General features: G+C 38.9%; 106 protein-coding genes and 1 riboswitch. Of the genes, 21 read left to right on the top strand and 85 right to left on the bottom strand.

Annotation, left to right across the window (positions count from 1 at the left end):
- Nucleotides 1–69: 69 nt before the first annotated feature.
- From EM4838_RS15310 to EM4838_RS15265, 10 genes are all read right to left on the bottom strand, one after another.
- On the bottom strand, nt 70–423 hold the full coding sequence (locus tag EM4838_RS15310; protein WP_071866125.1) for a type II toxin-antitoxin system PemK/MazF family toxin: 354 nt from the start codon (nt 421–423) through the stop codon (nt 70–72).
- A 15-nt stretch (nt 424–438) separates the two neighbouring features.
- Nucleotides 439–660 carry a type II toxin-antitoxin system PemI/MazE family antitoxin gene (mazE, locus tag EM4838_RS15305; RefSeq protein ID WP_065096903.1) on the bottom strand — a complete coding sequence of 74 codons (222 nt, stop codon included), beginning with the start codon at nt 658–660 and terminating at the stop codon, nt 439–441.
- Between the two features lie 292 nt (nt 661–952).
- Nucleotides 953–2,776, bottom strand: a complete 1,824-nt coding sequence (locus tag EM4838_RS15300; RefSeq protein WP_010736602.1) for an APC family permease — start codon at nt 2,774–2,776, stop codon at nt 953–955.
- A 300-nt stretch (nt 2,777–3,076) separates the two neighbouring features.
- Nucleotides 3,077–5,806 (bottom strand): YhgE/Pip domain-containing protein, encoded by a 2,730-nt coding sequence (locus EM4838_RS15295; protein ID WP_071866124.1) that lies wholly within the window; start codon nt 5,804–5,806, stop codon nt 3,077–3,079.
- 651 nt (nt 5,807–6,457) lie between these two features.
- Nucleotides 6,458–6,820 (bottom strand): type II toxin-antitoxin system PemK/MazF family toxin, encoded by a 363-nt coding sequence (locus EM4838_RS15290; protein WP_019722700.1) that lies wholly within the window; start codon nt 6,818–6,820, stop codon nt 6,458–6,460.
- A 10-nt stretch (nt 6,821–6,830) separates the two neighbouring features.
- The gene (gene alr / locus EM4838_RS15285) at nt 6,831–7,949 is read right to left on the bottom strand and encodes an alanine racemase (protein WP_071866123.1); all 1,119 of its coding nucleotides are present in this window, start codon (nt 7,947–7,949) and stop codon (nt 6,831–6,833) included.
- Nucleotides 7,950–7,964: 15 nt separating this feature from the next.
- A complete protein-coding gene (gene acpS / locus EM4838_RS15280; protein ID WP_010736606.1) occupies nt 7,965–8,315 on the bottom strand; it encodes a holo-ACP synthase in 351 nt (116 codons plus the stop codon).
- A gap of 709 nt (nt 8,316–9,024) precedes the next feature.
- Nucleotides 9,025–10,560 carry a degradosome RNA helicase CshA gene (gene cshA / locus EM4838_RS15275; RefSeq protein ID WP_071866122.1) on the bottom strand — a complete coding sequence of 512 codons (1,536 nt, stop codon included), beginning with the start codon at nt 10,558–10,560 and terminating at the stop codon, nt 9,025–9,027.
- A 316-nt stretch (nt 10,561–10,876) separates the two neighbouring features.
- Entirely contained in the window at nt 10,877–12,229 is a 1,353-nt protein-coding gene (locus tag EM4838_RS15270) for a UDP-N-acetylmuramoyl-tripeptide--D-alanyl-D-alanine ligase (RefSeq protein WP_071866121.1), read from the bottom strand.
- A gap of 197 nt (nt 12,230–12,426) precedes the next feature.
- Nucleotides 12,427–13,494: a D-alanine--D-alanine ligase gene (locus EM4838_RS15265; RefSeq protein ID WP_019722696.1), complete on the bottom strand. Its 1,068-nt coding sequence runs from the start codon at nt 13,492–13,494 to the stop codon at nt 12,427–12,429.
- Nucleotides 13,495–13,672: 178 nt separating this feature from the next.
- Between EM4838_RS15265 and EM4838_RS15260 the strand changes: the two genes are divergently transcribed.
- The gene (locus EM4838_RS15260; protein WP_071866120.1) at nt 13,673–15,418 is read left to right on the top strand and encodes an ABC1 kinase family protein; all 1,746 of its coding nucleotides are present in this window, start codon (nt 13,673–13,675) and stop codon (nt 15,416–15,418) included.
- Nucleotides 15,419–15,598: 180 nt separating this feature from the next.
- Here EM4838_RS15260 and EM4838_RS15255 read toward each other — a convergent pair whose 3' ends face one another.
- From EM4838_RS15255 to EM4838_RS15215, 9 genes are all read right to left on the bottom strand, one after another.
- A complete protein-coding gene (locus EM4838_RS15255; RefSeq protein ID WP_071866119.1) occupies nt 15,599–15,964 on the bottom strand; it encodes a DUF2512 family protein in 366 nt (121 codons plus the stop codon).
- A 176-nt stretch (nt 15,965–16,140) separates the two neighbouring features.
- Nucleotides 16,141–16,587: a YaiI/YqxD family protein gene (locus tag EM4838_RS15250; protein ID WP_071866118.1), complete on the bottom strand. Its 447-nt coding sequence runs from the start codon at nt 16,585–16,587 to the stop codon at nt 16,141–16,143.
- Entirely contained in the window at nt 16,568–17,941 is a 1,374-nt protein-coding gene (locus tag EM4838_RS15245) for a hypothetical protein (protein WP_071866117.1), read from the bottom strand. Before EM4838_RS15245 ends, EM4838_RS15250 begins: the two co-directional genes overlap by 20 nt.
- 434 nt (nt 17,942–18,375) lie before the next feature.
- A complete protein-coding gene (locus EM4838_RS15240; protein ID WP_177187663.1) occupies nt 18,376–18,864 on the bottom strand; it encodes a GNAT family N-acetyltransferase in 489 nt (162 codons plus the stop codon).
- 25 nt (nt 18,865–18,889) lie between these two features.
- On the bottom strand, nt 18,890–19,492 hold the full coding sequence (locus tag EM4838_RS15235; RefSeq protein WP_010734362.1) for a TVP38/TMEM64 family protein: 603 nt from the start codon (nt 19,490–19,492) through the stop codon (nt 18,890–18,892).
- Nucleotides 19,493–19,823: 331 nt separating this feature from the next.
- Nucleotides 19,824–20,453 (bottom strand): uridine kinase, encoded by a 630-nt coding sequence (gene udk, locus EM4838_RS15230; protein WP_010734363.1) that lies wholly within the window; start codon nt 20,451–20,453, stop codon nt 19,824–19,826.
- Between the two features lie 83 nt (nt 20,454–20,536).
- Nucleotides 20,537–21,232, bottom strand: coding sequence for a YjjG family noncanonical pyrimidine nucleotidase (locus EM4838_RS15225; protein ID WP_071866115.1), 696 nt, complete (start codon nt 21,230–21,232; stop codon nt 20,537–20,539).
- Nucleotides 21,229–21,435 carry a hypothetical protein gene (locus EM4838_RS15220; protein ID WP_233433747.1) on the bottom strand — a complete coding sequence of 69 codons (207 nt, stop codon included), beginning with the start codon at nt 21,433–21,435 and terminating at the stop codon, nt 21,229–21,231. The genes EM4838_RS15225 and EM4838_RS15220 overlap by 4 nt, the downstream gene beginning before the upstream one ends.
- Before the next feature lie 71 nt (nt 21,436–21,506).
- Nucleotides 21,507–22,223 (bottom strand): 16S rRNA pseudouridine(516) synthase, encoded by a 717-nt coding sequence (locus tag EM4838_RS15215; RefSeq protein ID WP_071866114.1) that lies wholly within the window; start codon nt 22,221–22,223, stop codon nt 21,507–21,509.
- Between the two features lie 321 nt (nt 22,224–22,544).
- Here EM4838_RS15215 and EM4838_RS15210 point away from each other — a divergent pair, with 321 nt between their 5' ends.
- From EM4838_RS15210 to EM4838_RS15200, 3 genes are all read left to right on the top strand, one after another.
- On the top strand, nt 22,545–23,153 hold the full coding sequence (locus EM4838_RS15210) for a 50S ribosomal protein L25/general stress protein Ctc (protein WP_071866113.1): 609 nt from the start codon (nt 22,545–22,547) through the stop codon (nt 23,151–23,153).
- A 328-nt stretch (nt 23,154–23,481) separates the two neighbouring features.
- On the top strand, nt 23,482–23,805 hold the full coding sequence (locus EM4838_RS15205; RefSeq protein WP_071866112.1) for a DUF960 domain-containing protein: 324 nt from the start codon (nt 23,482–23,484) through the stop codon (nt 23,803–23,805).
- Between the two features lie 217 nt (nt 23,806–24,022).
- Complete coding sequence (locus EM4838_RS15200; protein ID WP_071866111.1) at nt 24,023–25,399, top strand: MATE family efflux transporter; 1,377 nt, start codon at nt 24,023–24,025, stop codon at nt 25,397–25,399.
- A gap of 46 nt (nt 25,400–25,445) precedes the next feature.
- Here EM4838_RS15200 and EM4838_RS15195 read toward each other — a convergent pair whose 3' ends face one another.
- On the bottom strand, nt 25,446–26,744 hold the full coding sequence (locus EM4838_RS15195; protein WP_071866222.1) for a hemolysin family protein: 1,299 nt from the start codon (nt 26,742–26,744) through the stop codon (nt 25,446–25,448).
- 259 nt (nt 26,745–27,003) lie between these two features.
- Between EM4838_RS15195 and pepG1 the strand changes: the two genes are divergently transcribed.
- A complete protein-coding gene (pepG1, locus tag EM4838_RS15190; protein ID WP_071866110.1) occupies nt 27,004–27,147 on the top strand; it encodes a type I toxin-antitoxin system toxin PepG1 in 144 nt (47 codons plus the stop codon).
- Between the two features lie 193 nt (nt 27,148–27,340).
- Complete coding sequence (locus tag EM4838_RS15185; protein WP_100917302.1) at nt 27,341–27,418, top strand: putative holin-like toxin; 78 nt, start codon at nt 27,341–27,343, stop codon at nt 27,416–27,418.
- Nucleotides 27,419–27,555: 137 nt separating this feature from the next.
- Here the strand turns inward: EM4838_RS15185 and EM4838_RS15180 are convergent, their stop codons facing one another.
- From EM4838_RS15180 to rpsO, 4 genes are all read right to left on the bottom strand, one after another.
- Nucleotides 27,556–29,553 (bottom strand): KUP/HAK/KT family potassium transporter, encoded by a 1,998-nt coding sequence (locus EM4838_RS15180; RefSeq protein WP_071866108.1) that lies wholly within the window; start codon nt 29,551–29,553, stop codon nt 27,556–27,558.
- 100 nt (nt 29,554–29,653) lie between these two features.
- The gene (locus EM4838_RS15175) at nt 29,654–29,911 is read right to left on the bottom strand and encodes a GlsB/YeaQ/YmgE family stress response membrane protein (protein ID WP_065096493.1); all 258 of its coding nucleotides are present in this window, start codon (nt 29,909–29,911) and stop codon (nt 29,654–29,656) included.
- 176 nt (nt 29,912–30,087) lie between these two features.
- On the bottom strand, nt 30,088–32,199 hold the full coding sequence (gene pnp, locus EM4838_RS15170; protein WP_071866107.1) for a polyribonucleotide nucleotidyltransferase: 2,112 nt from the start codon (nt 32,197–32,199) through the stop codon (nt 30,088–30,090).
- Nucleotides 32,200–32,376: 177 nt separating this feature from the next.
- Nucleotides 32,377–32,646: a 30S ribosomal protein S15 gene (rpsO, locus tag EM4838_RS15165; RefSeq protein WP_010734375.1), complete on the bottom strand. Its 270-nt coding sequence runs from the start codon at nt 32,644–32,646 to the stop codon at nt 32,377–32,379.
- 242 nt (nt 32,647–32,888) lie between these two features.
- Here rpsO and def point away from each other — a divergent pair, with 242 nt between their 5' ends.
- Nucleotides 32,889–33,452 carry a peptide deformylase gene (def, locus tag EM4838_RS15160; protein ID WP_010734376.1) on the top strand — a complete coding sequence of 188 codons (564 nt, stop codon included), beginning with the start codon at nt 32,889–32,891 and terminating at the stop codon, nt 33,450–33,452.
- Between the two features lie 174 nt (nt 33,453–33,626).
- Here the strand turns inward: def and EM4838_RS15155 are convergent, their stop codons facing one another.
- The 5 genes from EM4838_RS15155 to EM4838_RS15135 all read right to left on the bottom strand — a co-directional run bounded on the left by EM4838_RS15155 (nt 33,627) and on the right by EM4838_RS15135 (nt 40,094).
- Nucleotides 33,627–36,104 carry a hypothetical protein gene (locus tag EM4838_RS15155; protein ID WP_157811379.1) on the bottom strand — a complete coding sequence of 826 codons (2,478 nt, stop codon included), beginning with the start codon at nt 36,102–36,104 and terminating at the stop codon, nt 33,627–33,629.
- A 323-nt stretch (nt 36,105–36,427) separates the two neighbouring features.
- Nucleotides 36,428–37,861 carry a hypothetical protein gene (locus EM4838_RS15150; RefSeq protein ID WP_071866105.1) on the bottom strand — a complete coding sequence of 478 codons (1,434 nt, stop codon included), beginning with the start codon at nt 37,859–37,861 and terminating at the stop codon, nt 36,428–36,430.
- 151 nt (nt 37,862–38,012) lie between these two features.
- The gene (locus tag EM4838_RS15145) at nt 38,013–38,540 is read right to left on the bottom strand and encodes a transcription repressor NadR (RefSeq protein ID WP_071866104.1); all 528 of its coding nucleotides are present in this window, start codon (nt 38,538–38,540) and stop codon (nt 38,013–38,015) included.
- Between the two features lie 4 nt (nt 38,541–38,544).
- The gene (locus tag EM4838_RS15140; protein WP_071866103.1) at nt 38,545–39,381 is read right to left on the bottom strand and encodes a chorismate mutase; all 837 of its coding nucleotides are present in this window, start codon (nt 39,379–39,381) and stop codon (nt 38,545–38,547) included.
- The gene (locus EM4838_RS15135) at nt 39,378–40,094 is read right to left on the bottom strand and encodes an NAD-dependent protein deacylase (RefSeq protein ID WP_071866102.1); all 717 of its coding nucleotides are present in this window, start codon (nt 40,092–40,094) and stop codon (nt 39,378–39,380) included. The genes EM4838_RS15140 and EM4838_RS15135 overlap by 4 nt, the downstream gene beginning before the upstream one ends.
- Before the next feature lie 176 nt (nt 40,095–40,270).
- Here EM4838_RS15135 and EM4838_RS15130 point away from each other — a divergent pair, with 176 nt between their 5' ends.
- From EM4838_RS15130 to brnQ, 4 genes are all read left to right on the top strand, one after another.
- Nucleotides 40,271–40,567 carry a hypothetical protein gene (locus EM4838_RS15130; RefSeq protein ID WP_071866101.1) on the top strand — a complete coding sequence of 99 codons (297 nt, stop codon included), beginning with the start codon at nt 40,271–40,273 and terminating at the stop codon, nt 40,565–40,567.
- Nucleotides 40,568–40,846: 279 nt separating this feature from the next.
- Nucleotides 40,847–41,021, top strand: a riboswitch (Lysine riboswitch).
- A 212-nt stretch (nt 41,022–41,233) separates the two neighbouring features.
- The gene (locus EM4838_RS15125; RefSeq protein ID WP_071866099.1) at nt 41,234–42,829 is read left to right on the top strand and encodes an ABC transporter permease subunit; all 1,596 of its coding nucleotides are present in this window, start codon (nt 41,234–41,236) and stop codon (nt 42,827–42,829) included.
- A gap of 12 nt (nt 42,830–42,841) precedes the next feature.
- On the top strand, nt 42,842–43,582 hold the full coding sequence (locus EM4838_RS15120; protein WP_071866098.1) for an amino acid ABC transporter ATP-binding protein: 741 nt from the start codon (nt 42,842–42,844) through the stop codon (nt 43,580–43,582).
- Between the two features lie 381 nt (nt 43,583–43,963).
- Entirely contained in the window at nt 43,964–45,328 is a 1,365-nt protein-coding gene (gene brnQ / locus EM4838_RS15115; protein ID WP_071866097.1) for a branched-chain amino acid transport system II carrier protein, read from the top strand.
- Between the two features lie 295 nt (nt 45,329–45,623).
- Here the strand turns inward: brnQ and EM4838_RS15110 are convergent, their stop codons facing one another.
- From EM4838_RS15110 to treP, 6 genes are all read right to left on the bottom strand, one after another.
- Nucleotides 45,624–45,998 (bottom strand): hypothetical protein, encoded by a 375-nt coding sequence (locus tag EM4838_RS15110; RefSeq protein ID WP_019724219.1) that lies wholly within the window; start codon nt 45,996–45,998, stop codon nt 45,624–45,626.
- A gap of 131 nt (nt 45,999–46,129) precedes the next feature.
- On the bottom strand, nt 46,130–46,600 hold the full coding sequence (locus tag EM4838_RS15105) for a low molecular weight protein-tyrosine-phosphatase (RefSeq protein ID WP_071866096.1): 471 nt from the start codon (nt 46,598–46,600) through the stop codon (nt 46,130–46,132).
- Between the two features lie 47 nt (nt 46,601–46,647).
- Nucleotides 46,648–47,250, bottom strand: coding sequence for a TetR/AcrR family transcriptional regulator (locus tag EM4838_RS15100; RefSeq protein WP_192923821.1), 603 nt, complete (start codon nt 47,248–47,250; stop codon nt 46,648–46,650).
- Nucleotides 47,251–47,298: 48 nt separating this feature from the next.
- Nucleotides 47,299–48,300 (bottom strand): Holliday junction branch migration DNA helicase RuvB, encoded by a 1,002-nt coding sequence (gene ruvB / locus EM4838_RS15095; RefSeq protein WP_071866094.1) that lies wholly within the window; start codon nt 48,298–48,300, stop codon nt 47,299–47,301.
- Nucleotides 48,301–48,312: 12 nt separating this feature from the next.
- Nucleotides 48,313–48,915 carry a Holliday junction branch migration protein RuvA gene (ruvA, locus tag EM4838_RS15090; RefSeq protein WP_071866093.1) on the bottom strand — a complete coding sequence of 201 codons (603 nt, stop codon included), beginning with the start codon at nt 48,913–48,915 and terminating at the stop codon, nt 48,313–48,315.
- Nucleotides 48,916–49,066: 151 nt separating this feature from the next.
- Nucleotides 49,067–51,046, bottom strand: a complete 1,980-nt coding sequence (gene treP, locus EM4838_RS15085; RefSeq protein WP_071866092.1) for a PTS system trehalose-specific EIIBC component — start codon at nt 51,044–51,046, stop codon at nt 49,067–49,069.
- Nucleotides 51,047–51,278: 232 nt separating this feature from the next.
- Here treP and treR point away from each other — a divergent pair, with 232 nt between their 5' ends.
- Nucleotides 51,279–51,992, top strand: coding sequence for a trehalose operon repressor (treR, locus tag EM4838_RS15080; protein ID WP_071866091.1), 714 nt, complete (start codon nt 51,279–51,281; stop codon nt 51,990–51,992).
- A gap of 389 nt (nt 51,993–52,381) precedes the next feature.
- Entirely contained in the window at nt 52,382–52,828 is a 447-nt protein-coding gene (msrB, locus tag EM4838_RS15075; protein WP_010734395.1) for a peptide-methionine (R)-S-oxide reductase MsrB, read from the top strand.
- A gap of 123 nt (nt 52,829–52,951) precedes the next feature.
- On the opposite strand, the gene EM4838_RS15070 is transcribed toward msrB, so the two are convergent.
- The 9 genes from EM4838_RS15070 to EM4838_RS15030 form a co-directional block, all read right to left on the bottom strand.
- Nucleotides 52,952–53,896 (bottom strand): tocopherol cyclase family protein, encoded by a 945-nt coding sequence (locus EM4838_RS15070; protein WP_071866090.1) that lies wholly within the window; start codon nt 53,894–53,896, stop codon nt 52,952–52,954.
- A gap of 174 nt (nt 53,897–54,070) precedes the next feature.
- On the bottom strand, nt 54,071–54,637 hold the full coding sequence (locus EM4838_RS15065) for a Maf family protein (RefSeq protein WP_071866089.1): 567 nt from the start codon (nt 54,635–54,637) through the stop codon (nt 54,071–54,073).
- A gap of 28 nt (nt 54,638–54,665) precedes the next feature.
- On the bottom strand, nt 54,666–56,774 hold the full coding sequence (mutL, locus tag EM4838_RS15060; protein ID WP_071866088.1) for a DNA mismatch repair endonuclease MutL: 2,109 nt from the start codon (nt 56,772–56,774) through the stop codon (nt 54,666–54,668).
- 17 nt (nt 56,775–56,791) lie between these two features.
- Entirely contained in the window at nt 56,792–59,380 is a 2,589-nt protein-coding gene (gene mutS / locus EM4838_RS15055; RefSeq protein WP_373865789.1) for a DNA mismatch repair protein MutS, read from the bottom strand.
- A gap of 13 nt (nt 59,381–59,393) precedes the next feature.
- Complete coding sequence (locus tag EM4838_RS15050; RefSeq protein ID WP_071866086.1) at nt 59,394–59,768, bottom strand: YlbF family regulator; 375 nt, start codon at nt 59,766–59,768, stop codon at nt 59,394–59,396.
- Between the two features lie 15 nt (nt 59,769–59,783).
- On the bottom strand, nt 59,784–60,581 hold the full coding sequence (locus EM4838_RS15045; protein WP_023518925.1) for a TIGR00282 family metallophosphoesterase: 798 nt from the start codon (nt 60,579–60,581) through the stop codon (nt 59,784–59,786).
- 448 nt (nt 60,582–61,029) lie between these two features.
- A complete protein-coding gene (locus EM4838_RS15040; protein WP_071866085.1) occupies nt 61,030–61,803 on the bottom strand; it encodes an HAD family hydrolase in 774 nt (257 codons plus the stop codon).
- A gap of 14 nt (nt 61,804–61,817) precedes the next feature.
- Nucleotides 61,818–62,450 (bottom strand): DNA alkylation repair protein, encoded by a 633-nt coding sequence (locus EM4838_RS15035; RefSeq protein WP_071866084.1) that lies wholly within the window; start codon nt 62,448–62,450, stop codon nt 61,818–61,820.
- Between the two features lie 33 nt (nt 62,451–62,483).
- Nucleotides 62,484–63,281, bottom strand: coding sequence for a formate/nitrite transporter family protein (locus EM4838_RS15030; RefSeq protein WP_010734405.1), 798 nt, complete (start codon nt 63,279–63,281; stop codon nt 62,484–62,486).
- Between the two features lie 323 nt (nt 63,282–63,604).
- Between EM4838_RS15030 and rpsD the strand changes: the two genes are divergently transcribed.
- Both rpsD and EM4838_RS15020 read left to right on the top strand, forming a co-directional pair.
- Nucleotides 63,605–64,216, top strand: coding sequence for a 30S ribosomal protein S4 (gene rpsD / locus EM4838_RS15025; protein WP_010734406.1), 612 nt, complete (start codon nt 63,605–63,607; stop codon nt 64,214–64,216).
- A gap of 1,474 nt (nt 64,217–65,690) precedes the next feature.
- A complete protein-coding gene (locus EM4838_RS15020) occupies nt 65,691–66,233 on the top strand; it encodes a biotin transporter BioY (RefSeq protein ID WP_071868039.1) in 543 nt (180 codons plus the stop codon).
- A gap of 118 nt (nt 66,234–66,351) precedes the next feature.
- Here the strand turns inward: EM4838_RS15020 and EM4838_RS15015 are convergent, their stop codons facing one another.
- The 4 genes from EM4838_RS15015 to EM4838_RS15000 are packed head-to-tail and all read right to left on the bottom strand — an operon-like array spanning nt 66,352 to nt 69,526.
- Nucleotides 66,352–66,999, bottom strand: a complete 648-nt coding sequence (locus EM4838_RS15015; RefSeq protein WP_071868040.1) for a DUF998 domain-containing protein — start codon at nt 66,997–66,999, stop codon at nt 66,352–66,354.
- 28 nt (nt 67,000–67,027) lie between these two features.
- Nucleotides 67,028–67,789: a 3-oxoacyl-ACP reductase gene (locus EM4838_RS15010; RefSeq protein WP_071868041.1), complete on the bottom strand. Its 762-nt coding sequence runs from the start codon at nt 67,787–67,789 to the stop codon at nt 67,028–67,030.
- Entirely contained in the window at nt 67,786–68,007 is a 222-nt protein-coding gene (locus EM4838_RS15005) for a DUF2829 domain-containing protein (RefSeq protein WP_010734410.1), read from the bottom strand. The genes EM4838_RS15010 and EM4838_RS15005 overlap by 4 nt, the downstream gene beginning before the upstream one ends.
- The gene (locus tag EM4838_RS15000) at nt 67,997–69,526 is read right to left on the bottom strand and encodes a helix-turn-helix domain-containing protein (protein WP_071868042.1); all 1,530 of its coding nucleotides are present in this window, start codon (nt 69,524–69,526) and stop codon (nt 67,997–67,999) included. The genes EM4838_RS15005 and EM4838_RS15000 overlap by 11 nt, the downstream gene beginning before the upstream one ends.
- A 433-nt stretch (nt 69,527–69,959) precedes the next feature.
- On the opposite strand from EM4838_RS15000, the gene EM4838_RS14995 reads away from it, so the two are divergent.
- Nucleotides 69,960–70,694, top strand: a complete 735-nt coding sequence (locus tag EM4838_RS14995; protein ID WP_071868043.1) for an MIP/aquaporin family protein — start codon at nt 69,960–69,962, stop codon at nt 70,692–70,694.
- 410 nt (nt 70,695–71,104) lie between these two features.
- Here EM4838_RS14995 and EM4838_RS14990 read toward each other — a convergent pair whose 3' ends face one another.
- The 5 genes from EM4838_RS14990 to EM4838_RS14970 form a co-directional block, all read right to left on the bottom strand.
- Nucleotides 71,105–71,371 (bottom strand): type II toxin-antitoxin system RelE family toxin, encoded by a 267-nt coding sequence (locus EM4838_RS14990; RefSeq protein WP_071868044.1) that lies wholly within the window; start codon nt 71,369–71,371, stop codon nt 71,105–71,107.
- Entirely contained in the window at nt 71,368–71,601 is a 234-nt protein-coding gene (gene relB / locus EM4838_RS14985) for a type II toxin-antitoxin system RelB family antitoxin (RefSeq protein WP_071868045.1), read from the bottom strand. Before relB ends, EM4838_RS14990 begins: the two co-directional genes overlap by 4 nt.
- Before the next feature lie 450 nt (nt 71,602–72,051).
- Entirely contained in the window at nt 72,052–72,948 is an 897-nt protein-coding gene (locus tag EM4838_RS14980; RefSeq protein ID WP_023518919.1) for a metallophosphoesterase, read from the bottom strand.
- Nucleotides 72,949–72,966: 18 nt separating this feature from the next.
- On the bottom strand, nt 72,967–73,326 hold the full coding sequence (locus EM4838_RS14975; protein WP_010734414.1) for an iron-sulfur cluster biosynthesis family protein: 360 nt from the start codon (nt 73,324–73,326) through the stop codon (nt 72,967–72,969).
- Nucleotides 73,327–73,373: 47 nt separating this feature from the next.
- On the bottom strand, nt 73,374–73,952 hold the full coding sequence (locus EM4838_RS14970) for a GNAT family N-acetyltransferase (protein WP_010734415.1): 579 nt from the start codon (nt 73,950–73,952) through the stop codon (nt 73,374–73,376).
- 219 nt (nt 73,953–74,171) lie between these two features.
- Between EM4838_RS14970 and EM4838_RS14965 the strand changes: the two genes are divergently transcribed.
- Nucleotides 74,172–74,468: a hypothetical protein gene (locus EM4838_RS14965; protein WP_010734416.1), complete on the top strand. Its 297-nt coding sequence runs from the start codon at nt 74,172–74,174 to the stop codon at nt 74,466–74,468.
- Nucleotides 74,469–74,535: 67 nt separating this feature from the next.
- Nucleotides 74,536–74,658, top strand: coding sequence for a hypothetical protein (locus EM4838_RS17075; RefSeq protein ID WP_254905451.1), 123 nt, complete (start codon nt 74,536–74,538; stop codon nt 74,656–74,658).
- Nucleotides 74,659–74,726: 68 nt separating this feature from the next.
- On the opposite strand, the gene EM4838_RS14960 is transcribed toward EM4838_RS17075, so the two are convergent.
- The 4 genes from EM4838_RS14960 to EM4838_RS14945 are packed head-to-tail and all read right to left on the bottom strand — an operon-like array spanning nt 74,727 to nt 78,356.
- On the bottom strand, nt 74,727–75,680 hold the full coding sequence (locus EM4838_RS14960) for a siderophore ABC transporter substrate-binding protein (protein WP_071868046.1): 954 nt from the start codon (nt 75,678–75,680) through the stop codon (nt 74,727–74,729).
- Between the two features lie 21 nt (nt 75,681–75,701).
- Nucleotides 75,702–76,457, bottom strand: a complete 756-nt coding sequence (locus EM4838_RS14955) for an iron ABC transporter ATP-binding protein (RefSeq protein WP_071868047.1) — start codon at nt 76,455–76,457, stop codon at nt 75,702–75,704.
- Nucleotides 76,454–77,413, bottom strand: a complete 960-nt coding sequence (locus EM4838_RS14950) for an iron chelate uptake ABC transporter family permease subunit (RefSeq protein WP_071868048.1) — start codon at nt 77,411–77,413, stop codon at nt 76,454–76,456. The genes EM4838_RS14955 and EM4838_RS14950 overlap by 4 nt, the downstream gene beginning before the upstream one ends.
- Nucleotides 77,406–78,356, bottom strand: a complete 951-nt coding sequence (locus EM4838_RS14945; protein ID WP_071868049.1) for an ABC transporter permease — start codon at nt 78,354–78,356, stop codon at nt 77,406–77,408. The genes EM4838_RS14950 and EM4838_RS14945 overlap by 8 nt, the downstream gene beginning before the upstream one ends.
- A 383-nt stretch (nt 78,357–78,739) precedes the next feature.
- On the opposite strand from EM4838_RS14945, the gene EM4838_RS14940 reads away from it, so the two are divergent.
- The gene (locus EM4838_RS14940; RefSeq protein ID WP_071868050.1) at nt 78,740–79,180 is read left to right on the top strand and encodes a YueI family protein; all 441 of its coding nucleotides are present in this window, start codon (nt 78,740–78,742) and stop codon (nt 79,178–79,180) included.
- Nucleotides 79,181–79,459: 279 nt separating this feature from the next.
- Here the strand turns inward: EM4838_RS14940 and EM4838_RS14935 are convergent, their stop codons facing one another.
- The 20 genes from EM4838_RS14935 to EM4838_RS14840 form a co-directional block, all read right to left on the bottom strand.
- A complete protein-coding gene (locus EM4838_RS14935) occupies nt 79,460–79,774 on the bottom strand; it encodes a hypothetical protein (RefSeq protein ID WP_071868051.1) in 315 nt (104 codons plus the stop codon).
- A 13-nt stretch (nt 79,775–79,787) separates the two neighbouring features.
- Nucleotides 79,788–81,272, bottom strand: coding sequence for an LXG domain-containing protein (locus EM4838_RS14930; protein ID WP_233433745.1), 1,485 nt, complete (start codon nt 81,270–81,272; stop codon nt 79,788–79,790).
- A gap of 352 nt (nt 81,273–81,624) precedes the next feature.
- The gene (gene gshAB, locus EM4838_RS14925; RefSeq protein ID WP_071867764.1) at nt 81,625–83,907 is read right to left on the bottom strand and encodes a bifunctional glutamate--cysteine ligase GshA/glutathione synthetase GshB; all 2,283 of its coding nucleotides are present in this window, start codon (nt 83,905–83,907) and stop codon (nt 81,625–81,627) included.
- 397 nt (nt 83,908–84,304) lie between these two features.
- Nucleotides 84,305–85,303, bottom strand: coding sequence for a signal recognition particle-docking protein FtsY (gene ftsY / locus EM4838_RS14920; protein ID WP_071867765.1), 999 nt, complete (start codon nt 85,301–85,303; stop codon nt 84,305–84,307).
- A gap of 12 nt (nt 85,304–85,315) precedes the next feature.
- The gene (locus EM4838_RS14915) at nt 85,316–86,125 is read right to left on the bottom strand and encodes a Cof-type HAD-IIB family hydrolase (protein ID WP_071867766.1); all 810 of its coding nucleotides are present in this window, start codon (nt 86,123–86,125) and stop codon (nt 85,316–85,318) included.
- Between the two features lie 8 nt (nt 86,126–86,133).
- On the bottom strand, nt 86,134–89,715 hold the full coding sequence (gene smc, locus EM4838_RS14910; RefSeq protein WP_071867767.1) for a chromosome segregation protein SMC: 3,582 nt from the start codon (nt 89,713–89,715) through the stop codon (nt 86,134–86,136).
- A 12-nt stretch (nt 89,716–89,727) separates the two neighbouring features.
- Nucleotides 89,728–90,420 carry a ribonuclease III gene (gene rnc / locus EM4838_RS14905; protein WP_010734427.1) on the bottom strand — a complete coding sequence of 231 codons (693 nt, stop codon included), beginning with the start codon at nt 90,418–90,420 and terminating at the stop codon, nt 89,728–89,730.
- A 201-nt stretch (nt 90,421–90,621) separates the two neighbouring features.
- Nucleotides 90,622–91,245, bottom strand: a complete 624-nt coding sequence (locus EM4838_RS14900) for an ATP-binding cassette domain-containing protein (RefSeq protein ID WP_071867768.1) — start codon at nt 91,243–91,245, stop codon at nt 90,622–90,624.
- The gene (locus tag EM4838_RS14895; protein ID WP_071867769.1) at nt 91,238–93,208 is read right to left on the bottom strand and encodes a DUF1430 domain-containing protein; all 1,971 of its coding nucleotides are present in this window, start codon (nt 93,206–93,208) and stop codon (nt 91,238–91,240) included. The genes EM4838_RS14900 and EM4838_RS14895 overlap by 8 nt, the downstream gene beginning before the upstream one ends.
- A 171-nt stretch (nt 93,209–93,379) precedes the next feature.
- On the bottom strand, nt 93,380–93,763 hold the full coding sequence (locus EM4838_RS14890; RefSeq protein ID WP_071867770.1) for a hypothetical protein: 384 nt from the start codon (nt 93,761–93,763) through the stop codon (nt 93,380–93,382).
- A 310-nt stretch (nt 93,764–94,073) separates the two neighbouring features.
- Nucleotides 94,074–95,855, bottom strand: coding sequence for an oligopeptide ABC transporter substrate-binding protein (locus tag EM4838_RS14885; protein WP_071867771.1), 1,782 nt, complete (start codon nt 95,853–95,855; stop codon nt 94,074–94,076).
- A gap of 25 nt (nt 95,856–95,880) precedes the next feature.
- The gene (locus tag EM4838_RS14880; protein WP_010734434.1) at nt 95,881–96,795 is read right to left on the bottom strand and encodes an ABC transporter permease; all 915 of its coding nucleotides are present in this window, start codon (nt 96,793–96,795) and stop codon (nt 95,881–95,883) included.
- Nucleotides 96,796–96,823: 28 nt separating this feature from the next.
- Nucleotides 96,824–97,786 carry an oligopeptide ABC transporter permease gene (gene opp4B, locus EM4838_RS14875; protein WP_010734435.1) on the bottom strand — a complete coding sequence of 321 codons (963 nt, stop codon included), beginning with the start codon at nt 97,784–97,786 and terminating at the stop codon, nt 96,824–96,826.
- Entirely contained in the window at nt 97,786–98,730 is a 945-nt protein-coding gene (locus EM4838_RS14870; RefSeq protein ID WP_010734436.1) for an ABC transporter ATP-binding protein, read from the bottom strand. Before EM4838_RS14870 ends, opp4B begins: the two co-directional genes overlap by 1 nt.
- On the bottom strand, nt 98,731–99,735 hold the full coding sequence (locus EM4838_RS14865; RefSeq protein ID WP_071867772.1) for an ABC transporter ATP-binding protein: 1,005 nt from the start codon (nt 99,733–99,735) through the stop codon (nt 98,731–98,733). It abuts the gene before it with no gap.
- 586 nt (nt 99,736–100,321) lie between these two features.
- Nucleotides 100,322–100,564, bottom strand: coding sequence for an acyl carrier protein (gene acpP / locus EM4838_RS14860; protein WP_071867781.1), 243 nt, complete (start codon nt 100,562–100,564; stop codon nt 100,322–100,324).
- A 119-nt stretch (nt 100,565–100,683) separates the two neighbouring features.
- Entirely contained in the window at nt 100,684–101,685 is a 1,002-nt protein-coding gene (gene plsX, locus EM4838_RS14855) for a phosphate acyltransferase PlsX (RefSeq protein ID WP_071867773.1), read from the bottom strand.
- Nucleotides 101,686–101,731: 46 nt separating this feature from the next.
- Nucleotides 101,732–103,768 (bottom strand): ATP-dependent DNA helicase RecG, encoded by a 2,037-nt coding sequence (gene recG / locus EM4838_RS14850; protein WP_071867774.1) that lies wholly within the window; start codon nt 103,766–103,768, stop codon nt 101,732–101,734.
- Between the two features lie 109 nt (nt 103,769–103,877).
- Nucleotides 103,878–105,560 (bottom strand): DAK2 domain-containing protein, encoded by a 1,683-nt coding sequence (locus EM4838_RS14845; protein ID WP_071867775.1) that lies wholly within the window; start codon nt 105,558–105,560, stop codon nt 103,878–103,880.
- Between the two features lie 51 nt (nt 105,561–105,611).
- Nucleotides 105,612–105,974 carry an Asp23/Gls24 family envelope stress response protein gene (locus tag EM4838_RS14840; protein WP_010720424.1) on the bottom strand — a complete coding sequence of 121 codons (363 nt, stop codon included), beginning with the start codon at nt 105,972–105,974 and terminating at the stop codon, nt 105,612–105,614.
- A 271-nt stretch (nt 105,975–106,245) separates the two neighbouring features.
- Between EM4838_RS14840 and rpmB the strand changes: the two genes are divergently transcribed.
- Together rpmB and EM4838_RS14825 are read left to right on the top strand one after the other, a co-directional pair.
- Complete coding sequence (gene rpmB, locus EM4838_RS14830; RefSeq protein ID WP_010734442.1) at nt 106,246–106,434, top strand: 50S ribosomal protein L28; 189 nt, start codon at nt 106,246–106,248, stop codon at nt 106,432–106,434.
- 446 nt (nt 106,435–106,880) lie between these two features.
- The gene (locus EM4838_RS14825) at nt 106,881–109,553 is read left to right on the top strand and encodes a YfhO family protein (protein WP_071867776.1); all 2,673 of its coding nucleotides are present in this window, start codon (nt 106,881–106,883) and stop codon (nt 109,551–109,553) included.
- Nucleotides 109,554–109,597: 44 nt separating this feature from the next.
- Here the strand turns inward: EM4838_RS14825 and truA are convergent, their stop codons facing one another.
- From truA to rpsM, 8 genes are all read right to left on the bottom strand, one after another.
- Nucleotides 109,598–110,344, bottom strand: coding sequence for a tRNA pseudouridine(38-40) synthase TruA (gene truA, locus EM4838_RS14820; protein WP_071867777.1), 747 nt, complete (start codon nt 110,342–110,344; stop codon nt 109,598–109,600).
- Nucleotides 110,345–110,379: 35 nt separating this feature from the next.
- The gene (locus tag EM4838_RS14815) at nt 110,380–111,177 is read right to left on the bottom strand and encodes an energy-coupling factor transporter transmembrane component T family protein (protein WP_071867778.1); all 798 of its coding nucleotides are present in this window, start codon (nt 111,175–111,177) and stop codon (nt 110,380–110,382) included.
- Nucleotides 111,167–112,036 carry an energy-coupling factor ABC transporter ATP-binding protein gene (locus tag EM4838_RS14810; protein WP_071867779.1) on the bottom strand — a complete coding sequence of 290 codons (870 nt, stop codon included), beginning with the start codon at nt 112,034–112,036 and terminating at the stop codon, nt 111,167–111,169. Before EM4838_RS14810 ends, EM4838_RS14815 begins: the two co-directional genes overlap by 11 nt.
- A complete protein-coding gene (locus EM4838_RS14805) occupies nt 112,012–112,851 on the bottom strand; it encodes an energy-coupling factor ABC transporter ATP-binding protein (RefSeq protein ID WP_071867780.1) in 840 nt (279 codons plus the stop codon). Before EM4838_RS14805 ends, EM4838_RS14810 begins: the two co-directional genes overlap by 25 nt.
- A gap of 268 nt (nt 112,852–113,119) precedes the next feature.
- Nucleotides 113,120–113,500 carry a 50S ribosomal protein L17 gene (gene rplQ / locus EM4838_RS14800; protein ID WP_010734449.1) on the bottom strand — a complete coding sequence of 127 codons (381 nt, stop codon included), beginning with the start codon at nt 113,498–113,500 and terminating at the stop codon, nt 113,120–113,122.
- Between the two features lie 26 nt (nt 113,501–113,526).
- Nucleotides 113,527–114,465: a DNA-directed RNA polymerase subunit alpha gene (locus EM4838_RS14795; protein WP_005880735.1), complete on the bottom strand. Its 939-nt coding sequence runs from the start codon at nt 114,463–114,465 to the stop codon at nt 113,527–113,529.
- Between the two features lie 79 nt (nt 114,466–114,544).
- Complete coding sequence (rpsK, locus tag EM4838_RS14790; protein WP_010734450.1) at nt 114,545–114,934, bottom strand: 30S ribosomal protein S11; 390 nt, start codon at nt 114,932–114,934, stop codon at nt 114,545–114,547.
- A 27-nt stretch (nt 114,935–114,961) separates the two neighbouring features.
- A complete protein-coding gene (rpsM, locus tag EM4838_RS14785; protein ID WP_010734451.1) occupies nt 114,962–115,327 on the bottom strand; it encodes a 30S ribosomal protein S13 in 366 nt (121 codons plus the stop codon).
- Nucleotides 115,328–115,343 lie beyond the last annotated feature (16 nt).

Here is a 115,343-nt window from a genome sequence, read left to right as displayed (position 1 = left end):
TAGATAGTCATTGACTGAATCTTCTGGTATGTACAGTTCTACATAAACTATAAATAAATGAGTTGCTACTTACTCTGACAATAATGACGAAAAATCAAACACCATATCAATGATTTGCGCCACTTCACCTAATTCAGCCAGAGTGGCTTTCTCTACGAAGCGTATATTTCTCTGCTTTTCCATAAAATCAAATGTTTTGATTTGAAAAGGATTGATATATCCTTGTAGTTTATGCCTCTTATCTAATGCAATATGGTTTTTATATTTCGTATCAGTAATTGGACAAACCGCACACATTCCTGTTACTGCATTATAATGGTTCGCACTGACAACAATTGCAGGTCTTCTTTTTTTAATCTCTCTACCTATACTGGGATTGCAATTAATAATCACAAAATCGCCTTGTTTAGGCCGTATAGCCATTAATAGTATATGCCATTAAATAATTTCCTTTCCTACCAGTGAATCCTCAGGAAAACCAGCACTTGCATCAATTGTTTCATCATTTTCAAATGCTTCATCAAAAATATTTTTTTTCTTTTTTATAAACGTGATTGTATCGTCTTCTCCCTTAACAGCAATATACTCAACATTTTCTTCTATGCCAAATTTAGTAGGTACAGTTAAAACAATCGCATTACCTTGTTTCCTAGTCTTCATAATCTTCGCCCTCCATTCTATCTATTATCATCATAATATAAATACAACGTGAATACATTTTTCGTAAAATTGAATACCCAACCCAATTTCACATAACTATGAAAAAGGGAGTGGAACATCAATTCTCTACCCCCGCCTAAAATCGAATAAACGGCGGGAACAGAAGTAACCTCTTCGGAAATAAGGCGCCATCCACAAAAATTTGAAGAACAATTTTCGTGGATGGCGCCTTATTTCTCGAGGCTGAACACTTCTGTCCCGACCTCTAAAATTGATACTCACTATCATGTAATTATTTTTTCAAATGATAACTATACGTACTTACGACGATATTTTCACGCCAAGAAAGACGTAAACGCAATCTCAGACTCGTCTGATTATGCAAGATATTCTGCCATCTGCGATTTGGTACAAACTGTGGAATCAATACGGTCGTCGTATAATTTTGTTTTGCAGCATTCTTGCTGACTATATCCACATAACGCAAAATCGGATTTTGGATCGACCGATAAGAAGAATGGACGATTGAAAGACGCACATCTGGAAAATGCTTTTTAAATTCTGCTTGGATCTCTTTTTCCTTTTCGATATCCTCATCTAATGAAACGTGCATAGCAACAACATAATCACCGATCGAACGCGCATAATTCAACGCTCCGGTATTTACCCGCGTAACGTTCCCTACAAGTACCAAAACCGTATTTCCTTCATACTCGTGTAAGTTTACTTCGTCTTCTAATCGAAGTTGTTCTGCTACTTTTTTATAATGATCATGGATTTTATAGAAGACGAACATGACGATTGGCATGATGATGAAGAACGGCCAAATATCACCTAAGCGGTAAACAAATAAAATTGCGATGATGGCATAAGAGATAAATGCACCCGTAATATTCGCAATTGATTTCGTCCACCACTTTTTGCCTTCTTTTTTCCATTTGATGACCATTCCTGTTTGCGATAATGCAAAGGGGATAAATACACCAATGGAATACAGTGGAATCAATCGTTCAGTAGAGCCATTGAAAATAAACAATAGCACAATCGACCCTAATGCAAGCGTGATGATCCCATTTGAGTACCCTAAACGATCACCACGATCTTGGTACATATGAGGCATGAATTTATCTTTTGCTAAGTTATACGCTAATACTGGAAAGGCAGAAAACCCTGTATTTGCTGCCACTGCCAAAATCAAGGCTGTCGCAAATTGCAAGATATAATACAAGATCCCATGTCCAAAAACAGCTTGTCCGATTTGGGAAAGAACAGTTACTTCTTTTTCAGGAACAATTCCATACCAATAGTTGATAAACGTGATCCCTACAAAAAAGAACCCTAAGATCAATGCCATCATCGTCAAGGTCATCGCTGCGTTTTTTGCCCGTGGCTTTTTGAAGAACGGTACCGCATTACTGATTGCCTCTACACCAGTCAATGAAGAAGAACCAGAAGAAAAAGCCCGTAAGATCAATGCGACGGAAACCCCAGGGACAACTGCACCAGGCAGTGCTGTTGCTTGTAATGGTACTGCCCCAGTCACGATATTAAACAAACCAACGACAATCAATAAGGAGATGACGAGAATAAATGTATAGACTGGGAATAGTAAAAACGAAGCTGACTCTCTCAGTCCACGTAAGTTCAACATCATCAACAAGAGGACGATAGTCACTGAAATCGCTACTTGATGCCCATATAGAGCTGGTATAGCAGAAGTAATCGCCTCTGCACCGGCTGAGACGGAAACCGCAACAGTCAGCATATAATCGATCAATAAAGACCCGCCCGAAATCAGTCCAGCATTTTTACCGAGGTTCTCACTACTAACAACGTAAGCCCCACCCCCGTGTGGATAAGCGTGAATGATCTGCCGATAAGAAAGAGTTAATGAAATCAATAAAATAATAACAAATGCAGCAATTGGCAATGAATACCAGATCGCAGCAGCAGACAACGCCACTAATACCACAACGATTTGTTCTGTTCCGTACGCAATCGATGACAACGCATCGGAAGATAGTAGTGCTAACGCAGCAAACCTTGTTAATTTATGCTCGTCGTTTTCCGCCGACTTCAACGGCTTCCCTACTAACAACCTTTTTAAGTAATCCAATTTCTATGCTCCTTTACACACCTTTTCCCCTACGAATTACAGGTGTCATTTTTTATAGTAAACAAGATGTTATAGTACGCCCTTGACCTTTAAATGTCAACAAAATTCGGGAAAAATATCGATAGAAAATCCCCATATTTTTTTAATTCATTTTTAGAGTGATTTCCATGATTAAACCACTTGCTTTCTCTGGTACAGAAAAAAGACGAGCTTAGGAAAATAACGTTATCCTAAGCTCGTCTTCACTTAAAAATAGAGTCTTAAAATCTTTACGAGAAACGAATAGATGGTATCACGTTTCTAGTGGAAGATTCGACTTTCATGCGCAGCTTCTTTGAATTTCTTCATTTTTTCACTCACAAATGGATACGACACTGTACCAACGATCCCTACGACAATAAATATGCCGACTAATATCAAAATCGCATGTAGGGCATTTGGCCAATAGATACCACCAGCTGATTCACGTAAGAGGTTGACTGCATGAGTAAATGGCAAGAAAGGATTGATCATTTGGAAAAATTTCCCTGAAACTTGAATTGGATAGTTCCCACCACCACCAGATATGGACAAGACAAGAATAATGATGGCTATCCCTTTGCCGACATTGTCAAACAGCGCTGCTAAAACATAGACGATCATCATAAATGACAAAGCAATCAAAACAGCAAACAGTACGCTGTAGACTGGATTCACTACATACACACCAAGCAAGAACATGTTCCCTAAAGTAACGATCAAGCTTTGAGCGATCGCCATCGTCAAGAAGGTCAACATGCGGGCGCCAAACTGTTCCCGTTTTGTATAGTTTTTACGCGCTTTTTTATCTAAATAATAATCTGTTGTAGCGACACTTGAAAGTAAGACCGCACCTACCCACAAACATAGCGCAGTATAGAACGGTGTACTTGCTGATCCATTATTAGGGATTGGATACAACGAATTAGTTTGTAGTTCCACAGGCATCGTAAAGAATTCACTTTCCTTTGTCGCATCTAATTTCAAGAGTTTGATGACTTCCCCAAGATCAACCTCTTCTTCTCCTTTACGGATCGCATCTGCGGCTTTTTGGATACCAGCTTTGATGTTTGGCCAGTCATTCGTGATCAAGTCTGCCGCAGCATTCACCGCTGTTTCGACTTCTGGCATTTTATCGTTGACGGTGGTCATTGTGGTATTGATTTCATTTTTGATCGTTGGCCAATCATTTTGGATAAAATCAGCAGCTAAACCAAGTTTCTCTTCTAATACAGGTAAGTCGTTATTGTATAGGTCAGCTCCCTTATTGATTCCATTTACGATCGTTTCCATATTACCGTTTAGCATCGTATTTGCATCATGGACCTCTTGACCGATTGCAGGCATTTCTTTTTGATATTTCTCTAAGATCGCCACCGCATTTGTTACGGTTGCTTTGGTTGAATTTAATAGCGAATCAAAGTCGATTTGATCTGCTTTACTCAACGCACCTTGCGCTGTACTGATCGTATCGATCACTTGTGTCAAGATCGATTCAACGGTGGTGCTGACTTCATTTACGTCTATTTTACCGATAGTATCATTAACATTTTTTGCAGCTGCTGTTATACTTGTTAATTCTTCAGATACTAATTTTTCAATTTCTTCTACACTAGCTGATTGAATGATACTCTTAAGATTTGGTAGACGTGAGTTAATTGTATTTAAATTTGCACTGATATTGTTTAATAGATTTATAATATTAGTTAAGTTCTCTCCACCATTTTCTTTTTGTAAATTTGTTAAAAATTCTATTAGGCTATTTATTGCTGTTTGCTGACTACTAATACTAGAGGATATGTTATCAACTAGCTTCACTAGATTTTCTCGTTCTTCCTCTGTCAACTTATTATCTTCCACAGCTGTTTTTAGGGCAGAATTGATTGCATCAGCTAAACTAGCTGTATTTGTCGCTACTTGCCCAATCGAATCTAACGTCGTCTTCACGCTTGTCGTGATACCTGGTACGGCTTCTTTTAATTGTTCAGCGCCCGTTTTGGTATCCGCTGCGAGATTCTTCGCTTGTGATTCTAAATTTTTCACATCAGGTAAGATGTCTTGGACTTGTTGGATGATGGTCAATCCTTGTTTTGCTTCCTCGATTCCTTGATTCATCGTTTCTTCGATTGATGAAAAATCGTTGTCGATTTCAGCAATTTGTCGTCCAGCATCTTGGATCTCCGGGATTTTTTGTTGAAGGTCAAGAATGATTTTGGCTTGTTCCTTTAATTCTGGCATTTTATCGTTCAATTCAACGACCTTTTGTCCCATCTCATCTACTTCTGGGAGATAATCAACAAATTCATTTGCTTTCGCTAATTTGTCTTTGATATCTGGAAGTTGTTTTTGTAGATCAAGTACTTGTTGGGTATAGCCATCGATCGTATCCAAGTTTTCATCTGTTGATAGAATCATTGATTTTACTTTATTGATACTTACCAGGTTTGTATCAATATCGTACCCAATTTCATTAAAGACTTTTAGTAAAGTTTCGCTCGCCGTTCGAATAAATTCACTGGAGATTTGTGATTGGATCGTAGATGCACCTTTATCTGTAATTTTTGGTGCAATGGCATTGATTTTTTCATTGACTGTATATTCAATTTCCGGCTTTTTGATATCACCACTCATAAAGCTTAATAAATCCTCCGAGAAATTCTCTGGCAAATAGATACCAGCATAATATTCCCCAGACCGTACACCGTCTTCTAATTCTTTTTTAGAGTCAACGAACTGCCAACCTAAATCTTTATTTTCATGTAATGATTTTAGTACTTCTTTTCCGATAGCGACTTCTTGTCCTTCAAACTCAGCCGGCTTGTCTGCACTATAAACAGCAATCGGTAATTCCCCTGTATTACCATAAGGGTCCCATAATGCTTTGATATTGAACCAAGCATATAATGAAGGAATGATCATAATTGCGATGATCAAAAGAGTCGCAACAGGATTTTTAAAAATTCGTTTCCAATCAAGTAAATATAAGTTTATTGTATTTTTTATTGATTTCATATTCATCACCTTTTTTTGTTTCAGCTGCATCACTTTATCATGAAAACCATACGATTTTCAATCCTATTTTCAATCAAGCAACTAATTTTTTGACAGTTAAATCAAACTGTCCGAATATTGTCATCTTTTGCTTAACAAATAATTAATCTTCTTTTATTCGCTAGTCCACTACCAAATGTAGCATCCCGAGAATTTTTTATGTGTAGTCAAATAAATCTGTTATAAAAAGCTTACCATAGTTTCTAAAAAAATGTCTAAATTGGTTACTCATAAAATTATAATCTTATTTTCAATATATATGCATCGTTATTTTATAAACTAAATCTTCTGATAGAACTGGAAAATCCGGTAAACCTGAACCACACAAACAAAAAAAGGCACGACAGCCAGAGGTCGGGATCGAAGTGTTTAGCTTCGAGAAATAAGGCACCATCCACGAAAATTGTTTTTCAAATTTTTGTGGATGGCGCCTTATTTTCGAAGAGGTTACTTCTATTCCCGCCGTTTATTCGGTTTTAGGTGGTGCGATGGGACGAATGTCCCAGACCGTTGAAGTTCCTCTTTTTTTGTTGTTGCCAAGCGCTGAATCGCGCAATGATTGACTAAACACACGGTGCTATTTTTTATGTATAAACGTGCTGTTTTTGTCTTTTATTTTGACACTGGGACAAGCGCTTCGATACCAACACTGATTTTCAATGCACGATCGACATCTAACATGATCGATCGTTCTAAATGACAGACTTTTTCTTTTAATCTGGACTTATCAATCGTTCTGATTTGTTCAAGTAAAATGACTGAGTCTCTTTCGATCCCTGTTCCGGTCGCTTTGATTCCTATATGTGTGGGCAATTTAGGTTTCGCCATTTTCGCAGTGATTGCTGCTACGATGACCGTTGGACTAAAATGATTACCTAAATTGTTCTGAATCACTAAGACCGGTCTTGTCCCACCTTGTTCTGATCCTACCACCGGAGAAAGATCAGCAAAATAAATATCTCCTCTTTTTACCATACGCCTCTCCTCACTCTTGATATTCTCTAGGTATACGGGGCCCTAGCACACATGCGACTTCGTAATGGATCGTACCCAATTGATCTGCTACATCTTGCATTGTGATTTTAGCCTGTTGATTTTTCCCGATCAACGTAACTTTAGTTCCTACTGGCATTTGATAGGGCAGACGGATCATCAATTGATCCATGCATACACGACCAATGATCTCACAATAATTTCCCTCCACTAATAATGAGAAACCTTGCATTTTCCGTAACCAACCATCTGCGTAACCGATTGGTACAGTTCCGATCCATTCTGAAGCTGAAGTCGTATAGGTTTTTCCATAACCTACACCTTCTCCTGCTGACAACTCTTTCACTTGGATCAATTCAGATACAAGTTCAAGCGCTGGTTGTAGGGGATACACTTCCGCTAACGCGTGACCGGATGGATTCAAGCCATACATTGCTACCCCATAGCGGATCATATTGCCTATAGCTTTTTCGTGCCATAATGCAGTGGCACTATTACTGCTGTGGATATATCTTGGTAAAGTAGGTAGACTTTCGATGATCTCACTGAATTTTTGGTTCTGCTGTTCCCAATAGGTGGTATCTGCTTGATCTGCTGTAGAAAAATGAGTATAGATCCCTTCCCATTCTAAATTGGGACTATCTTGGATGATTTCCACAGCCTCATTCACTTCTGCACTATTGAGAAAGCCAATTCTTCCCATTCCGGTATCGACTTTCAAATGCAATTTCAATAAATATTCTAGATGTCGTTCTGCTATATAAGTAGCCGCAGCTTCCAACCATTCTTTTGTTCCCGCAGTAATAGATAGATCGTGGATGACTGCAAGTGTCAACGCATCGATCGGAACCATATTCAATACAAGAATAGGTTGTGTGAAACCTGCCTCTCTCAGCTCGATTCCCTCATCTAAAGTAGCTACGCAAAAACCAGAAGCTCCACCTTTTTTTGCAGCTTCTGCTGTTTCGATTGCTCCATGACCATAACCATCTGCTTTGACAACAGCAAACAATTCTTTCCCATTCAATCGTGCTATTTCATTTGCTACATTTTCTGTAATTGCCTGTTTATGTACAATTGCTTTTGTCGGACGATGCCAAGCAATAACCATTGTTCTTCCTTCTTTCTAGTCTTCTAAAATAATCTGTGCAAAAGCTAACTCGTCTGTATGTGTGATGCTGACCCAGACTGCTCCTTCATGTGGAGATTTCGTTACAATTGGTTGTCCTGATCCATTTTTTAAAATTTCGATCTCTTGAAAGGTAACTTTACCGATCCCTGTTCCCCAAGCCTTTGAAAAAGCTTCTTTACATGCATAACGACCGCCTAAAAACTCAACCTGACGATGAAATGGCAGCAAACGAAACATTTCGATTTCACTTGGTGTCAGTACACGATCAATAAAGTTTTGCTTTTCTTTAATGATCTTAGCAATCCTCGACAGTTCAACTGCATCAATCCCAATCCCTTTTATCATACACGATTCTCTTTTCAAAAAATTTTAGAACACTCTAATTCTACCAAATTTTAGACAATTTACCACCAATAAGTCTAGAAATAACAAAAATGAAAGTTGTTCCCTAGTGAAAAACCACTTCTTCATTTTCTCCAATAAAAAACCATTGAGAATTGATTGCTAAAAATCTCTGACTCAAAGAAAACAGTTCAAGTCACTTCATTGCTTTTTTTTACGAACGTTTTTCAAAAAAATAAGACGTACAATTCGAAAAACAGCTGATATATAAATCATTTTCCGCCTTGTTTGTTTATAAAATGATTTTATTGGTATTAATTCTAATTTACCATGGATCACGCATAAAAAAAGAAATTATTTTTACTTAATAAACAAAAAAAACAAAAATTTGTTGCTATATCCTTAAAAAGCTAAATATTTTATTTTTTTAAATAACATTTTTGTTAAAGTTATCTAAATTACCTGCTAAAAGGAGGAACTACGTTAAATTTATACTTAATACTCTTAGACTTCCCATTATTAGTAGATTTTTACCCTATGATCTCTACTTCTTTATGTAATGAAAGAGAGAGTATGTTTGTTTTTTTATTATCTATCAATTCCAAATAAACAATACAAAATAAGCCCGTCAAGGCCAAAAATAGGTAAGCTATTTTTGGATCTGACGGGCTTATTCGGATGGTCCTTCTGAGACCACCCCTTTACATGTGGATTAGTCGTTGTTCGTGCGGATCACGAAACCACGTTTTTTGTCGTTTGTGCGTTTTCCACCATTGTCTTTTTGTTTGTTATGGTTTTTGCTGTAGCTACCGCTACCTTTTGAATTTTTGTTGCCACGGTAGTTGCCATTATCACGACGATTACGGCTGTTTCCGCCGCCACTTCCGCCACCACGTTTACCATTTTTGTTGTAGCCTTTTTTTTGCATTGGCAATGGACGTTCTGGTGTGATTTTTACTGGTGTTGCATCTGATGGATCTTTGGCTGTTGTTTTCAACAATAAAGCGACTAAATCTTGAGCAGAGTATTCTTCCAATAATTTATCCGCAGTTTGCAGATATTTATCTAAGCCATTCTCTTCAAGTTTTTCTTCGATTTGTTCAATAGCAGCGCCTAGTTGTCCTTTGAATGCTTCTTTTTCAGTCGGTGGACGTAAAGTTGTCATACGTTTTTTCGTTAAGTTTTCAATAACATGTAAGTAACCCATTTCGTTTGGTGTAACGAAAGTTACTGACATACCACCTTTACCTGCACGACCAGTACGACCGATACGGTGAACATAGCTTTCTGGATCTTGTGGGATATCATAGTTGTATACATGAGTAACTCCTGAGATATCTAAACCACGTGCAGCTACGTCTGTAGCAACTAAAATATCTAAATGACCACTCTTGAATGAACGTAATACGCTCATACGTTTTTGTTGGGAAAGGTCGCCATGGATACCTTCTGCACGATAGCCACGAGCTTCTAAGCCACGAGCTAATTCATCTACACGACGTTTTGTACGTCCGAAGACGATCGTTAATTCTGGTGATTGTACATCGAGCAAGCGAGTCATCACATCGAATTTTTCGTATTCTTTTGCGCGTACATAGTATTGATCGATCAAATCAGCAGTCATTTCTTTGGTTTTGATTTTCACGTGTGTTGGATCTTTCATGAATTTCACACCGATGTTTTTGATTGCTGGTGGCATTGTTGCTGAGAACAATAGTGTTTGACGTTGGTCTGGTACTTTAGAGATAATACTTTCGATATCTTCTAAGAAGCCCATGTTCAACATTTCGTCTGCTTCATCTAATACTAATGTTTCAACTGTTCCAAGTTTCAATGTGTGACGGTTGATATGGTCTAACATACGACCCGGTGTACCAACGACGATATGTGGACGGTCTTTCAATCCACGGATTTGGCGACCGATATCGGCGCCACCATAGACAGCTTGGACACGGACACGTTTGTCACGTCCTAAACGATAAAGTTCTTCTTGTGTTTGGATCGCTAATTCACGTGTTGGTGCAATAACCAATCCTTGTAGTTCTTGACGACTTGCATCGATTTTCTCTAACATCGGTAAGCCAAACGCAGCAGTTTTACCTGTTCCTGTTTGTGCTTGTCCAATCACATCTTTACCTTGTAAGGCAAGTGGGATCGTTTCTGATTGGATCGGCGTCGCTTCTTCAAATCCTGCACGTTCTACTGATTTTAATAATTCTGGTGATAATTCTAGTTCTTTAAATTTCAAATGAATCCTCCTATATGGTTGTTAACTGAGGATGTAGCTATAGTTTGCTACCCCGTCTTTTGTTCGGTCAAAGTGTCTGTTGCTTTTTTGACAGTGGCCACGCACGTTTCCCATCCATTCTTAGCCCCTGTGGCACCACCGAAAAATCACTTTGCGAAGTTTAGGCATTAGAAAAGCCAAACGGGTCGCGTTCAGCTTTATCATTGTTATGACATCTGGCTTTCGCATTTCATCATCAAGCCAGTCCAATTTCTCTTCATCTTTCGGCAATAGGTTATTCTAGCATAATTTATTGTTTTCTGCAAGTTTACAGTTTTTATTTCATTTCTTGTAGTCGTTCGACCACTTCAATCAAGCCCATACTATTACTACCTTTTAGTACAATCGTGTCATCTGGCTGGATCTCAGCAATCACCGCTGCAATCAATTGCTCTTTATTTTCTTCGGTATAATAAACCGGCAAATCAGGATATTTCTGAGCCAAAGCATCTTTTAACGCCTGCATTTCTTTTCCATACAAAAAGATCATCGAGAAGATGTCTGAAGAAATATGTTCACTCATGGAAGCATGCATGAGAGGCGAGTCTACCCCTAGCTCCAACATATCGGCTAACACGGCAAGTTTTCGTCCCGCTGCTGGGAGGCTTGCTACAGTATCTAAGACTAATCCCATAGCTGTAGGATTGGCATTATAAACATCGCTTAAGATCGCTGCCCCGTTTCCAGCAGTCAGCCATTCTGTTCGGTTTTGTGTCACTGTGACAGTTGCTAGACCTCGTCGGATTTCCGACAGAGACAACTCGAAAAACTGCCCGATCGCATAAGCAATCAGCGCGTTCGTCACATTATACTTACCAGGTAAAGGGATCGTGAATGATTCGCCTTCAACGATAAATGTCGTTTGTTGCTTTTCTTCAATGATTTGTTGTGCAGAAATATCGCCTTGTTCGATTCCAAACGTCTTGATTTTTTGAGACAATGGAGCAACCAACGGTTCTAGCAATGGTTCATTATTCGGTACGATCAATAATCCGTCTGGTAGCAACCCGTCAGCAATTTCCATTTTTGCTTTGGCGATACCTTCTCGTGACCCTAAATTCTCGATATGAGCCTCACCGATCATCGTGATTGCTGCAACTTTTGGTTGTGCCAGCAACGAGAGTTCCGTAATTTCATTGGCATGATCCATTCCCATTTCTAAAACGATTTTTTCAGTATCTTGAGGCATATGCAAGATCGTATAAGGCATGCCAATATTATTATTGTAATTTCCTTGTGTTTTATAAGTTTTATATCCTTGCGCTAAGACAGAAGCTGTTAGATCCTTTGTGGTCGTCTTCCCATTACTACCGGTAACAGCCACCACATCTGCCCCAACTTTTTTCAAATAGTATTGCGCCAACTCTTGCATTGCTTTTAAAGGATCAGAAACTGGTATGATCTCGATCCCCTCTGGTGCCTTTTCGGCTGCCCAACTCCAAAAAGAAGCAACTGCCCCATTTGCGATAGCTTGTTCAATAAATTCATGCCCATCTCTTGCGCCAGCTAAAGGAACGAACAAATCGCCTTCTTTGATTTTGCGGCTATCAAATTCTACTCCTGTGATTGATTGGGTTGACTCATGGTGACTTCCAACTGCTTGAGCAATTTCTTGTATTGTTATGTTCATCCATTCTCTGTCCTTTCGATTTAGACCAGTAGTCCTATAGGAATAGGAACAAAAAAGGTGGTGAAAATCGCCAATACTGATAGCGTCGAATAGTAAAAATCTTTCGCTTTCAATCAGTACCAGATGATCATCCACAACCTTTATTTTGCTATACATACTACTTCGACACATACATACTTGTGCTGATTACGTTTCAATTAGTCAAAGAAACTTTGTCTTTGATTATAACGGTTCAAGCCTAATTGGATCAACTCTTCAATCAAGTCACCGTATTTCAAGCCCATATTTTCCCAAAGCAATGGGTACATGCTGAATGCTGTAAATCCAGGCATTGAATTTAATTCATTCAGGAATAATTCATTTTTATTCGTCAAGAAGAAATCACAACGGCTCAAGCCACTTCCACCTAACATCGTATACGCTAATTTTGCATACTCTTGTGCTTTTTGATGGACTTCTTCTGGTACTTCGGCTGGAATCTGCATCTCGATGCGATTATTGATGTACTTCGCATCATAATCGTAAAATGCCACGTCTTTCACCACTTCACCAGGCAAGGTCGTGCGGACGTCTTCATTTCCTAAAACAGCGACTTCGATCTCCCGTGCTTCGATTCCTTGTTCCACGATGGCACGTGAATCGTATTGGTAAGCTGTTGCTAAGGCATTCTGTAATTCTTCTCGATTTTCAGCTTTAGTGATCCCCACGCTCGAACCCATATTTGCTGGCTTCACGAACATCGGATAAAGCAATGAGCCTTCACATTGGTCAAATACCTTTTTAGGATTTTCTTTCCATTGATTCTTCAAAACTGGAACATAAGGTACTTGCGGTACTCCGGCTGCTTGTAAAATATATTTTGTCATGATCTTATCCATGGCACAAGCACTCGTCAACACACCCGCACCGACATAAGGCATATTCAAGGTTTCCAAGAATCCTTGGATCGTGCCATCCTCGCCATTTGGACCGTGTAGAACTGGGAAGACGATGGTTCCTTCTTCTTTGATCTCTCCTGGATTGATGACAGTGCCGGTAAATCCTTCTGTCATTTTCCCACTTGGGTCCCACGTCAAGTGCAATTCTTCTTCACTTGTAGGTTTTTCAGTCAACAATGGGCCTTTGACCCATTGGCCGTCTTTACTAATAAATACGAGCTGTACTTGATAATAAGCATAATAAATAGCATTTAAAACGGAAAACGCTGAAAGAATCGAAACTTCGTGTTCCGCACTGCGTCCACCATATAATAAAGTAATCTTCAAAAGATTTTCCTCCTGTATTCGATATCATTCATTTTTACTTCATATTTTAGCACAAAAACAAAAGATGCAAACAGCTTATTTGAAAAAAGGTGAGGTACGTGTCATTTTATTCAAAAAACAGCGGAATAGTTGTCGCTTTTTTTCTTTATCGTTATGATAAGAGAAAGGAGGCATAGTTATGACCAAAACTACTTCTCGAAGCCGCTTAACAGAAATCATTCACGTATTCATCAAAGAAAATGTTCTGCCTAATCTGATCCAACAAAAAAATCCTGAACAAGTAAAAAAAGCCTTTGAAGAACTTGGCTCAACCTTTATAAAAATTGGGCAAATGCTTTCTGTACGTGATGACTTACTCTCTGCTGAGTTTACTAAGACATTCAAAACATTGCAAGACAATGTACCAAGTGATCCCTTTGTCACGACGAAAAAAACGATTGAACAGGAATTAGACGCATCCTTAGAAACGATTTTTACTAGCTTCAATAAAGCACCTTTCGCTTCTGCCTCTATGGGTCAAGCGCATCGTGCAACGTTAAAGAATGGCGATGCAGTCGTTGTAAAAGTCCAACATCCAAATATTGCGAAGGAAATCATGATGGACTTACAGTTATTCGAACGGGCGATTCCTTTGATCAAATATATTCCTGAAACAAGCGTCATCGATTTAAAAGGCGTGTTGCAAGAAGTCAAACGTTCATTGATAAACGAGTTGGACTTCTACAAAGAAAGTCAAAATGGCGCACGTTTCTATGACCTAAACAACCATTGGTATGAAATTAGATCCCCTAAAATCTATGAGGCACTTTGCACAAAAAAAGTCATTGTGATGGAAGAAATGTCTGGAAAGAACTTCAACCAATTGATGAATCTTGAAGAAACGGATGAACGTCTCATTGAGACACTTACGAATACTCAATTGAAACAACAAGTGGCTAAACGATTGATTGAACATTTTATGAAGCAAATCTTTGACGATGGTTTTTTTCATGCCGATCCACATCCTGGGAATTTATTGTTCCATCCTTTGAGCGTTGAAGAACTTTCAGAAAATGTAACGACAGACACAAAAGAACACCAAAAACAACTAGGCGCGATTTCTTTCAAAACGACTGCTACTGTCACTGAACCGTTGCAACCATATACAATCAGTTATATTGATTTCGGTATGATGGGTAGTCTCTCCGCTTCGCTAAGACAAAAGCTGATGGAAATCGTTTTAGCGATTTATACACGAGATATTTACCGTATTGAAAAAGCCGTCATCAACTTATGTCAACAAGAAGGGCCTTTTGATGAAAGTGAATTCCATCAACAACTCGCTAGCTTTTTGACACAATATTTAGACCTCCCCCTTGAAGAAATCGACTTGCAAGAAGTCTTTGCGCAGATCGTCTCGATTTGCCATCAGAACAACTTACAAATCGATCGTGATATCACGTTATTGCTTAAAGCGTTTAGCACATTAGAAGGAGTGATTCGTGTCCTTGATCCTGAAGTATCTTTGATGGAAGTCGCTACGCCCATTGCACAACGATATTTCTTAGCACATCTCTCTGTCGAAGATACATTGAAGCAAGCGGGCTTAGATATACTCGATGGTATCAAAACCGTACCGAAAATCCCACAGCAAGTCTACCATCTTCTAGAAACTTGGCGTTCTGGACAAGGAAAAATCAATTTGGAACTAAAGAAACAAGACCAACTGATGAACCGGATCGAAAGTATGGTGAACCGCTTAGTATTTGGTGTGATACTCGCCGCATTGATCGTCGGTTCTTCGCTGCTCGTCCAAGCTGCACCAGACGATCAAATCAATTTTATTACACTATTAGGTATATTCACGTATACGATCGCAGCTGTAGTCATTCTCTTTTTAGCCATCGATACATTGATCAACTATTATAAAAAACGACGGAAATAAACGAAAACATCCCAAAATATGAAACTATTTTCGGATGTTCTCGTTTATTTTTTAAGCTGTGTGCTTTTGACACAACCTCATTGCTTGATGATTAGAGTTAAGGATACACACTATTCCTGTTTTTTAGTCTGTAGCCTTTTGCTCGCTATCTATTTGATAATTTCAGCTTTTTTTGTTTGATTATTTCATTTTTCGTTCATCTGGTACGATTCTTTGTGACAACAACCACTTATGGAAGAACCATTCAGCGATCCCGATCAATAACGCAGGTATTAAAACCTTCATCCAAATATCCGTCATATCGTTCATAAAATAAAGATATAACCATAGAATGACTGCAGCTGAACCAGCATCTGCAATTGTAGCCGCGATATTTCCTACTTTTCGTAAAATCACCAAATCACCTAATACATAGATCATGACAACAATGATTACTCCGACAATCGTTGAATCCATGAAACTAACACCATACAGTCCCGTTAAAACGATCCACAAAATTGCCCAAATCATGATTGCTTTTACCACCAACGCCTTCACATGTTTCATTTTCTGCACTCCCTTCTTTTTTGGTTAAAAATATATGATTATATAATTAAATAATCTTCATAATTATATCTTTTGTTATAGAATCAATCAAAGATATCGTACTTATTTTAGCAATAAAAAAGATGAACACCGCTTCTGTTTAGTTAGAAACAATGTTCACCTGTTTTATATTCTATTCAACTTTCTTTAAGCGCTCGGATCAGCGCTTCTTTGAACCGTTGGTGATCTTCGTGAGTGAAAGGCTTCGGCCCTTTCGTCCGGATACCCGCTTTTCTCAACTTACTGCTTTGGTAACGTTGTTCCAATAATCCGTCAATGTTCGTGGTATCAAACTCTTTCCCCGATTGATGAAAGACTCTAACACCTTTAGGTAAGACCAGTGAAGCTAAGCCATAATCTTGAGTGATCAAAAAATCACCATTTTTGATCAGCCCGACGATTTTATAATCTGCACTGTCTGCCCCTTTATCGACATAAACAAACTGTACATAACTTGGATACTCTTTATTAGTATAGTGATCGACACTTGTCACGATCATTACCTCTAATTGAAAAGATGCCGCAATTTCAATCACATCATTTTTCACTGGAGAGCCGTCACCATCAATGAATATTTTTCGCATGTTCTTTCCTCCATAAAAGATAAACAGCAGTTACCCCAAGGAGCAATACACTGACATTTATCCATTTTACGTACACTAACAATTGGATCATCGCGTTTGGCACGCTCAGACTACCAGTCAGTTGGAGCAATACACTCACAGGTTTGTCCAACCATTGTGCCATCAATAACATCAATGACATCAATAAGAATTGATGGGTCACACTTCCTTTGTTTTGCGTCGTAAACTTCTTGATCACGCGATTATCCATCGGTATTTCTGCGTCGATCTCATAATACGTACGATTCAACCAACTGCCTATTATCGCATGCCAAAAACTTAATAAGAATAAGCCAACCACAAAACCGATTTGTGGAAGTAACAGTACCATCAATGAACTAAATACTCCGGCTAATTGAATGAGGACTGGTTCGATCGTCGGAATCTGGATCACTTGATTGCCAATGATTTTAGCTAACACCATCCCTGCAACATAAGGTAAATACATATACACGCCCAAATAGTCGAAACCATAGATACGACCGATATAAAGTGTCCCGAATAAAAAAAGAAAATTGCCTAACATCCCATTCAAAAAAGTAAAACTATTCAACCAAGTGGGTAATTTCCAATGCTTTCTCGCTCTCCCAAGATAAAAAGCCGCAAATAGAAACAACAGCATAAATCCATAGATTGCCACATCAAATAACGCAGGGTCAATCAACAAACGAGCATTTCTCAAAAGAAACAACAAAACGAAAAAGCCGATAAATAAAAGCAACTCTTTGGTAACTACCACATTCGACTTCATCTCTTTAAAATCTAATTCGTAGCGTGGATAATGACTGACCGTATGGTATGCCATAATATAGAACAATGTATATAAAGCTAACGTCATGACGACTTGTGTTGACCCAGGAAGCTCGATCCCCCGAAACAAAAGAAGCAACAATAAAATCGCAAATGGAAATTTATTTGCTGACATGTTCGTGAATCCCTGTTGTTTTTCATGGTAATTCACTGTGATATTTGTGGGGATCAGCCATGCCGCACTTAGTCCTAGAAGTACACTTGATAGATAATACAACGGGAAATAAAGGACACCAAAAATCCCGATCAACGAACCTGCACCACCCATCAATAAAGAAATCATCAACAAGGTATAGCTATCCAGACCAAAGCGAATACTACTAACTAAAAAAAGACCTGTCATGCGAAAGGTATAGAACAAAGTGAAGGGTAAAATCGATAACCATTGGTTCCCATCACTCAAACTTAAAAATAAAAGATACGGCACCAAGATAACCGTATTACTCAAAATAAAAGGTGTCGTCTGGGTAAAGTTCCGCCCAAATCGTTTGATTTTATCAATCATATAAAAACTCCTTACGTGTTAAACATAAGCGACTTGTCATGTCAACGCATCATCTCTATAGACATACCCACATGTCTGTAGGTACAAAACTGATTATACCATAGGAGCAAAGCAGCCAACACCCTATAGAGGTTGTGAAAGCAACACACTGACCCGCAGTCAACCGATAGAAAAAAAAGCAGGAACTCCACAAAATTTGACTAGCAAATTTGGGAATCCCTGCTTATTTTTGAGTGTTGAACATTTCTGTTCGCCACTCACTGGTGCCTGAAAGATTCAGACAGACAAGCCCTTCTCCACAAAAGTCTTGTCCAGCACGCCTACATCCGGTAGGTGATCCGTGGATCATGTGCCGCCAAAATCAATTAGACCTCTAACGTTCAGAGATCTTCTCGACCCGTCGCATAACGTATACTTTAACACAAGCAAGCATTTTATGCGAGTCTTTTTTTCATTTTATAATCAACCATTTGAAATCCTTCGCCGATATCGCTGATCAACTCTCCCTCAATGACAAATCCCTGATGTTGATAGACTGCGATTGCTTGTTGATTTCCTTGATTGACACGCAAGAAAATCTCCTGTGCTTCTGTTTCTTTTGCTAGTTGTTCGTACCAACGAAAAATTTCAGAGGTCAAACCTTTCCCTCGTACTTCTCGAAGAATATAGAGTTTACTTAAATAGATCGAAGAACCCATCTTTTCATAAGCAGTATAGCCAACCGTCCGCCCATCTAGCTTCAATAAGAAATAATTGACTCCTGTTGCACATTCTTTTTCAATCTGTTCTTTTGATTGATAGGTTTCCAACATATAAGCGACTTGCTTTTGACCGATGATCGGCGTAAAGGCTTCTGGCCATACGTCATGGATAACTGCCACGAGTTCATCGAGTTCTTTCTCAGTTACTATTACTTTCTCCAACATTTACTCTCCCCCGTTCAATGAACTAAAAATGCCCTTGTGCCTGTTGGAATAAAAACAACATGATCATACTATATACAGCGACCGACCAAGGTTTTAAAAGAATAACGATTTGCATGTATTCTCTAAATGAAAGCTTCGTCAACCCAGCGACGAGACAAATCAAATCATCTGGCGCAAAAGGCAAAAGTAAAGTAACGATCAATACCTTTTTGATATTGTTTGTTTTTTCAATGACTAGCTGTTCAAATTTTTGAAATTTTTTTGGTGATAAGATAAAACGGACAAAACTCGTACCATAATAACGCACGAATAAAAAGCCGATTGCTTCACCAATAATCAAGCCAATACAACTATACAGCAACCCAAAGACATTTCCAAACATCAACATCCCTGCAACAGAAGAAATCCCTCCTGGCAGAATCGGAATGATCACTTGGATGATTTGGATAAGAATAAATAAAATGATCGCATAGCTCCCAAACTGTTGCATGAATTGCTGCAAAGAATCTGCCGATTGAAAGATGCCATGTCGATAACCATACATGATCAATATGAAAAAAATACTTAATCCAACGAGTGGTGCGACTTGGATGGTTCTATGTACCCATGTTTTCTTCTCAGCCATACGCTTCTCCTACACTTTTCATTTTTCTATGTTTCATAAAAGAACAAGTAATGAACAACTACAAAATCGTCGTATGCAACTTCGTGCAACAGAAGCTTGATCCTCTTGTGCCTCCTAAGCCCGAATAAACAACGTGAAGAAGCTCCTTCAGAAATAAGCGTGAAATCCCAAAAATTTGAAGAAAAATTTTCGGTTTTTCACGCTTATTTCTCGGATTTGAGCACTTCTTTATGACTGATTACCCGCAGAAGTTACTTATAAAACGCCGTTTATTTGGTTTTAGAAGATAGGCATAACGACTACTTCAGTTCTAACACCTGTTCTTAACTTTTTACTGGTGATTCAAAAAACTAGCAACTTTCGTTGTGATCAAGTCGATAGCTACGTGATTTTCGCCACCTTCTGGAACGATAATATCAGCGTAACGTTTTGTTGGTTCAATAAACTGATGATACATCGGCTTAACGACTGTTAAATATTGTTCGATCACAGAATCTAAGGTACGGCCGCGCTCTTCCATGTCACGTTTGATGCGGCGAATGATCCGAATGTCATCGTCTGTATCTACATAGATCTTGATATCCATCAAATCACGTAAACGCTCGTCTTCTAAAATCAAGATACCTTCCAAAATAATCACTTCTTTTGGTTCTTGGATGATTGTTGCTTGACTTCTCGTATGGGCAACATAATCATAGACTGGTTTTTCAATGGCTTCATAGTTCAGTAGTTTTTCAACGTGCTGGATCAGCAGTTCATTATCAAAGGCAAAAGGATGATCGTAGTTTGTATTCAACCGTTCTTCAAAGCTAAGATGACTTTGATCTTTATAGTAAGAATCTTGTTCAAGCATCATGATGGAGTGGTCTGGAAAGTGACTAAAAATCCCTCGGCTGACGCTTGTCTTTCCGCTTCCCGATCCGCCCGTCACACCAATGATAATTGGCTTGCTTTTTGTCATTGACTAAAACCTCTTTCATATCCGTTTTTTCATTCTAATCTATTATAGCGAAAAAAAAGGAAAATGCACTATTTTTCTGAAAATTAATGAGGTGAGATTTCCAAGAGCAGGTAAAGTTCTTCTAAAGAATCAATCCGATAGGTTGGTTGGATCTCTGGTATTTCAGGCAACTTATTTTTATTGAACCAGATCGTATCGATCCCTGCTTCATTTCCACCTTTGATATCCGAAGTCAGTGAATCACCGATAATCACCGTTCGTTCTTTGTCCAACTCAGGAATATTAGCAAACACGTGATCAAAAAAAGCCTTCATTGGCTTTTGTGCGCCAATTGCTTCTGAGACAAAAATTTCTCGAAAATAATGGATCATCCGAGCATCTGTTAATCGTCGATGTTGGGTTTGAGAAACCCCATTCGTCACTATATAAAGTTCAGCTTCACTTGACACTGCTTCCAGTAATTCATGGCTTCCAGGAATCCAATGATGGCCCTGATTCAAATAATGTCGATAACGTTGATCCATTGCTTGGCTATCTACTGTCTTGCCGAACTGTTGGAACAACAGACCAAAGCGGTTGCCTGTCACTTCATCTCTTGTCATCTGCCCTTTTTCAAATTCTCGCCATAAATGATGATTCAATGCTTTATAACTTGTTCTGATCTCTGGTGTCAGTTCAATGCCTTGTTCCGCAAAGAGTTGGTGCAAGGCTTCTGCTTCTGTTTGTTGAAAATCTAATAACGTATCATCTACGTCGAATAATAATGTATGATATTTCATCTAATTCTCCTATTTCTTCTATATTTAATGTTTCGTTTATTTGCATTTTCGTGGGTTGTTAGGTTGTTAGCAGTGATTACGATAGACGGATTTACTCCTAATGAATCTAAAATGCTTTCGACGTCAGTAGCTAAATTCTTATTGATATTCACTTGAACTTTCTTTTTTTCGTTAATTTTGTCTTTTCCTTCGATTCCAGACATAGAACATCACCTCTTACTCCTATTAGGAGTGTAATACAAATCCATCGAATGAAATACCCAATTCACTTTTATTATTTAAAATATTTTTTTAGTTTTTTTAGTTCGTCTAACGTCAATGAACGATATGAACCTTCAGCTAAATGTGGATCTAACTGTAATGGACCCATGCTGATGCGTTGTAATGCTGTCACTTTTTTCCCACAAGCCAAAAACATTTTTTTCACTTGGTGGAATTTTCCTTCTTGGATCGTCAGGCGTACGATACTTTGTCCTTGTTGGATATCCAAGACTTCTAGATGGGCTGGCAAACACTGATAGCCACTATCAAAGATGATCCCTTTTTCAAAAGCAACTTGATCAGCTTCTGTCACTTGTTCATTGACAACTGCTACGTATGTTTTCTTCACTTTCTTCTCAGGCAGTAACATTTCATAGCCTAATTGTCCATTTGAAGTGATTAGCGATAACCCTGTTGTATCACGATCTAATCGCCCCACTGGATACAAAGGCTGGGTGCGGTCGGCTGAAGCCAACAAATCGATAACGGTCGTTTTGTGAACGTCTGTCACCGCTGTTACAGCTTTTTTGGGTTTATTCAGCATAAAGTATACTTCATTTGTATGTAGATTTACGCCATCCACTTCGATACAGTGGAGCAAACTATCCACATTACGATTCTGTTTCTGTTCCACTTTACCATCGATACGTACGAGTTTCATCGCAAAAAGTCGTTTCATCTCTTTACGTGATGTTTCTAATTCTTTTTCTATTAATTTATCTAACCGCATAACTGCTTCCTTTCCTAGCTACATACGCATTATAACCTGAATCGTACATCATGCAAAATGGAAACGTTAAGTTGTTTCCTTGACTTACTTAGAAATTCGCGTTACGGTTAAAGAGTAAAGTGAATTGGATTTCTCATACACAGCGTAATGACCTGGTGGAGAAAAGTTGAATCCTGACTTTTTAAGGGCAGATGCGCGCATCTGTCTTTTTGCGTTTTTTCGCGCTACCTGATAATGTGCAAGAGACCATGTGACATTCACTTAAATAAAATCTGTCTGACACCAAAGCAGACAGTCACATTTTAAGGAGGAATTTTGGTTATGTCAGTATCATTAGAAGTAAGTAAAAGAGAAGTACGTCCCCGTTCATTGAGAAACAAATTGCGTCATGAAGGAAAAGTTCCTGCAATCGTTTATGGCTACAATGTAGAAAGCACGCCAATTTCATTTGATCGTGCGACATTTAGTAAAGTATTGCGTGAGAATGCCGCAAACACAGTTATCACAATGAATATTGAAGGAAAAAAAGTCAACACACTTGTTCATAAAGTCCAATCAAACACATTTACCAACCAATTAGAACACGTGGAGTTCCTATCTGTTAATATGACAGAAGAAACAGAAGTCGAAACAGAAATTGTCCTTGTTGGCGAATCTACTGGTGTGAAATCTGGTGGTGTATTGGCTCAAAACCTATATACTGTGATTGTTTCTGCTACGCCAGATCAATTACCAGAAAACATCGAAGTGGATATCACTGATTTAGCATTAGGTGATTCGATCACTGTAGCGGATCTACCAAAAAATGACGCATACACGATCATTACTGATGGAGAAGAACAAATCGCCGCAGTTGTTGCACCAACAGAAGAAGAAGAATCAACTGGTGAAGCAGCAGAACCAGAAGTGATTGGTTCAACTGAAGAATAAACGTCTTTTGATCAACGAAGCAGTGACTTGTGTCATTGCTTCGTTTTTTTTAATTCCCACTTAAAAATAAATTGTTTTAAGAATGGTATATTCCTATTTATCAACCCTTATTTGTTTTTTTGATAAGCGCAAAAACCCTTATATAGTAAGGTTTCTTGAAGTCCTCTTAAAAGTTTCTTATACTTTGAAAAAAAGTATGCAAATATTGTTGCATTTTGTATAAATGTTTATTAGAATGAACCAACGTTAAAAAAGTATAACTCGTTTATCCTGATAATAATATGTTGTTCTCGTCATTTCGGTTTTTTAGACAAAGGAGGCTAAGCCGATGTTTGAAAGTTTTGATAATAGCCGTAATCGATACGCATCACTAGGTGTGGTATCAAGTTTACCAGATGAACTGATCGATAGTATCTGGTTCGTTATTGATTTAGACCTTAAGGGTGTTATTCCATTAGATAATATTTTAGCTTTTGATTTAATCAACAATCATGGGAAAGTAACCTTGCATTTTTCTCAAGCAGGCAGTACCGTCGAGATGGGGATCGATTTACCATTCCCTTATTCTCCACAGTATCCGGCGCAAGTATTTGCCTATGATGATGGGACCAGAGAAACCATTCTTCTCCCAAGTGAAATTAAACAATACTAAAAAAACCCTTTGTTTTGCACGATAGCCAAGTAAGTTGACTCTTTGATTTTCATCGCAGACTCACTTCTTGGCTACTTTTATGATGACCTTCTCTGAAAATTTTCAGAAAACATAAAGCATTTTAGCTATTTATTTATCATCAGATTCTAATTGGTATTCCAAGGGTAAACACTATATACTACTAACTAAATTTTAAAAGAAATAAGGAGTTTACAAGATGCGCGATTTAACAAAAGGAAGCCCAGCCAAACTGATTTTGCTATTTACTGTCCCTTTATTGATAGGCAATGTTTTTCAGCAGTTTTACAACATGGTCGATATGATCATCGTTGGGCAGACATTAGGGAAAAACTCACTAGCGGCTGTAGGAGCTACCGGTGGTTTAACTTTCTTGATTATTGGCTTTGCTCAAGGTCTAACCGCTGGTTTAGCCATTATTACAGCACAACGATATGGTGCGAAAGACTTCCGTGGGTTGAAAAAAAGTTTTGCTACAAGTGTCATGATTAGTGTCATTGTTACTGTGATTTTAACTGTCCTTAGCTTAGTATTTATTCGTCCGATGCTCCAGTTGATGCAAACACCTGCAGATATCATTGATGAAGCACAAACATTCATCGTGATCATCCTATGGGGAATCTTTGCTGCCGTCAGCTTCAATTTATTGTCAAATGTTATTCGCGCACTTGGTGATAGTCGAACGCCTTTACTCTTTTTGATCGTTGCGGTAATTATCAACGTTGTCTTGGATTTGATCTTTATTATCAACTTCGGTATGGGAGTAGAAGGTGCTGCTATTGCAACAGTGATTGCGCAAATTGCTTCTAGTCTATTATGTATCGTCTATATCAAGAAAAAGATCCCAATGCTTCAATTACGTAAAAAAGATTTTTCGTTCGATAAACAAGAGATCCGTATGCATTTGAATGTTGCTTTACCAATGGCTTTCCAATCTTCGATCATTGCGATTGGTGCAATCGTCTTGCAATCTGCATTAAACAGCTTAGGTACAGATGTCGTAGCTGCCCAAGCCGCAGCTGGTCGAATCGATCAATTTGCTGTTCAACCTATGATGTCCTTTGGGATTGCGATGGCGACTTTTGCAGCACAAAACTATGGAGCGAAACAATATGGGCGTATCTTAAAAGGCGTTCGTCAAACATTAGTGATGAGTATCGGCTTTAGTTTCTTAGCCGGAGCAATTGTCATTTTCCTTGGTCGACCATTGGTGAGCTTGTTTGTCAGCCCAAATGAAACTGTCGTTTTTGATTTGGCACAAACGTATTTCAACATCAACGGCTCCCTTTACTGGATCTTAGCTATCCTATTTATCTTACGTTACACATTACAAGGACTTGGTCAAAGTAAAGTACCGACGATTGCAGGGATGATGGAACTGATCATGCGTTCTTTCGCTGCAATCATTCTGACTGGAATCTGGGGCTATCCAGGTGCTGCTCTTGCTTCACCACTCGCTTGGGCTGGTTCTGTCATTGTCTTGCTTTACTCTTATATCCGCGCTGTGAAACATTTGAAACAGCTAGATGCCGAACAACAGCAATTTTCAATTGAAGATGCTGAAATCAGTTATTAGATTAAAAAAAGTGTTCCTCCTATACTACGGGAAGAACACTTTTTTTCTATGGATTCGTTGGTAAAATCACCAAGTTGAAATAGTCGATATGTGCATGATCATATTCCAAAACTGTAAATTTGAATTGTCCAATCGTAATCACTGTACCTGGTTCGATCTCTTTTTGATAGCTTGACATAAAGCCAGCCAGAGTGATAAAATTCGTTTCTTCAAATTCTGGAACATCCTCATTGAAGTAGCGCTCAAAATCATCAAGTGTCAATTTACCTGAAACAATATAGCTGCCATCTGCTTGTTTCGCAATCAATGCTTGGTCCACATCTGTTTCATCTCGAATCTCACCGACGATCTCTTCTAAAATATCCTCGATCGTGACAAGTCCACTTGTCCCACCATATTCATCCTTTAAGATCGCTATATGTTTTCCTTTTCTTCGCATGATCGTCAATAGTTTTTTGATGGGGATAGTTTCTGCTGTCACGATTGGTTCTTCAATCAGAGACTCCACCGTTATCTGGTCATCTTCTAAAGATTGTTTGATCAACGCAGGTAATGTCACGTATCCTAACACATTATCTTTGGATTCCAGTATGACAGGATATCTCGTATGCCCACGTTCAATCGATTCCTTGATGGCTTGTTTGACTGTATCTGACGCATCAAATACTTGCATCGATGTCCGATCTACTTGAATGTCTTTTGCCAGTGTGTCATCAAATTCAAAGACATTTTCTAAGTACTGGTATTCATCCTTTGTCAACTCACCTTGCTGGTAAGAATTGAGGGCAACTAAAGTCAATTCTTCTTGCGAGAGTGTTTCTTCACCTTCTGATACTAGTTTCACGCCTAGCAATTTACCTAAGCTTGCTGCCGAATGATTCAATACCCAGATGAAAGGAAACATCGCCAGATAAAAATAATGCAAGGGTCTGACTACGAATAACACAACTTGTTCCGTATTGACGATACTATAACTTTTCGGCAAAAGTTCCCCCACCACAACGTCGACATACGTCACCAGAATGAACCCTAATGCGACAGAGATCGTTGCACTTATTCCCCGTCCGATCGGAAGCTGACCGATCCAAGGTTCCAACAATGCTGCCACAGAACCTTCGCCAACCCAACCAATGATCAAGCCTGTCAATGTGATACCCAACTGACTTGCAGATAAATAATCGTCTAAATGATGGGTCACATGCAGCGCTAGTTTGGCGTTCTTCACGTCGTCTTTTTCCAATTGCTCTAAACGGGAACGTCTGATTTTTACCAAAGCAAATTCACTCGCAACAAAAAAAGCAGTGATTGCTATCATAAAAAATAATATGACAAAATTTAATACCATTTGTTTCGCCTCACTTTTCATTTCAATTGTACAACTTTTCATAAAAAGAGTATAACTAGGAGGCTTTTGATTTCTGCTTCTCCCACGAGATCACTTTAAATAATGGGAGGATTTATTCACTTGTATCACTAGCATTCAACAGCTATTCAATAACAAGAAAATTTATAAATTAAGGTTTAAAATGTGCGCATGTGCTATGCTATTACGTGACAGTACAGTTTAATGACGGTGGCTATCCTTCGAAAGCAAGGTGGTGCGTATGCACATACTTTCTAAATCTTACGAAAGGAGACGCCTTTTGTCGGCACTCGATACAATCCAATTGATGCTCAGCTTTGGTATGTTCACCATCGCCCTGATCACGTTGGTTGTAGCATTGCTTAGCGACGACAAAAAGAAATAACCGTCCTCGGCTTAGGACGGTTATTTTTATAACAATTAACTAAACCTATGCCGCTGTTTTTTAAACAACGCTGTCAAAGGGGAGTTGTTGATGCAACTCCTCTTTTCGTATTTAGTATAGCATACTATCGACATGCTTACTAGATTAAGTTCTAGGGAAGATCCTCTGTCAGTTGGGCATTTAGTCTAAATTGATGCTCAGCTTTGGTATGTTTACTATCGCTCTGATCACGTTGGTTGTAGCATTGCTTAGCGACGACAAAAAGAAATAACCGTCCTCGGCATAGGACGGTTATTTTGTAAAAAATAAGTTGAAATATGCCGCTGTTAATTAAGCGGTACTGTCAAAGGCGAGTTGTTATCGCAACTCCTCTTTCCAGTTTTAGTATAGCATAAACTAATTCTTTATCTACTTACTTTTTCGTTCTTTCAACCACGTTTTTCTTGTTCCACCAATCAGCAAAGGTACTGTTTCATGTTTGACTTCACTGTATTCTAAACCAAACCATGTTTCTGGCGTCGTAGCGATTTTCTTGATGGCAAGTTTAGCTTGCATGATTTGTCGTTCCCATTTCCCAAGAGTTGTTACATTGGAAACTACTTCGTCGATCAAGATGAATTGGAAATCGCCGACTTCTCTTCCTGGAGTCAATGAATACGTCTGTGGTTGTTTTGGTAGACGTCCTTGTTTCATTAAATCGTGGATGATTTGTCGAACGTAGACATTGATTTCTTGTTGTACGCGGAATCCTAAGAACAGGTTCACTTGAACAACGAAATCGGTTCCCATCATATCCACTTGATATTCTTTCGTATAGGGTTCATCGGTTACTTCTACGTGGACAAACCAATAGGCCTTCGCCCGCTTTGGTCGTTTATCTAAAATGGAATACACGAACTGACGACCAACCTTCCCATCTGCCATATCTGGCACTAAGAAAACTACATTCGTTTGATACATTGGTAAGGATTTGTCCTCTTTCAATGCTTGAAGTTGTGGAATATATTCTTTTAATGCCACTTCTTCTGCGACCGATTCACGAATGATATTTCCTTGTTCCCAAACAAACATGACTGCTAGAATGACTAAAGCAATCAACACAGCGACAAAACCGCCATGGAAGAACTTCACGATACTTGAAATAAAGAAGACGACTTCGATTGCCCCAAAGAAAAAGGTAATTGTATGAGCTAACCACTTCGGATAGCCAGTTTGGAGCAAATAGAAATAAAGTAAGGCAGTCGTCATCAACATCGTTACGGTAATGGACAGCCCGTACGCAGCTTCCATATGGTGTGAGGTTCTAAAGGTAACAACAACCAGTGAACAAGCAATCCATAGAATCAAATTTACTGCTGGAATATACATTTGCCCGATACTGCTTCCGGGATACATGATTTTCAACCGAGGCAATAATTTCAATTTGATTGCTTCTGAAACTAGAGTAAATGACCCAGTAATTAACGCTTGCGAAGCGATAACAGCCGCAATCGTTGCAAATATGACCCCAATGACGGTAAAACTAGCCGGCATCATTTTGAAAAATGGATTCAAGTTTTCGATCGCTTGGGTTTCTGGATTTTGATAGACATTCAACAGCCATGCTGCCTGCCCAAAATAATTCAATACCAAACATACTTTAACGTATGGCCAGCTTAAACGAATGTTTCGTTTTCCGACATGTCCTAAGTCAGAATAAAGCGCCTCTGCCCCAGTAGTAGCCAGAAAGATATTTCCTAGAATAAATAGACCTAGCTTATTATCAGGACTAAATAGCAACTGGATCGCATAATAAGGATTTAAGGCACGGATCACTGTCCAGTCTTGACTGAAATTAAACAAGCCCATCGCGCCTAAAAAGGTGAACCATAAAAACATAATCGGTCCAAATGCTTTCCCGACAACTTCTGTACCGAATCGTTGGACCATGAATAAAACAAAAATAATAACTAAAGTAATAATGACGATGATGTTCTGGTCATTGCCGAAACGGTCAAAGAATTGTGGAATCCCACGCAATCCTTCAATAGCGGTCGTAACCGTTACAGCGGGGGTCAGTACCCCATCTGCTAATAATGCTGCGCCACCGATCATTGCAGGTATGATCAGATATTTACCGCCTTTTCTAACCAAAGTATATAAAGAAAAAATCCCACCTTCCCCATGGTTATCTGCATTTAAAGCAATCACGACATATTTGATCGTCGTTAATAATGTCAAAGTCCAAAAAATCAAGGAGACTGCTCCGATAACAAAATCTGGGTTGATCCCCCGCAAGCCGCCATTGTCTTCTACGATTGCTTTCATTACATAAAGCGGACTGGTACCGATATCTCCATAAACAACCCCCATGGCGACTAATAACCCAGCCATCGAGATTTTTTTTGTGTTATGCTTTGTTGTCACTGTTCCCCCTCATTTCTCCAATCCTATGATTGACCTAAATTCCACCTAATTATCCAAGTATTCAACGTCGGTGTCAATAAATCAGCTAAAAATAACCGATTCATCGACGTCTTCTTAAATAATCGGCTGTAAAGGAGTAAAGAGCCAAACAAACGAGTGCCCCGATCAATGATGGGATAAGATAAAAGCCACTGATTGATGGACCTAGATCGCCTAACACAAATTCACCTAACCAACTTCCAAAGAAACCAATGATAATATTTCCAGTGACGCCCCCTGGAACATCTTCATTAAGAACAGCTCCAGCAACGAATCCTAATACGCCACCTACAATCAATGAGAATAAAAAATGGATCATTTCCATTCCTCCTTTTGCACTTTAAATAACTAAGTGTTTATTAAGAAAATATAAATTGACCCTTTATGCGTTTTACTTTAACGATTTTAAAAAAATAAGCGTACTACTTTTGAAAATATAAAATTATTTTCGTAGTAGTACGCTTATTAAAAAACTTTTATCTTAAAACGATGGAATTACTTCTTGTCCTCTTCGTTCAACATTGCTTTTCTTGAAAGATTCACACGACCTTGTTTGTCGATCTCTGTCACTTTCACCAACACTTCATCGCCTAGTTTCACAACGTCTTCTACATTGTTCACACGTTCATTCGCTAATTGAGAGATATGGACTAAGCCGTCTTTCCCTTTGATCAAGTTGACAAATGCACCGAATTTTTCGATACGAACAACTTTACCAAGGTAGACTTCGCCAACTTTGACTTCTTTTGTCAAGTCTTCGATGATCTTGATTGCTTTTTGGATCATTTCTTTATCAGAAGAAGCAATACTTACTTTACCGTCTTGATCGATATCGATCTTCACGCCTGTTTCATCAATGATTCCATTGATCGTATCGCCACCTTTACCGATGACATCCTTGATTTTCGTAGGATCGATTTGGATCATTTCGATTTTAGGTGCATATTGGCTAAGCTCTTCACGTGGTGTAGCGATCGTTGAAGTCAATTCTTCTAAGATTTCCATACGTGCTTGTTTTGCTTGTGCCAGTGCTTCTTTTAAGATTTGTTCCGTGATACCTTGGATCTTGATATCCATTTGTAGTGCTGTGATTCCATCTTTTGTTCCGGCAACTTTGAAGTCCATGTCGCCTAAATGGTCTTCTAGACCTTGGATGTCTGTTAAAATCGTGTAGTTTTCACCATCAGATACTAATCCCATAGCAATACCAGCAACAGGTGCTTTGATTGGCACACCTGCGTCCATCAATGCTAAGGTACCTGCACAGATACTTGCTTGAGAAGATGAACCATTCGATTCAAGCACTTCTGCCACTAGACGGATCGTGTAAGGAAACTCTTCTTCTGAAGGGATCACTTGTGCTAATGCACGTTCACCTAATGCACCATGACCGATTTCACGACGACCTGGTGAACCGGCACGACCAGTTGAACCCACAGAAAATTGTGGGAAATTGTAATGGTGGATGAATCGTTTGCTGACTTCTACACCTAAGCCATCAATGATTTGGTGTTCCCCTAAAGGTGCCAATGTACATGATGATAGTGCTTGAGTTTGTCCACGAGTAAATAATCCAGAACCATGAACACGTGGCAACAAGCCAACTTCTGATGCTAAAGGACGGATCTCATCTAATTTACGACCATCAGGACGGATTTTGTCAATCGTGATCAACTCACGAACGACGTCTTTTTCAAGATCTTCCGTAATTTGTTTCACTTCTTTTAGTAATTGCGCTTCCTCTTCATGACCCGCAAATTTCTCTGCATAAGCTTCGCGAATATCGATTTTCACTTGGTCGATATTATCTTCACGCGCTAATTTTTCTTCTGTCATGACCGCTTCTTTCATCGTGCCATATGATGCATCAAAAATTTCTTTTTTCAAGTCAGCATCGACTTGTAATAAAGAAACTTCCATTTTTTCTTTGCCGACAGCTTGAACGATTTCTTCTTGGAATGCGACTAATTCTTTGATTGCGTCAAATCCAAATAATAATGCACCCAGCATATCTTCTTCAGAAACTTCTTTTGCGCCACTTTCAACCATGTTGATTGCTTGTTTTGTACCAGCTACGCTTAATTCGATATCGGTAGTCTCTGCTTGTTCAACTGTTGGGTTCAAGATGTACTCGCCATTGACACGGCCAACTTCAACACCTGCGATTGGTCCATCGAATGGGATATCTGAAATCGATAAAGCTAGTGAAGAACCTAACATTGCTGCCATTGCGGGAGAACAATCTGTTTCCACACTCATCACGATATTTGTGACTTGGACTTCATTACGGAAACCTTCCGCAAACATTGGACGGATCGGACGGTCGATCAAACGAGCAGTCAAGGTTGCTTCCGTACTTGGACGACCTTCACGTTTGATAAATCCTCCTGGGATCTTACCAGCTGCATACATTTTTTCTTCATAATTGATCGTCAATGGGAAGAAATCTGTATCTTTGGCTTCTTTTGAAGCAACTGCCGCACTTAATACGACCGTATCCCCATAACGAACTAATACTGCTCCATTGGCTTGTTTGGCTAATTGGCCAACTTCGATCTCTAAGGGACGTCCGCCCCATGTCGTTTTAAAAACTTGTTTTTCTGACATAAATACTCCTTTTCCTTCTCGTGAACGCTAGACGCTACTAAACAAATGAAAACCGCGAAAGCGATCTTTTGCACCTTTCATTTGGTTAGTAGGAGTCCATCGAGCTGATTCACAGAAATGTTTGATAGTTTAAAGTAAAAAAGTGAGATTCACGCGAACCCCACTTTCTGTTAAAAATTAACGGCGTAAGCCTAGACGTTGGATCAATTCACGGTAACGTTGAACGTCAGTTTTACGTAAGTAAGCTAACAAGTTACGACGATGACCAACTTTTTTCATCAAACCACGGTATGAATGATGATCTTTTTTGTGAACACGTGCATGTTCGTTCAAGTGGTTGATTTCTTCAGTTAATACAGCGATTTGTACTTCTGGAGAACCAGTATCTCCTTCATGACGTGCGTAATCTTTGATGATTTCGTTTTTGCGTTCTTTTGAAATTGCCATTTCTTTCACCTCGTTTAATTATTCCCCTGTGACTGAGTAAAACGTTGGTGATTCGTTTAACCAAGTAACAGGACATATGCTTTAAACATACAGCTATACTTTACCTGAATCTTCCTAATAAATCAAGTGTAGAATCCTTAAGAAAATCTAGTTGATTAAACAATCAGGCTACTACTTTTTCAAATTTATGGTAAACTATTAACCGAAAAGAGAGTGTTTGATAAGAAAGGGGTACATATTCCATGATCACAATGGATGACATTATTCGAGAAGGCAATCCAACATTACGTGAAGTAGCGCAAGAAGTCGCTCTTCCACTCAGTGAGGAAGATCTCTTATTAGGAGAAGAAATGTTGGAATTTCTTAAAAATAGCCAAGATCCAATCAAAGCAGAAGAATTAAATTTACGTGGTGGTGTCGGCCTAGCTGCGCCTCAGCTTGATATTTCAAAACGGATCATTGCGGTCCACGTACCAAATCCAGATCCAGAAATCACAGAACCGACGTTGAGTACGGTCATGTATAATCCAAAAATCCTGAGCCATTCCGTCCAGAATGCTTGCTTAGGCGAAGGTGAAGGCTGTTTATCCGTCGATCGTGAAGTCCCTGGGTATGTTGTGCGCCATGCAAAAATCACGCTTTCGTACTATGACAAAAACGGTGAGAAACAAAAAATCCGTTTAAAAAATTATGAATCCATCGTAGTACAACATGAAATCGACCATATCAATGGCGTAATGTTCTATGACCATATCAATGATCAAAATCCTTTTGCCTTAAAAGAAGGCGTCTTGGTGATCGAGTAAGAATAGATAATGACAAAAATGAACAGAGAGTGGCAGCTTCATCTGCTTTCCTCTGTTCATTTTTTCTACCGTAAAAACTCATCTCGATCTTGTTTTAACATTTTTATAGAAGTTGACAACAATAAATGATTGTTTCTTGTACGAAACACTCTTTACTCTTCTCTTAAAGATAACTCAACGTTCCGTCAATGTTTTTTGCTGGTGTTTTGTTGTCTGATGCATTCCGAGATTCTGTCCAAATTTTGTTGATCGAAAACCAGTTAACAATTTAGTCATCCTAACTTTTTCTGTATTGGTTGGTTTGGTAGTCACATTTTCTGCTGGAGTGTTTTTCCCTTTTTCAAATACATTATTGAACCGAGACACAACACTACTAAAGCAATGGGTCTTATTTCTAGCGTTCTCACTAGTATTCGTACTTCGATCATTCATTCCTGCAATTCTTGTGTAATACGAGTGACCTTTTCTTTGAATTAATTGATCGGTTGCTTGATCAACCAATCGTTTTATTGGTTTGTGTGGTGGATCTAGTTCCATTTCCACTCCTGTATTGGATGCTGTCCTTCTAAATAGAGCACTTACATTTTTACACAACTTAAGCTCATCCAAAGAGGCATTTATAACAGCTTCCTTGTTTTTTGAAGTTTCTTTACCATATAAACATCTTTTGACACTAGCCAATTCATTTATCTTTTCATTTGCATTCATTGAGGCTACTATAACTTGGCTTTCTTTTACTACCGTGCTTAAGTGGGTAACGACACTCTTGAAATCTTTAAGGTTATCAGTGACTACTACCTTAGCTTTTTGTGGTTCGATCTTATCTAGCGAAGTAAATGTTCGTTCAAATCTCTTTGCCTGTTCATTTAACGGTGGAAGCACATCTATGGTTGCTTTTTGAGTTGCCGCTGTATGTGAATCCTCTATAGGAAAGGGTTCATTTTTGATAACTGATTTTGGTACACGATTTGCCCATAATTCTGGATCACGCTCCCATGGTGCCACTACTCTTTGCCCATTTTCCCAAAAAACAAATCTACCTTGTAGTTGATTTCTTTGAAGATACAAGACTCGCAGCGCATGATCGAACACATCATTTCTAAAACTGTCAATTGTTTGATCCATTTGATGGCGAAGCGAATCTAATGGTACCCATAGCTCAACATCTTCTCTTTTTTTAACAGCTTCAATCAGGATCAATTCAGAACGGTGGATCAAGGGGTTTTGGCTCCCCGCATCTGCAATCTCTTCAAAGTCTTGATTAGTATATTCTATTGTTTGTGTACACTCTTGCCTCTCTCCCAGTGATTGCATTGGATAAACAGCGTTTGTGTTCAAATCTATGCTATCTCTTATTACTTGAATGATTTCATTAAGTAGAGGATTGTTCTGTATTGCTCTTTCTAAATTCTTGGAATTAATTGAACGTTTTCTTAAGGCGTGAAAAATCAATTCTATGTAAACTTTCGAATCATGGGGTATCTTTTTTTGTCTAGGATCTAAATGATCCAATTTTTCCATTAAGCCTTTTCTATCCTGTTCGTCACCAAAAATCAATACATGTTTTAACTTCTCGACATTTTTTTCTATTGGAAAAATCGTCTCCGGTGGATAATGAATAGATGCAGGGTTGCTCAAGTTCTGCTCCAACCTTATTTCTTTCCTTTTTTCTTTTAATACTTTTCGTCGGTGTAATTCCTCCGTTACTTCATGCTCTTTCTTTTCTAAGCTAGATAACATTCGCTGGATCATTTCCTTAGCTATTGTAACTTGTATAAATGGTAAACGACCATTTATTGTATCGGTTATGGACTTTTGCTGATAGAGATATTCTTTTAAATCACCAGAAGAAATTTCTGCAAGCTTACTTGTGGTATGAATACCTAGTGATTGAATGATATTGCTGGATTTTTCTTGGATCAAGTTTTCATCTATAGTTGGAAGTTGGCCAGGATGATTGAATATTGCTGAAATATATGGATCTTCCTTAAAAAGAAACTGGATTTGTAGATGCCATCGACGTTTTTTTGTATCAATATTTTTTAAAAACTCACTTTTAAGTTGGCCTTTTTTATATAAATAATAAATAAAGATATAATCGAGCTGCCGATTCCAATCTGGATTCTTTTCTTTCAAAGCACTAAGAAATCTATTGTGCATTTCCAAAGACGGTTCAGCATGTTTTGAATGCCATTTAGGTGTCACTTGATTATTCATCTCTAAAGAAAAGATATCTTTCCTACAATTGAATAAAATTGTTTTTAGCGAAGCATCAACTTCGCTAACTGAACAATTCCCACTCTTTTGTTCTTTCATCGTGATGGCTGGTATACCGATTGATTCGTTTTGGATTGAAAGAGTTGCTAACCTTCTCAATATAAAATATGGTTTGCGAACTTCATGAAATCGCTCTTTAAGAAACAGTTCACTTAGTTCCAAAATTTTTGTTGGCGGAATCTCAAAATAAGAAACCGTGTGATCATCGAAATTTTTTTCTTTATCCACCTTCATAATTATAAAAGAATCATTTTTTTTATAGACTGTTAATCCACATGTATGAGGTGATACTGCCCCATACTCTCCTGGATAAAATGAAGAGGGAATAAGCATGAAATCTGTTGGATCATCATTTCTCAGTTTTTCAAAGATCATTTGCACTTGTTCTTTTTTCTCAAAATCATAAAAATCTTTTGTTCGCTTTAGCGATTCCATGATATTTTCTTTTCGTTCCTTTTCAATAAAAAAATTGTCTTGATCCTCACGAATCATTTGAATATATGTTGAGAATAATAATTGATAGTCTTTATTTAAACCAAAATGATTGATATTTTCTTGTAGTGATAAAGATAAAGCTAATATATCTAATTTTTTTCTGAATTCGTTCATTGTTTGATCTATCATAGTTGACCTCCCAATCGTCTTATTTTTTATCTATTCGTCTCAATGGTGTGTCAGTATGTATTTTTATGATTCAGTCAGCGACAATGTTCCATCTGTCTGATTCTTTGTTTACTTTGCGATTGGCTATTCGTCTTTGCGTAGGTTTTCAACTGTTTAAATTCTTTTTTATCACTAAGCGTATACCCTTCTGGTTGTGCCATGCTCTTTGACTTAGGCTGATAGGTTGCCCAAAATTCAGGATCAGATTCCCAAGGTGGAGAAACAAATTTTTTCTTTTCAATAAAAACGACTCGCTGCTTAAACCGTTCCCAGTTTCGATACATATAGCGTAGTTCACTTCCAGTAATGCCGGGGACTTTTTTTACTACTCTTAGGTCACAAAGTTCGTCTAATAGAAAGACTATTGTGACATGTTGAGACAACAAAGTGAGTTCTATCCCTATTTTACAGCCTTTTTTTATGAAGTGTTGCTTGATCTCTGGACGATCAAATTGGGTATCGTCTTCTGAAATGACCTCTTTAAAGATGTTTTTCAATTGAAATTTTTCAATCGTTTGTGTGACATGATAATATGTTTCCCACAATGGTAAATAGCGTTCCTTTTCGGGGAGGTAATCAATCCAATGACTAAAAAATTCGTCTCTACTTTTTTCTGTAGGACAATGTTTTATATGTTCAAAAATACTTTCCATTAAAATATCATTATACTTATCGATATTAAAATCATTTATGTCCTTATATTGGAAATGTTTTAGCAAAACTTGATCTTCATAGTTAAAGTGGATACGTGCTACCCGTAATCCGTAGATTAGAAGATGGCTCTCTGACGGGGAAATAGCCGATGATTTTCTCAAATCATTTTCCACACAATTTCTCCATAATCTAGCATTTCTTTCCCAAGGAGCTGCGACGATTTGTCCATGCTCCCAAAAGACAATTGATGCTTTGAGCTTATCTTTTTCATGGTATAAACTGCGTAACGTAAAATCTTTATATCTATTTTGCTTCCCTTGGATCGTCGTTACAAAATCCCCATCATAAGAATCTAAAGGTATCCAGATGATAAGATCACTTCGTTTTTTTGCAACTTCAATCATTAATAATTCTGTTTTTTTTAACAATTGTATTCGTAGACTATAAGTTAAAGTATCTTTCATTGAGTGATTGGCAAATTGTCCTGTTTCCTTGTATTGTTGATACTCCTCAAGAAACGGCTCCGAGTAGATCCTGTGTAATTGAAACCTTGGGTCCTCCATCATGATGGCTTGAATATCTTCCCAGAGTGGATATTTGCTGCCTTCTTTTATTTGGTCAATCAACTCTTTGGGTTGAAGAGAGAAATTCTCAAAAGGTTGTTGAATGAGATAGTCGACTAACTCTTCCATATAAACCAATGGGTCATACGGATTTGTTTTTTTCCTGAGTTCTCTATCATTCAACTGTTGTTCCAAATTGCTTTCAGCTGCTCCAAAGCAAAGAATTGTTTTTTGATTTGTTCCTCGAAGCATTTTTCTCCCTCTTTCAATAAAAGTATTTGTAGCATTTCTGTTCAGTATAGTTAAAGTTTTGCCATAGCATAAATCAATTATTTTATAAATAAAGAAAAAATGAGATGGAGATAGAAGTAAAAACACTCCTATCTCCATCTCATAAAGTAAATTATTGGTTCCCTTCGAACAAGATGCCTGCTTCTGCCAAGCTTTGTTTGATTTGCTGCAATACTTCCTTATGTGAGTAACGGATCGTATGCAGATGGATCCCATCCGTTAATTCAGACAATAACGAAGCTTGACTTTTCCGATAACGTTTCATAAATGAGCGAACATCTTCTACTGTCTTGATATGAAGCATCCCTGTCAGTTCGCCATACAAGGGATGCTCAACGATGACGTCTAGTATCTCGCCACCATGAGCAACGATCAACTGTAGTTCTTCCTCTGTTTGTTCTCTCTGATGTTGTACAGCGATTTTACTGATGAACCCATTTTTATCTTGTTCATCTTCCAAAAGATATCCTCTGGCCGTCGCCACGATCGCTTCTCCTGCTGCTCGTAGCAACGCAATGTCTCCTACAATGATTTGGCGACTGACACCAAAACGAGTAGCAAACTTACTGGCACTGACAGGTTTCTCTGCATCAACTAGCGTTTCAATGATTTCTTTTCGGCGAGTTTCTCCTTCAATCATTTATCTACTCCATTCGTTTCTTTTGATAGTTTCGTGAGTGCTTCATGATATCTGCATAAGTAGCTAAGATCGTCTCACTGTATTCTGGTGTTTTCAACCAACTAGCAACTTTATCCAACACTTGTTGTTCTCTTTTTTTATCATAAACTGCTTGGTTAGTTGTTCGTTTGACGTCACCGATCTTCGTGACCGTAGCCATTCTTTTTTCAAGTAGTTCTACTAATTGGTGATCGATTTGATCAATCGCTTGTCTCAACTCCTCCAATGACTCTTCAGGCATTGGTTCATCGATTCGTTTGATGATCCGTGCCGGATTCCCTGCGATCACTACATTATCTGGGAATGATTTGGTTACGACTGCTCCCGCTCCGACAACGACATTGTCTCCTAAAGTCACTCCAGGGGTGATGATCACTCCACCACCTAGCCACACATTATTGCCGATCTCGATTGGTTTAGCGAACTCTAACCCGCTATTTCGTTTCACTGGATGTAGCGGATGTGTGGCAGTATAAAGCTGGACATTAGGGGCAAACATGCAGTTATCGCCAATTTTGATCGTACTAACATCTAAGAATGTACAATTAAAGTTCGCATAAAAATTCTCACCTACGTAAATATTATAGCCGTAATCAAAATTGATCGTCGGTTCCATATAAATCTTTTCGCCGGTAGCGCCAAACGTTTCTTTAAGTAATTGACTGCGAAGTTCACTTGTTTCCGCTTGGTTGATGATCTGGCTTTGACTTCGAGCAAATTTTCTATCGGCTGATAATTCTGGATCACCCGCAAAATAAAGTTCGCCTGCAATCATTTTTTCTTTTTCTGTTTTAGCTGTCATTTTACACTCTCCTGTACTTTTTTGAACACCTTCGTTCCATCTGTTTGGACAAATCGATACGCCTCTGATAGATAGACAGGGGTCTGATTGATGACTAACAGCTTCGCTTGTGGTGAGCGAAACTGGATCAAATCACAAAAGGGATGGACTTGAAAACTTGTCCCTACGATCACAATCAAGTCGGCCTGACTGACAGCAAAAGCTGCTTGCTCTAATACTTCATCTTGGAACCCTTCTCCATATAACACAATATCTGGGCGAATCTGACCACCACATAGTTGATGCTTGTCACTGCTGAGATAATCTTGCCAGTCAACAGCTTGATGGCAGTTTCGACAATAACAATGATACAGATTCCCATGAAAATTAACTAGTTTTTTACTTCCAGCTTTCTCATGTAACCCATCGATATTTTGCGAAACGACCCATACCTCTTTTTCTTTAGCCAACTCTACGATTTCTCGATGGATGATATTCGGGCGTGCTTCGGGATGATAAAGATGTTTGAGAAACGAATAAAATTTTTGTGGTTCTTCCTCCATCGCTTGATGACTCAATAAATATTCTGGGCGATCCATCCCTTGATAAACACCTGTTAGTGAACGGTAATCGGGTATTCCAGAAGGTGTGGACACACCTGCCCCTGTTAGAAAGGTCAGTTTTTGACTTTCAATCATCGCTGTCGCTGCTTCTTCAATTGTTTGTTCCAACATTTATCACTCACCTCTCTTCTATTATAATCGAAATAAAATGAAACATACCCTCAATCGAATGAAAATTCAGAGATTTTTTTTGAGAAAATACTCACAAACATCACTGACAAAACAATGAAAACGTGCTACAATACCAATGATCTGTATATTTTGAGTATGAAATGAGGTGAATCAATATGGTTGCATTCTTAATTTATTGGGGCGTTATTTTAGCATGTATCGCTTGGTTAGCATTAAGTATTTATTTCTCTATCTTCTATTTAGCACGTAAAGAAAATGGAAATCTATGGGCGTTTGCCTTTTTCAATGTATTGGCAGCAATTGTTCTAGCAATTACATTAGTTGTTTATCGCACATGGGGCTGGGGGATCACACAATACTCTAGTTTGATCTATCTCGTTTTAGCTATTTATGGAGTAACAGTTATTTTACAAGCCATTCTTGGTCGTGAACCTAAGAAAGCTACAGCTTAAAATACTTTTAGATAAAATTAGATAAAAAAGGAAACAGACTGCGTGATTTTGCAGTCTGTTTTTCGTTATTTTACTATCATTTAAGTTTTGCATAAAATGTATAATTATTCTTTTTTCGAAAACATTCTCTTTTCCTTTTTTCATGAAAGAAATTAAATAAACAGTATATTTCTTTATTTATCAACTTTTTTCTGCAAAAATGTAGTTTCTCATTGACAAAGTGGCTACTCTATCGTAGACTATTTTTTGTATAAATAACTGAATACGAGATGCCTCAATCAATGAGGTAGAGGTCGCGAGAATCATTAAACCTGTGGAGTGAAGCAAACATGTGGAAGCAGGGCTAGGGAGGATCGCCGAAATGTACTTTTTTTTGCTTAAAAAGTATGTTGGGACGTAAGTTAACAGCTTACGGACTGTCTTAGCAGTGATGCTAAGTTGCGCTATGTTTTGTGAGAGGTTTATCACTCTGTGAAATTTAGCGGCCCTTTTGTACCTACAAAGCGGTCGTTTTTTATTTCTCCTTGATAAGCAACTGCAATGCATGTATTCGACCACTCGTGTCAAGGCGCTTTGGTTATCAGCCAAAGAAGCTGAGCGAACGTTGGTCTTATCAGTATATGCCTGAAGGACCACGTACGTGAACAAACAAAAAGGAGAAGACAGATGAAAAAAAATTCAGTTACACTCACTCTAATTTTTACGTTTATTCTATCGATCTTTAGCTTGACCACTTTGGCTCATGCAGATGATAAAACCCCGAGCGATCAATTTCGTGTCGGAATGGAAGCTGGTTATGCGCCCTTTAACTGGTCTCAACAAACAGATGCAAACAATGCCTATCCAATTCAAGGCCAAAATAGCTTTGCTGGCGGATATGATGTACAAATTGCCAAAAAGGTAGCCGAAGGTTTAGGTAAAGAACTAGTCATTGTCCAAACGAAATGGGACGGTTTACCGCCTGCCCTTCAATCTGGAAAGATCGATGCAATCATTGCCGGCATGAGTCCGACGGCAGAACGCCAAAAAGAAATCGACTTTACTGATCCATACTATGAATCAGAACTTGTGATTGTCGTACAAAAAGATGGTAAGTTTGCGAATGCGACTAGCTTAGAAGATCTTTCTGGCGCAAAAATCACTGCACAATTGAACACATTCCACTATAACGTGATCGATCAGATCCCAGGAGTGGACAAGCAACAAGCAATGGATAACTTTTCAGCCATGCGAACAGCACTAGCTTCTGGCATGATCGACGGTTACGTCAGCGAACGTCCAGAAGGGGTAACAGCCACAAGCGTCAACCCAGCCTTGAAAATGCTCGAACTAGATGAAGCAAATGGCTTTCAAACAAATCCCGAAGATGTCCAGATCGCTGTAGGAATGCGCAAAGGTGATCCTGATCTCCAACAAGTCAACCAAATATTAAGCGGCATTTCTCATGATGATCGCATTGCCATCATGGACCAAGCCATTGAAGACCAACCTGCGTCAACGGATGGAGATGCAGAAGAAACTGGCTTGCTCCAAGATTTCAAGACGATTTGGGATCAATATGGCAACATGTTCTTACGCGGAGCTGGTTTGACACTGTTTATCGCATTGATCGGTACAGTTGTAGGAACGACATTAGGTTTATTGATTGGCGTCTTTCGCTCAATTCCAGAATCTGATAATAAAGTGACACGCTTCTTCCAAAAAGTTGCTAATTTCTTGTTATCTGTTTATATCGAAGTCTTCCGTGGTACACCAATGATGGTTCAAGCCATGGTCATCTTCTACGGATTGGCTCTAGCCTTTGGTATTTCTCTGGATCGCACGATTGCTGCGTTGTTCATCGTTTCGATCAACACTGGTGCGTATATGACTGAGATCGTACGTGGTGGGATTTTTGCAGTAGATGGCGGACAATTTGAGGCCGCCCAAGCGATCGGCATGACCCACAGTCAAACGATGCGTAAAGTAGTGATTCCGCAAGTATTGAGAAATATTTTGCCGGCTACTGGAAATGAGTTTGTCATCAATATCAAAGACACCGCCGTATTAAGTGTCATTGGTGTAGCAGATTTATTCTTCCAAGGAAACTCCGCATCTGGTGCAAACTTCCAATTCTTCCAAACATTCACGATCGTTGGGATCATCTACTTGATCATGACCTTCACGATCACAAGAATCCTACGTGTGATTGAGAAGAAAATCGACGGACCTACTGCGTATACAAAAATTGAAGAAGTCAACAACGCGAACCTACAGGAATAAGGAGGCAGTCCTATGAGTGAGAATATCATCGAAATCAATCATTTAAGTAAAAAATTCGGCGACAATGAAGTCCTGAAAGATATTAGCATGACCGTCAATAAAGGGGAAGTCGTGACCATCATCGGTTCCTCTGGTTCAGGTAAATCAACATTCTTACGTTGTATCAATTTACTAGAAAAACCATCGGGCGGCGAGATCATTTACAACAACGAAAACGTCTTAGCACCAAAATATAATTTACCAAAATATCGGACAAATGTCGGTATGGTTTTCCAATCCTTCAATCTTTTCAATAATATGAATGTTTTAGAAAATTGTATTTCTGGACAAACCACTGTCTTAAAACGAGAGAAAGAGCATGCCCGTAAAGTAGCAATCGAAAACTTAGAAAAAGTCGGTATGAGACAATACATCGAAGCTCGCCCTTCTCAACTATCTGGTGGTCAAAAACAACGGGTCGCTATCGCTCGTGCTCTATCAATGGACCCTGATGTGATGCTCTTCGATGAGCCAACTTCTGCCCTTGATCCTGAAATGGTCGGTGAAGTATTGAATACGATCAAAGATCTAGCCCATACTGGACTGACAATGATCATCGTGACCCATGAAATGGAATTTGCGAAAGAGGTATCTGACCGAGTGATCTTCATGGATAAAGGTGTGATCGCGGAAGAAGGAAGTCCTGAAGATATCTTCGTTCATCCAAAAGAAACACGTACGAAAGAGTTCTTGTCACGCATTTTGAATAACTAATAAAGTATCAAATCACCCTTAGTATTCAAACTACCGCAACTTGATTGAGCAAGGTCACCCTACTCAAAAAGTTGCGGTTCTTCTTTTTATTTATTGTTTTTGTTCCGATTGCTTTATCGGTTGAACTTTTGCACAACCTCACGTAACATGTGGTTGTGAGAAACCACTTCAATTAAGAAGATTTAGGTAATGGAGTGATCTTTTGACTAACATTTTTTCGAGGCAGAGAAAACACGCTACTTATTCCTCTCACAGGGTTAGCAGTCGTTTCGTCAATGTGTAGCATCATTCTAGAGAATTCGATAATTTTCAGAAAATTGTTGCAATTCATCACATAATTTGTTACTTTTAACAAAATACAAAAAAGTAAAGGAGTTTTCTATGTCAAAAAAATTATCATTCAAAGAAAATCTATTCATCGGTTCCATGCTATTTGGCCTATTTTTTGGAGCTGGTAATCTTATATTTCCTGTCCATATGGGGCAAGAAGCTGGTGCGGATATCTTCTGGGCAAATCTTGGCTTTTTAGTTACAGGGATCGGTTTACCATTCTTAGGTGTCATTGCGATCGGTGTTTCAAAGACCTCTGGTGTCTACGAATTAGCACAACGGATCAATAAAACTTATGCACTTATTTTTACTGTCTTACTTTATTTAGTCATTGGTCCATTTTTTGCCTTACCACGTTTGGCAACTACTTCTTTTGAAATTGGCTTAGCACCTTTTATTCCAGCAGAAAATCAAACATTATTTTTAGCTATTTTTAGTTTCTTATTCTTTTTAGCTGCTTGGTGGTTATCCAAACGTCCAACTAAAATATTGGATTATGTTGGTAAATTTTTGAATCCCGCATTTTTAGTATTACTAGGCATCTTGCTATTACTTGCTTTTATCAACCCACTTGGCTCAGTGGCGGATGCGCCTGTACAACCTCACTACCAAAACCAAGCATTCTTCACTGGTTTTACACAAGGATACAATACGTTGGATGCGTTAGCTGCCTTAGCTTTTGGGATCATTATCGTCACGACGATTCGTGGCATGGGTGTCACAAAGCCTTCTGATATTGCAAGAGATACGATCAAATCAGGCGCGATCAGCATCGTGTTGATGGGGATCATCTATACCCTACTTTCTTATGCAGGAACAATGAGTCTAGGAACATTTCCTATGAGTGCGAATGGTGGTATCGCCTTGGCTCAAATCGCTGATCACTATTTAGGAACTTACGGGAGTATCCTATTAGCCTTTATCGTGATTCTTGCTTGTTTAAAAACAGGTATCGGACTGATTACTGCATTCGCAGAAACATTCACTGAATTGTTTCCTAAAAGAAGCTATCTATTCTTTGTAACAGGAACAAGTTTATTGGCATGTTTAGTTGCAAACGTGGGCTTGACGAATATTATTCAGATCTCTTTACCGGTCTTGATGTTTATTTATCCGTTGGCAATGACCTTGATCTTACTTGTCTTGTTTGGCCCATTGTTTAAACAACGTACTTCTGTTTATCGAATGACCACTTATTTCACATTACTCGCTTCCATCGTAGATGGACTGAATGCTTGTCCTGATTCAATCAAGCAAACAAGTGTCGTCAAAGGCATTTTAACATTCGCTGATTCCTATCTCCCATTCTTCTCATTAGGAATGGGCTGGATCACACCAGCATTGATTGGCTTTATCATCGGATTACTCTGGAGTTTCTTCAAAAATGAAAAAAAACCTGACTTGATTGTTAGCTAACAAAAAAAAGAGATGTTTAACTTTTTGTATAAAAAAATTAACAACTTTGGTAAACTTTCGTCACAAAATATTCACAACTCACCTTTAATATATAAGTATACCAACAAACAACCCTAACAACACTTTTTCATTTTTAACTCCTTTCCTGCTAGCTCCCCGGCTAGCAGGTCCTTTTTTTATTTATACATATACCACACATCAAGTTCTTTGAGAATCTTTAGATCCTCTCTCTCTAGTAAGAAAAACATATAAAAAAGCTATGAAAAAGCAATCTACTTTTTCATAGCTTTTATTCTTATTTAGATAATCGCTCTTGGTCTCCCGTAGGTGAAAGACTAGTGATTTTTTCGATTTGTTCAATTGGGACGATTCGGATTTGTTGCTCTTGATTTTGCAAGCGAATCATCACTCGGTCATGTTCAACTGTTTTCGTTGCCACCCAACCGGAAAAGGTTTCGTACTTATTGCTTAGTGGATTCTCGCGCACTTGTAGAATCACTAAACTATTCTGAGCTGCAGCTTTTTGGAGTTCAAGAATGAACTCCCCTTGTAACCGTACATTCTCAGCTTTTTCTTCTGTGTCATTCACAAATGAATCAAAAAGTTGAAACGAAGTATTAGTCACTAACTTTGTCAGTTTCTTCATTGGTGATACTGTTTCTTCATCCATTGAATGTACCCCTCCCCTAGCCAAGAATATGTTACTTAATTACTCCTATTTTATCCAATTTTTCTTAAAAAAACAAGAATATAGTTTATTTTATACCAACTTTTACCTAAAACCACCAAACAATACATGCGTTATTTTAAGTCGTTTTTCATCCATAATTCAAGCCATTTTTCTAAGCCTTCATTGATCAATCGATAGGTTTCTTCAAAGTTATTCGTGTAATATGGATCAGGTACATTTTGTACTTTTTTGCCAATGACTGGACTCAAAAATAGTTGGATTTTCTCTTGCGCTTCAATCGGCGCAATTTGCTTTAAGTCAGCCACATTTGACTGATCCATACCGATGATCCAATCAAATTTTTGGAAGTCTTCTTGACGTATTTGGCGAGCAATCATTTCTCGCGTATCAACATGTTCTTTTGCCAAAATCGCTTGTGTCCCTGGATGAGGAGCACTACCTACCTCATAGGTACTTGTTGCAGCTGAATCAATGACGAAGGAATCCATCAAATCCTGTTCTGCTACTTTCTTTTTTAATAACCCTTCTGCCATAGGTGAACGACAAATGTTTCCTAAACAAACAAATAATACTTTCGTCATAGCATTCTCTCCTTTTGTATTCCTATTTTGGAATCAATGAAAAAAGATCATTCGTCTTTTATTTCCTGTTCTTCTTCCAATGCGTACAACCGATACGAATACAATTCAGTATCTTTGGCTAAACGAAAGAACTGCATTGCAACTTCTAAGGGTGTTTCTGTATAACCTTGTGTGATCCAATTGACTAAGACTCCACTACAGCCATAAGAGAAAAAACGAGCATAAAATAATTTATCTTTGGAAGTTAGTTGTTTTTCTTCATCCATTTGCTCAAAGATTTTAATAAATGAGGGTTGGATCAACGCAGAAAATTGCTTTTGCAGAATCTCCTGTTCTGAACTAACGGTACTTGAATAGAACTGTTTATTTTCGGCAATGGCTTTTAACATCAGCAAGGCTTGCTCTTCCCAATTGTCGAGAGAAAGTGATTCTGTTTTTAGGTAATGTAACGAATCTTCATAGTACACCCAACGCAATAAATCATACTTATCGGTGAAATGATAATAAAATGTTTGTCGGTTGATGCCTGCTTCTTGTGCGATCTGTTGCACACTGATTTTACGAAAAGGCTGTGTTTCGCAAAGCGACACCAAGACTTTTTTGATCATTTGTTTCGTATGTGACGCCTCTCCCACAATGATCCCTCCCATCTCTTCAATCAATATTCTACTATTTGCTCTTTCAATAGAAAAGAGTGTTCACACTTGGTAGTCATAGCCAAAGTGTTCATACGCATAGGCGGTAGCGATCCGACCACGAGGAGTCCGTTTCAAAAAGCCTTTTTGGATCAAAAAAGGTTCATACATATCTTCGACTGTTTCTCGCTCTTCTCCAATATTAACGGATAATGTGCTTAGACCTACTGGGCCCCCACCATACAGTTCGATCATCGTACGTAGCAATTTCTGATCGACATAATCCAATCCCGCTTGATCGACCTGTAAGAGTGTCAATGCGCGGTCAGCAATCAACTGATCGATCTTGCCATCTCCTTGTACTTGGGCAAAGTCACGCACTCGTTTCAATAGACGATTGGCGATCCGCGGAGTACCACGAGAACGTCGTGCGATTTCTAAAGCCCCATCGGTGATGATCTCCGTTTGAAAAATATCGGCAGATCGTAAAACGATTTCTCTTAAATCTTCTTCTTCATAGTATTCCATGTGCGCAATGATTCCAAAACGGTCACGTAAAGGTGCAGACAGCATCCCTGCTCGAGTCGTTGCACCGATCAACGTGAAAGGTGGTAACGGAAAATGAACGGGGTGAGCGGTCGGCCCTTGCCCTACCATGATATCTACATAGAAATCTTCCATCGCCGAATAAAGCATTTCTTCTGCCACGCGAGGTAAGCGATGGATCTCATCAATAAACAAGACATCCCCTGCTTCTAGTTCATTCAAAATTGCTACCAGATCTCCTGGTCGCTCGATGGCTGGTCCACTTGTCGTACGGATATTAACTTGCATCTCATTTGCAATGACCATAGCCATCGTTGTTTTCCCCAAACCTGGAGGACCGTATAACAAGACGTGATCTAGCGGTTCTTCACGATTACGTGCCGCTTCGATGTAGATACTCAATTCTTGTTTTACTTTATGTTGACCGATATATTGCGCAAGCAATTGAGGGCGTAAAGATTTTTCTAAACTCAATTCATTCTCACCGGGTTCTGGTGAGAGAAGATATTCATCTGTCATCAAGAATCCTCCTTACTTTTTCATCATCAATTTCAATGCTTGCCTTAGATACTCATCCGTTGTCTGATTGTCGATTTCTTTTAGTTGTTTCTCTACTCGTTTGATTTCACGCTCACTGTAGCCGAGAGCGGCTAAAGCTTCCATTGCCTCTGACAAGGCACTTGCATCTTGCACCGTTGCTTCATCAAATAAAGAAAATGGCGTATCGATACTCAACTCGCCAAACTTGCCTTTTAGATCCAAGATCATTTGTTGTGCTGTTTTTTTACCTACACCTGGGAACTTCGTCAAGTAAGTGACATCGCCAGTTTCCACCGCTTGGATCAAGCCGGAATGATCATCACTCGCCATGATCGCTAATGCACTTTTCGGTCCGATCCCTGAAACACTGACTAATCGTAAAAACAATTGTTTCTCTTCGAGTGAATCAAACCCATATAGTAAATGGGCATCTTCACGAATGACTTGATGAACATAGATTTTTACTTCTTTATCTAACTTACTACTATAGCGATAAGGGTTACCTAACGCAATTTGATAGCCCACCCCTTGCGTTTCTACAACGATATAATACGGACTGATAAAAGTCACCATGCCTCTTAGATATTCATACATTGAAATTTCCTCTTTCTTTCGCACACATACGTTCCCATATTTCTATCCATTGTAGCATACTTTGCGATTTAAAAAAAGTGTTCCCAAAAACAGAACTACGAGCTTAGGTCTTTGATAAAGACCCAAACTCGTAGCATATTTTCTCTGTGTATTAGCGATTGATAGAGGCTTGACCAATCATTTCTTCATGTTGTACTTGGCCTGATTTACTTAATGAGAAATCAGCCACTTTGTCCGTATTCGTTAGAACAACTAAGACATCTGTTTGTTTACCTGCTTGTTCAACGGCACTGAGATCCATCTCTGCGAGTTGCGTAGTTGGCGAGACCTGATCGCCCTCTTTCACAAGAACATTGAACGGTGCACCTTTTAATTCAACAGTATCAAGTCCCATATGAACAAGAACTTCCACACCGGCTTCACTCAGAATACCGATTGCATGTTTTGTTTCAAATACACTAGTTACTTTACCATTTACTGGCGAATAGATTTTTTGATTGTCAGGAATGATCGCATAGCCTTCACCCATCATTTTTTGTGAGAAAACTGGATCATTCACTTCTGTAATTGCTTTAATTTGTCCGTCTGCAACGGCGAATAACTCTTCATTGGCAGTGGCTACAGCAGTTGTTCCTGCGGCTTCAAAGTTTTGTGTAGGAATAGATACGCCTTCCGCAGTTTGTAAAACACTTACTTCTTCTGGATTGACTGGATCTAATTTGTTCAAGATCCCTTTACGTCTAAACACTACAGTTAAACCAAATGGTACGATGATTGCGATGATCATTGCAATCGTGAATGGTAACCACGTTTGTGCTTGGATTGCTAAGATTCCTGGCAAGCCACCGACACCAATCGCATTTGCTCGAACATCCATCAAGTTCGCAAACATCCCCGCCACACCAGAACCGATCATTGCAGCTACAAATGGATACACATATTTCAAGTTGATCCCAAACATAGCTGGTTCCGTTACTCCTAGATAACAAGAAATCATCGCTGGAATAGAAACTTGTTCTTCTTTTTTATTGCCGCGATGCAAGAAGATGATTGCAAGTACGGCAGATCCTTGCGCAATATTTGACAATGCGATCATTGGCCATAAATTGGTTGAACCAAAGTCAGCAATCAACTGCATATCGATTGCATTTGTCATATGATGTAATCCCGTAATAACCAGTGGGGCATACAAGAAACCAAATAACGCACTGAATAACCAACTGATTGATGAAGTCAATCCAGTATTCACGATTGATGAAATCCAGTTACCAATTGCCCAACCGACTGGACCTAACACTACATTAGCAGCGATAACTGTTGGTAATAGTGAGAACAGTGGGACAAAAATCATTGAGATCGATTGTGGGATATACTTACGGAAGAAAATCTCTAAATAAGCAAGTAAGAACCCGGCAAGCATCGCTGGAATGACTTGCGCTTGGTAACCAATCATTTGTACTTGTGCAAAGCCAAAGTCCCAAAATGGGATATCTGCAGCGGCAGTTGAGGCGACACTATAGGCATTTAATAATTGCGGTGAAACCAAAGTAATCCCTAAAACAATTCCTAAAATCTGTGTCGTTCCCATTTTCTTTGCAATACTCCAAGTGATCCCTACAGGTAGGAAATGGAAAATCGCTTCCCCAGGTAGCCATAAGAATGAATTAACTCCATTCCAGAATGTCGAACTTTCTGCAATCGTTCCACCTAAACTCTCGAACTGAATGCCTTCCAACACGTTACGGAACCCTAAAATCAATCCCCCAACAATGATTGCTGGAATCAATGGTGTGAAGATTTCAGCTAGAACTGCAATTGCTCGTTGCAATGGATTAAGATTCTGTTTCGCAGCAGCTTTACTTTGTTCTTTTGAAACGCCTTCAACTCCGGATACCGCAACAAAGTCGTTATAAAATGTTGAGACATCGTTCCCGATGATTACTTGGAATTGACCAGCATTGGTAAACATTCCTTTCACACTGTCAATCTCTTCGATCTCAGCTTCATTTGCTTTTGCAGGATCATTTAAAACAAAGCGCATTCGTGTCGCACAATGGCTAACCGCAGAGATATTTTCTTTCCCGCCGACTCCTTTTAACAGCTTCTCGGCATCTGCTTGATATTTCCCCATAACATAAACCCCTTTCATTTGACTTGTTTATACAAGTTACTTTGTACTCACACTATAATGTTTTTCTTAGCAGATTGCAAGCGTTTTATGCCAAAAAGATAAATAATTTGTAATCGTTATTATCCTTGTCGTAGAAACATCTATCTTCTATCCAAGTCCAGTTTGAAATCTACATATAGCTGTAGTATAGTTTATAAGCGAAGAACGAACGATTGCCCAAAGGAGAGGAACGATGAACAAATTCAATGAAATTTTTTTAGACTTAGAAAAGAAAATCTTAGACAAAGAGTATCCTCCTCATACTTTACTACCTAGTGAAAATCAATTGATCAAAATCTATGGTGTTTCACGGGAAACAATTCGTAAAGCACTTAATCTATTGACAACAGAAGGATATATCCAAAAGAAACAAGGAAAAGGATCGATCGTTTTAGACCGTAACCGCTTTGATTTTCCTATTGCTGGATTGACAAGCTATAAAGAGCTTCAAGAAAACCAACATATCCCTAGTGAAACGATCGTGCAAACACTTGAAGAAACAGTAGTCGACAACGAATTACACAAAGTAACTGGCTGGCCAGTCAATACACCTGTCTGGCATTTAGTCCGCCAACGGAAAATCAATGGCGAAGTCGTCATTTTAGATCGAGACTATTTGTTAAAAGAAACCATTCCTACTTTGACCAAGGAACAAGCAGCGAATTCGATTTATGAATACTTTGAAAATGAGCTAGATCTCTCCATTGCCTATGCTCAAAAAGAAATCACCGTCGAACCGATCGATGATAGTATTTCAGAATCAATGGACCTCCACGACGATCCCTATGTCGTAATTGTTCGCGGACTCGTCTATTTAGAGAATACCGAATGCTTCGAATACACCGAATCAATCCACCGCCTCGACAAATTCCGGTTCGTGGAATTTGCACGAAGAAGAAGGTTGTGAGAAAGCCGAATAGCTCCAAGTAATAAGACAAGACCTGAGAAAATAGTTTCCCATATTTTTTCAGGCCTTGTCTTATTATCGTAGGAGTTGGTTTTCGAAGACCGTTTATTAGGTTGTGAGAAAGCCGTTCAGCTCCGAGTAGTAAGACGGAACGTGAGAAAATAGCTTCTCATATTTTTCAAAATTTTTAGCTTAGTGTTGAAGCTCAGCTTTTCGAACACCGTTTATCAAGGTTGTAAGAAAGCCCAGTAGCTCGACGTAATTAGGTAGCAAGTAAGTCCTATTCTTTAAAATTCTGCTAAATCGCTTGGCTATCCCCCTCCTAAAAGCAGATTGTTTGCTTCTATTTCAGATGGCAGTATGATTAGGAGACAAAGGGGGCAGTATCAATGAGTAAACCAACCGACACAAACAAAGAGGACTTAAAAGAAACATTATCTCCGATTTCTTATGCAGTGACACAAGAAAACGCCACAGAACGTCCATTTACTGGAGAATACGACGACTTTTATGAAAAAGGGATCTATGTCGATATTGTCAGCGGCGAACCGCTTTTCAGTTCTGCAGAGAAATATGATGCAGGCTGTGGCTGGCCAGCTTTTAGCCAACCCATCAGCAGAAAAGACGTCAAAGAAAAAGCGGATTTTTCTCATGGGATGCACCGAGTCGAAGTAAGAAGTAATGAAGCCGACTCCCATCTTGGACATGTTTTTAATGATGGACCCGCAGATAAAGGTGGCTTACGCTATTGCATCAACTCTGCAGCCTTGAAGTTTATCCCTTATGAAGAAATGGATGCTGCTGGTTACAGTGAATATAAATCAATTGTCGAATAAGTCGAATGTGATCAAATCACATCGCTCCGAAAAATAAGCCTGAACCTCCGGAAATTGTTCTAATTTCTGGAGGTTCAGGCTTATTTTTGAAGGTGCGATAGAACTTTTATATGATCAAGATTCTTAATACTCATGCCCTTGGAGATTGCCCACTTCTTCAAACCCAGCAGCCTTCCCCTTTTGATGAAAGATCTCTTGCTTGTTTTCTCGGACAATCAAGGTCATCTCTGTACTCGCTTTTTCACGGATGATCCGACTCATTTGACCTTGTTGTGGCGCCATCAACGCATGCCCTTCTTTTGCTAGCACTTGCATTTCTAGTTCAATATTTTTTTGCTGTATTCGAATGATCAGATGCCCCTCTTCACGGAAAATCTCCGAAATTTTGGCTCCATCATAGGTGGATAAGCGATATTCTTCTTCACCGACTTGTAAAACCGAAATGATTCCTAAAAAACGGAAACTTAAAAACGGGATCTCAGCTGCGGAAAAGAAAAAACGAGCATCTGAATCAGTAAACTGGTTGCATTGGACCCATAAATAGGTTGCAGGAAATGAACTTCCCCAATCCTTTTCTAAATACCCTATTCCATTTGTAAATTCAATCAATTGACCGTTCCAACTCAACGATCCTTTTAACGAATGCTTCATGCTTAAAATTCCGTGGTAGCATTCCATAAAAGATAAATAAGAGAAAGGTCCCATGATACTCGGAGCATAGCGACTCCTTTTTAACGGAGTAAACTCTCCGTAAGAAATCGTTCCTTCGATCGTCAACGAGGGGCTACGTAAAGCTAGTGTGATTCCTTCCTCGCTAAATGTATTTTCACCGATTTTCACAAACAAACGATCTTCGCTTGCCATGAAGACTTCACGATCAAAATGAAAGACTTCCGAGGACTCATGATTGATCACTTGGATAAACGGGCACTTTTCGCCTTGTTCTCCAATGGAGTACCCCGGAATAAATGCGTAGACTTCATCGCCGATTTGATGCTTAAAATACCAACCTTCAAAGAACGGCGCTTTTTTCGTTTCACCATGATAAAACTTATCCGTTGTAATCACCTCGTCCACTCCCTTCAGATAAATTAAGTTTACCATGTTTTTTTATAGCTTCTAGCCGATACGCTTGAATCCAGGTCATGAACTAATGTAATTAGAAAAAACACATGATCCGTTTATTGCTACTCGGATCATGTGTTTTTGATTTTATTCACCTAGATACAGATGTCCGCGATTTTAGGACAAAAGATCTGGCCATTTTTTCAACGCCTGATTGACTGCGCCGATCGGAAAGCCGACAATACTATAGTAATCGCCAGAAATCGACTCTACGAAAGCCCCTGCGTAACTTTGAATGCCATACGCCCCAGCTTTATCACGGTGATCGCCAGTTGCTAGATAGCGCTCGATCTCTTCATCGGTCAATTCATAAAATGTGACTGCTGCCTGGGAAAGGATACGCTCTTCTTGAGTCCCATCAGTTATTACGACGGCTGTGTAGACGTCGTGTGTCGTACCACTGAATTTGCGTAACATCCGTTTTGCCTCATCATCATCCTCTGGTTTGCCAAGGATTTCGTTTCCTAGAACTACGGTAGTATCACTAGCAATAACTAACGTTTCTTCGCTTTCTTTTTGCACAGCCTCCGCTTTTTCTGCTGCCATGCGTTGGACGTATGCAAGCGGGTCCTCATTTGGCTTAGGCGTTTCATCGATATCTGCCGGTTGGATCGAAAAAGCTGGCACTAATCTTCCGAGCAATTCTTTTCTTCTAGGCGACTGTGAAGCCAATACTATTTTCATCAAAAACTTCCTTTCCGAATCTCGCGGATCAATGCGGATCTTGGATTCGTTTAAACATTCGTTCCATGTCTGAATTCGTAAAGTGGATCAATACCGGACGACCATGAGGACAGTTGAACGGATTCTCACATTTTGCTAAGTCTTTTAATAAGACCCTCGCTTGTGCTTCGTTCAAGTAGTGATTCGCTTTGATCGAGCGTTTACAGCTCATCATGATTGCTGTGGCTTCTCTGAATTTCTTCACACTCACTTCACCAGTTGTCAATAACATGTCGATCATCCCTTGAATGATCGATTCTTCTTCCCCACTTGGATACCATGTCGGATGCGCTCTTACGATAAAACTATTCTGACCAAATTCTTCCAGATAAATGCCTGCCTCTTCTAATAGTTCTTTCTTCTCTTTTAGCTTGATTGCATCACTATTAGGATAGTCTAAAACAAAAGGAACGAGTAATTCTTGCAAATCATCTGAAACATCGCCGATTTTTTCACGGAAATATTCATATTTGATCCGCTCTTGCGCAGCATGTTGATCAATGATGTATAAGCCTTCATTGCTTTGGGCAAATAGATAGGTCCCATGCATTTGGCCAAAATATTCAAGATGTGGGAAACGTTGTGTTGGTACTTCCTGCTCGACTTTACTGATTGCTTTCTCCAAAATTCGGCTATCGTGACTCATGTCAAACTCGGGATGCAACTTGCTTTCTTCTTGCTCAAAGCTTGATTCTTCCTCTATGCTTTTCTCTTCTACTGATGCTGTTCGTTCTTCTTGTACTGAGTAGTTATCAACAGTGGATAAATGATTTTGCTGAAAGTTATCCACTGGTTTTTCTACAAAGTTATCAACAATTTCACCAGAGTTATCCACCGTTTTTTCCTCTTTTTCTGGATAATTCAGTGTATCTTCAGAAAAAATAGAAGAGTTTTCAACATTTTCCACAGACTTATCAACAGGATAGGTTGATTTTTGTGGATTTTCTTCCACGTAAAATGTACCTGTCTGGCGATCGAAATTTAAACTTTGGGGTTTCTTTGGTGGTTCCTCAAACGCATAAGAAAGATCGATTTCGATTTGTTCCGTTTTAGGTTGATCGGCGATTTTTTTCTTGAAACGTAAATTGTCTGCTGCACTAGGAATCAGATTTTCTTGACTTAGTGCTTGTTGAATCGCTTGTGCAATCAATTCAGTCAATTCTTTTTCCTTCGATAGACGAACTTCTTGCTTCGTTGGATGGACATTCACATCGACAAGCAACGGGTCCATTTTGACTTCTAAAACAGCAATTGGAAAACGACCAACCATCAGTTTAGAACCATAACCTGCCACGATTGCTTTGTTCAAGGAAAAGTTCTTGATAAAACGACCGTTGATGATCGTTGAAAGATAATTACGACTCGCACGAGTGACTTCTGGTAAAGAAATGTAACCAGAAACTTCAAAATCTAGATCTTTTGCTTCAACCTTCAACATTTTTTTCGCTGTCGCCAAACCATAGATTCCGGCAATTGTTTGTTTCAAATCTCCGTTACCAGCTGTTGCTAACATCTTGTTGCCATCATGGACTAAGCGAAAGGCGATGTCGGGATGGCTCAACGCTAGTCGATTGACGATATCGCCTATATTCGCCAATTCCGTTTGTAATGTCTTGACGTATTTTAACCGTGCAGGCGTGTTGAAAAACAAATTGCTCACTGTGATTTTCGTTCCTTGTCTCAATGGAGCAGGACGATGTGTCAACACTTCCCCACCTTTTAATTCAAGATAGGTCCCTTGTGTTTCATCTTGATTGGCTGTCTCGATCGTCAATTCAGAGACAGAAGCAATACTAGGAAGAGCTTCCCCTCGGAACCCTAATGTCCGAATGCGGAACAAGTCATCACGGTTATGGATTTTACTCGTTGCGTGACGTTTGAACGCATTTTCAACGTCTTCTGCTAAGATTCCTTCACCGTTATCGATGATTTGGATTTTTCGTAAACCGGCTTCTTCTACGAGAATATCGATTTGAGAGCTATGGGCATCAATGGCATTTTCAACAAGTTCTTTCACCACAGAAGCGGGTCGTTCAACGACTTCTCCTGCGGCGATTTGATTGGCCAAGCGTTCGGATAATTCTTGGATCTTCGCCATCGATCAGCACCTTCTTCCTATAATTGTTTTTGCAGTTCGTACAATTTATTCAACGCATCCATTGGCGTCATTTCTAGTAGGTTCAACTGTTTCAATGCAGCAATGATTTGCGTTTCAGCTTCCGTTACTTCACCAAATAAAGATAGTTGTTGACTCTCTTCATTGACCTGATGGCTTGGTTGGTTGGTTTGTGACTTAGGATAGTCGCTTTTTTTCGTGACAGATGCTTCAAGTGCAGAGACATGGTGTGTCGTTTCTCCTGATTCTAAAAAGGCTAAGATCGCAGAGGCACGTGACAATAATTCATCTGGTAGACCCGCGATTTTAGCTACATGTATCCCGTAGCTTTTATCTGCCGGACCGTCCATCATCTTGTGTAAAAATACCACATCGCCATCTTTTTCGACTGCGCCAACATGAACATTTTTCAATTGCGGCAATTCTGTATCAAGCACCGTCAACTCATGGTAGTGCGTAGAAAACAACGTCTTGGCTTTGACGTGTTGATGAATGTACTCGATGATGGCTTGTGCTAATGCCATTCCATCGTAAGTTGCTGTTCCTCGACCGAGTTCATCAAATAAAATCAAACTGTTCGGCGTCGCATGACGCAACGCTTGGTTGGCTTCCATCATTTCCACCATAAAGGTACTTTGCCCCGCAATCAAATCATCACTTGCACCGATTCGGGTAAAGATCCGATCAAAAATCGGCAGCACTGCTTTTTGCGCCGGAACAAAACAGCCCATCTGAGCCATCAATACCGTCAATGCTAACTGTCGCATATACGTACTTTTACCAGACATATTAGGACCAGTGATCAACAAGATCATTTCTTCTTCCGACATGATCACGCTATTTGGGATATATTCTTGATGCCCTAACACTTTTTCTACCACCGGATGACGTCCTTCTTCGATCACTAGTGTCTTTTGGTTCGTCAATTCTGGACGAACATATTGATAACGCTCACTGATCGTTGCAAAACTTTGTAAGACGTCTACAGTACTCAATGATTTTGCTAAGGTTTGCAATGGCTGGATTGCTTTTTTCACTTCTTCTCTAACAGCTAAAAAGAGTTGGTATTCTAGATCGACTGATTTTTCTTCCGCTTCTAGAATCTGTGTTTCTAATTCTTTTAATTCAGGAGTGATAAATCGTTCTGCATTGGCTAACGTTTGTTTACGTTCATATTTTTCCAGTTCAGCATTCATCAAATTCGCTTTCGTGATTTCAATATAGTAACCAAACACTCGATTAAACCCAACTTTTAAATTTTTGATCCCTGTACTTTGGCGTTCGCGCGCTTCTAATTCTGCTAACCACTGTTTGCCATTTCTCATCGCAGAACGATAGGTGTCTAGCTGTTCATTGAAGCCATCTTTGATGACGTTTCCTTCAGTGATTTGTAAAGGTGCATCCTCTTGGATCGCTTGTTCGATCAACTCAACTAATGAATCCATTGGCTGCATATCTGTTAATAACTCTGACCATTGTCCTTGATCGATGCCTTCAATCAGCCCGCGAATCATCGGTACTTGTTGTAGCGATGTTTTTAACTGGATCAAATCTCGACCATTGACGTTACCAAATGCGACACGTCCAGCTAAACGTTCTAAATCATAGACTTTCGTCAACGCACTCTGTAAATCAAGACGTTCAAAATAACTATTGATCAGCGATGCCACCATTTCTTGCCGAGCATTGATCTGATGGGATTGGATCAGCGGACGATCAAGCCATTGTTTGAGCAAACGTCCTCCCATTGCTGTTTTGGTTTCATCTAATAACCATAGAAGTGTGCCGTGTTTTTTTCCAGTACGGATCGACTGGCTTAATTCTAAATTGAATTTAGAATAATAATCCATCTTCAAGAAATGATCTGGTTGGTATTCAACCGCTTTTTGGATATGTGCCAAACTTCTTTTTTGCGTGACTGCTAAATAAGTAAGTAACTTTCCAGTCGCTTCCTTTTCTAATTCATCCGTCAACTCACTCGTTAGAAAATTGAATTCTGCATTTTCTTCTACACTTTCTTGTTTTGAGAAGACTAAGCCAAGTCTTGTGCTTAGTTGTTCATATAACGTTTCACTGATCTCTGTACCTAGAATCAATTCTTTTGTTTGTAACGCAGAGGTTTCGTTCAAAACAGCTTCTTCATCAAGTAAGCGGGCTGTTTTTAATTCGCCTGTACTCAAATCGGCATAAGCAAACCCGAAAGCGGAACCTTGATTGACTACCGCCGTCAGAAAGTTGTTGTCTTTGGCTGATAATCCTTTACTATCCATCACTGTTCCAGGAGTCACTAATTGCACGACTTCTCGTTTGACCATGCCTTTGGTCGTCTTTGGATCTTCGACTTGTTCACAAATCGCTACTTTGTAGCCTTTTTCGATCAAACTGTCGATATATCCTTGTGCAGAATGATGCGGTACCCCACACATCGGAATTGGATCATCCGCATTACGATTTCGACTAGTTAATGTCAGTTCTAAGATTTGTGCTGCTTTGACAGCATCTTCATAAAATAATTCATAAAAATCTCCGAGACGATAGAACAAAAAAGCATCTTGGTATTGTGCCTTGATGCTTAGATATTGTTCCATCATTGGAGTGTTCTTAGTTTTTTGAGGCATTATGCTCCTCCTCTATATACTCATTGATTTCATTTTGGATCATTTGAGTCAAGTGTTGCAATAACTCATTTGCCTCCACCAGTTGACGGCGGTAAGCAATCACTAAAGGATAGTCGTCGATAGATTGTGTCAGGACTTCGATCCGTTTGATTGCTTCTTTTTCTGCTTCTTTTTGTCCATAATGCGCATATTGTACTGCATCTTTTTGCGCTTGCTTCAATGCTTCTGTTTGTTGATTCAAGTAACGACTATGTTTCACTTTATGTTCCAATTCTTGATAACGTGTGATCGTTTCATTCTTCTTTAAAAGAGTCGCCAATTGGTCGACTTCTAATTGGATCGTCGTTTTGTCCTGCACATTCCCTCTCGCTTTCTATTCTCTGTAAGGGCGGTCATCGTTGATTTGGATCAATTGGATATCTTTTGCTTGTCCTGTCTGGTCGTCGATGTCCAAGATACAACCACTTAAAAGCCCACGACCTTGTTCCACCACTTCAAAACGCTTTGGTAAAGCCGTTAAAAATTTTTCAATGACCGGTTCACGACGCATCCCTAAAATCCCATCATATGGACCCGTCATACCAACATCCGTCAAATATGCCGTTCCTTGTGGCAAGATTCGCGCATCGTTCGTTTGAACGTGCGTGTGTGTACCGACTACAGCAGACACTTTTCCATCTAAAAACCAGCCCATTGCTTGTTTTTCACTCGTCGTTTCTCCATGAAAATCAACAAAAATGATCGGTGTTCTTTTCCGAGCTTCTTCGACTAACTCGGTCATTTTACGAAATGGATCATCTAAATCAACCATAAATGAACGAGCTTGCATATTGATGACTGCCAGTTCCAATTGATTGACTTTGACAAAAACGATTCCTTGCCCTGGCGTACCTTCTGGAAAATTTGCTGGACGAACCATTTTTTTCGCGTCATCGATAAATTCAAAAATATCACGATTGTCCCACGTATGATTCCCCATCGTCACGACATCTACGCCATCTTGCAGAAACTTCTTATAGATTTTCTCTGTGATCCCACGACCTGAAGCCGCATTCTCACCATTCACGATCGTCATTTGTGGACGATATTTTTTCTTCAAGCGAGGGAGATATTCTGTGATCATTTCTCTACCCATCGCACCTACTACATCACCAATAAACAATACCCGCACACGATTTCCTCTTCTCTTCTAACGTATCTTATATTATAAGTGTTTTAGTAAAGAAAGGAAAGAGGTTGTAATAGAAGCTGTTTTCTAGAATATCAAGAAAGGGTATTTTGAACTAACTAGCAACAGCTTTTTATAACTTTATTCTCTAACTATGTAAATTGATCAAAATTTATTTTTTAATTTTTTTACTAAGTAAACAATAGACAGTGCTATACCTATGAAGGTCATGAACCAAAACAGCAATTTCAAAACCAAAACAACGTGTACGATGATGTCTCCCATGATATCACCTCCTATTTTAAAGAAGTATGATAGTAACTATCTGATAATATGATAACATATCGTTTATATATCATACAAAACTCAAAAAAGAGAGGACATTCAATCAGAAAAATCCTGTTGCATGCCCTCTTTTTAACTAAAATTATTGTTGTATGAACTTTGCAATTTAAATCAAAGCTAATTCTTTCAAAGCCTTCCAAATACCATCTTGATCATTCGTATCTGTCACCATTTTTGCTTCCGCTTGAACTTCTGGTACGGCATTCCCCATTGCCACCCCAATACCAGACATGCGAAGCATTTCGCGATCATTTTGTCCGTCACCAAAACTGATGACGTCTTCTGGCGCAATCCCTACTCGATTGGCTAGGTTCATGATCGTTACCGCTTTGGAACCATCGTGTGGCACCACATCGACACTATTTTCGTGCCAACGCACAAACCGAATACGATCATAAGCGCTGAATTGTTGATCATAGGAATGGTCAAAGAAAGCTAATGCTTGATAGACATCCTGTTTTTCAACAAAGTATTCGTCCAATTCTGGTAAATGTGCACCAAATGAATGCATCGCATCTTCCATCATATCGATACGATTAGATGAAAAGCGTTTGATTGAATCTAAACTAACAAATGCTGTATCAATATCCTTTTCTTGCGCTTCTTGAATAAATTGGTGTAATTGTTCTTGATCCAGCAAATTTTTATAGACTTGTTCATGATCCAAAAATCCGGCTGCACCGTTACATAGAATATAATTGCTAAATGCTAGATCACGGATAACTTCTTGTGCGTGAAAGCGACTACGCCCTGTAGCAATCGTCACTAAATGTCCATCTTTACGCAGTTTTTCCAAGGCTTCCCTTGTACTGTCCAATGCCTGTTTGTTGGAATCTAACAACGTGCCGTCGATATCAAAAGCAATTAATTTGCGTGTCATTCTATCTCGCCTCTCTATAAATACTTACTTGCTTCTCTCGTTGCAAGCTTGCTTAATTCTTTTGTCAATTGTTCTTTTACCCAAAGTGGATTTGTTTTGCTATAGTCCCGCAACGCCCAACCAATAGCCTTTTGAATAAAAAATTCCTTTGTTGAACGATCTGCGTCAATCGCTCGTTCGAGTAGAGCGACATCTGTCTCTTCTTTGAACCCTAGTTGCAGGGTGATCGCAATTCGTCTTAACCAAAAGTCTTCTTGACCTTCAAATAATTTGAAAACCGCCTCAACTTCTTGGTGAAGTTTTCCCCACGTGCTGTAGACTTTTTGCCAAGAATCAATACTGTCCCACCATTCCTTCTGTGAGACAAGCTCAAGTAACCATACTAAGTTATCAAAAGAAAGACGCTTGACGTTCTTTTGGACTAAATCGATCGCTAAATACTGATACTCCCGTTCTTCCTGCATATAATAATCTTTTACTAATAAAAGTAAGTCTGAAATAGGTATCTCCTGGCTTTCTTTTAAAAGAGCCTTTTGTAGTAACGCTCTTTCTGGCTTAGGAACTCCTGCAAATCGGAAATGATGCTTCATGTAAGCTTCCATCTGCTGAGCTTTTTCTTTATTATTCGGAAAAACAATTGTCTCCAAGGGATGGCCTCCTTCGATTTTTAAAGGAACGAACTAGTCAACATAGGATGATTTTGATTGATTCAACCATGCATAACCTAAACCAATGACTAAACCACCACCAACGTAATTCCCAATCAACGCAAAGGAAAGATTGTGGATCACATTACCAACAGTCATGGCATCCATCTGCCCACCTGAAACAAAATAAGCTAATGTGAATGCCGGGAAGTTGGCAATAACGTGTTCATAGCCTAAAAAAGCAAAAATGAAAATAATGAAAACAATCGCTAAGACTTTCCCTGCATCATCTTTCATTCGCATACTAATCAATACCGCTGTATTTACTACAATGTTGGCAAACATTGCTTCCACCAAAATGGTTGTTGTCGGTTTCGTCAATTTGACTGCAATCGACTCTAACATATAATTATCCATCGGCAGATCTTGGAATGGTGTCGTCAAAGAAATTAAAAAGCCAAATAATACCCCACCAATCAAGTTAAATAAAATACAAGTAAACAGAATTTTTGCAGCTAGACCTAATTTTAACCGCTTACGTTGGACCCCGACCGACATATAAAGCATATTTGAGGTACCAAGTTCAGCATTCATGTATAAAATCATGACTAACGACCAACTAAACATAAACGCATAAAGTATCTTTCCAAATCCATGAGCAATATGCTCACCTTTGATTGCAATCGAAAAAGCAACAGCAGTTCCAAGTGTCAAGAACAAACTGGCTAATAAAGCACGCACGGCATAACGGGCGTAACTATTTCCGATCAAATCAACTTTCTTTTCGATTGATGCCTCAATCTTTTCAAACAACGGTGATACTGGGTTCATCTCTTTTCTCCTTTAAGATTTGTTCAATTATTTTCATGCTTTTGGCATATACCCTCTTATTCTATAGACAGAACTGGGGTTTGTAAAGCTTTTTTGCTACTTATTCTCTTGACATTGATAGGTCATATCGCTTATACTGTAGTTCGTGTAAAATAATGCAGCAGAAAAATAATAACTCGTCCCTAGTTTGTTGCCCCGCTTCGGGTTCAATTGCGTAACCGCGGCTGCAAAGGTGAAGATTGAAGAACAAACTATACGATTATGAATTTTTTAACGGATTATTTTACTCCAAAAAATATAGTTATCTATTGGAGGAAATTTTAATGTCTCGTTATACAGGACCATCATGGAAAATTTCTCGTCGCCTAGGTATTTCATTATCTGGCACAGGAAAAGAATTAGCACGTCGCCCTTACGCTCCAGGTCAACATGGACCAAACAGCCGTGGCAAACAATCAGAATACGGTATGCAATTAACTGAAAAACAAAAATTACGTCATATGTACGGTATGAACGAACGTCAATTCCGTAACTTGTTCGTTAAAGCAAGCAAAATCAAAGAAGGTAAACACGGGGTTAACTTCATGATCTTACTAGAACAACGTTTAGACAATGTTGTTTATCGTTTAGGTCTTGCAACTACTCGTCGTCAAGCACGTCAATTAGTTAACCATGGTCATATCATGGTTGATGGCAAACGTGTTGATATCCCTTCATACCACGTTGCAGTTGGTCAAGTGATTTCAGTTCGTGAAAAATCACAAAACATCTCAACTGTAAAAGAAGCAGTTGAAGCAACTGTTGGACGTCCAGCATTCGTAAGCTTTGACGCTGAAAAATTAGAAGGTTCATTGACTCGTTTACCAGAACGTGACGAATTGTACCCAGAAATTGACGAAGCACTTGTCGTTGAATACTACAACCAAAGCCTATAATTCAAAAAACTTTGGTACAAAAAAAACCGGCTATCCTTTGGATAGCTGGTTTTTTTAGGTTGTGAAAAAAGCGCTTAGCACTAAGGCATAAGCCAAAAAAATCGAAAATGGCTGTTTCATTTTTGATTTTTTTGGCTTATGTCCGAAGTGTTGCTTTTTGAACACCGTTTATCAAGGTTGTGAAAAAGACGGGTAGCTCCAAGTAATAAGGCAAAAACTGGAAAATAATTCTCCATATTTTTTCAGTTCTTGCCTTATTATCGTAGGAGTTGGCTTTTGAACACTGTTTATCAAGGTTGTGAAAGAAGCGTTTTGACCTGAGCAGTAAGATAGAAAATCAGAAAATAGCTGTTCATATTTTTTGATTTTTTAGCTTAATGTTGAAGATCAGCTTTTTGAACACCGTTTATCGAGGTTGTGAAAAAGACGGGTAGCTCCAAGTAATAAGGCAAAAACTGGAAAATAATTCTCCATATTTTTTCAGTTCTTGCCTTATTATCGTAGGAGTTGGCTTTTGAACACCGTTTATCAAGGTTGTTAAAGAAGCGTTTTGACTTGAGCAGTAAGATAGAAAATCAGAAAATAACTGTTCATATTTTTTGATTTTTTAGCTTAATGTTGAAGGTCAGCTTTTTGAACACCGTTTATCGAGGTTGTGAAAAAGCTGATTAGCTCCAAGTAATAAGAAATAATGTCCCCGTGTCTTTTCTTCGCTCGGACACACATAAAAAGATAGACCTCAAAACAACGTACGTATTCCGTTGAGTCGAGTGCTATCTTTTTATGTTGGCTTTAGCAGGTTCAGTTGTATCCATGACTCGAACAATAGCAAGAGAAATCAATTTGTATTCGCTACTTGGGTGATAAAACAGCTAAGTTTTTGATTTTCTCAATCGTTCTCTGAAGATACAGCTTTTAACTGCCACTTCCCACTTGGTTTAGACGAGGAAAAGAACATGTCCTCTACAGTGTGATGCTTCAAATTTCATAAACTGTCTCGCATCATTGCTTTTCCAATGAAATGTGTCCTTTAAGCAAGCAACTGCTTAGTTTCTCCCTTTATCAATGGTGGATAGACATGTTAACTTGTCACTTTCACAGTTGCTGATTATTGGCACATTCATTCGTCAAACAGCTTTTAGTTACCCATGGCAAATCGATGAATGTTCACTGGCCGTTTCAACCAACAAACCAGTTCATTGACTAGGTTGGGCACCTATCTGTAGAAAGATCATGAATGATCATCCTCATTTTTCTATGTGCCAAAATATAGTTGATTATGTTATATAAAAATTATATCACGTATCAAAACACTTGCTATTCATACTTTTTCTCACATTTGGAAATATTTTTGTACTCTTACTTCTTATGTGTGTTTTCAAAATATATCATAAAGAGACTTTACATTTATTTTCTCTTCCTCTATAATTTCGTTAACCATAAAAATAAAATAGGTTAACAAAAAGGAGAACGGATGACAAAATCATTAAAAGAACTTATACTCGTTGCCGAATTTACAGCAATTATTGCAGTCCTCTCACAATTTACTATCCCATTAGGTTTGGTTCCTCTTACTGGCCAGACTTTTGCGATTGGCTTGACCGCCACATTTCTTGGGAAACGTGCTGGTACTCTCGCTGTTTGTATGTATCTCTTATTAGGATTGATCGGACTACCCGTCTTTTCTGGCATGACTGGGGGAATGGGCATCTTATTCGGACCATCAGGCGGCTACCTTTTTGGTTTTATTCTTCAGTCTTTCGTCATTGGTTGGTGGATTGAGAAGACCAATTCTCGCTTTTTCCACGCTTGGTGTGCCAATCTATTCGGCTCTCTTCTTGCTTTAGTTGTAGGTACGCTTTGGTTATCATTTAGTAGTCATTTGCCAGTTCAAACTGCGCTATTGAGCGGATTCGTCCCATTCTTGTTACCAGAGTTGCTCAAAAGTACGGGAGCGGCTTATGTTGGCACTACTTTAAGAAAAAGATTACGGTTCAACATTCAAAAATTAGTTTAAAAAATTAATAGGATAAAAAAGAAAAACTTTAAAAATAAGCGATATCCGCCAAATAGAGCAACTATTTTTTGGCGGATATCGCTTATTCTCATAGCCAGACACTTCTATAATCATCTAGTTATACCATTTCATTTTTCACTATCAACTTATTATTCGTCGTATAGATGAAGGACAGAAAGAAAACAAAGGCTTGCAGTGGGAAGATCACCATTCGCTCCGTCAACCCTAAAATATTCCATCCTTGTGCCATTCCAATTGGATTCAATGCGCCAAAAAAAGTGATCAATATGGCGGTAGCAATAGATATTTTTCCTAACCTACGCAATTTTTCTTGTTTTAGATAGCCAAATCCAATAAGGAATAAAGAAGATATAGTAGTAAATACGACAATGATCGTCACAACAATATGCATCGTATTTTGGAAATTCATATCCGCCTTATCGCCTGTCAATGGAAATAGTTTATAGCCTACCACTGTAGTGCTTGCCATCACAAGAAAAATCAGATAACCGATCCGAGTCATCCCATGATACTTTTCAAAGGCGGTCACGACCATTCCAATGACAAATAGTAAAAAGCCTATACCATAGATAAGCAGGATCATATTCAATAAATTCGCATTTGGCGCACCAATGGCGGTTAAAGAACTGATGTCTGTCGTGATTGGATCATATGATTCCCAAAGGTATTGCCCAAGAAACACATGTACAAAATAAGCAACTACACTAACCATTCCAAGAGGCATCAACCAAACGATCACTTTCATACGTTTCCCCCACTTATTCTTCTTTCAGCTATTTAAGCAACCATCCACCATCGATTGGAACGATTGCTCCATGGATATAACTCGCTTGAGGCGTCGCAAGAAATAACGTCAATTCTGCTACTTCTTCCGGCTGTGCCCAACGCTTAACAGGCGTTTCTTCTGCGACCCATTTGGCCATCTCTCCGTCACCTGCAAAATCAGCTGCATTCATCGGTGTTTGGATGGCACCTGGTGCGATGGCTTTTACACGTATCCCTTGCGCAGCATAATCAAGGGCTAACTGTTTCGTGAAGCCGATGATTGCATGTTTGGCGCTCGTATACGCGATTCCACCACCGCCAGCCACCATACCTGCAATGGAGGCCATATTGATGATCGTTCCTGTTTGCTTTTCGAGCATATCAGGCAACACTTTTTTTGTTAGTCGAAAGAGGCTTTTCACATTGACCTCATAGATCCGATCCCAAAGTGTTTCGTCTGTTTCTAATAAAGGCTTGTAGCCATCAAGAATCCCCGCGGTATTCAATAAGATAGAAATAGCACCAGCTCTTTCATGACACGTAGTAATGGCTTGTTCAATCACTTCTTCTTGCGAAATATCACCGAAAAATGAGATAAAATGCGTAGGGTATTTTTTTGCTAGTTCTTCCATCTTACCCACTTTCAGATCTACGCCAAATACTTTCGCTCCTTGATTTAAAAAAGCTTCTGCTTGTGCAGCACCGATTCCTTGAGCGGCGCCTGTCACAAAGACGACTTGATTCGCTAAGTCCGGATAATGATTCGTCATTCAACGATCATCCAATCTTCTGCTAGAATATCGCAAACGGTTGGCGCAAAGCTAGAAAATCCTTCGTCGCTCGTTTTGATCAGAAAATAAGGCGTTACTGGACAACCATCAAATTCATCATCGGAAACCAGAACAACATATAATTCAAATCCACTCCAACCTTTTCTAATAACCTTTGCACCTGTTTTTAACTGTGGCAATACTTCTTCAAATGTCATGATTTTTTCTCTCTTTCTTTGTTTTGATTTCTTTGATTTTATCAAATAAACGGATATAATCCGAGAGTTCAAGTTCATCTGTGATGATGAAATAGTCTAGATCCGCCCAAGGTTTGCGATGGATCTTGCTTGTGGATAGTAATAGATCGACCTCTCTTCCTCGATAATCCGCTGGTAAAAAGTACAACTGATACTCTTCTCTGAAAAAGTGCCTTAGGTTTTCTTTTAGTAATTCTTCTTCAAAAAGAGGAAAGTCCGTCATCAGTAAAATAGTGACTTTTGGTAATTGTCGATCAAAAACACGCATCGTTTTTAACACGGTTAGATACCTTCGCATCAAGAATGTCGCATTCTCATAGACCCACTCGTCTGCACGTTGTGTTGCTCGATTGAAAAAATTCAGCAACCATTGTTTCAATGACTCATTTTCACTAATGAAGTGTCTAGGAAAATTGCTACCTTCCCCATCAACCATTTCCTTCGCATGAGGAAACAAGTACGCGAACAGGTGACTACTAAGCAAATAGTTCTCTGCTTCTTTGGTGAATGATTCCTCGGTCAACTGCTTTTCTTCGCAGTATGCTGCTAACGCATTCTTCATTTCTAATAGAGCTATAAAAGGAGCTGTTTGTTGTTTTCGGTGAAAAGCAAAAATCTGCTGACGGATTCCTGACGATTGATAATATTCTTCTCTGGTCATCAGCACTAGAAATAGTGCACCTAATTCTTCTTTCCCTTGGAAATAGTTTGGAAAAAAAGGCGCCATCCACTGACTAAATGCTTCAAAGAGTGGATTTTTTTCAATCAACTGTCGTTTTTTATTATTTAAAACCACAAAATGTTTTTGGGATTTACGTAAGAAAAATGCACCTAACATATACTCTAATCGCCGTTTCTTGATCTCATTCAACCGAACATCAAAAAACTGTAAAATCTGGTCCGCAATTTGTTTGACGTCCTGTTGTGGAATAGTTTCGAAGGGCCAAACTTTACCACGAAATAACTGCCAAAAAGTCATATGTAGGTATAATCGAATGATTTCTTCTTCCCCACACGCAATATAGCTTCCTCTTTTGAGTTGGATACCATACCTCGAAAATTGTTCTTTCCAATCATTGATTTTCCGATGAGCAGTTGACTCACTGATATAATGCTTTTGTGAGAATTGATACAGCGTATGAAATTCTTCAAAAAAAATGTCGTGCAACAGCTGGTATTTAAGCGTACTTTGCACGAGGTAAATCAAAAAGCGTTCACGTTCAATAGGATCCAGAGAATCATAAAAATGATAACCCGATCGATGATTCTTCGTGAATAAAGATTGCTCTTTTCCACTGAATAATTGATAATTTTTGATCAATTCAACTAAATATCTGGTTACACTTCGTGCGTCTAGTTGAACCTTTTGTGCAAGTTGTGCCGCTGTGTGCCCTACCTGATCCTCAAAGCTTTCGAGTAAGAGCACTTTGTAATATAAGTCTTTGTCAAAACGTTTTAAGTACTCAGAAGACAAATACAACGACTTCACCCCTTATCGACTATTTTCCTCATTGTAGCATATAATCCTTATTGAAACACCAAAACAGACAAGCTAAGGAGGCATTCAATTAAAGTAATTCCCTTCTTTTTGTAGACGATTCACTCACAGTGCATCGTGCGATTATTCGTTCCATTTCAGTTTCATTTTTTCTGAAATTTTCAAAAAATGTTTGTTGATAGCGACAATATTTGATAAAACTCACTATTTATTTTTGATATATTTATAGTTAGGGTTGGTGTTTTGTGTCATAGGGTTTTATCAATGTGTCGACTGTTGCTCGGATTTCTTTCTATAAAGAAGTCGTTTTTTATTTTGCACTTATCACGACAACAGAAGTACACCTCTTACGGAACACTTCACCCGCTGTGTTGTTGTTTCTTTTTTATATTTCAATAAATTTATGGAGGGTATTATGGATTATTCACTTATGACCCGTCTAGCGGCGGAACTACTTGGTACAGCATTATTGATCGTTTTAGGTAATGGTGCTGTCGCAAACGTAGATTTAAAAGGAACAAAAGGATATGGCAGTGACTGGATGCTGATTGCTGTTGGTTATGGTTTTGGTGTGATGATGCCAGCAATGATTTTTGGTGGCATTAGCGGAAATCATATCAATCCGGCATTTACGATTGCTTTAGCCTCTAATGGTTTATTCCCTTGGGCAGAAGTCGTACCTTATATCGTTGCACAATTACTTGGAGCAGCTCTTGGACAATTGATCGTGGTCGCTTGTTACAAACCTTATTACGATCAAACTGAAGATGTAAACCATGTCTTAGGAACTTTCTCAACTATCAACAGTGTTGGTTCTAAATTCAATGGTTTCGTCAACGAATTCTTCGGTTCATTCGTCTTATTCTTTGGCGCATTAGGTATCACAAAAGCACCTTTCTTCCAAGATAACTTAGGAACAGCTCACTTAGCTCTTGGTTTCTTAGTTTGGACATTGGTCGCTTCACTAGGAGGTCCTACAGGTCCTGGATTGAACCCAGCACGTGACTTTGCACCTCGTTTGGTTCATGCGTTGTTACCATTGAAACATAAAGGTTCTTCACAATGGGATTACGCTTGGGTTCCAGTTGTGGCACCGATTTGTGCCGGTATTGTAGCAGTATTTGTCTACAAAGCATTATTTATGGCATAAAATTAATGAGTACTATAAAAACGGAAATCTTTGGAAGCAATTCCTTAGATTTCCGTTTTTTATTGATTTCAAGTCTAAAATCATCCTCTGATTGGCTTATTATCCTTTGAATCATCTTTATGCCAGTTTCTTTGTTTATCGGATATCTTCAATACTTGTTTTTAATCAAGGACAGGTGGCACCTTAGCCAATCGGCATCACTCATACTTTACTTTTTGGCTTGGTACTCTTCGTGTTCGGCGTGATAAGTTTTATCTTTATCAAAAATAAGAATAAAATCTCGGTTAGATAACTCAATACAAAGGCATCTCATTCCTTTTTGAATAAAGTGCTTTTTGGTTTGACTTGGTGAAAAATATTTGAATGCAAAAAACCGAAGTGTATAACTATTCACTTTGGAGTAGATTCTACTATAGATATATATTTTTTCTATGTCCTACTTCTAATGCTAAAACAATCAACTTTTCATCATCAATCTTTGTAATGACGCGATAATTTCCTATTCTGTATCGCCATTTACCTGCGTAGTTCCCCACAAGTGGCTTACCTGTATATCTAGGATTTTTTGTGCCTTCGATCTGTTTATGTAACCATCTTAATATAGTTGTTGCTTCGAATTTGTCTAGTTTTCTTATTTGCCTATCGAAGGTAGGAGTTGTTCTTACCGAGTAGCTCATTTTTTTTCACCTATATCATACTCCTCTAAAAGAACAGATAAATCATTTGATTTTTTATCTTTCAAATACTCTTCATAGGCTAAATCTCCTATCTTTGCATCATACGCATCTTCTAAAGCATCTAATGTTTTTGTTTTAAGTAATTCAGAGAGACTCTTTCCTTCAAACTTAGCCATTTCATCCAAAAATTTTTTCTCATCTTCTGTCACACGAACTGTAATTGTTGCCATAATATTCCCCTCCTCTGATTTAATTCATAGGCACTTTAATTATAACATACCCTCGAACGAAAGAACACAATTGTGTTCACTTATCGAGATGATTTTTCATCTACTCATCCATAGAGAAACAAAGAATATTCTTATCGTCTATCCCCCTAAATAAGTGTAGAATAGGGTCGTAGCTTGTACATCAAAGAGAGAATTCAACTCATTATGGACACAAATAAGACAAACGAACGATTAAGTGTCCATTTAGACAAGTGAATTGAAAAAAGAAGTTGGCAGCTTATTGTCTGATACATCGCTAGATTACACGATCGATGAAGTTGCCGGACAGGATTGGTGGAATAAAGTAGCGGAGATCAAGAATGAATGGGAATGATCGATGAAGTAAAACTAAAAAATACATAAAAAACCACCAAGTGTCATCTAAATCGATACTTGGTGGTCTTCAAATTTTCAGTAAGCAATCACTGTTACTGCTTGTTCAAACTCTTTTTTTAAATGTTGTAACTGGTATTCTTTAAATTCTGGACGATGCGTTCGTAATAATACGCGTAATTTCATTGGATTGTAACGATCAATCAATTGATATTCATCGATAAAATCTCGTGTCAATTGCCATTCGTAATAATAGCCAAACGGCCGACAACTATACGTCGTTCCTTGGAGAACTTTATCCTCAAACCGTCGATGCGTATGCCCAAAGACGACTTGTTGAAGATTATCGTATTGATCGAGTAGTTTTCCAAATGAAGCTGAACCTAAGAACGCATTGAGTTGGTTCCAACGTTCATAAGGCGCGTTTTGGTAAACAATGAATTCTTGTTTTGGGACAAAATGTGTTGATAAGATCACATTCATTTTCTTTTTGTGTAGCGTATCCAATAATGATCGTGTTGCTTCTACTACTCGATCATTCACTTCTAGATCCGTTCCATCTCGCTCAATCAAGCGGTCATACCAGTACAAACGCTTCATCCGCACGATTTTCTTCACGTCTTTTTCTTCTGAGAATTGGTAATCATACCAACCGTTGATGCCTAATAACACGGTTTTCTCATTTAATGGAATATAGCGCTCATTCAAAAAATGGACGTCTGGAAAATGACTGATCATTGCTTCGCCAGTAACATCGGCTAACTCATGATTGCCAAAATGGAAAGTCGTTGGTAGCCGCTCTGCAAAAAATTCAGCGACTGCGACACAACGATCGACTTTATTGGCGGTATCCCCAGCCAAATGAAGCCGAGTAATCTTTTTTTGTTGTAAGACTTCCCATAAGAGCATTAATTCAGCTTCGCCAAATTGATTGATGTCCACATGTAAGTCACTGATGATCGCTAAATTTCCCATTCTTTTTCCTTCTAAATCTTAGATAGTTGATGTGACGATTTGGAGGTTATTTTTGATGATTCCTCCTGGTCCTTTCAGTTGCAGACTCTTGTAAGTTGGTTCTACTGCTAACGTCGTCGGATTATCCAAATAAACGAGTGCGCTTTTCTTGATTTTGATTGGTCCCATTTGGGTATCGACTACTTCAGAATATAAGCTTAGATCTGCCGATGTTTCTTTTTCTACAATAATCAGACGAAAAGAAGTATCGATTTGGCAAGTGATCCGGCTATTCGCAAATGGTCCATCTCCGTCTTCTACATCTAGCAATAATTGTTCATTGTCATTCACTTTTCCACGAAGCAGTTCTTCCGCTTCTTTTGATACGATAAATTCCATCTTAATCACCTCAATTTTAGCTTAATGATTTTTGTACGAAGTTGCAACTAACTTGTTTTTGGGTGACCTTCCAACCAAGCTTTTTTGGTAATTCCTTTAAGAACGATTGAAATGATTTCTCCTTTTTCTCGTTTTGCATCAGGAATCACAGCTTCTTCTCTCATTCCTAACTTGTCCATCACTCGTCCCGATTTACTATTTTTCGTATTATGATAAGCAAAGATCCTTACGAGATCCATTTTTTCAAAGCCCAATTTCAGAAGCGCTTTTCCAGCTTCCGGCATGATTCCTTTTCCCCAATACTTTTTATTTAAAGCGTAACCTAATTCAGCCGTATCATCGCCTTCTTGTATCCGCAAATCGATCGTACCAATCATCTTGCGGTTTTCTTTCCATTCAATAGCATATTTTCCAAGCGGTGATGCCATAAAAAAATTCGCAACACTGATTTTTGTATCTTCGATCGACTGATGTCGAGGGAAAACAAAGCGGGTCGTTTCTACATCATGGGCATATTCAAATATATCTTCTACGTCTTCCAATGTGATTGGTCTTAAAATCAGACGTTCCGTTTCTATGACACGATTTTCTGCAAACACTAAGTTTCGATTGATCAATAATTCCATGTGCATCCCCTACCTTTTCCTTTAGTTTAAATTACTGTATCGAAATTCACGGAAAGAAGCAAGACAAAACTTAATATCTCCTTAAAATAACAGATTAAATATTGATAAACGAAAAAACTTAAACAATTGCTGAAAAAGAATAATTATTTGTTCACGATTTATTAACAAATTTTAGCTATTGTTATCTTAACAACTAAACAAGCGCTGGAGGTCTTACTTATGACAGAATATATAAAAAGCATTTACTTTATTGAAGAAACACAGAACATTGAAGGATCTTATATTGAAGTTAAAACACTATTTGTTGATGAAGACAAAGAAAAAGCATTATCGATCTATCACAAATTAGCAAAGAAAAAACCAAACTACTTCGGATTGATTTTAAGTGAGTACAAAATCAAAGCGGAGGATAGTTATTTTTATCAACTTTTGAAACGTTGGTCAAAACTGCCAGCTGACTTTTATCGTCAAGTCAAGATCGTCAATTATCAAGCATTAGCCGAAACACATGCTTGATTCTATGCTTTAAGCTTTCTCTAAGGTTCGCCTTGTATCCTTTAATCAAATCAAAGGAGGCGATCTTATGTTCCGACAATGGCTTGCTCACTTTTTCCATGATCCAACCCCACGAATCGATCCTTATGAAGTCGATAATGAATTTACCCTTACACTAGATTTTCCTAACGATCAAACAATCACCCATTGAATCAGAAATGAACGAGTACTTATCTAGTTGATAGGCACTCGTTCATTTCTTGTGTATTCATTGAAAAATTATTTTAGCGCTTGATTGACATCTTCAATCATCAAGTTCATTGATTCAAGTCCACCACCACTCAAATACCATACATCTGGTTGCAATGAAATTACTTGATCATTTTTACCGGCATCTGTTTGTGCCACTAATTCATTTGCAGCTACGTTATCGTTGCTTGTATCTCCACCAATTGCTTTGGTACGATCAATCACAAATAAAATCCCTGGGTTCTTCTCTAAAACATATTCATAAGAAACACTTTGACCATGTGTAGACGCCTCGATTTGATCATCGGCTTGTTTAAAGCCAAATAAATCATGAACTAGTCCGAAACGTGAACCTGAACCATATGCTGAAAGTTGCCCTTCATTCACTAAAGTAACTAAAGCTGTTTGATCAAGCGCACTGGCTTTCTCTTTTACTTCATCAATTTGTTTCGTTAAATCTGTTAATTTTTCTTCTGCCTCTTTTTCTTTATCAAAAATCTTTGCCAATGTTGTCACATTTTCTTGCATCGATTCCCATGGCTTTTCTGCATCCATTGCTAAATATAGTGTTGGGGCAATTTGGCTCAACTGTTCCTGATAATCACTTTGACGACCGGAAATAATAATCAAATCTGGTTGCATCTCATTGATTTTTTCCAAATCAGGTTCTTTGATTCCCCCAGCAGATTCAACTTCTTGATATTTTTCTAAGTAAGCAGGTAGATTTTTAGTTGCCGCTCCTACGACTTTGTCTCCAACACCTAATGCATCAAGCGTATCTAATGATCCATTGTCGAACACTACAACTTTCTCAGGATTTTGTTGCACTTCCACAGATTCCCCGTTGCTATCTTTGACTGTCAACATTGTATCCGTTGCGACAGCACTTGATGCTGTTGTTTCACTCGTTTGTGCTTCGTTATTTCCACATGCTGCTAATCCTAATGATGCTATGACTAAAAATCCTAAAACTATTTTCTTCATTTTGATGCTCCTTCGTAGTTTTTAGAAATAAAGACATAATCTGCGTCCTTCGATTTCACAGATTCGAATGTCCATTTCGTATAATTGATCTAGTACTTCTTTTTTGATAATGTCGTTTGTTTTGCCTTGTCTAAATAACTTTCCTTGTTTCATTGCGACGATTTCATCTGCGTAACTCGCTGCAAAGTTGATATCGTGTAACACAATGACGATCGTTTTTCCTAATTCTTGTACAAGACGTTTTAAAATTTGCATGATCTGTACCGCAAAATTCATATCGAGATTATTGAGTGGTTCATCCAGCAAAATGTAATCAGTATCTTGCGCAAGGACCATCGCAATATACGCTCGTTGCAATTGTCCCCCAGAAAGCGTGTCGATTGTTTGGTCCTTCAGTTCTTCCAACCCTAGGTGTTGGAGTGATTCTTCGATGATCTGATGGTCTTTCGTTGTCAACTTTCCTTTCGAATAAGGAAAACGCCCGAACGATACAAGCTCTTCGACTGTGATTTTCATACTGACCTCATTGGATTGTTTCAAAATAGCTAGTTTTTTTGCCATCTCTTTGGACTTCCAAGCTTTTACTTCATTGTGATCCAAGTAGATCTCACCTGCATCTTTAGGAATCAAACGACTGATCATAGAAAGAACGGTTGACTTTCCTGCGCCGTTTGGACCGATGAAGGCTGTCAATTGTTGATCCGAGATTTCCAATTGCAAGGCCTCGACGACCGTTTTTCCTTGGTAAGACTTCTTGACACTATTCAAATTGATCATCCCAGTTCCTTCCTTTCTCGAATCAATTTTGTAATAAAGTAAATACCCCCTGTGAACTCTACAACCACACTGACCGTCGTGTTCCACCCAAACACTTGCTCAACGATCAATTGTCCCCCAGTCAAAAACAAGAAAGCAATCAAAAAACTTCCTAATAGTAAAACACCATGACGATACGTTGCAAACAAACGATAGCTGACGTTTGCGACAATAAATCCAAGAAAGGTGATTGGTCCCACCAAAGCAGTGGCTGTTCCTGTCAACAAGCTGACACAACAAAGAATAGAAAATTGAAAACGCTCTGTCTCAATCCCAAGGTTCGTTGCTTGATCCTTCCCTAGATGAAAGACATCCAGAAAATGTCTTTTATAAAAAAGGAACACCCAACAACAGCCAATCAACAATGCAGCAGGTAGGAGGTAGGCAGTCTGGACATTACCGAAGCTAGCAAACAACTTCCCTTGCAACAAATCATATTCATTCGGGTCCATCACCACTTGTAAAAACGTACTGATACTATTGAAAAGTGTCCCTAAAATCATCCCAGTCATCAATAATAAGAATAAGTTAGGAGCTTCTTTTCGTAATAAAAAGAAAAATAATAACTGGCTTAAGCCAACCATCAATGCCACGTTGACTAAGAAAAAGCCTGTGCCTGTTTGCTGAAGCATCGTCACCCCACCAATCAAGAAAAAGAGGAGGGTTTGAACAAGTACATAGAGGGAATCGAGCCCTAACACAGAAGGTGTCAAAAATTGATTTTGGGTAATCGTTTGGAAACTAACGGTCGCACTGCTCGTCGCGAGTGCCACTAAAATGAACGCCATGATTTTTTTGCTTCGTAAGGCCCATGCAAATGCCCAATTACCATACGTATTGATGGTCAAATAACCAATCGTCACACCAATCACGAGTAGAGACAAAATAAAAAATAGACCAGTGATCTTTTTACCCATGTTTGCGCCCCCTTACTAACAAGTAAAGGAAAATCAAACCACCGATGATCCCTACGATGACGCTGACTGGGATTTCATAAGGAAAAATCACAAGACGAGCGATCATGTCACAGATAAGCAAAAAGATACTACCAAAAATGGCGGTAATTCCTAACGTTTTATGTACCTGATCCCCATAGAGCTTTGCTGTGATATTTGGAATGATCACTCCCAAGAAAGGAATCGTCCCAACCATGATCAAAGTGATCGCACTGGCTAAAGAAACAAGACCAATCCCTAGTAGTTGCATGTTGCGATAATTCATCCCTAAATTCACTGCGAACGATTCACCTAAGCCTACGATCGTAAATTGATAGGCAAAAAAAGATAAGATAAGTAATAAAGGAATCGTTACATACAATAATTCATAATTTCCCCGCATGACTGTTGCAAAATTTCCTTGTAGCCATGAAGACATGTTTTGTACTAACTGAAACTGATAGGCGAAAAATGTTGCAGCAGAGCCGATAATATTTCCTAGCATCACGCCGATCAATGGTAACATCAGCTGATTTTTTTGTGGAAAAAATCGTGCAAAAGATAAAAATAAGAGCGTACCTGCAAACGCAAATAAAAATGCAGTTGCTGAACGAATCCACAAAGAAGCATTCGGTAAAAAGAGCATCACCACTAAGATACCCAATCTCGCACTATCCATCGTGCCAGCTGTCGTTGGTGAAACAAATTTATTTTGAGTCAGATGTTGCATGATCAACCCACAAATACTACTCGTTGCCCCTACCAGTACTAAACAAATCGTTCGCGGAAAACGTGTCGCCAACAACAATTGCATACTCTGTCCTTCAAATCGGATAATCTCCATGAATTCCACTCGAGACACGCCAATAAATAGCGAACATATACTTAAAATAACTAAAAAAACCATCAAGCGACCCACGCGCATTTCCCTTTACCTCGCTAACTGAGAATGATTCTCATTCTTATTCTAAGTGAAGCATTGAACAAAAGCAACCGTTTTTTAATGAAATAAGAGCAATCCCTATAAATTTTAGAATACGTGTACGATACAAAAATAAAATTCATTTTTGTTTCTGACCTTAAAAATGTGGGAAGCTATTTCTCAATTTCTGCCTTAATGCTTGGAGCTAAACGACTTTCTCACCACCTGGCTACACGGTGATCCAAAAGCTAACCTTCAACACTAAGCTAGAAAATGACAAAATATGAAAAACTATTTTTCAATTTTCTAGCTTACTGATCAGGTCAAAATGCTTCTGTCACAACCTCTATGTTATAATGACTTAAAACAACAAAGGAGGAAATTGGATGGCATCAGATGAATTGAAAAATCATTTGGACAAAGGAATGTATGGCACGCCCTTGGTCAACCCAGAAGAACAGCATAAATACCTAGGTACCTTTCGTGAACGTTGCTACCTCAGTATGACCGTTGCTGAAATGAATGAGCCGACAAATAAAGAAAAGTTCCTACAAGAACTAGAGAAACGACCAGAAGCATTTATTCTGATAAACGGGACCTTACCCCTGGATATCCAGAATCAATACATCCAATTGGCAACGAAAAATCAAACGAAATTCACGGTTGTAAACGATCATGTTTCCGAAGATCCGGAAAGTATTGGTCTACTGATCGCAAGCAAAGAAGCAGTGAATGAACCTGTGATCGATGTAGAAGAAAAATATCCAACGAAGCAAGAGGAAGAAGTACCCAAGAAAAAAAGCTTTTGGGACCGATTATTCAAGTGATTTCAAAAGGCAAACTAAATTTTTGAGTTTCTAATCAAAACTTGTCAGCGTTCGGATGCTCCTCTAGCAAAACAAAAATCATTCACAAACTAGATAAATCTAGTAATGTGGATGATTTTTTTGTTTATTACAATCGTTATTAAGTTATTAAGTTTTTAATTTTTTACGATTTGTAGTTTCATTGGTTCAATAGTTTCAATTTTTTGCTCCATTCCTAGGTAGTTTCCACATATTTTGATTTATCATGAACTATTTAAAATATGTGCCTTTGTCATACAATTATTGATTGCTAACACTCACTGAAAGCATCATCCCAAAACAAAGTTCTACAATTTCCTGATTTTCTTTAAAAATCTTTAGATACATGTCTTTCTTTTTTAGTTCTGTAATATTGTAAAAATCTCCATAAAAAACATCTGCTTCTTTATAAGTCAAAAATACACTGATTTGGTTTTCATAAGTCCTTATAAAGATTTTCAGCTTAAAATCACCTCGGGAAATTTTATACATGATATTACCATCACCTATATTATCAGTTATACTCTCACCTTCTGATAGGAAAAGCTCCATCAATTCTAACTCATCATATTTCATTTTCTTATCTCCCTTACTTAGGAATCACTGTAATTACTAATCCCAAATCATTAATTATTACTGTAACATCACTAGTTTCTAACTTCCATGTATTTATTTGATTTCCACGGGTTTTCACACCCTTGGATATAGCATTTTCGATTACTGATGGCGGAATATTCCTTGGCTGTACATATTTTTTTATGAAATCACTATACTCATTTGTTCCAGGAATATATCCCATATTTTTTGCGATTTTTTGTGCTCTAATATTCAATTGTGCTCTAACTTCTGGTATATCAGGTGCCATTCTTTCTAGAGCATGGCTAGAGTATTTACGGCCATTTATATTTGCACCTTCTCTATTTAAACTCCAAGATGACTTATCAATATCCCACCCACTCGCCTCCTCAATCTTACCATTCTCCACCTGCTTCACACCAGTAGTCGTCAATACTTTGTATGAGGCGTAAGTAAAGCCTAAGACCATTAAGGCTTGACCGAGTTCGGATTCGTTGATCCATGTGTAGCCGTCTTTAACGTATTGCGAGGTAGAGACGATACTGCCTAAGAGTGGGTCTAGTTTTTCGCCGGTTTCGTAATTGACACCTTGACGCCATGCTGCATTGACTTTCTCTTGGTAGGTATCGTACGTCATGAATTGGATCAGTTCAGGGTCTAAGTAGTGACCTACTTTCGTGACATATTGATACAGCTCGGGATTCACGATGCCGTAGCCTGATTGCTTGTCTTCGATTTTCCAAAAGACACGTGGGTTGCCCTCGTTATCGTGAATAATGAGAGCATAGACGTTGTACTTTTCTAGTTCTTTGTTTTTAGTTGGATCGATGCCTTTTTTCTCGTTGTCTGCTTGTTGCCATTTGTCTTGGATCGTAGTTGTCCAGGACAAATCTTTTGGCATAGAGAATGTTTTCGTTTGGCTATTCCAAGCAGTTTTCGTTTGAGCAAGTCCTTGATTGACTGCTTGTTCGAGACTTTTGATTTCTGTAAAAAATTGCGCGGAGCTTTGGTTGTAAGCTAAGAGTTTTTGGAGTTTTTCTTCCAGTTTGTGTTTCAAATCATGATACATCGTGAGTAACAACGTATTCTGACTGAGTTGAAAGCTTTGATGTTCTTCTGGCATATAAGGTGAAAGAAGCAATTGTCTTATTCCCTCGGCTTGAGTGATATACTGATTCATTTGGCGAATCTGTGCTTCTAATTCGGATTGTTTCAAGCTGATGGAATCAACTTGATTTATGTATTCCTGTGGAAATCGTTTTGCTGCTTTTTCGACCGCTTCGGAGAGTAAGATTCCTCCTTGCACGAGTGGGTAAAGTACTTGGGAAAAATAGGCTTTCGCAGCGTCGTAGGTTTTCCCTTGGAGATTGGGCGTTTGTAAAGTGAATTGAGTGATGGCTTGTTGGAGATTTTGGTAATCAGTGACTTGTTTTTGGCAGAAGTGGCTGGCACTCGTAGCTTGGGCTAAAGAATCGGACAGGTACATCTCAATACTCATATGTTGTTCTCCTTATATATATTGGTCTATTTACTACTTTCTCTAAAAATTCCTCCTTACATTTTTAAAACGCTTTCACAAAACATTATAACAAACCATTGCTATCTATAAGATGAAAGTTCGATTAGATAGGTGTTGTTACCTAATTTTATCAAGTTTGTCGTACTCCTTTGTCTTTTTTAATCGTAGAGATTGGACGACTCGTCATACCTTCACTCCTAGACTATAAGCAGTGCTCAGTAGTAATTATTTCAAAAAATAAGCAACTTGATCCAAACAGATAAGCTGTTTTTGGATCAAGTTGCTAAATGTGGCTGAATACTTTTGATACAGCCCTTATTCACGACTTATTTTAGTTCTTTTTTGGTGTGCTGATCACTTCAGGATACAACAGCTCTAAGACATTCATTGTCAGTCTTCTGCCTTGGCCAGCAAATGGATAGACGTGCATGTGCATTGCTGGATTGAAGTTCGCTTCGATGATGCCATAGGCTTGGTCATCTGTTTGAGGATCAATATCTTTATCAGGAATGATCAAATCGATCCCACTGATTTTTGCGCCTAAGGCTTCTACCGCTTGTTGGGCAATTTGTTTATATGCTTCGGAAAATTCATCTGTTACGTCGATTGAATCGCCACCTGTACTGATATTGGAATTTTCGCGTAAATACACGATTTGATCTTTTTCAGGTACAGAATGGATGGTTAGTCCTTGCTCTTTTAACATCAACTGCTCAAGTTCACCTAACTGAATCAATTCCAATGGTGCACGATGGTGACTGCCTCTTAATGGATCTAGGTTTTTTTCAGCGACAAGTTCTTCCACCGTCCGTTTTCCGTCACCCACAACATTGGCAGGAATACGAAGTAAGATCGCTTTTACTTGCCCATCGATCACAAAGAAGCGATATTCTGTTCCAGGCATGAATGCTTCAACTAGTACAGAAGTATCTTCACGAAAAGCGATTGCTAAACCCGCCTGGTAATCTTCTAAAGATGCTCCTTCTTTGAAGATCGTGATCCCTAACCCATAATTTGTCGATTTAGGTTTAATAACAAAGGCTTGTTCTGCAAATCGTGGATACGCGTTCAAAGCCTCTTCGATTGAAGTAAATTCGGCTCCTTCAGGTACACGGAATCCGGCCTCTTTTAGCACTTTTTTAGTGACTGTTTTATTTTCCATGATCAATGGCACAATGTAGCTGTCTTTACTTGTCATATTGGCATTTTTCACATATTCGATATGCTCTTGATGCTGTAGACGTAAAAATTGATCTGATTCATCTATGACCTTTACTTCGATGCCCTTTTGGATCGCATCAAACATCAGAATCTGTGTCGACAGTTCCATGTCACGAAATCCCGCTAATTGATACGAACGTTCATGACTTTCTTCTTCATACTGTTTTCCTAAAGTATAAGCAAAGTCATGTTGGCTTGTTTGTTGTGCTTGCTGATAAATCTTGCCTGCCAATGTTTCACGTGGTTCATCCAATTGTGCGATCATGTCATCGATCAATGGTAGGCGTTCGGATTGTCCTAAAGCTACAAGCATCTCTTTCATTCCTTGAAGAAGTAGCATTCCTTCATCATAAAAAGCAGTTTGATCCATAGGGTTTTCTAACGACACGTGTTCATTTCGCTGCTCGCCTTCTTCGACCCATGCATCGACTGCTACGTCATGTTCCATCCATAGCATATACATTAAGAACGATTGTAAAAACTGAACTTGTGCTTGACTGATCCCTACACGTGCGTAAGGATTTAAATCAATATTTCTCAGTTCAATATAGCGAATACCTGATTTTGCTAAATCAGCTACACGTTTTCCACCACGAAAACGGATTGGTGCATAGAATTCCTTTTCTTCGGATAACTTGCCTTCTTCCACCATTTTTTCAATATCGGTTAAATATTGTTGCATTGACGCATAGGATACTTTGACATTCGGATGGTTCGTATAACCATAGGAACTATTACGAATACTGCGTACCGGTTCTGCTGGTGCTGGCTTGCCGACAAAATAGTGGTCTTCACTTAGAGGTGACGCCCCAAACAAATAAGTGATCAACCAACGATAACGCAAGAAGTTCTGTGCTGTTTTAAAATATAATTCTGTTTTAAATGCTGCAAAGTCGGTAAACTCTGTTTGTTGTACAAACAAGGATTGTAAAAGATCATCACCAAACTCAAAGTTGAAATGGATGCCACTGACCATTTGCTTGCGTTTGCCATATTCCTTTGCTAAATAACGACGATACAAGACATCTTCAAAATTAGAAAGCTTCGCGATCATAATCTCTTCGTCTTTTTCAGGTAAAGCCGGAGGCATGCTCAAAGGCCAGATCATTTCATCATCTGCCATTGAGCGTGAAGCAACGTCGTAGATTGCTTCCAAGTATTTAAAAAGTTCGTTGATAGAATCCGTGACCGGAGTAATCAATTCGACTTGAGTTTCACTGAAATCTGTCTGGATGTATGGATGATACGTACGATCCCCAAAAATCTCAGGATGATCGGTTGTTGCCAACTTTCCAGAGAAGTTCACACGTTGCCCTTCACGTTCAACCCCAAAACGAGCTTGACTAATGAACGGTAGTGAACGAGGATGCAGTAATAATTCTTTATAGTTCATGGTTAAATGTCCTCCAATTCATATGTTTCATTATAGTAAAAACCGCCAAGAAAAAGAATGAAATTGTTTGAAAATGAGAAAAAAGGGGTGTTTTTTTAAAAAAACAGCTGATATTGTAGGAAAATGACTCCAAACTGAACAATAAGATAGCACATAGCCAGACAGGACAGTCAAAAAAATCGCTGGTTCATTTTTGATTTATACTCAAAATATTGTTCCTTAAATATCGCTAGTCCATTGGAAAGAGAAAAAAGAGCCTGAAACAAACGGAACCTCTTCAAAAATAAAGGGAAAACCACGGAAATTTAAAGAACGATTTCCGTGGCTTCTTTTTTATTTCTTGAAGTTGAACACCTTTGTTACAAGCTCTTTAGATGAACTTATGCTCATATACTGTTTATTCTTCTTTCAATAAGCCTTTAAATAGACCGATGACAAAGTCATTTGGATCAAAAGCTTCTAAATCATCGATTCCCTCACCCAAACCAACAAGTTTGACCGGCAGGTGCAATTCATTACGAATGGCTAAGACGATTCCACCTTTAGCTGTACCGTCTAATTTTGTTAAAACTAGCCCTGTTACATCAGAGGTTTCTTTGAACTGTTTCGCTTGGACCATGGCATTTTGCCCTGTCGTCGCATCTAACACAAGTAAGATCTCATGTGGTGCTTCTGGTAATTCTCGTTGGATCACACGTTTGATCTTCTCTAATTCGTTCATCAAATTGACTTTGTTTTGCAGACGTCCAGCTGTATCAACAAGTAAAATATCTGCTTGTTTTTCTTTGGCTTTTTCGATGGCATCGTAAACGACTGCCGCAGGATCACCACCAGCTTTGCCTCGAACCACTTCAACTTCTGCACGTTCTCCCCAAACAACTAACTGATCGATCGCACCCGCACGGAAGGTATCTGCTGCGGCTAACAATACCTTTTTGCCTTCCGTTTTGTATTGATGTGCTAATTTACCGATACTCGTCGTCTTTCCTACACCATTGACACCAACAAAGAGGATCACTGTCAATCCTTCTTCTTGGAGGTTCAATGTATTGACTTCATCGATGCCTTCTTGCTCATAAAGCTCAACTAATTTTTCGATGATCGCATTTTGGATCTCAGCTGGTTTCTTGGCATTTCTTAGCTTCACTTCTTGGCGTAACGCTTCAGTGATCTTGATGGCTGTTTCAAAGCCGACATCTGCACCGATCAATGTTTCTTCTAATTCTTCGAAGAAATCTTCATCGACCGTACGGAAATTCGCAAACAGTTCATTCATTCGTTCACCGAACGTTTTACGGGTCTTTTCTAGACCCTTATCATATTTCTCTTGTACTTCTACTTCTTCTGGTGCTTCTTCACCAGTAAAGGCTCGTTTGATCTTATCAAAAAATCCCATAGTATACCTCCTTTACACTAAAACAAATTGTTGGATCGCTTTTGCTACCCCATGTTCGATGTTACTTGCCGTGACATGATCAGCGGCTTCTTTGACAAAAGGTACCGCATTTTCCATGGCTACACCAAGTCCTGCGTATTCGATCATCGGTAGATCATTTTCCTCATCTCCGATTGCCATGATCTCACTACGTTCAAGTCCTAAATCTTTTGCTAATAAAGAAATGCCATATGCCTTAGTGACGCCTTTTGGCATAAATTCTAATAAAACATTGCGCGTTTTGATAATCTCATACGATTCATAATAAGCGCTTGGAATCTCCTTGATTTTTGCATCTAGTTCGTCTTGCTCATAGGCAATGACTGCTTTGTTCAACACAAACTCATCTGTGATATCAGCTAGTACTGCTGGTTGGAATTGCAATAAGTTGTTTAATACATTGTACAACGATTGCTTTTGAGGCGCACTAGGTAATTGCAAGACGACATTATCTGATAAGACGTCTAACGGCAAGTCTAGTTCTTGTGCCAACGCATAAAGACGATGGATATCAGACACAGACATCGCTTTTTTCTCAATGATTTCACCTGTATCGTTCTTTTGGACTAAGCCACCGTTGAAGGTAATGCTATAATCGCCTTCTTCGACTAAACCTAATTCTTGTAAATAGTGAGCCATCGCTGCTAACGGACGCCCCGTGCATAAAACGATTTTTACCCCTTGTGCTTTTGCTTGAGCCAAAGCTTGTTTATTCTCAGATGAGATTTTCTTTTCTTCGTTCAATAGTGTTCCGTCTAAATCGATAGCGATTAATTTGATCATTTCGTCCCCTACACTTTCGTTTCACTCATTCTTCCTTCTTCATTGATGTCTTCCATACGGACAGAGACGATTTTTGAAACCCCAGACTCTTGCATGGTCACACCGTATAAGACATTCGCAGCAACCATCGTCCCTTTACGATGCGTCACCACAATAAACTGTATATCGTCTTGGAACTCGCTGAGATAGCGACCAAAGCGTTTGACATTGGCTTCATCTAGCGCAGCTTCGACCTCATCAAGGATACAAAACGGTACAGGGCAGACACGAATAATCGAAAAGAGCAACGCAATAGCAGTCAATGCACGTTCTCCTCCTGAAAGTAAACTTAAACTTTGTAGTTTTTTACCTGGAGGCTGAACTTCGATTTCAATCCCTGTCTGCAACAAATCAGTCGGATCAGTCAACACAAGCTCTGCGCGACCGCCACCAAACATGTTTGGGAAAACGATTTTGAATTCTTGGCGGATTGCTTCAAAAACTTCTTTGAAACGAGTCCGTACCTCATCGTCCATTTCATCCATTGTTTCAAATAATTGATCCTTAGCCGATAATAAGTCATCCCGTTGCGCAGCCAAAAAGGTATGACGTTCATTCACTTGCTCATACTGCTCAATGGCGTTCAGATTTACTGGGCCTAAACGATCGATTTGTTGTTTCAACGAAGCAACTTCTACCCGGCTGTTCGCTACATCCGTTGTTTCTTCATAAGATTCACAGGCTTTTTCATAATTCATCTGATACTCCGTTTGAAGATAATTCAAATGATTATCCAAAATCATTTCCGCACGATTCTTTTGGACCTCTAACTGTGACTGCTCTGTCAAAAGTTCTTTTTGTTTACGGTTTTCAGCTAATAGGTCGGCATCCAACGCATCGATGGTCGTTTGCATTTCTTCACGTGACTGTTTGGCGTCTTCTAGAGAAGCTTTTAAGCGATCTCTTTCTGTCGCTAAATCAGCGATTCGTTGATCTAAGCTTTCTTCTGTCAGTTCGTGATCAGAGAAGTCCGCAGTCAATGCATGCAGTTGTTGTTCTAGTCCTTCTTGTTTGGCTAATGCCTCATTTTTTTGTACACGTGCGCCACGTAGTTGGATCTGTAAGTGATTGTATTGCTCTTTCAATACGGCTAATGAGGCTTGCTCCTGTGCTTGTTTTTCCTGGATCTGCGCGCGACGTTCTTCCATCTTGTCACTTTCTTGACTCAATGAACTGATTTCAGCATCGATCGCTTGGCGTTGTACTTCTAGTTCTTGCTGTTTTGCTAAAAGCTCTGCCTGTTGTTTTTGGTAATTCTCCATGAATTGTTGCAGTTCACGCGTTTCATAACTTGAGATTTGCTGTTCTTTTTCAAAACGAGTGAGTTCGTTGGCCACATTTTGTCGTTGATTTGCTACTTCTTGTTCTTCAAAGCGTAACTGTTCTCCTTGTGTCCGCAGAAGTTCTTGTTCTTCTGCCAAAACCGTGACTTCTTGTTGCAATGCTTGGACTTTCTTTTCTTGACTTTGCAATTCCTGATCGGCTTGTTGAAACTCACTAGTCAATTGTTTTAATTCTTGATTTTGTGCAAACAAACTTCCTTGATTGCCTCGCTTCGTCGCCCCACCAGTCATTGAACCACCGGCATTCATGACATCACCTTCTAACGAGACCACACGATACTGGTAACGAATTTGTTGGGCAATGGCATTGGCACTTGCTAAGTCTTTTGCTAATAGAATCGTCCCTAATAGATTGTGAACGATTGTCTGGATCTGTTCGGGATAAGTCACTTGTTCGCTAGCGATCCCAATAAACCCGTCAACTGTTTGCGCTTGTGCAAAAATATGTGCAGGTAATTGACGAGGTTTGATTGTCGTTAATGGTAAAAACGTTGCTCGTCCGCCTTTTTGTTGTTTCAGATAAGTGATCGCTTGACGTGCATCACCTTCATTTTCAACAATGACATGTTGCGCTGAACCACCCAAAGCTGTTTCGATTGCCAATGTATAATCAGCTGGAACATCGATCAATTCAGCAACCGCTCCAACGATACCTGAAAGACGTTGTTTTTGTTGCAAGATCAAACGTACACCTTGATAGAAGCCAAAGTAATTTTCTTGGATTTCTTGTAAACTTTTCTGACGTGCCCGCAATTGTTGGACTTGGTTCATCAGTTGATACATTTTAGGCTGTTCTTTTGCCAAGCGCTCTTGTGCTTGTTTTCCTTTTGTTTGCACAAGTTCAAGTGACGCTTTGACCTCATTCAAAGCTTGTTGTAGCTTTTCATGTCGCTCTGTCAACTCGATTTGCTTAGCGGACATTTCCGCAACATTCGCTTCCACTTCCGATTGTTTGGCTAGTGTTTGCTGACTTTTAGATGTCTCTTGGACATATTGACGCTCCAAGTACTTCAATTCATTGCCGACAGTTGCTTGTTCTTGCATTAAATCGACATACTGATCGCGCAATTCTGCCAACAATTCTTTTGTTGATTTTTGGTATTTCTCCAATTCTTGTTGCGTACTCATCAGTGCTTTTTCAGCCTGTTGGATCTCTGCTTCTTTTTGACTAACTTCTTGTGTCAAAGTCGCTTGTAATTCTTCAAAATGAGCCACTTTTTCTTGCACTTCAGTTAAAGAAGCTTGGTATTCTTTTGAGCTCTTTTGGGTATGCTTCGTTCGCTCAAGTAATACTTCTTTTTGTCCTTCTGTTTGCTTTAATTTTTCTGACAACGCTAATAACGTTTGTTGATTTTTTTCGATCATACGGTCGGCCTGGTTATTTTGTTTACGTTTGTCGGCTAATAACTGTTCCTTTGTTTGGATCTGTGTCGTTAAGGACGTTAGTGATTGGTTGAACTGATCTAATTGTATTTGTCGTTCATCCCACTCTTTTTTTGCCGCTTTGATTTCAGCAATCATCAAAGAGATATCTGTGTTAGTCAATGTTTCTTTTAATCGTAAAAACTCCTTCGCAGCCTCACTCTGGGCGGCCAAAGGAGTTAATTGCTCTTCAAGTTCATAGATGATATCTTGGACACGGCTTAGATTATCCTCTGTTTCAAAAAGCTTTTGCTCCGCCTTTTTCTTGCGCTGTTTGTATTTCAAGACTCCAGCTGCTTCTTCAAAAATCCCTCGTCGGTCTTCTGGCTTACTACTAAAAATCGCTTCGACTTTTCCTTGAGAGATGATCGAAAATGATTCTTTCCCTAAGCCAGAATCCATAAATAATTCTTGGATGTCTTTCAAACGGCAAGGTTGTTTATTGATGAAAAAGTCGCTTTCACCTGTTCGACGGTAACGACGTGTCACACTGATCTCACTATACTCTAGTGGCAAGTAATGATCAGAGTTGTCTAATACGACGGTTACTTCAGCGACATTCAATTGTTTACGGGAATCAGAACCGGCAAAAATAATATCCGGCATTTTCCCACCACGAAGGCTTTTCGCAGACTGTTCTCCTAGTACCCAACGGATGGCCTCGGTAATATTACTTTTCCCGCTACCGTTTGGTCCAACGACCGCTGTGACACTATTTTCAAACTCAATGATTGTTTTATCTGCAAATGATTTAAAGCCGGCTATTTCAATGCGTTTTAAATACACGAAGTCTTTCCCTCACTTACTTAGTGCTGCTAAAGCATTCTCAGCAGCAGCTTGTTCTGCTAGTTTTTTCGATTTTCCTTGTCCAGTTCCAATCAACCGATCATCAACGTATACTTCGATCCAAAAAATACGTTCGTGTGCTGGACCTTCTTCATTGATCAAACGATATTCGATCAACACGTCTCCTGCTTTTTGCAATACTTCTTGTAATCTTGTTTTATGATCCATCTCATGGGAAAAAGCACCGGCACGTACCTTCGGAAAAATCACCGTTTCAATAAACGCATGTGCTGCGTCAAATCCTTGATCAAGGTATAACGCTCCTAAAAAGGCTTCAAACAGATCACAAAGAAGCGCTGGACGGGTTCGTCCGCCTGAGTTCTCCTCACCTTTTCCTAACAGGATGTACTGGTCAAAACGACATTCCTTGGCAAATTTGGACAAACTATCTTCACGCACGATAGCTGCACGAGTTTTGGTCAATTTTCCTTCTGGGATATCTGGATACAAACGATACAGATATTCAGAAACCATTAACTCTAATACAGCATCTCCTAAAAACTCAAGACGTTCGTTATCGGATAGTTGCAAATTGCGATGCTCATTCACATAGGATGAATGGGTAAAAGCTTGTTCAAGTAAGTTTAAATCGTGAAAAACGATGCTATACTTTTCTTTCAATTCTTTTGTTAGCTGATTGTCCATTTCCCACATTCCTTTATGGCTATTTTTTCAATACTTCCTTATTATACTGGTTTTTTATAAAATATGAAATGGTTGAGACAAAAGGTATGAAAAGCTTTATAAACCATGTTGAAAAATCATCTTTAAAAAAAAACTACGAATAAAAGATAAGAAATTCGTTAAAATATAGCTTATCCTCTATTCGTAGTTCAGTTTTACCTCTCACAGCTTATTCCTGCTTATCAGTTCATTCATATCAACTTGCCCACCTAGTTGTTCTGCCAAATCTAAATCATGGGTGACTAAGACAATCGTCACTCCATGCTCATTCAATTCTTTCAATGCTTCGATCACAAGTTGCCGATTTCCTTTATCCAAAGAGGCAGTGGGCTCATCTGCAAAAACAATTTTAGGGGGTTGCAAAAACAAGCGAGCTAAAGCTACTCGTTGTTGCTCACCACCGCTTAAACGAAATACTTTTTGGTGCAATGAGTCTTCCATTTGGAACTTGCGGAGCGCAGCAATCATTTTTTCCTCTTTTTTTACTACTAACTGTAAATTTTGCTTGACCGTTTCATTATCGATCAATGCAAAGTTCTGAAATAAAAATCCTGCATACTCACGAAAGAAACGTTTTTTACTTTTACGGTGAAGAATTTGATTGTCTATCCATATTTCACCAGAATCAATTGGCTCCAGTTGTCCTAAGCAGTTCAGTAACGTCGTTTTCCCTACACCACTACTTCCCGTGATCACAGTTATTGAACCAGTCTCTACATGTAAAGATACGTTTTCAAAAATCACTTTTCCTTTATACTTTTTAGTGATTTCTTTGGCTTCAATCATATTTGATCACCTCCAGACGTTTTCTTTTTTCTGATAAATACGTAGTGAATAAAAGGATACATAATTCAAATAATAGTAATAGAATCAAAATCTGCCACCAAGCATGGTTGATGAGTAGCAAGATCAACGCAACAAAGGTAGAAATGCCTAATATTATTTCATAATATCTGTGATGCCTCTGTAGCAGAGTCCAACCAGCAATATATTTGAGAAACAGTTTTTTCTTATTCATTTCCACATACAGTAAACTCAAATAGACTTGAATAAAAACAAAGCCAATAAGGATCAAGAACAAAATACTAAGGGTTGTATAATATTCACGTTTCACCCCCATAAGAGATTGATTGATGCTATCTTTTACAGCAATCAAGCCATAAAAATCATGTTCCATATGATTTTCTTTAATAAATTCTTGGACAAGTTGAGGGTCTCGAAACAAGTAAGTCCCATTTGAAATATCCTGTATCCATATTTCGATATTTGGTTGGATCAATGGCAATGACATGGAAACGATAATTGGATTGGAAGAAAAAGTTTTTTCATAGGGTTGGAAGTTATAGTTAAAAAGGACTTGGTTTGCTTGAGTATAAAGAATTTTTAACTCGCCTTCGTATGCTTTCGTTTCGTACTCAAAAGAATTTTGATAAAAATCAAGTTCAGCCTCGGCTTCTGGAATGATCATTTCTGTATACATTCGCTTATTTTCAGGAATAAGAAGATAGAAAAAAGAATCATCTAATGAGTCAATCAATTGACCATCCGCATCCTTGATAGCCAATTCTTGTACGGCATGATGGTTACTTAACCAAAAAGCGTCATTTTGAATATAATTTAGTGTCGGACTACTATGACCAAGTTCATTGTCCCTTAGAAAAATTCCACCTGACTGTTCTGATTTTTCCAACAAGGGAAGCAACCGTGAATTGATTGGCGCTTGTGCTTTCTTTCGCACGTCTTTACTTTCTGCCGGGTTTACAAGTAGATTGGTGTCTCTACTAAATGCCAAGTGATAATAGTCAGGAACTCTTGTCCATTGGGAGAGCTGCTGTTCAAGTTCACGCGTCTCCATTACTTTATTTGATAATGTACTGGCTTGCACCGTAACAAACGTGAAGATGATGATCTTTAATAAAAGGTTCAAACTAAATAATAATCGGTAAGGTTTCTTTCCTTTTATCTTATCTGAAATCGTACCGAACGAGAAAATAATCCCACTCGTAAATAATTGAAGAACCCAAATCATTAAATGACCCCAGAAAAAAATCGGTCGATAAAGAAACTGTAATTGTGGAAACCACCAAGAAAAAGCAACCATCAAGAGAGTAAAAATCACACTATCAATGAAACTATCCTTGACGGACACTATCAGCCAACGATGTCCTAACATCTCAATCACACCAATTTTCTTGCGAAGGGAAGCTTTATAAAACAGTAAAGCTAAAATCACAAAGAAAAATAGAATAAAGAAGAGTTGTCCAATACTCATTAATAAACCCGCCGTCAATAACTGAAACCATTTTATCTCTTCAATCTCCAATTTGATTCCTTGATCATGAAAATCAGCGATCATTCCAGATGGAGGGGCTTCTGTTACAATATAAGTCCCCAACACATCTTGATGCTGCATCTCTGTGTAATCATAAAAATAGGTGGCAACATCCGATTTTATAGGTGGAAAAGAGTATTCCGAACGTTCCACCTTGTCAAAGGTATAAATTTCCTTTGTCGTCTCACCAGAAGCGCCAATTCTAAAAACCAGTTTATGTATAGCAATTTCATGTTTTTTTGCATAAGCAGAAATTTTTTGATTGATTTCCTCAATCGTTCCACTCGCTTCTTCAATTACAATGCCCGAATGAGCATTTGGGATAGCACTCTTGATTCCTTCATTTCCGATAAAAGAAATGGCATAAAGGAAACTTAACACTGTAACTATAAATAACCCTCGATAGATTTTTTTCATAATGAAAGAAAAAAGCACCTAAAACATGTTTTCAAATATTCAAATACCCGAACTGTATTTGAGATATCACTGAAGAGATTGTTGACTTCTAGCAACAACCTGACCGTAGCAGTAATCTCTATATAGCTCGGGTAATACTGTATAAAAATTTTGTCTTAGGTTCTTAAATCTCTATGCCCACCACCATCCAGAGGTATTTCCCGTAAATGCACGTGGAGCTTCTGCTCTTACTTCTACTCTAGGTCCTCCTGTGACATTAACAGTTTTTGTTCCCTTCGCCTGAACTGTGACTCTTCTACTAGATGGCGTAAATTCTCCCCATACTGTACCAAATCCAGGAATACCGGTTACTCCGCCATAAAATGTATCCATTGTGATTTTCGGCTGAATCATTACTGCTTGTTCTTGCACAATATCCATATCAAATATATTTGCATAGTTTGATATGATCAAAGGTTCATTCATTTCTGACGCACTTACTTGATCGGTTGAGACAAATACTCCTATAGCAGCAACAGTTCCAATAACACTAACAACTAATTTTTTGTTTTTCATAAAATTCTCCTTTGTACGTTTTATTTTTGATTTAGCATTTCAAAATCTCGATAAAGTAAGTATTTATATGAATCACACCCTCCCCTCTCTTTCATTTCATTTATTTTCATATTTATTATATGTTTTTCATTCTAAAAAAACAAATATTTCCTCGTTTTTCCTAATTAAAAAACACCCATAGTTTATTTGTTATGTATTAATGATTGATGGTGATAAAACTTTCACAGACCTACTTATAAAAAAAACCGAGCCAGCCGAGAATAGGAGAATCCTATCTCGAACTGATTCGGTTTTATCATTTAATGATTGATTATGAACGTGAATCTGAAGTTACAGATACAACAGCCCATGGATTGACAGCATCATATGCCCAATTCCAATCTTTAACGCGGTCGTTTACTGGTAATACTTCGTTACGGAACAATGTTGGAATAGCAAAAGCTTCTTCAAATGCGTATTCTTGCCATTTTTTGTAAGCTTCTTTTTGGTAATCTGCATCAAATGCTGCACTTGAATTGATATCATTGATCAATTTTGTGTTTTCTTCTGACTCATAACGAGTGTAGTTGAACGCTGCATTTGCCCCCCATAGTCCACTTGGGTTTGGATCTGTTCCTGTGTTCCAAGCTGCTTGGTAGATGTCGATTTCTGGATCATCATTTTCTAAACGATCATAGAATGAGTTGAATTCGATCAGACGGCCTGTTGTATATTGAACATCTAAACCGATTTCTTTCCATTGTTGTACGTAGTAATCTGCTAATGGTTGCGCTGTTTCGCCACCTGACATTGACGCAAAGTTGATTGTCAACTTGTTACCATCTTTGTCTTCACGGATACCATCGCCATCAACATCTTTATATCCTGCATCATCCAATAATTTGTTGGCTTTATCAATATCTTGTGTGAAGCCTTTTAGATCTGCATCGTGGAAACTTTCAAATACTGGTGGAATCAATGAAGTCGCATTGCTTCTTAAACCAGCATAGAAACGTTCACCTACTGCAGTGTTGTCTAAAGCGTAACCCATTGCTTGACGTAATGATTTGTCAGCCATTTTTGAGTTTGGATCATATTCAACACTTCCACTTTCAGCATCCCATTTACCTAGTTTGAAACCTAAGTAAGTGTATGAAGTTTGCTGACGTCCTAGATTCGTATAGCCAGCGATATCTTGGTATGTTTCGTAAGTATCTGTTGGCATTTGGAAAATCATATCATACAATTTTGAATTCAATGCTTCTGTTGCACTTGCTGTTGGTAATGATTTCATTGTGATTTTCTTCAATTGTGGTGTACCATTCCAGTAGTATTCATTTGGTAAGAACTCTACTGATTCACCAGCAACGATGTTACTCATATAGTAAGGACCAAATGTCACAGGGTTCTTACGGACTTGATCACTTGATTCCATGTCTTTGATAGCAATTCCTTCAAGTGTGTGTTTTGGCGCTGCATATGTCCAAATACCACCACCTGCTTGAAGCATGCTTGGGTTCATTTCTTTATATTCGATTTTAACAGTTTTGTCATCTACTTTTGTAATTCCAGAAATCGTATCTGCACTACCGCTGTTATATTCTTCCATACCAACGATATTACGGAATGTATCATCGTAACGGATACCAGTGTATTCAGAGTTACCGATGATTTCATAAGGGAAAATAACATCATCTGCTGTGACATCGACACCATCAGACCATTTTACGTTGTCTTTAAGTGTGATTGTCGCTGTTTTCGCATCTTCGTCTAATTCTAATGAGGCTGCACCATCGTTTGTGATCGTGAAGTTGTCATCATTTGTAAATAATGGTTCATGTGAAGGCGCCATAAACGCTGCATCAAAGGCATCTTGGTAAAATTCCCATTGGAATAATCCTTTGAATTGACTGTCTGTTGCGACTGCAACATTTAACTCACCGTCTTCGATTGCTTCATCATTATTCGTTGTTGCTAATGGGAAAGTCAATTCACTGTTATCCCCATTATCTGCTGAATTATTACCTGACGAGCTAGTTCCGCCGCCATTTCCACACGCTGCTAATGCTCCCACAGATAGCAGTGTGACAAATCCAAAAATCGTTTTCTTCATATCCTATTTTCCCCCTTCACTTCTCTTATCCTAAACGTTGACGCGCATCTGCAGAACGCTTAAATGCTTGTCCAACGTAGTTTATACTCAACATCAACACTAAAATTAGAATTGACGCGGGTAACCAAATCCATTGTCGATTCACTAAAACTTCACCGTTACTTGCATAACCGATCAATGTTCCTAAACTAGGTACATTAGCTGGCAATCCAAAGCCTAAGAAAGTCAAAGTGGTCTCGATCCCAATATTTGCCGCAAAGTTCATTGTTAAGTTGGTGATGATCAATGAACTAAGGTTTGGCATGATTTCACGGAACATGATTTTGAAATCACTTGTTCCCATCGTTTTTGAAGCACTGACATAATCACGTCTAGCTTCTGATAACGTCTTACTTCTGAATAATCGGGCTTTAGCTACCCAATAAAATGCACTCATGATAAAAATAAATGACCAAACGTTATAACGCGAAATGATCGAAACAAACACGATAATGATCAACATGATCGGTAAAATCATAATAAAATCAACAATACGCATCAATACGTTGTCAATGATCCCACCATAAAAACCTGAAAGGATTCCAAGCCCTACTCCGATGATCGACGTAATGATCGTGATAGCAAAACCGATCATCACAGAGTTTCTTGCTCCGATGATCAATTGACCGAAGACATCACGTCCACCTTCATCTGCTCCTAAAAGAAATTTTGATCCTTGAGAAGAGATGGCGCCAGGTTCAGCATACTTATCAAAAATACTAACAAACATTACTTTATCTTGGTCAATAAAGATCGCCCCGATAAAAATAACTAATAGTAAAACAACTAACAAAGCCAGTGAAAAAATGGCTACTTTATCTTTTTTAAATTCTCGTGCAATCATTCGTATACCCATTGGTGGGATACTTTCTTGCGCAACTTCTTTGTTTTTATCACTCATGATCGATTCTCCCTTCTGTTTGATTTTTTTATTGGATTCGTATACGCGGATCAACAATGCTCATGATAATATCTGACAGCAGTGTTCCGACGAGCGTTGCGATTCCTAAAATCAAGACTAAGGCTGTGATTACGGTATAATCACGTTGACCGATTGAGTCAATAAATAATTTTCCGACACCAGGATACCCAAAGATTTTTTCGATAACGACAGAACCAGCAATCAATGAAGTAATTTCATACCCCATTTGAGATGCCATCGGCAAGGCTGCATTACGGAAAATGTGACGACTGAATACTTTGTTTGTCGGCACCCCTTTGGAACGAGCTGTACGTACAAAGTCTAAGGATTTCGAATCAATGACTTCACTTCGTAAATACTGGATCGTTACTGCTGTGGCTAAAAAGGCCTGTGTGATCGATGGTAATAGAATGTATTGCAATCGATCCATCCATTGAGCGAAAAATCCTCCCTGGAAACCTAAAGTCTGAGAACCACTTGTTGGGAACCAACCTAAACGATAGCCAAAAACAAACAACATGATCAATCCGAAAATGAATAATGGAACAGCAAAACTGAAGAAGTTATAAATAACGACAGCTTTGTCCAAAATCGAATTTTGGTATCGACCAGCTAACATACCTAGTGGTACAGCAATCAAGTACGTAATAATAACAGTTAAAATAGATAAATATAAAGTATTGACGATTCGTTCTCCAATCAAAGAGGAAACCGAACGCTTATACAAGAAACTTTGTCCAAAATCACCTTGTAAGGCATTTCCGACCCAACGGAAATATTGTTCATACCAAGGATCATTCAAGCCCGCTGCTTGACGCATCTGCTCGATTACAGCTGGATCTTGGTTTGGGTTGATCAATCCTGTAAACGGATCTCCAGGCATGGCTTGCGCTAGCATAAAGATCAACACACTAAGAATGATCACTTGTGGGATCATCAAAAGAACTCTTCGTAGAATCGTTTTCCACATTAGCTAGCACCTCCATCTTTCAACGCTACTTTGTGTGTAGTGGTTAGTGTACGTAAATCATACACTCGCCCTGCTGTATCGTAGTAATCTTTTTGATGTTCGATATACTCACGTTCAACATTTCGTCGGTTTTGTTTTTGTATTTCCCGATTGTCTACATCAATTCGTGGAATCGCAGATAGTAAGCGTTTTGTGTAGATGTGGCGCGGATCATTATAGATATCTTCTCGTGTACCGATTTCAACAAAGCGACCTTTGTACATGATCGCGATGTTGTCACACATGTGTTTTACGACACCCAAGTCATGAGAGATGAATAAATAGCTCAAGCCAAATTCTTGTTGGATGCGTTTCATAAAGTTCAATACTTGTGCCTGAACAGATAAGTCTAGGGCAGATACAGGTTCATCAGCAACAATCAATTTAGGATTCGTTGCTACTGCTCGGGCAACCCCTAAACGCTGTCTTTGTCCACCAGAAAATTCATGAGGATATTTGTATAACGCATCTTCTGGCATCCCAACGATGTCCAATAAGCCTTTGACTTTTTTCTTTTCTTCCTGATCACTTAAGCGTTCAAAGTTACGGATCGGCTCAGCGATAATGTCCAGTACTCGTTTTTTAGGATTTAAACTAGACATTGAATCTTGAAAGATCATTTGGACGTCTTTGTTGTAGCCGATTTTTTTGCGGTTACTTCTTTTCGTGACGTCTTTTCCTTCATACATGATTTGGCCAGAAGTCACTTTTTCTAGGCCGACAACCGCTTTTCCGGTTGTGGACTTCCCAGAACCTGATTCTCCAACTAGTCCGTATGTTTTTCCTTTTTCAATAATAAAATCGACACCGTCTACTGCATAGACATGGTCTGTTACTCGGTTGAAAAACCCACTGCGAATAGGATAGTGAACTTTCAAATCTTTGATTGTAATTAATTCTGACATCTACACCTCTCCTTTTTCGTCTCTAAAGTGGAAATGTTTATAACATGAGCAACGTACCATATGATTCGGTGCGATTTCATGCAAGACTGGATTTTCTTCGTGAGCGCTTGCTGGGATCCAAGGAATCCGTGGCGCAAATCGGCAACCTGTTCGTGGCATATTTTTTAATGAAGGGACTACGCCTTCAATCACGTGTAACTCTGCCTCGTGATTTCCTTCTTGTGGAATCGAATTTAGCAATGATTGTGTATATGGGTGTTTTGGATTTTCAAATAACTCTTTGACTCCTGCAACTTCAACAAATTGTCCACCATACATCACAGCAACACGATCCGCCATTTCAGCTACGACACCTAAATCATGTGTGATCAAGATGATCCCAGTTTTAGTTTCTTCTTGTAAATCTTTCAGTAAGTCAAGAATCTGTGCTTGAATCGTTACGTCCAAGGCAGTCGTTGGTTCATCCGCGATAATGATCGGTGGCTTACATGCAATCGCAATCGCGATGATCACCCGCTGTCTCATCCCACCTGACAACTCATGAGGATACTGACGTCCAACTCGTGCAGGATTCGGAATCCCTACTTGTTCTAGTAATTCTAATGCACGTGCTTGTCTTTGGTCAGCCGTCATTTTTGTATGGTAAGACAAACCTTCTTTGATTTGGTCTTCAATTCTCATCAAAGGGTTTAGTGCAGATAATGGATCTTGAAAAATCATCCCAATATCATTTCCGCGGATCTTGTTATACAATGTTTCATTTAATTCAATCAAATTTAAATCATTGTACATGATCTCCCCTGTGATCTTTGTATTGTTAGGATCTAATAATCCCATAATCGTTGTAGCTAACGTACTTTTCCCGCAACCAGACTCACCAACGATGGCTAAGATCTCGTTTTTATCTAAAGTAAAAGAAACGTCGTCTACTGCATCGTAGTATTCATCTTTTAGACGGAAGCCTGTGTGTAGGTTCTGAACATCTAATAATTGGTTATCTGACAATCGAATACCCCTCTCTGCTCCCTCGATGGAAGTTTTTAATAAAAAAAATAATCCTACACTGAATAACAACTTAGCAAAAAAAAAATTAAATAAGTAGCATTCTAAGGAGTGTGTAATTAATTATTAATAATTATATAGAAAACCGTTTTATATTGCAAGATTATTTCACACTGTTGCCAGAATTGTCTGAAAAATCTTACGTAGCTATGTCAGCTCTTAAAGAAGATTAAAAAAAAATGAGGTATGTGGCTAGCCTTCTCTTTATCCTACTATTTTTATAAATTAAGAATCATTATAAAAATCTGCAAAAATCACTCTTTATATAAAAAACAGTTTTAACCGAATAGATATTCCATTTTACAAAAGCATAATTATACAGTATATACGAAATGTAAATGTTATAAAACCACCTATTTCAATCGTATTTATGACATAATTCTCCTCTTTAAAAAAACCCTTTTATTTAAAAATAATGCCTGAAAAAGCCAAGAAATCCTGAAATAGCTAAACTATTTCTGACTTCTTGGCTTTGAGTTGAAATTGGCTTTCGCCAATTCATTCATCAGTTGATGTGTATTTATTCAATTTATTTCAAGTGGTTGCTGATATAATCCACGGCACCGCCGACTGTTTCGATTTGTTCAGCATCTTCATCAGAGATCTCTGTACCGAATTCATCTTCTAGTTCAAGAACAAATTCCATGATACTAATTGAATCAGCTTTCAGATCATCTTTAATGTTCAATTCATCTGTCACTTTGTCTGTATCCATTTCAAAGTGATTTGAAATGATTTTAGCTACCTTATTAAATACTTCTTCGCGCGTCAATTTTTTCACCCCCACAATTCTTAGAACTACTACGTTTTCTTCACCATAGCTAATTTTACTGACAATTTTTTGGAATGTCCACCCTTTTTTCTCCATCAGCTTGTCAATTCGCAGAAAATTTAGTCCTCTTTTTGCTCAAATTGCTCTACCAGTTGCCCTACAACATTGGTTTCAAGCATCGTATGGATTTGACGGATCGTGTAGCGAACTGCATCCGGTCCAGTTGCACCATGCGTTTTGATAACTGGTGCTTTCAATCCAAATAAAACAGCTCCTCCATGTTTTGAATAGTCCATTTCTGATTTCAAAGAGCGTAAACCGTCTTTTAGTAGTAATGCACCCATTTTACCTTTTATGCCTTCATTCAAGATGGCAGATTTCAATAAGGTCATCATATTCATCGCTGTGCCTTCAATGGATTTCAACACTGCATTTCCAGTAAAGCCGTCGGTTACTACGACGTCTGCCACACCATTTAGTAAGTCACGCGCTTCTACATTGCCAATGAAGTTCAAGCTTGTTTCATTTTGCAAGAGTTCAAATGCTTGTTTTGTCAATTCGCTTCCCTTAGTTTCTTCCGTCCCATTGTTGAGCAATGCGACGCGAGGTCGGCCGATCCCACGAACTTTTCTCGCATAAAATGACCCCAAAATACCATATTGTAAAAGATGCTCTGGTTTGTTTTCTGCATTTGCACCTAAATCTAGCATATCAAACCCTTCACCTTCTTTGCCAATAACTGGCAATGTGGACATTAGTCCAGGACGTTCGATGTTTTTGATGCGTCCAACAATAAACAAGCCAGCTGCTAGTAAGGCTCCTGTATTCCCTGCTGAAAAAATAGCATCTGCTTCTCCATTTTTGACTGCTTGGGCAGCTAAAACCATCGAAGCAGTTTTCTTACGACGGATCGCCTTAACTGGCTCGTCATCACTATTGATTTTTTCGTCAGTATGGACGATTGTGATATTTGTTTCGTCTGTCAAATATTTCTTGATTTCTGATTCTTTACCGTAAAGAACAAATTCCAACTCAGGGAAATCTTTTTGTGCTAGAGCGATTCCTTCCACAATGGCTTGTGGTGCGTGATCTCCGCCCATTGCATCTACTGCAATTCTCATTATTATTTCCACTCCTTGTCATCATTTTGAAAGTATTGATAATCTGTTAATCAAAATAACGATTATCTTGTTCGCCTAATTGCAACTTGGCTGTTAATGGTTGATATTCAGGTAATAACTGCCAGTCTTTGATTTGCCAGATTGCCGCAGCTTCTTCACGGGCAACCTCTAAGACATTCCCATCCGTTACTAGATCTGCGATCGCAAATTCTGGCAAGCCGGATTGACGGAAGCCAAATACTTCTCCTGGCCCTCGTAATTCTAAATCCTTTTCACTCAAGATAAAGCCATTTGTGGTTTCTGTCATGATTTTCATTCGTTCGACACCCAGTTCATTTTTCGGATTTGCCACGAGGATACAATAAGAAGCCTCGCTTCCTCGACCGACACGCCCACGCAACTGATGCAGCTGGGCTAATCCAAAACGATCCGCATCCATGATCAGCATGACCGTTGCATTCGGCACATTGACACCGACCTCGATCACTGTGGTTGATACTAAGATCTGGAGTTGGTTTTCTTTGAATGTTTCCATGATCTGATCTTTTTCTTGATTCTTCATTTTACCATGCAACAAGCCAACTTCATATTCTGGTGCAAATAACTCACGAAGTTTTTCGTAAATTTCCACTGCATTTTTCACATCTAAAGCTTCGGACTCCTCGATCAATGGACAAATCACGTACATTTGATGTCCTCTACGCAATTCTTTATAGGTCCATTCTAGCACGCTATCTAATTGAGGTGTTCGGACCCATCTTGTTTCGATCGGAATCCGTCCAGCGGGAAGCTCGTCGATCACAGATACATCCATTTCGCCGTATGCTGTAATTGCTAGGGTTCGAGGGATCGGGGTGGCAGTCATAAATAACACATCCGGACGCCAACCCTTCTCACGCAATACTTTTCGTTGGTTCACTCCAAAACGATGTTGCTCATCGGTGATCACTAATCCTAGATTTTGAAATGCTACACCTTCTTGAATCAGTGCATGTGTTCCCACGACGATATCGATTTCCCCATTTTCTAACCGCTCTAATAGCTCGCGACGTTCTTTTGCTTTCGTTGATCCGGTCAATAACGCAACTGTCACTTCATTTGGGTCAAATAATTGGGATAAACTTTCCATATGTTGTTGCGCCAATATTTCTGTTGGGACCATCAACGCTCCTTGAAAGCCAGCAGTCACTGTCGCATATAAAGCAATCGCAGCAACAACGGTCTTCCCACTTCCCACATCACCTTGCAACAAACGCTGCATATGGTGTGGATTACGGAGATCACGGCAAATTTCATTAGTGACACGTTTTTGTGCCATCGTTAATTCAAACGGTAATTTTTTCGTAAATTGTTTTAATCGTTCCACATCATAAAGGATCTCTAAGCCATTCTTTTCAGACTTTTCGGCTTTTTTCAGTCCTTGTAACTGCATCTGGAAAAAAAAGAATTCTTCAAAAACAATCCGTCGTTTGGCTTGATGATTTTCCTCATGATTTTGCGGAAAATGCATACTTCTTACAGCAGTCGGACGATCAAGCAAACGGTATTTTTCAATTAAAGATAGTGGTAAGTTTTCTTCAATCAAATCACCATACTCACTAAACCCTCGACGGATCAGATCGACCAGTGTCGTTTGGCGAATAGATTTGTTGACATGATAGATCGGAGAGAAATCATCTGGACTTTGCGAACCAAGGATCTTCATCCCATTTAGTGCTTTACGTTTCGCATCCCATTTCCCATAAACTGCGATTTCTTCAGATAAAATGACTTTATCTTTCAAATAGGGTTGATTGAAGAAAGAAATATTGAATACTTCATGTTCTTGCATCATTCGAAACTGCAGACGGCTTTTTTTGTAGCCAAAACGACTCATTACTGGCGGAGAGACAACTAACCCTTTTAATGTAACTTTTTCTTGGTCTTGGATTTCATTTAGATTTCTTTCTTGGATATCTTCATAACGAAAAGGATAGTAAGTTAACAAGTCTTCAATTGTATGGATGCCTAGACTAGCCAAGCTATCCGCTCTTTTTTGACCAACACCTGCCAGCACTGTGACTGGATCAGCTAACGAACGCATAAGATTTCCCTCCTTTAACAAAAAAAGGAACTTGGTCAACGATTCGCGAATCGTTGACCGAAGATCCTTTCAAATGATTTTCTGCTTTATCTATCGGCTTCAGGCTGTATTATTCAGCAGAAAATAAATAAGGATAGACAGGTTGATCTCCTTGATGGATCTCGATTTCTAACTCAGGATATTTGTCGTTCAGTTGATCCGCAAATGCTTGTGCTTGTTCTGCAGACCCGTCTTCTCCGGTTAATATCGTGACGATCTCAGTATCCTCGTTGATCATTTGCTCTAATGTAGCAAGTGATGTCGCTAAGATATCTGGATTAGAGATCACGATTTTCCCATCGATCATCCCTAAGAAATCGCCTTCTGTGATTTTCACTCCGTCGATCATCGTGTCGCGGATCGCATGTGTCACTTGACCACTGACAACACTTGAAAGCACATCTGTCATCGTTTCTTTATTTTCTTCTAACGTTGCTTGTTCATTGAAGGACAACATCGCTGTCAATCCTTGAGAAACTGTTTTTGATGGAACAACAGCAACTGGAAGTTCAGCCACTTCAGCAGCTTGATCAGCTGCCATAAAGATATTTTTGTTATTCGGTAAAATGATGACTTTATCTGCATTCACTTCATTGATCGCTTTCACGATATCTTCCGTACTTGGATTCATCGTCTGTCCACCACTGATCACGTAGTTTGCTCCTAGACTTTCAAATAACTCTTGCACACCTTTTCCGGCTGCGATCGCAACGATCCCGTAAGGTACACGAGGCTTCGTTTGTGCGACCGGCGCTGAAGGGGCTTGGTCATGTTCTAAGATCGTTTCGTGTTGCAAACGCATGTTGTCCACTTTGACTTTCACTAGGGAACCAAATTTTTGTCCGTAATTCATGACTTCCCCAGGATTTTCTGTATGAACGTGTACTTTGATGATTTCATCGTCATTGACCACTAACAGGGAATCCCCAAGGCCATCTAGATAGTTACGAAACTCTTCATAATCAAATGTACTATCTACAGTTGGACCTTCACCGATCTTCACCATGATTTCTGTACAGTAACCATAGTGGATATCCTCAGTCGCTAACTGACCTTGCACACTACGATGATGCTCTGCATTCACCATATCGTCCATTTGAGCAGGAGATGGTTCATAGACCTCGTCTGCTTGGTATTCACCATTCAACGCAGTTAAAAAACCTTCATATACGAATAATAGTCCTTGACCGCCACTATCAACAACGCCTACTTCTTTTAATACAGGCAACAAATCAGGTGTTTTTGCTAACGCACGTTTCCCACCTTTAACGACCGCAGTCATGACTTCGATCACATCATCTGTTGATTTTGCTTTCTTCTCACCAGCTTTGGCAGCTTCTCTTGCAACTGTCAGGATCGTTCCTTCGACAGGTTTCATTACTGCTTTATAAGCTGTTTCGACCCCATGAGTAAAAGCTGCAGCTAAATCTGTTGCTGTCAAAACAGTCACATCAGGGATTTGTTTTGAAAAACCACGGAACAACTGAGATAAAATAACCCCAGAGTTTCCTCTTGCCCCCATCAATAAACCTTTAGATAACAGCGCTGCTAATTCTCCTACCTTTTCAGAGGTAGAATCAACAACGGCTTTTGCACCACTTGTCATTGATAAATTCATATTGGTACCGGTATCTCCATCGGGAACCGGGAATACATTTAGGGAATTGACGTATTCTGCATTTTTTTGTAGCCGATTCGCACCGGACTGAACCATTTCCTGGAATTGGCTTGCACTAATTTCTGTTACACTCACCTAGATAATCCTCCTTCAGATCGACTGCTGAACAGTCAGCAAGTCTCCTGCCTAGTCTGGCAGTACACGAACACCTTGCACGAAGACATTTACTGAATTGGCTGTAACACCTAGTAAAGTCTCCAAGTTATATTTCACTTTTTCTTGGACATTACGAGAAACTTCCGAAATTTTTGTGCCATAACTAATGATTGTATAAACATCTACTGCGATCCCATTAGCTTCTTGGCGGACAACTACTCCTCTTGAGTAATTTTCTTTACGCAAAATTTCAGTGATATTATCTTTGATTTGATTCTTGCTAGCCATTCCTACAACACCAAATACATCTGTTGCGGCACCACCAACAACTGTTGCGATGACATCATTGGTAATTTCAATGGTTCCAGCTGACGTTTGAATTTTTACAGCCATGAATGAGCCTCCTTAACGGGTAAAATATTCCCATTTTTCTACTATCACATTTTATCATAGCGTCAACCGAAATAAAAGGTTGTTCCCTTAAAGTACTCAAAAACCATTGAAAAAAATTAGGAAAAGACTTTGTTCACGTTACAATTAATCACTGAAAATGTCAATCAATTCTATGAAAATATGCTTGCAAATTCCTACGCCATATGATATGTTATTCTGGTATGAGCTGAATTTACTATTGCTCCAAATCAAGGCAAAGGAGGAAATTTACATGGCAAAAGTTTGTTACTTTACAGGTCGCAAGACAAAAAGTGGAAACAACCGTTCACATGCGATGAACTCAACAAAACGTACAGTTAAACCTAACTTACAAAAAGTTCGCGTATTGATTGACGGCAAACCTAAAAAAGTTTGGGTGTCAACTCGTGCGTTGAAATCAGGAAAAGTTGAACGCGTATAATTGAATGAAATGATTTGAACCGTTCAACAAAATGAACGGTTTTTATTTTTTGCGAATCATTATCAAATGAGAGACATTTCCTCAACCACATGAAATTTAAGAAGAAAAAATAAAAAAGGCTTAAAACAATCAATCACCCAGATAATTGTTTTAAGTCTTCTTTTATGTGCCACTACCCCTCAGATAGTGATAGGTATATGTTTTTTTATAATTGTTACAAATAAAACATAACGCATTTGCAAAGGCCTGTCAACACTTTATTTTAAAGTAGAAAGTGTTTTCTTATTTTGCGTTATTTTCTTAATGTAAATGTAATTTAAACTCACAAATGTTATTTAATTTCAAATGTAATTTTTTTATGAATTTGGTTGTATTTTCAGCAAGTAAAATCATGAATGTGATAAACTAAATATAACTTCAAATAGAAATTTGGTGACTGAATTGTAATGAAAACAACATTGAAAAAATTCTTAAAAGAAAACGGCCGCTATGCAGCTGCTAGCTTCTTTATCCCTTTGCTGATTCTTTTATTGGTTTATTTAAGTATCGGCATTTATCCAGGAAGTGATCGGAGCATCTTGGCTAGTGATGCTTTCTCACAATTTTCAAACTTTCATGCAAGCTTCCGTAATATGTTGTTAGGGAAACAAAGCATTTTTTACACGTGGAATGCCTCACTTGGTTTAAATTATCTATCATTGATTTCTTATTATTTAGGTGGACTTTTCACACCACTCGTTTTATTGTTCCCGAATCAATTGATGCCAGATGCCTTGTATCTCATCACCTTACTAAAGGTTGGTTCAGCAGGTTTATCCTTCTGGTTTCTAGCACGTACCTATCGCATTCCACATTGGGGGCAAGTCGCATTAAGTGTCAGCTATGCGTCGATTTCATTTATCACTGCCCATTCAGAGATCATCATGTGGTTAGACACCTTTGTCTATCTTCCTCTGATCATTTTAGGTATCCATCGTGTGATGGACCAAAAGAAACCTATTTTATTGTTTGTTAGTTACTTGCTGTTGTTCTTATCCAGTTTTTATATGGGCTTCATGGTCGGAGTCTTCTCCTTTTTATACTTTATTACACGACTACTGACGAATTGGCGGAGGTACAAAGGAACGATTTTACCCTATGGGATCACCTCTTTATTAGCAGGAGGCGCTTCTATGGTGATCATCCTGCCTGCCATTCTCGATCTACGAGCCAATGGCGAAGCATTGACGCAGATCACTTCATTGAAGACAGAAGCAACTTCTTATTTAGATTTATTGATGAAAAACATGGTGGGTGTTTATGACACGACGAAATACGGATCGATTCCTTTTATCTATGCTGGATTATTTCCTTTAGCATTATGTCTCTTGTATTTTGTCAGTCGCAAATTCCCCTTGAAAAACAAGTTGTTGTTCGGTGGGCTATTCGCGATCTTGATTGCTAGCTTCTATTTAGTCCCTTTGAATCTATTCTGGCATGGGATGCACGCACCAAATATGTTCTTGTTTCGTTATGCCTATCTCTTTTCGTTTCTCGTACTCTTGTTAGCGGCTCATAGTTGGGAACAGCTACAGGAGAAGGATCAGAAGCGTTTGCTAGGTGTCATCATTGTACTAGCGGCTGCTTTTGCTACAGCTTGGGGTATCAAACCAGATGGCAGTTACACGTATGTCACGCTCACATCCTTTGTTTTGACGTTAGTCTTTTTAGCGCTCTACGCATTGACGATTGGTTTATTCCAACAACACCCATTTGATTTGAAACGTTTGAGTATTCTTCTGTTACTATTGATGACAGCCGAAGCCGCAGTCAATACCAACAGTATGATCCATGGCATTCTCGATGATTGGAATTATGCCTCAAGAAGTTTGTATACCGAACCTTATCCTGAGATCAAAACGTTAGTTGATGCCTCGAAAAAGGATTCCGATACGTTTTATCGATTAGAAAACCTTGATCCTGTTTCACCGAATGATTCGATCAATTATGGTTATAGTGGGATCAGCATGTTCTCTTCGATCAGAAATCGAAACTCTTCCTCTTACTTGGATACTTTAGGCTTCCGTTCTAGAGGAACAAATTTGAACATTCGCTACAATAACAATACCTTGTTGATGGATGGATTTACGGGAATCAAATACAATATTGCTAAAAACGATAGTAGTTTTAATAAATACGGCTTCCAATCCGTCGAACAAACGGACAACTATACTTTGTACGAAAATAGTAATGCTGTACCATTAGCTTTCAAAGCACCTTTGACGATCAATAAGATCGAACAACCGATAGGTGATAATCTAACCAGTCAAACAAATTTGATGAATGGTCTTTCTGGATTGAATCAATCATTCTTTACGTTTTATACGCCAACCCTAAAAAGTCAACAGAACACGAAGATCACAACAACGACAAATGGGGTCACTTATAGTGAAACAGCGAATAATCAACCGAAAGAATTGACTTGGGAAGTCCAAGTACCTGCGAATACCCAAGCGTATCTCAGCCTGTTTCCAACAAATTTCGCACAGTTAGAAAGCTCTACAGCAACTATTACCGTCAATGGTGTATCTAGAAAATCTCAAATTAACATTACTGGTCAATATTATGATTTAGGTTATTACCCGCAAGACACAACGGTTACCTTCACTGCAAGCTTCTATGGGACCAAAGAAGTCAGCTTTATGGAACCACAGGTGGTCGGACTTGATGTTGTGGCGTATCAAGCCGCAATCAACCAAATCAGAAATAACGGCGTAGAGATGACTACTACCGGTCGAACAGCTACAGGAACTGTTCATGCGACTGAAAAAACGATGGTAGCCACGACTATCCCTTATGATGGTGGTTGGACTGCTAAAATCGATGGCGAAAAAGTACCTGTGAAGAAATTCCAAGATGCCTTTTTGATGGTAGAAGTTCCTGAAGGTGAACATACGATTACTTTTAGTTACATGCCAAAAGGATTCATTCCTGGCTTACTTCTCTTTATTGGATGTATTGCCTTGTTTATCTTGTATCTATGGTACCTTCGTAGACGTCAGCCGTTCAGCGGCGTCATTGATCCTACAAACGAAAGCGATGATCACCGTCCAAGACGTGAACGTCGTCGCGCAAGATAAAAAAAAGCGTTTCGGTGATTGCCGAAACGCTTTTTTCTTGTATGCTATTCATATTTTACTTCGTATAGGTATAACCCTTCCGGATGAGCAGTCGGACCCGCAGCATTGCGGTCTTTTTTTGCAATGATTTCTGGAAGACAATCTTCTGGTAAACGATCGTTGCCTATTTTTAACAACGTACCAACTAAAATGCGAATCATTTTATAAAGGAAGCCATCACCACGAAATGTAAACGTCAACTCATCGCCTGCTTCATTGACCTGTAAGCTGGCTTCATAGATAGTCCGTACTTTATCTTCAATGGAACTTCCAGAAGCACAAAATGAAGTGAAATCATGCGTACCAAGTAAATCAGGCAATGCACGTTCAATCTTTGCTACATCTATGGGATAAGGAAAATAACTCGCATAATGTCTACGGAAGGGACTACGTGGTTTTCCGATATCTACTTTGAATTGATAGGTTTTTTCTTTCACTAAATAGCGTGCGTGAAAAGTTTCTGGCACAATCTCCACACTTTTCACAGCAATATCTTCTGGCGACTGCGTATCTAACCCAAAACGCATACGTTCCAAAGGTCGCTCTTCTGGATAATCAAAGTGGATGACTTGCCCGATTGCATGAACCCCCGCATCTGTCCGTCCAGATCCAAAAATCGTGATTTCTTTTCCATTTGCCATCTTCTTTAAGGTTTTTTCCAGTTCTTCTTGGACCGTTCGTCCAGTGGGTTGTTTCTGAAAACCATTGAACTGGGTACCATCATAGGCAATGATTGCTTTATAGCGTACCATTCATCTTCCCCTGTTCTCATTCATCTTTGATAAGTTTAGCTACGGATAAACACTAGTACGATGGTCATCAGCCCAAAAGCAACCATAACAACAGTGTCTTGTAAGTGCCAGTGAAGGATACGGTATTTTGTCCGGCCTTCCCCACCTTGGTAGCCTCTTGCTTCCATGGCTGTAGCTAGATCTTCCGCACGATTGAAACTGCTGACAAATAGCGGAATCAGTAAAGGAATCACCGCTTTCATTTTTTGTACTAGACTTCCTTCACCAAAGTCAACACCACGTGCGCGCTGTGCATTCATGATTTTTTCGGTTTCGTCCATCAATGTCGGCACAAAACGTAAAGCGATCGAAAGCATCAACGATACTTCATGCACTGGAAAGCGAACAACTTTCAATGGTCGTAACAAATATTCGATCGCATCGGATAATTCTAAAGGCGGCGTTGTCAATGTCAATAAGGTGGACATAAAGATAATCAAAACAAACCGACAAAAAATAAATAGTCCGTTCATGACACCAAATTGAGTGATATTGAAAATCCCCCAACTCCAATACGTTTCTCCACCACTTGTAAACAGTACTTGTAAGCCTACAGTGAATAAGATCAACCAGATCAACGGACGGATGCCTCGAATAAAAAATTTGATATCTACTTTTGACAAGAAAACAGCAAATAAAGTAAACGCCGCTAATAAGGCATATGTCTGCCAGTTATTGGCTAAGAAGATAATGCCAATAAAATAGAAACTTGCCAATAGCTTTGCACGTGGATCTAACCGATGGATAAAGGAGTCTCCAGGCATATAACGACCAAAAATCAATTTATTCATCATGAGCTGTACCTCCCACCAATTTGACCAATTGGTCCGCTAATGCGTCTGCGGTGATCGGCAATTCATCAAACTGGATGCCTTTTACTCGTAGTTCCTCTGCAAACTCAGTGGCTGTTGGTACGCCTAACTGCCGTTCTTTTAACCATTCAAGGTGTTGGAAGACTTCTTTTGGTTCTCCGCATTTGACGATACGGCCTTTTTCTAGGACGTAAACAAAATCCGCATAGTTTGCCACATCATCCATCAAATGGGTGACTAATACAATCGTGATTTGCTGTTCTTTATGCAAACGCCAGAACATATCCATCATTTCTTTTCTTCCTTGTGGATCTAACCCAGCTGTCGGCTCATCTAAGACGAGAACTTCGGGTTTCATAGCTAGAACACCGGCGATCGCTACACGTCGCATTTGACCTCCTGACAGCTCGAAAGGTGAGCGTTCTAAATACGTCTCATCTAATCCGACTTGTTCTAAGGTCTCCTTTGCTAGTAGAGTCGCCTCTTCCTCACTTACACCAAAGTTTTTTGGGCCAAACGCAATATCTCTTGCGACCGTTTCTTCAAACAACTGTGCCTCTGGAAATTGAAAAACAATACCGACTTTTTTTCGAATCGGTTTCAAATTTTTATTATCTGTATCTGGTTTGATCTGACGATCGCCGATTTGGACGGTTCCTTCCGTCGGTTTGATCAACGCATTCAAATGCTGAAGCAAGGTGGATTTCCCGCTTCCAGTATGACCAACTAATGCAGTGTAGCTGTTTTCTTTGATCAACAAGTCAATATCAAATAAAGCTCGTTGCTCGAATGGTGTATTCGGTTGGTACGTAAAGTTTACTTTTTCAAAACGGATGTCCATAACCAATCCACCATCCTTTCTTCTGTCATGTATTCTTTAGGCACTTCAATGCCACGTTCTTTCAAGGCACTTTTTAGTTTTTCAGGAAAAGGCAAATCTAACCCTAGATTGATTAGTTCAGGTCCGGCAGAGAAAATCTCTTTCGGTGTCCCTTCATTCACTAGTTCGCCTTCTTTCATCACAAAAATACGATTTGCATTGGCTGCTTCATCAATATCATGCGTGATTGAAATAACGGTTAATTGACTTTCCTCTTTGATTTCTTTGATCGTTGTGATGACTTCTTCACGACCTTCAGGATCTAACATACTTGTTGCTTCATCCAAGATGATGATTTCTGGTCGGAGGGCTACAACACCGGCAATCGCCACACGTTGTTTCTGTCCACCGGAAAGACGAACTGGTTCTCTTGTCGTAAAATCAGACATTCGCACTTTTTCAAGAGCATCTTTCACTCGAACGATCATTTCTTCTCGAGAAATGCCTTGATTCTCTAAACCAAAGGCCACATCATCCTCTACTGTTGATCCAACAAATTGATTGTCCGGATTTTGAAAGACCATGCCGACTTTTTGGCGGATCGTCCATATATTCTCTTCATTTAGTAGTTGATTACCAACTTTGACCGTCCCAGACTCAGGAAGGAGTAAGCCATTGATCGTTTTTGCAAGCGTTGATTTACCAGAACCATTGTGCCCGATAATCGCGATCCATTCTCCTTTATTGATCGTGAAAGAAACATCTTTCAATGCTGGTCGTAAATCTTCTGGTTGGTATTTGTAATTAATCTTTCCTAATTCAATAATCGGCTCCATAAGTACTCCCTCTTCATCCTAAAGTTCCTATTAACCCTATCAAAAAACTGCTTAGTTTTCAATCATTTCTGATTTTTAAAATGTTTTTTTATACCTTCAAGGCTGTCTTGACAGTTAATTGAAGGTACAAAAAAACACTTTATGATGAGTGCATACTCCCCAAACGAATCGCTTGGGGAGCAGCGCTGAGCTAGACTCGGAATAAGTAACTTCCAACATCATAACACTCTAAAAGAATCATCCATAAAGTGATGTTATTAGTGTGATTTTAGACAAGTTCTAAGACAACCATTGGTGCTCCGTCTCCGCGTCTTGGTTCTGTCTTCAAGATACGAGTGTAGCCACCTTGACGTTCAGCATAACGAGGTGCAATATCGTTGAATAACTTTTGTAAAGCTGATTCGATAACGATTTCCTCATTTTCTTCACGCACGCTAGCAACTTCATTACGTACGAAAGCCGCAGCTTGACGACGTGCATGTAAGTCTCCGCGTTTGCCTAAAGTGATCATTTTTTCAGCAGTTGAGCGAACTTCTTTCGCACGAGCTTCTGTAGTCACAATACGTTCATTAATTAATAAGTCAGTTGTTAAATCACGCAACATCGCTTTACGTTGGCTAGATGTGCGTCCTAGTTTACGATAACTCACGTTGGTTTCCCTCCTTCGTAAAAGGTTTAATCTTCTTTACGTAAACCTAAACCTAAGTCATGCAATTTTGCTTTAACTTCTTCCAATGATTTACGTCCTAAGTTACGGACTTTGATCATTTCTGGCTCAGATTTATTCGTAAGTTCTTGTACAGTATTGATTCCTGCACGTTTTAAGCAATTATAAGAGCGAACAGATAAGTCTAATTCTTCAATCGTCATTTCTAACATTTTTTCTTTTTGTGTTTCTTCTTTTTCGACCATGATTTCAGCGTTTTTCGCTTCATCAGTTAGGTTGACAAAGATGTCTAAATGTTCAGTCATGATTTTTGCAGATAAACTCATTGCTTCCAATGGTTCGATTGAACCATCTGTCCAGATCTCCATTGTCAATTTATCAAAATCTTCACGATGTCCAACACGTGTGTTTTCTACTTGGTAGTTGACACGACGTACAGGCGTGTAGATTGAATCGACTGGAAGAACACCAATTGGCATATCTTCTTTTTTGTTTTCATCTGCTTGAACATAACCACGTCCTGGTTTCACCGTTAGGCGAGCATGGAACGTAGCACCTTCAGATACACTGCAGATGTACATATCTTTGTTAAGAATTTCTACCTCACTATCAACGATAATATCGCCAGCAGTTACTGTAGCAGGTCCGGTAATATCGATCTCAAGGGTTTTTTCTTCTTGACCATACATTTTCAGTGCTAAACCTTTAATGTTCAAGATGATTTGAGTGACGTCTTCTCTAACACCTTTGATGGTAGAGAATTCATGCAGTACACCATCGATTTGAATATTAGTGATGGCAGCACCTGGCAAAGAAGATAATAAAATACGACGTAGGGAATTCCCTAAAGTAGTCCCATACCCTCTTTCAAGAGGTTCAACGATGAACTTGCCATAATCTTTTTCTTCATCAATTTTTGCGATTCTTGGTTTTTCGAACTCAATCATTCTTATCTTTACCCCTTTCAAAACGAAAAGTGTCTTGTTCAATGACGTTACTAATAGAACTCAAAATGAGAGGCACTCATTAAACACGACGGCGTTTTGGAGGGCGGGCACCATTATGAGGAACTGGAGTCACGTCACGAATTGCAGTCACTTCTAAACCTGTTGCTTGTAATGAACGAATTGCTGCTTCACGTCCAGAACCAGGTCCCTTAACTGTTACTTCAACAGTTTTTAATCCGTGTTCCATTGCTGCTTTTGTAGCTGTTTCTGCTGCCATTTGAGCGGCAAAAGGAGTTGATTTTTTGCTTCCTTTGAAACCTAATGAACCAGCTGATGACCACGCTAAAGCATTTCCGTGAGTATCAGTGATCATGATGATTGTGTTGTTGAATGTAGAGTGGATATGTGCAATCCCAGCTTCTATATTCTTTTTCACACGGCGTTTACGATTCACTTTTTTTGCTACCATGAAGATTTAACCTCCTTCACTTAAGAATTATTTTTTCTTGCCAGCGATAGCGCGAGCTGGGCCTTTACGAGTACGTGCATTGTTTTTCGTGTTTTGTCCACGAACAGGCAATCCACGACGGTGACGGATTCCACGGTAAGAACCGATTTCCATCAAGCGTTTGATGTTTAAGTTCACTTCACGACGAAGATCCCCTTCAACTTTTAATTTATCTACTTCTGCACGGATAGCATCTGTTTGTTCATTCGTTAATTCACGAACGCGAACATCTTCAGATACGCCAGCATTAGCTAAGATTTGTTTCGCAGTAGTGTTACCAATACCATAGATATAAGTAAGTGAAACTACTACACGTTTATCACGAGGAATATCTACTCCTGCAATACGAGCCATATTTAGTGCACCTCCA

The sequence above is a fragment of the Enterococcus mundtii genome (assembly GCF_002813755.1).
GTDB lineage: Bacteria > Bacillota > Bacilli > Lactobacillales > Enterococcaceae > Enterococcus_B > Enterococcus_B mundtii.
This window is presented reverse-complemented; position numbering and strand designations above follow the sequence as displayed.

What these genes read in the sequence shown, in the direction of transcription:
- EM4838_RS14815 (WP_071867778.1), bottom strand. Translation starts at nt 111,177, where the DNA reads ATGATGAATAAATTGATTTTTGGTCGTTATATGCCTGGAGACTCCTTT.
- relB (WP_071868045.1), bottom strand. Translation starts at nt 71,601, where the DNA reads ATGGCAACAATTACAGTTCGTGTGACAGAAGATGAGAAAAAATTTTTG.
- rpsK (WP_010734450.1), bottom strand. Translation starts at nt 114,934, where the DNA reads ATGGTAGCAAAAAAAGTGAATCGTAAACGCCGTGTGAAAAAGAATATA.
- EM4838_RS17075 (WP_254905451.1), top strand. Translation starts at nt 74,536, where the DNA reads ATGTTCCGACAATGGCTTGCTCACTTTTTCCATGATCCAACCCCACGA.
- mazE (WP_065096903.1), bottom strand. Translation starts at nt 660, where the DNA reads ATGAAGACTAGGAAACAAGGTAATGCGATTGTTTTAACTGTACCTACT.
- EM4838_RS14900 (WP_071867768.1), bottom strand. Translation starts at nt 91,245, where the DNA reads ATGATTGAAGCCAAAGAAATCACTAAAAAGTATAAAGGAAAAGTGATT.
- rpsM (WP_010734451.1), bottom strand. Translation starts at nt 115,327, where the DNA reads ATGGCTCGTATTGCAGGAGTAGATATTCCTCGTGATAAACGTGTAGTA.
- EM4838_RS15270 (WP_071866121.1), bottom strand. Translation starts at nt 12,229, where the DNA reads ATGAACATAACAATACAAGAAATTGCTCAAGCAGTTGGAAGTCACCAT.
- rnc (WP_010734427.1), bottom strand. Translation starts at nt 90,420, where the DNA reads ATGGACAATCAGCTAACAAAAGAATTGAAAGAAAAGTATAGCATCGTT.
- truA (WP_071867777.1), bottom strand. Translation starts at nt 110,344, where the DNA reads ATGGTACGCTATAAAGCAATCATTGCCTATGATGGTACCCAGTTCAAT.
- def (WP_010734376.1), top strand. Translation starts at nt 32,889, where the DNA reads ATGATCACAATGGATGACATTATTCGAGAAGGCAATCCAACATTACGT.
- EM4838_RS15010 (WP_071868041.1), bottom strand. Translation starts at nt 67,789, where the DNA reads ATGACGAATCATTATCCGGACTTAGCGAATCAAGTCGTCTTTGTGACA.
- EM4838_RS14955 (WP_071868047.1), bottom strand. Translation starts at nt 76,457, where the DNA reads ATGATCAATTTGAATAGTGTCAAGAAGTCTTACCAAGGAAAAACGGTC.
- EM4838_RS14945 (WP_071868049.1), bottom strand. Translation starts at nt 78,356, where the DNA reads ATGCGCGTGGGTCGCTTGATGGTTTTTTTAGTTATTTTAAGTATATGT.
- ruvB (WP_071866094.1), bottom strand. Translation starts at nt 48,300, where the DNA reads ATGACAGATGAATATCTTCTCTCACCAGAACCCGGTGAGAATGAATTG.
- EM4838_RS14990 (WP_071868044.1), bottom strand. Translation starts at nt 71,371, where the DNA reads ATGAGCTACTCGGTAAGAACAACTCCTACCTTCGATAGGCAAATAAGA.
- EM4838_RS15140 (WP_071866103.1), bottom strand. Translation starts at nt 39,381, where the DNA reads ATGACAGCTAAAACAGAAAAAGAAAAAATGATTGCAGGCGAACTTTAT.
- rpsO (WP_010734375.1), bottom strand. Translation starts at nt 32,646, where the DNA reads ATGGCAATTTCAAAAGAACGCAAAAACGAAATCATCAAAGATTACGCA.
- pnp (WP_071866107.1), bottom strand. Translation starts at nt 32,199, where the DNA reads ATGTCAGAAAAACAAGTTTTTAAAACGACATGGGGCGGACGTCCCTTA.
- EM4838_RS15290 (WP_019722700.1), bottom strand. Translation starts at nt 6,820, where the DNA reads ATGGTAAAAAGAGGAGATATTTATTTTGCTGATCTTTCTCCGGTGGTA.
- EM4838_RS15220 (WP_233433747.1), bottom strand. Translation starts at nt 21,435, where the DNA reads ATGTCTGGAATCGAAGGAAAAGACAAAATTAACGAAAAAAAGAAAGTT.
- EM4838_RS14870 (WP_010734436.1), bottom strand. Translation starts at nt 98,730, where the DNA reads ATGTCAGAATTAATTACAATCAAAGATTTGAAAGTTCACTATCCTATT.
- treR (WP_071866091.1), top strand. Translation starts at nt 51,279, where the DNA reads ATGAACAAATTCAATGAAATTTTTTTAGACTTAGAAAAGAAAATCTTA.
- EM4838_RS14960 (WP_071868046.1), bottom strand. Translation starts at nt 75,680, where the DNA reads ATGAAGAAAATAGTTTTAGGATTTTTAGTCATAGCATCATTAGGATTA.
- EM4838_RS15255 (WP_071866119.1), bottom strand. Translation starts at nt 15,964, where the DNA reads ATGAAACATGTGAAGGCGTTGGTGGTAAAAGCAATCATGATTTGGGCA.
- EM4838_RS15210 (WP_071866113.1), top strand. Translation starts at nt 22,545, where the DNA reads ATGTCAGTATCATTAGAAGTAAGTAAAAGAGAAGTACGTCCCCGTTCA.
- EM4838_RS14935 (WP_071868051.1), bottom strand. Translation starts at nt 79,774, where the DNA reads ATGAAATATGATGAGTTAGAATTGATGGAGCTTTTCCTATCAGAAGGT.
- EM4838_RS15155 (WP_157811379.1), bottom strand. Translation starts at nt 36,104, where the DNA reads ATGATCTTTGAAAAACTGAGAAATGATGATCCAACAGATTTCATGCTT.
- EM4838_RS15100 (WP_192923821.1), bottom strand. Translation starts at nt 47,250, where the DNA reads ATGGGAGGGATCATTGTGGGAGAGGCGTCACATACGAAACAAATGATC.
- udk (WP_010734363.1), bottom strand. Translation starts at nt 20,453, where the DNA reads ATGACAAAAAGCAAGCCAATTATCATTGGTGTGACGGGCGGATCGGGA.
- EM4838_RS15125 (WP_071866099.1), top strand. Translation starts at nt 41,234, where the DNA reads ATGAAAAAAAATTCAGTTACACTCACTCTAATTTTTACGTTTATTCTA.
- EM4838_RS14970 (WP_010734415.1), bottom strand. Translation starts at nt 73,952, where the DNA reads ATGGAATTATTGATCAATCGAAACTTAGTGTTTGCAGAAAATCGTGTC.
- msrB (WP_010734395.1), top strand. Translation starts at nt 52,382, where the DNA reads ATGAGTAAACCAACCGACACAAACAAAGAGGACTTAAAAGAAACATTA.
- EM4838_RS15015 (WP_071868040.1), bottom strand. Translation starts at nt 66,999, where the DNA reads ATGAAAGTGATCGTTTGGTTGATGCCTCTTGGAATGGTTAGTGTAGTT.
- EM4838_RS15030 (WP_010734405.1), bottom strand. Translation starts at nt 63,281, where the DNA reads ATGAACCCAGTATCACCGTTGTTTGAAAAGATTGAGGCATCAATCGAA.
- EM4838_RS14880 (WP_010734434.1), bottom strand. Translation starts at nt 96,795, where the DNA reads ATGAGTGATAAAAACAAAGAAGTTGCGCAAGAAAGTATCCCACCAATG.
- acpS (WP_010736606.1), bottom strand. Translation starts at nt 8,315, where the DNA reads ATGATAAAAGGGATTGGGATTGATGCAGTTGAACTGTCGAGGATTGCT.
- EM4838_RS14840 (WP_010720424.1), bottom strand. Translation starts at nt 105,974, where the DNA reads ATGGCTGTAAAAATTCAAACGTCAGCTGGAACCATTGAAATTACCAAT.
- EM4838_RS15105 (WP_071866096.1), bottom strand. Translation starts at nt 46,600, where the DNA reads ATGACGAAAGTATTATTTGTTTGTTTAGGAAACATTTGTCGTTCACCT.
- EM4838_RS15310 (WP_071866125.1), bottom strand. Translation starts at nt 423, where the DNA reads ATGGCTATACGGCCTAAACAAGGCGATTTTGTGATTATTAATTGCAAT.
- rpmB (WP_010734442.1), top strand. Translation starts at nt 106,246, where the DNA reads ATGGCAAAAGTTTGTTACTTTACAGGTCGCAAGACAAAAAGTGGAAAC.
- EM4838_RS15235 (WP_010734362.1), bottom strand. Translation starts at nt 19,492, where the DNA reads ATGGCTGAGAAGAAAACATGGGTACATAGAACCATCCAAGTCGCACCA.
- alr (WP_071866123.1), bottom strand. Translation starts at nt 7,949, where the DNA reads ATGGTTATTGCTTGGCATCGTCCGACAAAAGCAATTGTACATAAACAG.
- EM4838_RS14950 (WP_071868048.1), bottom strand. Translation starts at nt 77,413, where the DNA reads ATGGGTAAAAAGATCACTGGTCTATTTTTTATTTTGTCTCTACTCGTG.
- EM4838_RS15295 (WP_071866124.1), bottom strand. Translation starts at nt 5,806, where the DNA reads ATGAAATCAATAAAAAATACAATAAACTTATATTTACTTGATTGGAAA.
- EM4838_RS15200 (WP_071866111.1), top strand. Translation starts at nt 24,023, where the DNA reads ATGCGCGATTTAACAAAAGGAAGCCCAGCCAAACTGATTTTGCTATTT.
- brnQ (WP_071866097.1), top strand. Translation starts at nt 43,964, where the DNA reads ATGTCAAAAAAATTATCATTCAAAGAAAATCTATTCATCGGTTCCATG.
- treP (WP_071866092.1), bottom strand. Translation starts at nt 51,046, where the DNA reads ATGGGGAAATATCAAGCAGATGCCGAGAAGCTGTTAAAAGGAGTCGGC.
- EM4838_RS15175 (WP_065096493.1), bottom strand. Translation starts at nt 29,911, where the DNA reads ATGATCCATTTTTTATTCTCATTGATTGTAGGTGGCGTATTAGGATTC.
- EM4838_RS14980 (WP_023518919.1), bottom strand. Translation starts at nt 72,948, where the DNA reads ATGGGAAATTTAGCGATCATCAGTGACTTACATGTGGACATCAATCAA.
- recG (WP_071867774.1), bottom strand. Translation starts at nt 103,768, where the DNA reads ATGCGTTCGTTAGCTGATCCAGTCACAGTGCTGGCAGGTGTTGGTCAA.
- pepG1 (WP_071866110.1), top strand. Translation starts at nt 27,004, where the DNA reads ATGCACATACTTTCTAAATCTTACGAAAGGAGACGCCTTTTGTCGGCA.
- EM4838_RS15145 (WP_071866104.1), bottom strand. Translation starts at nt 38,540, where the DNA reads ATGATTGAAGGAGAAACTCGCCGAAAAGAAATCATTGAAACGCTAGTT.
- EM4838_RS14885 (WP_071867771.1), bottom strand. Translation starts at nt 95,855, where the DNA reads ATGAAGAAAACGATTTTTGGATTTGTCACACTGCTATCTGTGGGAGCA.
- EM4838_RS15135 (WP_071866102.1), bottom strand. Translation starts at nt 40,094, where the DNA reads ATGTTGGAACAAACAATTGAAGAAGCAGCGACAGCGATGATTGAAAGT.
- EM4838_RS15040 (WP_071866085.1), bottom strand. Translation starts at nt 61,803, where the DNA reads ATGACACGCAAATTAATTGCTTTTGATATCGACGGCACGTTGTTAGAT.
- EM4838_RS14805 (WP_071867780.1), bottom strand. Translation starts at nt 112,851, where the DNA reads ATGGAGCCGATTATTGAATTAGGAAAGATTAATTACAAATACCAACCA.
- EM4838_RS14895 (WP_071867769.1), bottom strand. Translation starts at nt 93,208, where the DNA reads ATGAAAAAAATCTATCGAGGGTTATTTATAGTTACAGTGTTAAGTTTC.
- ftsY (WP_071867765.1), bottom strand. Translation starts at nt 85,303, where the DNA reads ATGGGATTTTTTGATAAGATCAAACGAGCCTTTACTGGTGAAGAAGCA.
- EM4838_RS15185 (WP_100917302.1), top strand. Translation starts at nt 27,341, where the DNA reads ATGCTCAGCTTTGGTATGTTTACTATCGCTCTGATCACGTTGGTTGTA.
- EM4838_RS15150 (WP_071866105.1), bottom strand. Translation starts at nt 37,861, where the DNA reads ATGCTTCGAGGAACAAATCAAAAAACAATTCTTTGCTTTGGAGCAGCT.
- EM4838_RS15215 (WP_071866114.1), bottom strand. Translation starts at nt 22,223, where the DNA reads ATGCGGTTAGATAAATTAATAGAAAAAGAATTAGAAACATCACGTAAA.
- EM4838_RS15020 (WP_071868039.1), top strand. Translation starts at nt 65,691, where the DNA reads ATGACAAAATCATTAAAAGAACTTATACTCGTTGCCGAATTTACAGCA.
- EM4838_RS14995 (WP_071868043.1), top strand. Translation starts at nt 69,960, where the DNA reads ATGGATTATTCACTTATGACCCGTCTAGCGGCGGAACTACTTGGTACA.
- mutS (WP_373865789.1), bottom strand. Translation starts at nt 59,380, where the DNA reads ATGGAACAATATCTAAGCATCAAGGCACAATACCAAGATGCTTTTTTG.
- EM4838_RS14930 (WP_233433745.1), bottom strand. Translation starts at nt 81,272, where the DNA reads ATGAGTATTGAGATGTACCTGTCCGATTCTTTAGCCCAAGCTACGAGT.
- EM4838_RS15195 (WP_071866222.1), bottom strand. Translation starts at nt 26,744, where the DNA reads ATGGTATTAAATTTTGTCATATTATTTTTTATGATAGCAATCACTGCT.
- ruvA (WP_071866093.1), bottom strand. Translation starts at nt 48,915, where the DNA reads ATGTATGAATATCTAAGAGGCATGGTGACTTTTATCAGTCCGTATTAT.
- plsX (WP_071867773.1), bottom strand. Translation starts at nt 101,685, where the DNA reads ATGAGAATTGCAGTAGATGCAATGGGCGGAGATCACGCACCACAAGCC.
- EM4838_RS14810 (WP_071867779.1), bottom strand. Translation starts at nt 112,036, where the DNA reads ATGGACATCCGTTTTGAAAAAGTAAACTTTACGTACCAACCGAATACA.
- EM4838_RS15130 (WP_071866101.1), top strand. Translation starts at nt 40,271, where the DNA reads ATGGTTGCATTCTTAATTTATTGGGGCGTTATTTTAGCATGTATCGCT.
- mutL (WP_071866088.1), bottom strand. Translation starts at nt 56,774, where the DNA reads ATGGCGAAGATCCAAGAATTATCCGAACGCTTGGCCAATCAAATCGCC.
- EM4838_RS14795 (WP_005880735.1), bottom strand. Translation starts at nt 114,465, where the DNA reads ATGATTGAGTTCGAAAAACCAAGAATCGCAAAAATTGATGAAGAAAAA.
- EM4838_RS14940 (WP_071868050.1), top strand. Translation starts at nt 78,740, where the DNA reads ATGGCATCAGATGAATTGAAAAATCATTTGGACAAAGGAATGTATGGC.
- EM4838_RS15005 (WP_010734410.1), bottom strand. Translation starts at nt 68,007, where the DNA reads ATGACATTTGAAGAAGTATTGCCACAGTTAAAAACAGGTGCAAAGGTT.
- EM4838_RS15225 (WP_071866115.1), bottom strand. Translation starts at nt 21,232, where the DNA reads ATGAAATATCATACATTATTATTCGACGTAGATGATACGTTATTAGAT.
- EM4838_RS15250 (WP_071866118.1), bottom strand. Translation starts at nt 16,587, where the DNA reads ATGCGAAAAATATTCATTGATGGTGACGGCTCTCCAGTGAAAAATGAT.
- EM4838_RS15245 (WP_071866117.1), bottom strand. Translation starts at nt 17,941, where the DNA reads ATGATTGATAAAATCAAACGATTTGGGCGGAACTTTACCCAGACGACA.
- EM4838_RS14975 (WP_010734414.1), bottom strand. Translation starts at nt 73,326, where the DNA reads ATGGAATTTATCGTATCAAAAGAAGCGGAAGAACTGCTTCGTGGAAAA.
- EM4838_RS15110 (WP_019724219.1), bottom strand. Translation starts at nt 45,998, where the DNA reads ATGGATGAAGAAACAGTATCACCAATGAAGAAACTGACAAAGTTAGTG.
- EM4838_RS15120 (WP_071866098.1), top strand. Translation starts at nt 42,842, where the DNA reads ATGAGTGAGAATATCATCGAAATCAATCATTTAAGTAAAAAATTCGGC.
- EM4838_RS14965 (WP_010734416.1), top strand. Translation starts at nt 74,172, where the DNA reads ATGACAGAATATATAAAAAGCATTTACTTTATTGAAGAAACACAGAAC.
- EM4838_RS14890 (WP_071867770.1), bottom strand. Translation starts at nt 93,763, where the DNA reads ATGAAAAACAAAAAATTAGTTGTTAGTGTTATTGGAACTGTTGCTGCT.
- EM4838_RS14825 (WP_071867776.1), top strand. Translation starts at nt 106,881, where the DNA reads ATGAAAACAACATTGAAAAAATTCTTAAAAGAAAACGGCCGCTATGCA.
- opp4B (WP_010734435.1), bottom strand. Translation starts at nt 97,786, where the DNA reads ATGTGGAAAACGATTCTACGAAGAGTTCTTTTGATGATCCCACAAGTG.
- gshAB (WP_071867764.1), bottom strand. Translation starts at nt 83,907, where the DNA reads ATGAACTATAAAGAATTATTACTGCATCCTCGTTCACTACCGTTCATT.
- EM4838_RS15260 (WP_071866120.1), top strand. Translation starts at nt 13,673, where the DNA reads ATGACCAAAACTACTTCTCGAAGCCGCTTAACAGAAATCATTCACGTA.
- EM4838_RS14915 (WP_071867766.1), bottom strand. Translation starts at nt 86,125, where the DNA reads ATGATCAAATTAATCGCTATCGATTTAGACGGAACACTATTGAACGAA.
- EM4838_RS15065 (WP_071866089.1), bottom strand. Translation starts at nt 54,637, where the DNA reads ATGAAAATAGTATTGGCTTCACAGTCGCCTAGAAGAAAAGAATTGCTC.
- rpsD (WP_010734406.1), top strand. Translation starts at nt 63,605, where the DNA reads ATGTCTCGTTATACAGGACCATCATGGAAAATTTCTCGTCGCCTAGGT.
- EM4838_RS15205 (WP_071866112.1), top strand. Translation starts at nt 23,482, where the DNA reads ATGTTTGAAAGTTTTGATAATAGCCGTAATCGATACGCATCACTAGGT.